The organism is Crenobacter caeni, from assembly GCF_010435965.1.
In the GTDB taxonomy this organism is placed as follows: domain Bacteria; phylum Pseudomonadota; class Gammaproteobacteria; order Burkholderiales; family Chromobacteriaceae; genus Craterilacuibacter; species Craterilacuibacter caeni.
Window position 1 is genome coordinate 53,111 of record NZ_JAAGAA010000004.1, and the last position, 110,854, is coordinate 163,964.

Below are 110,854 nucleotides of genomic sequence, written 5' to 3' on the forward strand. Positions count from 1 at the left end.
ACGCCGGCGTCGGCCATCGCCGCGCGCGCGAGTGCGAGCGCGCGGCGCCCGTTTTCCTGCATGCCGGCCAGGTTGCGGCAGCCGGCGCCGAGCGTCAGCGTCACCCGCGGCCGGTCGAGTTCCGCGTTGAACGCGGCGGCGCGCTCGCCCAGGAAGCGCTCGCGGCAGGCGAGCCCTTCGGCGACGAAGTCGCAGAGCTGGTAGTGAAGTTCGGCGTGCCCGGTATTGCCGGCCATCGATTCGAGGTGGAAATAGCCTTCCAAGCCCCGTGTTGCCTCCGGCGTCTCGTCGCGCGGCATGCCGGCGTGAAACAGTGCGGCCAGCGTAGCCGCGTTGACGAGGCGCCCGTAGCCCGCGCCCGGCGGGCAGTCGTCGCCCTCGAAGGTAAGGCAAGCGTGCGTCGTGTTGAAGCTGTCGCTGCACAGTTCGCCAAGCGCCCCCGCGTCGACCGTATACCCCCAGCGTGCGCGCACCCGCTCGCGCGGGAAGGCCGCCGCGGCACGCCCCAGGTGCGCGTCCGGCAGCAGCACGACCCAGATTTCGCCGTGCGGCGCGGCAGGCGCGTGTACGAGGCGCGCGCACGCGCTGACGATCTCGGCGATGCCCGCCTTGTCGTCGACGCCCAGCCGTGCGTGCCCGTCGCCGGCGATCAGGTCGTCGCCGCGCGCCAGGCGCAGCGCGGGGGTGTCGCGCAGGCTCAGGCGTCCGGCGCCGTCCCCCAGTTTCACCGCACGGCCCGGCCAGGCCGGGATTTCCTGCGCGGTGGCGACGCCGGCACCCGCCGCGGGGTCTGTGTCGAGGTGGGCGATCCAGGCGATGGCGGGCGCGTGTTCGGCGCCGGCCGTGGCCGGCAGGCGGGCGCTGACGCAGCCGGTGGCGTCGTGTACGACGTCACTGAGGCCGATGCGCAAGAGTTCTTCGGCGAGCAGCGCGCCCAACGCGCGCTGTCCGGCGCTGCTGGGCTGGCTGGTTGAGGCGGGGTCGGCGCTGCTGTCGATCGCTGCGTAACGCAGGAAACGCTCGCTGACGGCGGTGGGCATCGCACACTCCTTGGCAGTCGGGTGCGTCCACTATGCACGCGCGGCGCGTGCGCGACTTTGCGCTGTGTCAGACAAGCGCCCGCCTCAGGGCAGACGGCCGATCGATGCGGCCATCAGCGCGAACATCGCGTCGGCGTCGACTTCGGTGATCCACAGCGCGTTGGGCGCGCGGCCGGTGCTGCGCCACCAGTCGACCGAAGAGTGGCCGCGGGTCAGCGCGCTGTCGGTCTCGATTTCGACGTTGACCTCGCGTCCGCCGAACAGGCCGGGTTCGAGCAGCCACGCCACCGCGCACGGGTCGTGCAGGGGCGCGCCCTCCTGCCCGTATTTTTTCACGTCGTGCCGCTCGAAGCTCGTCATCAGCCGCGCGGCGAGCGGGCCGCAAGCGTTGGGCAGGGCCGCGACGCGCGCGACGCGTTCTGCGCGCGTGCACGCCTGGTGGGTGGCGTCCAGCGGCAGCACGGTCACGGGCACCCCCGCGTGCAGCACGCGCGCCGCGGCGTGCGGGTCGGCGTAGAAGTTGAACTCTGCCGACGGCGTGATGTTGCCGCCCTCGAAGTAGGCGCCGCCCATCACCACGACGCGGCCGATGCGCGGCGCGATGTCCGGCGCGATCGACAGGGCCAGCGCAAGGTTGGTCAGCGGGCCGACCGCGCACAGGGTGACGCTGCCGGACGCCTCGCAGCGGACAGTGTCGACGATGAACTGCGCGGCGTGGCCCGCCTGCAGCGGCATTGAAGGCTCGTGTTCGGGTGCGCCGGCCATGCCGCTTTCGCCGTGCACCTCCTCGGCGGTGGCGATGCTCGCGCACAGGGGGGCTGCGGCGCCCGCGTATACCGGCACGTCGGCGCGGCCGGCCCACTCGCAGACGATGCGCGCGTTGCGCGAGGTCGCGTCGACGCCCACGTTGCCGGCGACGCAGGTGACGCCCATCAGTTCCAGCCGGTCGCTCGCGCCGAGCAGGAAGAGCAGGGCGACGGCGTCGTCGAGGCCGGGGTCGGTGTCGAAAATGACTTTCTGGCGCATGAGGGCTTACCCGTGGTCGTGGACGAGCAGACATTATTGGTCAGGCGAGCGGGTGCCTGCTACACTTGCGGCCTTTTTTGACGCGCTAGAGGCGCCAAGTCATTGTGAACACGAAGGATTTTTCCGCGCTGGCGCTGCCGGCGCCGCTACTGGCCAACCTGCCCTCGCTCGGTTACACCGAGATGACGCCGATCCAGGCTGCCGCCTTGCCCGTCGCGCTCGCCGGCCGTGACCTGATCGCGCAGGCGGCGACCGGCAGCGGCAAGACCGCGGCGTTCGGCTTGCCCCTGCTTAGCCGGATCAACCCGCGCTGGTTCGCCGTGCAGGCGCTGGTGCTGTGTCCGACCCGCGAACTGGCCGAGCAGGTCGCGCGCGAAATCCGCCGCCTCGCCCGCGCCGTCGAAAACATCAAGGTGGTCACGCTGACCGGCGGCACCCGCATGGGCCCGCAGATCGGCTCGCTCGAGCACGGCGCGCACATCGTCGTCGGCACGCCGGGCCGCCTGCACGACCACCTGTGGCGGCGCACGCTCGACCTCTCCACCGTCAGCACGCTGGTGCTCGACGAGGCCGACCGCATGGTCGACATGGGCTTTTACGAGGAGATCACCGGCATCGTCGACGCCTGCGGCAAGCGCCGGCAGACGCTGATGTTCTCGGCGACCTACCCCGAGGACATCCAGCGCCTCGCCAAGCGCTTCATGCGCGAGCCCGAGCGCGTCAGCGTCGACGCCAAGCCCGACGCGGCGAAGATCGAGCAGCGCTTCTACAAGGTCGACCCGGCCGGCCGCATCGACGCGCTGGTGCGCCTGATCGGCCACTTCCGCCCGGCGTCGACGCTGGTGTTCTGCAACACCCGCGAGGCGGTCAAGGCGTCGGTGCGCGCGCTCGAGGCGCAGGGCATCGGCGCGCTCGCGCTATACGGTGACCTGGAACAGCGCGATCGCGACGAGACCCTGCTCAAGTTCGCCGCCGGCTGCGCGCCGGTGCTGGTCGCCACCGACGTCGCCGCGCGCGGCCTCGACATCCGCGCGCTCGACTGCGTGATCAACGCGGAGCTTGCGCCGAAAGCCGACGTGCACGTACACCGCATCGGCCGTACCGGCCGCGCCGGCGAGACCGGCCTCGCGTTAAGCCTGGTGGCGCCGACCGACACCGCGCGCCTCGCCCGCATTGAAGAGGTGCAGGGTGCGCGTGCGCGCTGGGACGAGCTCGCCAAGCTGACGGTGCAGCCTGCCGGCGCCAAGCCGGCTCCGGTGCTCTTGTGCATCAACGCGGGCAAGCGCGACAAGCTGCGCCCGGGCGATATCCTGGGCGCACTCACCGGCGAGGGCGGCCTGCCCGGCACCGCGATCGGCAAGATCCAGCTCTCCGACACCGCAAGCTACGTCGCCATCGCCCCCGACTACGCGAAACAGGCGCTCGCCTGGCTCGACGGCGGCCGCATCAAGACGCGCAGCGTCAAGGCGCGCATCCTCTAGCGCGATAGCCGGTAGGCGACGCCCTGCACCACGGCGGCGCGGCCGCTGTGGCAGCGCCCTTCGATGACGTCGCGTTCGGTTTCCTGTAGCCATTCCCAGCGCACGCGGGGCAGGTCGGCGACCAGATGCGCGGGCTCGAGCAGCAGTTCGGCCTCGCGTGGGCCGCCGGTGTCGAAGGCGAGCTGGCGCGGGGTGTACGCCTCGATGAGGAAGACCCCGCCGTCCTTGAGCGCGGCGCTTGCGCGCGCGAGCACCACCTTGCGCAGCGCGGGGGGCAGGTGGCAGAACACCGACACCACCGCGTCAAACGTGGCCGTATCCGGCAGGAAGCCGGCGAGGTCGGCGTGCACGACGTCCACTTCTACGCCGCGCACGGCGGCGAGGCGGTGGATCTTGTCGCAGCCGGCGCGCGAGCCCTCGACCGCACACACCTTGTGCCCGAGCGACGCGAGATACACCGCGTTGCGGCCTTCTCCTTCCCCCAGGCTCAATACCCGCGACGCGGGAGCGAGGCGGTGCGTCTGGCTTGCCAGGAAGTCGTTCGGCGCGGTGCCGTATACATAGTCTTCCGCCGCATAGCGGCTATCCCAGAAATCGTTTTCCGGCATGTTGATGTCCTGACGTGGGCGAGGCGCCAGTATAGCGCCCGCCTGTCTTCAGGGCAGGGCGTCCAGCGCGCGCTTGAGGGTCTCGGCGTCGGTCAGGCCGGCGAACAGGCGTTCGCCGACCAGCAGCACCGGCGTCGAGAAGAGCTGCAACTGGTCGGCGAGTGCCTGGTTGGCGGCAAGCGCCTGCGTGGCACGCGGCTCGCCCGACAGCGCGCGCGTGGTGCCGGTGTCGGCGGCGACACGGGCGAGGGTGGCCGGACCTAGCGGGCCGCTTGCCTGCATCAGCGCGTGGTGCACCGCCCAGTAGCGCGCGGGGCTTATCTGCCAGACGGCGAGCGCGTAGCGCGCGGCCGGTGCCGAGCTGTCGTCGATCAGCGCGAGCGGCTTGAAGGCGAAGCGCACGGCGGGGCGTTCGCGCGCGACGCGCTCGAGCACCTCGTCGAGCTTCTGGCAGTACGGGCAGTTTAAATCGGTGAAGTAGATGACGGTCTTCGCCGCGCGTGCGGGGCCGAGCGCGGGGTCGGCCGGGTTCGCGTAGACGGCGGCGGGGCGGCTTGAGGCGAGCGCGTGCAGGCGCTCGCGGTGGCGCTGCCGGTTACGCTCGGCGAGCGCCTCGAGGTCGGGCAGGGTGCGGGCGGCGCCCAGCAAAGGCATCAGCCCGAGCCCCGCCAGCAGGGTGCGTCGTTTCATCTTGCAGCTTTCAGCGGGGGGCGAGCTTCCAGTAAAGACCGTGCGCTCGCCCCCTTGCAAGCATGGCTCAGTGCGCGTCGTCGACCGCGTCTTCGCGGCCGGGCAGCAGCAGGTTCATCGCCAGCGCGATCAGCGCGCTGACGGTGATGCCCGAGCCGAACACCTCGCGCACGTAGGCGGGCAGCTTGCCCAAGAGTTCGGGGCGCACGGTGACCGCCATCCCGCAGCCGATGGCCACCGCGATGATCACGCCGTTGCGGCGGCTGCCCTTGACCTTGCCCAGCATCTCGATGCCGGCGACGATGATCATCGCGAACATCATCAGCCCCGCGCCGCCCAATACCGGCAGCGGGATGGTGACGATCAGCGCGCCGAACACCGGGAACAGGCCGGCGCCGACCAGCAGCGCGCCTGCGAGCGCCACCACGTAGCGGCTGGCGACGCCGGTGAGCGACACCACGCCGATGTTCTGCGCGAACGAGGAGAACGGCGTGGTCGACATCAGCGCGGCGAGCGCCGAACCCAGGCCGTCGCACAGGATGCCGCCGGCCATCTGCTTGCCGTCTACGCGGGTCTGCGTCGCCTGCCCCAGCGCGAGGAAGTTGCCGGTCGACTCGACGATGGTCACGAGGTAAGCGATCGACATGCCGATGATGCCCGAAATCGGGAAGCTCATGCCGAAGTGCAGCGGCTGCGGCAGCGCGAACCACGCCGCGTCCTGCACCGGCTTGAAGTCGATCTTGCCGAGCATCAGGCAGAGCAGGTAGCCCACCACCATGCCGATCACGATGGCGGCGGCGGAGACGATGCCGCGGCCGAACTGCACCAGGCACACCACCAGTACCAGCACGAAGCCGGCGATCGCCAGATGGTCGGGGCGCGCGTAGTCGGGCGAACCGACCTGGCCGCCGGCAAACCAGTCGACCGCGACCGGGATCAGCGACAGGCCGATCATCGACACCACGGTGCCGGTGACCACCGGCGGGAACAGCTTGCGGATCTGCGGCATGAAGAAACTGCCGATGATCATCACCAGCGAGGCGACCAGGGACGAGCCGAGGATGCCGGCGACGCCGTGCTCGAAGCCGATCGCGATGGCGGCCGCGACGAAGGTGAAGCTGGTACCCATCACGCAGGGCAGGCGGATGCCGACCGGACCCGCGCCGCGGCACTGCACGATGGTGACCGCGCCGGAGACCATCAGCGCAGCGTTGACGAGGGCGACCACGTCGGCGGTGGGCAGGCCGAGCACGCCGCCGACCACCAGCGGCACGGCGATGATGCCGCCCAGCGCAGCGAGCAGGTGCTGTGCGGCGAGCAGGAGCGAGGTGGGCAGGGGCGGGCGGTCTTCGACCCGGTACAGCAGCTGTTCCATGGGGGCTTTCGTCGGTAGTTGAGAGTGCTTGCGCGCTAAAGTCGCGCATCATTCGCGAAGGCTGCCGCCGCGTCAATGATGTCTTGATTTGATCTGAAAACACCCGGTGTCGCGCGCCGGCGCTCGTGTTGTGACAAATGCATTTAATGACGATATCCTGTCTGTTTCGATTTCGATCCAAGGAAGTCAGCGATGGAACAGTTCGACAACGTCAGCGTCGCCAAGCGCGCCAATGTCTATTTCGACGGCAAATGCGTGAGCCACACCGTCACTCTGGCCGACGGCACCCGCAAGTCGGTCGGCGTGATCCTGCCGTCCACCCTGATCTTTAGCACCGGCGCGCCGGAAGTGATGGAAGTGTTGCAGGGCCAGTGCAAGGTGACGCTCGCGGGCGAGGCGGAGGCGCGCGCGTACGGTGCCGGCGACAAGTTCGAGGTGCCGGGGCAGAGCAGCTTCACCATCGAAGTGGCCGACACCGTGCACTACGTCTGCCATTTCGGCTGAGGAAGCGGTCGCGTGCGATAGCGGATTTGTCATTTTTTTGCAAGGATAAGCGCGTGCGGCTAATATTCGGCGCATGAAAATTGCCGTCGCCGCCTCGCGCTCCTGCTGTACCGCCGTCGCACCCGGCGCGGCTTCCTTGGTGGCGAGCCCATGAAGGTTGCCACCCACGTCGCCGCCGGCGCCTTTTCGGGTGTCGCCACCGCGTTCTATTTCAAGGCGGACTGGTTGCCGGCGCTGCTCCTGATGGCGGGCGGTATGGTCGGCGCCTTGCTGCCGGACATCGACCACCCGTCAAGCTGGCTTGGCCGGCGCCTGACGCTGATCTCGCGGCCGATCGCGTGGCTGTTCGGCCACCGTGGCGTCACCCACAGCCTGCTGGGGCTTGCCGGCGTCTGCTACGCGGCGTTCAGCACGCTGACCCATCCCGAACTCGGCCTGTGGCTGCCGTGGCTGTTCGGCCTGTGCGTCGGCTACGCCTCGCATATCGCCGGCGACTGGCTGACGCCGGCCGGCGTGCCGCTTTTGTGGCCGGTGCGCCACCATTTCGCGGCGCCCCTGCCGGTGTTCAACGGCAAGTTTGCCGAGAACCTGATGATGACCGGGCTGTGGTTCGGCGCCGGCTACCTGATGGCGCGCTCGGGCCATGTCCCGTTCTGACGGCGTAGCCGCCTTGCCTTATCATTGCCGCGCATGAGCCAACGCATAGCCCCGATTCCGGTGCGCGACGGGATCGCGCCCAGCTTCCTGCATCTGCCCGCCGGCGACTGGGAGAGCCTGTTCGCCTTCCTGCTCGCGCGCTTCCCGCACGTGGGCGAGGAGGCGTGGCGCGCGCGCCTGGCAAGTGGCGACGTGTACGACCACGAAGGCCGGCCGCATTCGCTCGCGAGTCCGTACCCGGCCAACCGCCGCATCTGGTACTACCGCGACGTGCCGCGCGAGACGCCGATCCCGTTCGACGCGCCCATCCTCTACCACGACGAGCGGCTGGTGGTCGCCGACAAGCCGCACTTCTTGGCCAGCGTGCCGGGCGGGCGCCATGTGCACGAGACGCTGCTGACCCGGCTCAGGCTGGCGCTGGCCTGCCCGAAGCTGACGGCGATCCACCGGCTCGACCGCGAGACCGCCGGCGTGATCCTCTACTGTGCCGACGCCGATTGCCGCGGCGGCTACCAGACGATGTTCCAGGACCGCGCGGTGGTGAAGGAGTACGAGGCGATCGGCCGCTACGACCCGGCGCTTGCCTTGCCGCTGATGCGCGAGAGCCGGCTCATCGAAGAGGCAGACAGCTTCCGCATGCAGGAGGTGGCCGGCGCGCCCAACAGCGTCACCCGCGTCGAGCTGATCGAGCGGCGCGGCGCCTACGCGCGCTACCGGCTGACGCCCGACACCGGCAAGAAGCACCAGCTGCGCGCGCATCTCTCCGCGCTGGGGATCGGCATCGTCGACGACCCGTGGTACCCCGAGCTGTTGCCGGACAAGGCCGCCGACGACTTCTCGCGGCCCTTGCGCCTGCTCGCGCGTTCGATCGCGTTCACCGACCCGTTCGACGGCAGCTACCGCGTCTACCAGAGCCAACGCACGCTCGCGTGGCCGGACGACGCATGAGCCGGGTGCGCTTCTTCCGCGAGGGCGAGGCCGCGCCGTTTGCCGCGTGCGACGCGTTGCCGGGCACGCTTCTCTTGGACCTCGCGCGCCTGGAAGACATCCCGCTGCACTGGCGCTGCGGGCAGGGTACCTGTGGCACCTGCCTGGTTCGCCTCGTGCACGCGGGGCAGCCGGGCGAATTCTCGCCGGGTAACCGTGAGCGCAACGTGCTGACGCGCTTCGGGCGCGCGCCGTGTGCCGGAAAAGTATGGCCGGATACGGCCGAAACCTGGCGGCTCGCCTGCCACGTCGAGGTGGGGGAAGCCGACCTCGACGTGTGGCTACCGGTGTGAAGGGGCTTATTCCTCGCCGTAGTCGGCGCGGCGCTTGCCGTCGACGCTGATCAGCCGGTCGAGGCGGATTTCGCCGCCGTCGTCGAGCACGGCGAATTCCTGTGCGTCGCGGGTGACGAGGTCGGTGATGCGTGCCAGCGTCTCGAATTCGCGGCCGGCGTCGTCGTGGTAGTGGATCGCGCAGCGCTTGCGCGACAGGCAGGTCAGTTCAAGTTCGCTGTAGTAGTCGCAGGCGACCGGGCGGTAGGTGCTGCTCATGGTACTTTCCTGAAAAACGGGACTTTTACAGCATAGGGGGCGAGCCCTTGTCTCGCCCGCCACCATTAGGGGAAAACACGATGATTGAAAAAGCAGGCGTCGACCTGTCCTTGCTGGATCTGGACGAACTGCGCGCGCTCGCGCGGGATCTGGGCGACGAGATCGCCCGCCAGCAGGACGAGGCCGAGCGCGAGGCGCGGCTGCAGATCCGCGCGCTCGCCGAACGCTGCGGCCTGAGCGCCGAGGACTTCGCCGCCGCGCCCGACGCGCCGAAGTACCACAGCGGCACCAGCCCCGACTTTACCTGGAGCGGCCGCGGGCGCAAGCCCGAGTGGGTGCTGCGCCACCTGGCCGCCGGCGGTGTGCTGGACGACCTGCTGATCGAGCGCTAGGCGCGCGAGAGCGCCTTTTCGATGAAGCGGCGCGGCACCTGCGTTTTGGGGACGCGCACGTCGAACCAGCGGCGCACGTCCCAGTCGAGGCCGATGCCGTGCATGTAGTTGTACAGCGCCTTGGAGAGCGCGCGGCCCATCGCCGCGTGGTCGGTGCCGGTCGGGTCGGTGAAGCCGACGTCGTTCTGCGCGAAGCCGGCGAACGGCAGCGGCTGGAGCGTGATGCCGTATTCGGCGGGCTGTTTGCCGACCGGCGAGTGGATGGTGCACGCGAAGCGGTGGAAGTAGCCGGACTGGATGCAGCCCGCCTCGAAGAGCTGGCGAACGTACTCGAGCGCGTCGACGCTGTCCTGCACGGTCTGCGTCGGGAAGCCGTACATCAGGTAGGCGTGCACCAGGATGCCCGCTTCGGTGAAGTCGCGGGTGACGCGGGCGACCTGTTCGACCGACACGCCTTTTTTCATCAGCTTGAGCAGGCGGTCGGATGCGACCTCCAGCCCGCCGGACACCGCGATGCAGCCGCTTTGCGCCAGCAGCCGGCACAGGCCGGCGTCGAACGACTTCTCGAAGCGGATATTGCCCCACCAGGTGATCGCCAGGCGGCGGCGGATCAGTTCTTCGGCCAGCGCGCGCAGCATCTTGGGCGGCGCCGCCTCGTCGACGAAGTGAAAGCCGGTCTGCCCGGTTTCTTCGACGATGCGTTCGATGCGGTCGGCCAGCAGCGACGCGTTGGCCGTCTCGTAGCGCGAGATGTAGTCGAGGCTCACGTCGCAGAAGCTGCACTTCTTCCAGTAGCAGCCGTGGGCGACGGTCAGCTTGTTCCAGCGCCCGTCCGACCACAGGCGGTGCATCGGGTTGAGCATGTCGATCAGGCTCAGGTAGTCGGCAATCGGCAGGCCGTCCCAGGTCGGCGTGCCGGTTTCGCTGAACGGCACGTCCGGCTCGGGGAAGTTCACGTAGCGCACGCGCTTGTCGTCGCGCAGGTAGGTGCGCACCAGCCGCTCGCGCGAACGCCCGCCTGAGAGGTGGTCCATCAGCGCGAGCAGCGGCCGCTCGCCGTCGTCGAGCGTCACGTAGTCGAAGTAGTCGAATACGCGCGGCTCGGATAGCGAGCGCAGCTCGGTGTTCACGTAGCCGCCGCCGAGCACGATCCTGGCCTGAGGGCGCAGGCGGCGCACGGTTTGCGCGATGCGGAACGCCGCGTACACCGAGCCGGGGAAGGGTACCGACAGCAGCACCACGTCGGGTGCGTGCGCCTTAAGCGTGGCTGCGACCAGCGCCTCGAGCGTCTCGTCGACCAGCGTCGGCGGTGCGGCAAGCGCCTGGGCGAGCGGGTCGAACGAGCCCTGGCTCAGCGCGAGGCTCTCGGCGTAGCGGACGAACTCGAAGCGGCTGTCGGCGGCGTCGCGCAGCACGTCGGCCAGGTCGTCCAGGTATAGCGTCGCGATATGGCGCGCGCGGTCGTAACTGCCCAGCTCGCCGAACGCCCAGGCCAGCGGGTCGGCGTCGGGCGCTTCAGGGTCGACGTAGGCGTCGATCGCGGCGAAGCGCGCGCCCTCGGGTAGCAGCGTGCGGCTGGCGATGCGGTGGGCGAGGGTCGAGTCGCGCCCCTGCAGGAAGCGGATCACCGGCGCGATGGTCGCCGCGTAGCCCTCGTACACGGCGAGAAAATGCTCGACCTGCGCGCTTCGGGCGCGCGCGGGGAGCCTCTGGGCTTGTTCGCGCAGGCGAGCCAGCCCGTCCGGGCTGAACAGTTGCAGCACCAGCGCGAGCGCGAGGTCCGTCTGGCGCGCGTCAAAGCCCTGTTCGCGCAGGAAGCCGGTCAGGTAGGCGGTCGACGGGTACGGGGTGTTCAGCTGCGTCATCGGCGGGATGATCGACAGGATACGGGCTGGGCGCATGGCGGGGCTCGGCTGCAGGTTTACAAAGCGGCGCGGCCCGCGAGGGCGGGCCGGCGCGGCAAGACTAAGTAAGTTTGGACAAGGGCGCAAGGGTGCGCTCGCGATAACAAGGAGAACAGGATGCAGAAAAGGGTTTTGCTGGCGACGGCGGTCTCGGTCGCGGTGCTGTACGCGGAGGCGGCGCTGTTGGGCGGCTACAGCAACTTGCAGGGGGTGAACCTGCTGCGTGCGCCGCTCGAGGCGTGCCAGGGCTTGGCGTTCAGCCTCGCGTTCGGGCTGGGTGTGCCGAACGGCCTTGCGCTGGCCATATCCGCCGCGCTGATGGTGCTGCCGCCGTGGCTGATCGCACGGCTGATCGTGCGCTGGCGCGGCTAAGCGTGACGGGGGCGCGGCCGGACTTGGCGTCCGGCCGTGTGCGGGCCTTGAATGGGGTACGCCACCCGCGGCGGGTTTAGCCGCGGCCCTGTTAGGCGTTGCTGCCGGTCGGCCCCGGGACGGCGTTCACCGGGGCGCTGCTGCACCACCTGGAGGCGGACGGACGGCATGGCAGGGAGCGTTGACATGTCCCGAACCCTCGTTATGGGCTTGTTGGGCCTGTGCAGCGCTTGGCGCATGGCGGCGGATGCCACGACAGCAACCGGCTCGCCGCCTGCGCATTGAATGGAGATGCGGGCATCGGGGGCTGACGCGCGGATCCGGCGTGCGATGGACGCTGCGCCCAAGGCGGTTGCCGATGCTGCAACCGTTGTCGCGATGGCGCCGGATGGCAAGAGGGTGACTTTGCGCAAGGGATCAAACGGGTTTACCTGCATGCCCGACAACCCCACGACGCCGGGGCCTGATCCCATGTGTATGGATGCTGTCGGCCTGGACTGGGCGATGGCCTGGATGAACCACAAGGCGCCTGCCAAGGGGCGGGTCGCCTTCATGAACATGCTGGCCGGCGGAACCGACGCCAGCAATACCGACCCTTACGCGAGCAAGCCGACGGCGGGCAAGCACTGGGTCAAGACCGGCCCCATGTAAGGGTGATCGGCGCGGATCAGGCCTGCTATCTGACGGAAGCCTTACGCGTACAACTCGGCCAGAGCGGCCGTTGGTGGTGCTAGTCCGATGCGGGAGCAATGCAGCAGTTAGCTGACGTAGCAGTAATCAGGCACTCGTACGGCAGCTTTCTAGTTAGGCTAAGCCTTGCAATATGTTGAGCGCTCCACCTTGAAAGCCACGGTATTGAGGGCGCGCAACACTATCTATGTATTGCATAAAGAATATTTCCTTAGGAATATACTTGCAGTACATCTCTGCTTTGTGTATCCAGCAGTGGAGCAGCTTGTCATTACGCTGCTTAAATTCAAGGTACAGGTGCGTGTCTGGTGTTTTCGCTATGTCCCATAGCCAGGTTCTTTTAGGCTTCCAGTCGGCCTTGAATTGACCTTTTTGCTCAGTGGGGACTAGAAAAAATCTTTTATTCCAGAACTCTTGGATGTCAACCACCCAGATCATTCGTTTATTGGATTGATTGAAATAAAAGTCTGTTCTATCTCTTACGTCACGTATATCGATAACGCTTCTTTGGATTTCAATAATCGTGTCATTGCTTCCGAGTATGTCGGCCCTATGTTCTCTTTGTTGACCCATAACAACTTCGCAGTGGGCCTCATCAACGAGCTCCTTCCAGCAAAGATGCCAGTCTGATTCAGATTCGTATCCTGGTGGTAGTTTTGGTTGCCCACCAATATATGCCCAAAACTGTCTAATGGCGCCTACATGCGCTTTAACATCAAGTCCTGTCCAAGGGCATTTTCCGATCTCTCCGCGACCTGCTGTCTCGGCTCGTTTTCGTTCGTTGTTATGGATGGCGATTAGCATCTTGCTTGGCCTAACGTTCGCCATAACCGGCGTGCAAAATCAGAGCGAAGCGGCGCTTTTGTACGTCCGAGTTGATGGTGTTATTAGGCTTCATCCAATTGCTGTTGCCTTGGTTATTGCTATCAATACAGCGATAGAAATGTAGAACCCCCAAACCGAAAACGATTTCATTGCTTGAAACTGAAGTTGCGAAATATTGCCCTTAGGCGCAACAGAATACAAATCTTCAGCGGTTAATGTTTTATTGTGCAACTTGGCAATGAAGTCGTTGTATGAGTTTCGAAAGCTTTTTTCCAGTGCCAAGTAGTAAGCGTCTAGGGCCGCAAAGACAATAGTCGGGAGCATCGCAATCCATGCATATTCCGGCTTTCCCTTGTCGGCAACGATAACGAGAACGGCCGAAACCAATGTGACGCACCAAGTTTTTGAAGCGGAGCTGTTATCAGCCATCCGTTGAATAATATTTTGAATGATAGAGAGATGGGTTTGTATAGAGGCTGACTCGCCATCAATTGCTGTACGCTGTTCCTCTACCATGTCACGATCTCTGTGCAATTGCTGAATTTATCCAGGAAGTCATATTTCTGGCAATTTCGTTATAAGTGTCATATGCTCCGGGGTCGTAACAACTCACTGCTGAAGACAATTTTCGTCCGTCTTCGAATGTGAATGTATCGAATGGGTTCTTTCCTTTTACGGTTGTTCCGTTTCGTGGGCAGCGAAGGTTATGTATATGGATGCCAAAAATTGCCTTGCCATCATTCCATGTTTTTTCGATCTCATACCTCACCCATGGTCGATTTGCCGTCTCTGCGCCAACAAGAACGATGACGCAGCGCTTGTATTTTAGGTTTTCATCAATCCATCGTTTGATAGACGAGTCACCGCCTCGTTTGACTTGTTCCCAGTCATTGGGCGACACAGGTTCATTCCCCTCAAGCGCACCAATATTCCTGATTTGTTGCACACGCATTACGTCATTCGCATAATGAAAACTAAAGAACACAGGTATTCGCGCCATTGATATCGCCTCCCGTTTCAATATTTCAGGTTCTCGATCCAAGTGCCGCCCTGGTTTGATTTTGGATCGAATACTGCGTACCCCGATTTTTTGGTTGTTTGGTTTGATGCATCTGTGATTTGACGGTATAGCTGAAGGTATTCATTACCGTGCCAGCGCCCGCTATCGTCTTCCGTAGGAATAATTAAAATATTTTCGTGCTTTTTGACTGCGTCTGCATATCCAATCTCCCATGGGCACCACCTCGAATCGGTGGAGTTTGCCGTGGCGAGAAACAAAAACCAATTCAGCTGACCAATCTTATTCTTAATATTCGATGCGGTATTCTTATCTGGTGACGCGGGCAACTCCTCGTCAAGCCAATCAATGTATAGATTCCATCCATTTTCATTCAGTAGGTTCTGCAATCCGTTCACCAAAGCTTTATCTTTGTGGCTATGGCAAAGGAAGGCTGTTTGGTGACTCTTGGAGAGCGCCTCATTCAATGATTTTGCAATAACAACACGTGGCGTTCTGGTCGCCGCGCTTCTTAAGTCTCGTTGTTTGATTGCCATATTTCCTCCGTTGATGGGGTGTCGCTCTGGAAAAGCCTAACGTGAAATATACACCTTTGCAGGTGTATATTTGGTTTGTCTATGCGTATAACCAGGTATGATATGCGAATTTCTATTTTTTTTACAAGCCATTGGGGCTTTGTTGCACAACTCCCTCTTGCTGACCTTGTCGGGTAGCATCCGAGTATGAGCAAACCCGCACCGGCCCGCTACAGGACGACCAACTGGGCCAAGTATGATGCCGCGCTCAAGGCGCGCGGTTCCCTTCTGATCTGGCTGGACACCAACTTGCAATGGCAGGCCGAACCTTCCGGCAAGCCCGGCCGCTCTGCAACCTTCAGCGATGCAGCCATCCAGTTCTGCCTGTCCATCAAATGCCTGTTTGGCTTGGCGCTGAGGCAGACCATCGGCTTGGTCGAAAGCCTGATCAAACTGGCAGGTCTGGACTGGCAAGTGCCGAATTTCAGTACGCTCAGCCGTCGCCAGCACTCGATCGCCGTCAAAATCCCGGCTCAGAAACACGGGCGAGGGCTTCAGTTGCTGATCGACAGCACGGGTATCCAGTTTCTCGGAGAGGGTGAGTGGAAGCGCAAGAAGCACGGTGCCGAATACCGGCGACAGTGGCGCAAGGTGCATCTGGGGATCGATGCAGGCACGTTGGAGATCTGCGCGATCGAAGTGACCGGCAACGGTGTGGGTGACGCCCCGATATTGCCAGAGTTGCTCAAGCAGATTCCGCCTGACGAGCCGATTGCGAGCGTCAGCACTGACGGCGCGTACGATACCAAAGCCTGCCACGCGGCCATTGCCGCGCGCAACGCCGAAGCCATCATCCCGGTTCGCAAGAATGGCCGACCGTGGAAGGAAGATGGCGCAGGCGCCAGGGAGCGGAACGAAATTCTACGTGCTACCCGCAGGCTGGGCTCGACGATCTGGAAACGTTGGAGTGGCTACCACCGGCGTAGCCTGGTCGAAACAAAGATGCACTGCTTTAAACGGCTGGGTGAGCGCGTCATGGCGCGGACGTTTGAACGTCAGGTAGCAGAGTTACAAATTCGTGCGGCACTACTCAACCGTTTCACGCAGTTGGGTCGGCCGGTTACGGTACGCGTGGGGTAACTGCGTCTGGGGAAAGGGGAGCCTAGCCTTCAGCCGATTTGTGCAACAAAGCCAGCCATTGGGGTTGCCAATGCCTGAAAGTACACAGCCAGATGGGACTGCCGCGCCACGCTTGCTCGATGTGTTGCGCGAGACGCTGCGAGTCAGGCATGACAGCCTGCGCACCGGGCAGCAATACGTTAATTGGGTACGGCGCTTTTTGCGCTTTCACCATCCTCGGCAACCTCGCGAGATGGGCGCTGCAGGGGTCAGTCGCTTTCTCACCCATCTGGTCGTTGAAGGCCAGGTGTCTGCCTTCACGCAAATCAAGCATTGTCTGCGCTTCTGTTCCGCTAGCGTGATGGGCTAATGCTGAACTTGCCCTGGCTAGATGAGGTTGGGCGCTTACGCTAAACCACCAAAAACGCAGTGTTTACATGGCGCCTGGCGGCTCGCTCGCCTGAATATGTGTCATGAGGGTATCAGTCGCGATGCGGGGGTTTTCATGGCTGCGTTTCACCTAAGGGCAAGGCCGGGCTGGTCGGGGGACGTGCGGGGCGCCCGTCAATCCTTGCGCAGCAATCGGGCGAGCGCGTACGCGAGCAGCAGCCATAGCGCGGCCCATACCAGCGCGGCCGCGGCGTAGCCTGCCGGGCCCGGCGACGCCCAGCCGCCCGGCTTGGCGCCGGCGAACAGCGGCACCCCGAGCAGCGAGAGCGCCAGCAGCGGCAGATAGAGGCTGGCGCCGGCCACGCCGGCCAATGGCTCCAGCGCGGGCCAGTACAGCACGGCGGCGAGCAGCGCTGCGTGGGCGGCAAAGAACAGCAGGAACAGGCGTAGGGTCGGGGTCATGGCGCAACTTGCTAGGGCGGGCCGGTCCAGTCTACCCCGGCGCAGGGGCGCCTGCCCTCATGGCATCGCCCGTCCATTTGAAGGGCGAGGGTGTCCGCCGGGTCAACCTCGGCACGCAGACCGCCGACGGCTTCTACCTGCAGCGTGGGTTCCGGGTGATCCACACCCTGGTGCCTGGCTTGCGCTGGCGGCGCGCGGCTAACGGGCGCACCGTCTGGCACGACCTGGTCATCATGCGCAAGGACCTCTGAGCCGCCTGCCGCGCGCTTGCCTGCTTCGCGTCCGCCGGCCATACCGAAGAGGTTTGGACGGGCGGGAGACGAAGATGGGCAGGAAACTGGCGCTGTTTTTTGACGGAACCTGGAACAAGCCGGGCAAGGACGCGCGCACCGAGGCGGTGGAAACCTCGGTGCGGCGGCTGTATGAAGCGACGCCGAACACGCCGGCGCAGACCACCTGGTACGACTCGGGCGTCGGCACCGGCCGGCTGCTAGACAAGCTGCTGGGCGGCGCGTTCGGCGTCGGGCTGGACGGCAATATCTGCGAGGGCTACCGCCAGTTGTGCGCGAGCTGGCGTGAAGATGACGAGCTGTTCCTGTTCGGCTTCTCGCGCGGCGCGTATACCGCCAGGTCGCTCGCCGGCATGCTCAATAAGTGCGGGCTGCTCATGGCGCCCGACCACGCGCTGATCGACAAGGCGTACGCCTTCTACCGCGACACCACGATGAAGCCCGCAGGCCCCGAAGCGCGGGCGTTCCGTGCCGCGCATTCGCGCGAGATCCGCATCCGCTGCATCGCGGTGTGGGACACCGTCGGCGCGCTCGGCATTCCGCTGGACGTGATGGACACCTTCAACCTCAAACGGCACGCCTTCCACGACACCGAGCTGTCGTCCATCGTCGAGCATGCCTACCACGCATGCGCGATCGACGAGGCGCGCGACATCTACGACGTCGCGTTGTGGACGCATAAGCCGCGCGCGGGCCAGGTGGTCGAGCAGCGCTGGTTTCCCGGCGCGCACGCCGACGTCGGCGGCGGCTACCGCGAGCGGGACTTGAGCTACGGGCCGCTGCGCTGGCTCGCGGGCAAGGTGCAGGCGCTGGGGCTCGCGTTTGACGCGAGCCTGCAACTGGGCGTGCCGCCGCAGGACGCGGTGGACGGGCAGTTGCACAACGAACTGGATAACCCGCTGTTCGACCTGGTGTGCCGCATGCAACCCAGACGGCTGGGCCTCGGCCAGTTCGGCGTCGACAGCAACCAGAGCCTGTCCGACGAGGCGCTGGCGCGCTACCGGCAGCGCGCCGACTACCGGCCGTGCAACTGGCCGGTGGGCACTGGCTGAGGGCGAGCGTCTTCTTTGTCTGCTTGCCGGCCATGAGTATGCACATGGGGTAAAATGCCGTTGTTTAGAATGGCTATTGGCAGAGTGGACGATGATCCTGAAGGAAAAGGTGGCTATTGCCGCCGAAGACTGGAAGCAGAAGGCGGGTGACGAGGCGGAGCGGGAAATGGCGTTTTACCTGCGCCGTTATTTCGCGGACGACCCGCACGTATTGGTATTGCACGATGTCCGGCTCGAACTCGACGGCGACGCCGCGCAGATGGACCATGTGCTGATCCACAAGGCCGGGCTGACGGTTGTCGAGAGCAAGAGCGTCGCCGGCAAGGTACAGATGCAGGCCGACTGCCAGTGGCTGCGCTGGTATCAGGACCGCTCGAGCGGGATGGCGTCCCCGCTGGTGCAGGCGAGCCTGCAGTGTGAATTCCTGCGCAAATACCTGCGCAAGTTTGCACGCCAGCCCGAGGTGATCGACGCGTTGGCCATCGACTATCTGGTCGCGATTTCCAGTCGTGGCGTATTCCTACCGCCCAAGGGGCAGACGGTGGGTGCCGTGTGCAAGGCCGAACTGGTCGGCGAGCGTGTGCGCGCGCAGCTCTCGGCCAGCCCAGAGCTTTTCCCTGCGCCGTTCCGCCAGGTATTGGGCGACTATATGTGCAGGATGCACACGCCGCGGCAGCCCCAGCCCTCGTCATCGCCGGTCAGCCCTGTTGAGGCTGAGTCCAGGCCCGCTGCGCCCGAACCCGCGCGTGGTGATTTTGCCGTCGCACTCTCCGCGCCAACGGCCCAGTCCAAGGCACCGCAAGCTGCCGCGCCGCTGCGCCACCTCGAATATGTCGGCGACCGGCTGGCACCCATGGGGCTGCTCGGTTCGGTGCTGGGGGCAAAGGCTTACCGCAAGGTGTACGCGACCCTGTGCCGCAAGTGCGCGTCGCAACAGCTCGAATTTCGCCACGGCAAATACGGCTACTACCTGCGTTGCCTCGACTGCGGCGAGAATACCGCGCTCAAGCTCGATTGCAGGCAGTGCGGCCGCCAGACCAAGCTGCGCAAGGACGACCAGTTCTTGTTTGTCGAGTGCGCGGCTTGCAAGCTCTCGGAAGTGGTCCACCGCAACGATCGACCGCTGCCGCAACTGGTGGACTGAACCCCGGCTCTTAAGGGCGGGCGCCGGCGCTGGGCAGCTCGCGATTCTCCAATCTGCTTGACTAAAAATTGGGCAGCACGCGCAAGGCAGGCTGGGCAAGGGTTGCAGGGGTGGCCGGTGCCGTGGCGGCCGGGTTTTCAACAGAAACTGTGTATATCAGCCAGGACTGGATTTTGACGGGCACGGCCCCGCGTGGGCGGGGCCGTGGTTCAAGCCGGCGTGCCGTGCGGGTACAGGCAGGCGGCCTGCGCGGCGGCGGCGCGCTCGACGGCGGCCGCTTCGTGCGCGGCAAGCGGACGGTCGTCGATATGGTGCGGGTCGTCGAAGTCCATCGTCTGTCCGGTGATGCCCTCGACCACGCCCAGCGTCGCGATCGGCAGGTAGGGCAGGCTGTAGCCGCCTTCCTGCAGGCAGACGAGGCGCCCCTGGCACAGCGTGCCGGCGACTTGGGCGAGGGTGGCGGCGAGCCGGCGGTAGCCCGTCCGCGTCAGCCGCATCCGTCCCAGCGGGTCGTAGGCGTTGGCGTCCTGCCCGGCCGAGACGATGATCAGCTCGGGCGCGAAGCGCTCGAGCGCCGGGACCACCACCTGCTCGAACGCGCGCGCGTACGCGGCGTAGCCGCTGCCAGCGGGCAAGGGCACGTTGACGTTGCGGCCCAGTCCTTCGCCGCTGCCGCATTCCTGTTCGCTGCCGCCCTCCAGCGGGTAGTTGCCTTCCTCGTGCAGCGAGACGAACAGCACGCTCGGGTCGCTGTAAAACACGTCTTGGGTGCCGTTGCCGTGGTGGACGTCCCAGTCGACGATCGCGACCCGGGCAAGCCCGTGTACCGCCTGCGCGTGGCGCGCGGCGACGGCCGCGTTGTTGTAGTAGCAGTAGCCCATCGCGTAGTCGGGGCCTGCGTGGTGGCCGGACGGTCGGATCAGCGCGTACACGTTGCGCACGCGCCCCTCGAGCGCCGCGTCGACGGCCGCGCACGCGGCGCCGGCGGCGGCGCGCGCCACCTGCTCGGTCGCGCGGTTGCCGCGTGCGTCCTCGCCCAGCTTGACGCCGTCTTCCTCGGCTGCCGCGCAGCGGGCCGCCAGGGTCTGCAGGTAGGCCGGCGCATGCACGCGCAGCAGCGCCGCGTCGGTGGCCGGCGTGTACGCGATGGGGCGCAGGCGCGCGCTCATGCCGGTCGCGTCGAGCAGCGCCTTGCTGTAGGTCAGCCTAAGCGGGGTGTCGAATTCCTCGCCGGCGTCGGCCACGCCCGCGCTGCCACGGTAGGTCTGCCTGCCCGCGTTGTGCTTAAGGAAAAACTCGTCGTAGATCAGTCCGGTCTGTGTCTGCATGAGGTCTCTGCTCCCTTATTTGCCGGTCTTGAAGCGCTGCCACAGCCGGGTCTGCAGGCGCAGCGTGGCCGGGTCGAACGGTTTTTGCACCCAGAAGGTCTGCATCCGTTTGGCGTCCGGGAAGATCATCGGGTCGCCGGTCAAATCCTTGCTCATCAGCTTGACGGCCTGCGCGTTGGGGCTCGGGTACATCACCGCGTTGCTGATGTTCGCGACGACGTCCGGGCGCAGGATGTAGTTGATGAACTTGTGCGCGTTCTCGACGTTCTTCGCGTCCTTGGGGATGGCCATGCTGTCGAACCACAAGGGCGCGCCCGCCTCGGGCAGGGTGTAGGCGATGTTGTGGCCGGTCTTGTTTTCGCGTGCGCGCAGCTTGGCGACCAGCACCGCGCCCGAGTAGCCGGTCGACACGCAGACTTCGCCGTTGGAGAGCTCGTTCATCACCGGCGTCGCGATCATGCGGCGGATGTACGGGCGCACCTTCTTCAGCACGGCCGCCGCGTCTTCGTAGTCCTTGGGGTTGGTCGAGTTCGGGTCGCGGCCCAGATAGCGCAGCGCCATCGGGAACATCACGCTGCCGGCGTCGTTGTAGGCGACGCCGCATTTTTGCAGCTTGGCGACGACCTCGGGCTTGAACAGCAGGTCATAAGTGTTGGCGGGCAACTGGCCGCCGAGCGCCTTCTTTACCTTGTCGACGTTGTAGCCGATCGCCGTGGTGCCCCACATATACGGCACGCTGTACTGCATGTCGGGGTCGACCGCGTCGACTTTGGGGCGGAAGGCCGGGTCGAGGTTCTTCAGGTTGGGCAGCTTCTGCTTGTCGATCTTCCGGTAAACGCCGCTCTCGATCTGGCGGGCGAGGAAGTCGTTGGACGGGAAGACCAGGTCGTAGCCGCTGTTGCCGGCCAACATCTTGGTCTGCAGCACCTCGTTGCTGTCGTAGACGTCGAGCCTGACCTTCACGCCGGACTCCTTCTCGAAGTTGGCGATGGTGTCCGGCGCGAAATACTCGCCCCAGTTGTAGATGTTGAGCTGGCCGGCGGCGTGGGGCGACAGCGGCAGGCAGGTGGTGAGGCAGACGGCGACGGTAGTGCGGAGTCCCATGGCGGCGCATCCTTTGCGGTCAAGAGTTCGGGGGCATTCCCTTGACTATGGATGCAATCTTTATGCCATACAAATTTATTGTCGCAGGCCGCGCCGGGCGGGAGTGGGGCTAGGCGGCCGGTTTGCGCGCGCGTCTGGCCGGCGCCCGGGTCGACTGCGCGCGGTACCACGCCTCGAGCGCCTCCTGCGCGTTGAGGATGTGCTGGCGCAAGAAGGCGGCCGCGCTGATGCTGTCCTTTTGCCGGCACAGTTCGAGCAGGTGGCCGTGCTCGTGGTGGGCGCGGTCGCTGAAGCCGGTCAGCAGGATCTGCATGCGGGTGTAGCGGTCGGTACGGTTGTGCAGCTGTTCGATGAGCGCCAGCATTTGCGGGCGCTCGGCCGCCCGGTAGAGCGCGAGGTGGAAGCGCGCGTTGAGGATGCCCCATTCGGCGATGTCCTCGTCGCGCAGCGCGGTCTCGAAGCGTGCGAGCAGCGCTTCGGCCTCGGCGAGGTCGGCGCTGGTCTGGCGCGGGATGGCGGCCATCAGCACGTCGCACTCGAGCAGCACGCGCACGTGCAGCAGTTCGACGACTTCCGGCAGCGACAGCTGCGACACGACCGCGCCCTTGTTCTCGACGATGGTCACCAACCCCTCGGCCTCGAGCTGGCGCAGCGCTTCGCGGATCGGTACCCGGCTCATGCCCAGTTCGCGCGACAGCGCCTCCTGCCGCAACTGGCCCCCGTCGGACCATTCGCCGGCGAGGATGCGCTGGCGGAGGGTGTCGGTGGCGATCGCGGTCAGGCTCTGCGGGGCGGGGGTGGTCTGCGTCATGCGGTTTTCCTTGCCGGGGGCGGTGTCACCTTACCACAGCCGCCCCCGGCCATTCAGCCCTGCGCTCAGTGCGCGGGCAGCGCAGGGCGGCAGGCCAGGCGCTCATCGATCACGGCGAGCACCCGTTCGCGCTCGGCGCCGGCCAAGGGCAGGCGCGGCGCGCGCACATGTTCGGTGCCGGCGCCGACCCTCGCCTCGCACAGCTTGAGGTTCTGCACGAGCTTCATCGACACGTCCAGGTGCAGCAGCGGGGCGAACCAGCGGTACAGCGTGCGCGCCTCGAGCCAGCGGCCCGCGCGGGCGAGCCGGTAGATGGCGACGGTCTCCTCGGGGAAGGCGACCACCAGCCCGGCCACCCAGCCGTCGGCGCCCATCAGCAGGCTTTCCAGCGCGAGGTCGTCGACGCCGCAGAAGATCGCGTAGCGGTCGCCGACCGCGTTGATCACGTCGGTCAGCGTGCGGATGTCGCCGCTGGACTCCTTGATCGCGACAAACTTCGGCTCGGCGGCCAGCGCCCGGTACATGTCGGGGGTGATGTTCACGCCGTACGCGACCGGGTTGTTGTAGATCATCACCGGCAGCGGGCTCACGCCGGCGACGCGCCGGTAGTGGTTGAGCGTCTCGCGCTCGTCCGACACGTAGCGCATCGCCGGCAGCAGCATGATGCCGTCGGCGCCCTGCGCGTGGGCGGCGGCGGCGAGCGCGCAGGCGGCGCGGGTGCTGTCCTCGGCGACGGTCAGCAGTACCGGCTTGTCGCCGGCGACCGCCTTGGCCGCCTGCAGGATCGCCAGCTTCTCGTCGGCGGTGAGCGTCGACGCCTCGCCCAGCGAGCCGCACACGATAATGCCGTCGGCGCCGCAATCGAGCTGCCAGCGAATATGGCGGGCGGTCGCGGCCAGGTCCAGCGATTCGTCGGCGTTGAACTTGGTGGTGACGGCGGGAAAGACGCCGCTCCAGCGTTGGGTCATGGCAGTGCTCCTTGCGTGGGGAATGCAGCTCTTTTCCATGCTGGTATTTCTGGATACAGAATTCAACGGCTTTGCATGCAAAATCAGCTTTGAAAGGGCTGTGATGGCGGCCTTGACCTGACCGTGCTTTATTGCAACACCTGCTGAAACGATTGTTCTAAAAGGATTCTGTGCAAATTTTCAGTTTGCGCCGGCGCTTTGTTACTGTTGTATTTCGGTAAATTTAAGCCGTTAAATTGTATTCAAAAATGCGTGATCCTAGAGTGAGACGACACACACGAGGAGCTCACCCGATGGCGACTACCGAATTCGAATGCATCGACGGCCATACCTGCGGCAACCCGGTCCGCCTGGTCACCCGCGGCGCGCCGGCGCTGGAGGGTGACAGCCAGGCCGCGCGGCGGCTCGACTTCCTGGCGCGTTACGACTGGATGCGCACCGGGCTGATGTTCGAGCCGCGCGGCCACGCGCAGATGTCCGGCGCCTTCCTCTACCCGCCGACGCGCGACGATTGCGACGTGGCGGTGCTCTATATCGAGACCAGCGGCTGCCTGCCGATGTGCGGGCACGGCACCATCGGCGTGGTGACGATGGCCATCGAGCACGGCCTCGTCGAACCGGCGACGCCCGGCGTGCTCAACCTCGACACGCCGGCCGGCAAGGTCGTCGCCCGTTACAGGCAGGAAGGCGGCAAGGTGAAGTCGGTGAAGCTCACCAACGTGCCGTCCTTCCTCTTGATGCGCGACGTCGAGGTGGAAATCCGCGCGCTGGGCCGGCTCAAGGTCGACATCGCGTACGGCGGTAACTTCTACCCGATCGTCGAGGCGCAGCAGAACTACCGTGACATGGCCGACTACACGCCGGGCGAACTGGTGGCGATGGGCAACGAGCTGCGCGACTTCCTGAACGCGCACTACGACGTCGTGCACCCGCTGGACCCCGACATCCGCGGCGTGCGCCACGTACAGTGGACAGGCGCGCCCAGGCAGCCCGGCTCGCACGCGGCCAACGCCGTGCTGTACGGCGCGGCGGCGCTTGACCGCTCGCCGTGCGGCACCGGCACCTCGGCAAGGCTCGCGCAACGCTACGCGCGCGGCCTGATGAAGGCGGGCGACGTGCTGGTGCACGAGAGCCTCATCGGCAGCCAGTTCACCGGCACCATCGAGGCGGAAACCGAGGTCGCCGGCCTGCCGGCCATCGTCCCGGGCATCGAGGGCTGGGCGGTGACCACCGGCTACAACCGCATCCTGCTCGACGACGCCGACCCGTACGTGCACGGCTTCGTGGTGGGCTGAAGGGTGAACGCGCGCGCAAGCTTCCGCCCCGGCCGGGTGCTCGTGGCCGGCGCCGGCGTGGTCGGCATCGCCACCGCGCTGCAGTTGCGGCTGGCCGGCTGCGAAGTGGTGCTGGTCGACCGCGGCGAGCCGGCGATGGCCACCAGTTACGGCAACGCCGGTGCCTTCGCCGTCAGCGACGTCATCCCGCTGTCCGAGCCGGGCGTGCTGGCCAGAGTGCCCGGCTGGATGCTCGACCCGCTGGGGCCGCTGGCGGTGCGCTGGCGCTACCTGCCGACGCTCGCGCCGTGGCTCGCCCGCTTTGTCGCTGCCAGCCGCCCGCGCAAGGTGGCCGCGCTGACCGCTGCGCTCGCCGCGCTGCTGGGGCGGGTCAACGACGACTACGCGCCCCTGATCGGGCGCGCGGGGCTTGACCACCTGTGGCGGCGCCACGGCAACCTGACGCTGTACCGCGACGAGGCGGAATTCTCCGCGGTGGCCGCAGCCTGGCAGACCAAGCGCGCGCACGGCGTGCGCTGGCGCAAGCTGGACGGGCGTGAACTCGCGGCACTCGCGCCCGCGCTGGCGGCCGGATGGCAGGTAGCCGTCGAGGTGCCGGACTGGTCGCACGTGGACGACCCCTATCTCTTTACCCGCGGCCTGTTCGACGCCTTCCTGCGCGAGGGCGGGCAGCTCGTGCAGGACGAGGTGACGGGCGTCTGGCGCGAGGGCGGCGGTGTGCGCGGCGTCGAGACCGCTGGCGGGCGCATCATGGCCGACTGCGTGGTGATCGCCTGCGGCGTGTGGAGCGACCGCTTCGCGCGGCAGGGGCGCTACCGCCTGCCGCTGGAGAGCGAGCGCGGCTACCACGTCACCCTGCCCAAGGCCGGCGTGCCGCTACACCATTTCATCCAGTGTGCGAGCGAGAGCTTCGTGATCCTGCCGATGGCAGGCGGCGCGCTGCGCCTGGCCGGCACCGTCGAGCTCGCACACCGCGACGCGCCACCCGACTGGCGGCGCGCGCACATCCTGCTGGACAAGGCCCGGCGCATCGTCGGCGACTTCGGCACCGAGGGCATGAGCGTGTGGATGGGCAACCGCCCGTCGCTGCCCGATACCCTGCCGGTGATCGGCCCGGCCCCCGACGTGCGCGGGCTCTACTTCGCGACCGGGCACGGCCACCTCGGGCTGACGCTGGCGGCGACTACCGGCGCCATGCTGACCGAACAAATCCTGGGCGGTGCGATGGCCACCGACCCCCACCCTTATCGACTCGACCGGTTTTAGGCGGCCCTCGCGGCCATTCTTGGTGTGAAAGAGGAGGAGAACAGCATGGCACAGCAGGCTTTTCGCAAGCTTCACCTGGTCCTGGCGCTGGGCGGCATGATGGCGCCGTTCGCGATCAGCGCCGCGCACGCCGACAGCGTGGTCAAGCTCGGCTTCGCGTCGCCGCTGTCCGGGCCGCAGGCGCACTACGGCAAGGACAACGAGAACGCGGCGAAGATGGCGGTCGACGACCTCAACAAGCAAGGGCTCGTCATCGGCGGGCAGAAGGTGAAGTTCGAGCTGGTGCCCGAGGATGACCAGGCCGACCCGCGCGTCGGCACCCAGGTCGCGCAGCGCCTGGTCGACTCGGGCGTCAAGGCGGTGATCGGCCACTTCAATTCCGGCGTGTCGATTCCCGCCTCGCGCATCTACTCTGACGCCGGCATCCCGCAGCTGTCGGTGGCGACCAACCCGGCGTATACCGCCAGCGGCTACAAGACCGCCTTCCGGCTGGTCGGCTCGGACAGCCAGATCGGCGGCTCGCTCGGCCAGTACGCGGTCAGGCAGCTCAAGGCGCAGCGCATCGCGGTGATCGACGACCGTACCGCCTACGGGCAGGGCATCGCCGACGAATTCGTGAAGTCGCTGGCCGCGCAGGGCAAGCAGCCCATCAAGCGCGAGTACACCAACGACAAGGCGAACGACTTCACCGCGATCCTCACCAGCCTGAAGGCGCAAAAGCCCGACGTGGTCTTCTACGGCGGCGCGGACGCGCAGGCCGCGCCGATGGCGCGCCAGATGAAGCGGCTGGGGCTCAACGCGCGGCTGATGGGCGGCGACATGCTAAACACGCCGAACTTCATCAAGCTGGCCGGCGCCGACGCCGCCGGCCACTACTCGGCGGTCGCCGGCGGCGAACTGGGCGCGCGCCCGGCCGGCAAGGACTTCGAACAGCGCTACAAGGCGCGTTACCAGCAGGACGTCGTGCTGCTCGGACCGCAGTTCTACGACGGCGTGATGATCGTCGCCGACGCGATGAAGCGCGCAGGCTCGACCGACCCCGCCAAGTTCCTGCCCTACATCGCCAAGACCGGCTACAAGGGCGTGACCGCCGACTTCGGCTTCGATGCGGCCGGCAACCTGAAGAACGCGCCGGTCACCATCTCTTCGGTGGAGAACAACGACTGGAAGGTCAAGTCGGTGGTCCAGTAAAACCCGCGCGGCAGGCTACAACGAAGCACGGCGCCCCGGTCCGGGGCGCCCGGCCTGCCGACGCCCGCCCTTGCGGTGGCGTGCGGCAGGTGCCTTCCACTGATCTGCCGGGCCGGTTGCGTGAACCGGGCTAGTCTTGCGGCACACCCCGCCCGGCACCTTGAACCTGCGGCCGGGCAGGCGGAGCGCACGCGATGGACCCTTTGCAGATTCCCCGCCTCAGCCTGTACGTGCTCGGGACGCTCGGCAGTGCCGCGCGCGAAACCCTCGGCGAGCTGGGTATCACCAGCGTCGCCGAGCTGTTGGCCTACCCGCCGTTTCGCCATGCGCGCGCCTTGCGCGCCGCCGAGGCCGGCCTGCTTGGCCGCGAAGCGGTGGCCGGCCATGTCGGGCCGGCTTGGCAGGGCAAGCCGCTCGAGGCTTTGCTGGGCGCCCCGTGCGCCGTACTCGCCGGGGTGGACGCGCGGCAGGCGGCGACGCTGGCGCGGCTGGGCCTGTCAAGGGTGGCGGACCTTGCCGCCTTCGCCGCGCTGGACGAGGCCGAGGCGCTGGTGGCGGGCGGCAGCCGGGCAGGGGGCGGCGGCGCGGGCGTGCAGCGCTATACAAGTTTCTTCCGGGCGCGCGCGCTTAGGGACTCGAGCGTGTTGTGCCAGACGCCGGCGCGCATCGGGCAGCTGTTCAATTTCGACGGCGCGCAGCCGGGCGCCGCCGCGCTGGGCTACGCGGTGACGTACCGCCAGCAATGGGTGCAGCTTGGCGTGCGCCTGGGCAGCGTGACGGGTACCGCGCCGGCTACGCAGGCAGGGCGGCCGCTCTCGGCCGCAGGCCATGCCGGGGGCGCGCCGGGCGAAGTCGCGCGCGCGACCGCCCTGCAGCACCAGTGCGGTGCCACCAGCGCGCTGGCCGCCACCGCGGCGACGGCCGGCTGCTTCGTTGGCACGACCGGCGGCGCGGGCCCGTTGGTGGCGGCAGACACCGTCGTTTTCGGCGGCGTCGCGCTCGGTTACGTCGAAGCCGACGTCGAGGCAGACCGCGAGGCCTTCGCCGCCTCGGCGCTCAACCTGCAGCAGCGCACCGTGCACAACGCGTCCTTGTTCCGGCCCGGCTCCGATCAGGCGGTGCAGCCGCTCCCCGGCGCGTTGTGCTTCGAGGTGCTCAACGACTACCGGGTCAGCATCGCGGCGCAGGACTTCACGCCGCTCTTGTTCCTGCCGTTCAAGCCCCTGCACTTCAGTGCCGAACTGCTGGGCGAATACTGGTGGCTGATCCGGCCGGCCGTCGCCGACAGGGCGCTTGTCCGCCGGCTGGACGCCCGCGACTTGCGCCTGCGCCCCGATGCGGGGCTTGGCGCGTGGCCTGCCATGCCGGCAGCGCCGGAAGACGCCGAGGCCGGGCGCGTCAGCGTGACCGTGCGGCTGTCGGGCGCGACGGCCGAGCAGGCGATCCGCCAGCGCGCCTGCGTGACGCCCGCGCTTGGTAGCGACGACGACGGTAGCGGCGTCACTGCCGCAGTGGGCCTGTTCTGGCAACTGTTCGACGAAGAGAAGCGGCGGCGCGTGACGGCAGCTTTGCTGACCACGCAGGGCCCGGTCGAGATGGTGTGCGAATCGGTCGACGGCGAGCGGGACGTCAGCTGGACGTTTGCGACCGATCGCGCCGTGCGCGTCGCGGACATCACCGGCGTGCGCGTGGCCAACGGCAACGGCGAATTGAAACTGGGCGGCGTCGCGCTGGGCACGCTAGGCTTCGACGAAGTCTGGGCGCGGCTGCAGGTTCGCGACGCCGACGCGTACGCCGCCCCTGTCGTCGCGCTGCTCGAAGAAGAGCAAAGGCTTTGCCGCGGCTGCGTCGTCGGCGCCCACGGGCAGAAGGACCTCGCCTGGCTGCCCGCCGCGCATCTGGAGGGCCAGACAGGCCGCCGCGCGGCGGCGGGCATGGACGGTGCAGAGGCCGAGGCGACGCTGCTGGGCTTTCTCAACGCCAACCCGTACACCTTCACCCCGCGCATCCTGCAGGGGCTCGAACCCGGCGCGCTAGAGGGTGCGCTGGAGGGCGTGCATATAGGTGACATCGCGCTCGCGGACGTCGCGGTGACCACCCCCGTCGGCTTTTGCGCGGGCCATGTGCTGCTGCCGATGAAGGCGTGCAAGGCGGCGACGGGCAGGTACGGCAAGATCGGCGTCGACACCCTGAGGCTAGAGATGATGCTTGCCCAGTTCGAGCGCGCGGCGCACGACAAGCCGGCCGAGGCGGGCGCCGCCCGTGCCGCGCTGCACGACTACCTCAAGCAGTTCCTGCAGATCGGCGCGGGCTCGGGCAACGGTTCGGTGCGCGAAGTGCGCCTGCTCGGGCATGTGCGGGCGCTGAGCGACTTGCTCGAACAGTTGTCGCGGCTCGCCGCGGCAGGCGGCGCCGGCCTGGCCGACGCCCGGCTGACGGCCGCGACCGGCAGGCTGCTCGACTTCCTGCATACGCCGGTGCGCAGCAGCGGCAAGGACGCGGCGCAGTTGTGCGGCCATTTCGACGCGCTCAAGGCGAAGCTTGGCCGGCGCATGGGGCAGTGCCTGGGCTCGGACGAGGTGAGCCTGCCCTCCGGCGGCGTTTACGCCGGGGGCGCACCGGCAGCCGGCGACGCCTGAGGCCGCGGCAAAAGGATGGCCGTGCCACGCTGGCACGGCGCAGCGGGTGGCCGGCGGGCGGCCCGCCTTGATTAAGGCGATGTCCCAATTGCAAGTTGGTAGGTTGATCCCGGATTTTGTGTCCGCTGCGCGGACGTGATTGAGTGCCGCTTCCGCGCGGCCAACGGGCAAGGGGCTTGTAGCGACAAGCCCCTTGCAACCCAAACGCCCCCGGAGGCTCGCGACTTCCCCGTCAACAAAGACGCTGGCGAGGCGCTGGCCAACTCGCGATTCGCTACCGTCGAATCGCTCGAACAAGGGCCAGCTTAAGACCTCGCCAGCACCTTTGTTGCCGGCGCGAGCCTACGCGGAAGGGTGGCTGTCGCAAGAACAGCCCGCGATGTCAGCAACAGCACCACCAACTTTTAATTACGACATAGCCTTGATTAAAGGAGGGGAAAACATGCAACTCACCCAACAATGCGCGCTGGTCACCGGCGCGGCCAGCGGGATCGGCCTCGCCATCGCCCGCCGCTTTGCGGCAGCCGGCGCGGCGGTGGCGGTGGCCGACATCCGGCAGGACGCGGCCGAGGCCACCGCGCAGCAACTGCGCGACGAGGGCGCGCACGCGGTGGCGATAGAAATGGACGTCAGCGACGAGGCGTCGGTCGAGGCGGGTTTTGCCGACGCGATCCGCCAGCTGGGCGGGCTGCACATCCTGGTCAGCAATGCCGGCGTGCAGCATATCGCGCCGATTGTCGAGCTTGAGTTCGCCGACTGGCGGCGGCTGATCGCCGTGCATCTGGACGGCGCCTTCCTGTGCAGCCGCGCCGCGATGCGCCATATGCGCGCGCACGGCGGCGGCGCCATCCTGCTGATGGGGTCGGTACATGCCAAGCTGGCGTCCCCGTTAAAAGCCCCCTACGTGTCGGCCAAGCACGCGCTGCTGGGCCTTGCGCGCACCATCGCCAAGGAAGGTGCCGCCGACAATATCCGCGCCAACGTGATCTGCCCGGGTTACGTCGACACGCCGCTGGTGCGGCGGCAGATCCCCGAGCAGGCCAAAACGCTGGGTATCAGCGAAGACGAGGTGGTGCGCCGGGTGATGCTGGGCGGGACGGTCGACGGCGAGTTCGTCAAGGACAGCGACGTCGCCGAGGCCGCGCTCTTTCTGGCCGCCTTCCCGAACAAGGCGCTGACCGGGCAGTCGCTGCTGGTCAGCCACGGCTGGTGTATGGAGTGAGGGAGCGTTGGACGGAGCCGGCTGGGTGGTCACCGCCCCGCCTGGTTGGCGGGGCGGGTCACTCAAGCATTCTTCTGCCGCGCATCCAGCGCCGGCGCCAAGGCGCCGTATTGCGCCAGCACCAAGAGGCCGCCCGCGGTCGAGAGGTCGCCGATAAACAGGATCCACTGCGTCTCGTTGGCGAAGTCGTGGTGGAAGATCAGCGCCGCGGCAACGGAAAAGGCCGCCAGCAACAGGGCAATCCACCGGACTTTCCAGCCGGCGATCAAGGCCAGACCGCCGCCGACTTCAAGCAGGATGACGAGGGGTAGCAGCGCAGTGGGGACGTGGAAAGCCTGCATATAGGCGGCGGTGCCGTCGTAGTTGCTGATCTTGTCAAGCCCCGCCAGCAGGAAGAATTGGGCCAGCAGCACGCGGCCAGCCAGGTTCAAAAGTGTGTTCATGGCGACGTCTCCTCGTCCATGCGGAATGTCCTGCCGGTATAGCAGGGCGGGTGCGTCTGTCGCCGGCTAAAGCCGTGCCGCTTATCGGCTTGCACGGCGTACCGGGCGGTGGCACTACTGAGGGTTCGGCTGGCTGTGGCTATAACCTTAGCTTGAGGGGAATTTGCCCGTTCACGTGGAGGGAGGGGACGATGGCCGAACAGCCAAGGAATGTTGCCGGGGTGCACGACTATGCGGGGCCGGCCGGTGGCTGGGGGGCGCTCAAGGCGGTGGCCATCGCGGTGCGAGAGCAGATGGACACGGTCGAGGCGTCCGCCACCCTGCTCAGGACCAACCAGCCGCAGGGCTTTGACTGCCCGGGCTGCGCGTGGCCGGACAAGCACCACGCCTCGACCTTCCAGTTTTGCGAGAACGGCGCCAAGGCGGTGACCTGGGAGGCAACGCAGCATCGGGCGACGCCAGCGTTGTTCGCTACGCACCGTGTGTCCGAACTGCTGCAACTGAGCGACCACGAACTGGAAAACTTCGGCCGCCTGACCGAGCCGATGCTGTACGACAAGGCGAGCGACAGCTACCAGCCTCTGTCCTGGGACGCCGCCTTTGAGCGCATCGGCGCCGTCCTGGCTACGCTGCCGCCGCAGCAGGTCGACTTCTACACCTCGGGCCGCGCCTCGAACGAGGCGGCCTTCCTCTACCAGCTGTTTGCCCGCATGTACGGCAGCAACAACTTTCCCGATTGCTCGAACCTCTGTCACGAGCCGACCAGCGTCGGCCTGCCGCGATCGATCGGCATGGGCAAGGGTTCGGTGTCGCTGGACGACTTCGACCAGTGCGAGCTGATCATTTGTATCGGCCACAACCCGGGCACCAACCACCCGCGGATGATGGGCGTGCTGCACGACGCGGCACGGCGTGGGGTGCCGATTGTCGTGTTCAACCCGATGAGGGAGCGGGCGCTGGAGCGCTTTGCCGACCCGCAGGACCCGGTGGAGATGGCGACGTACGGCGCGACGGCGATCGCGTCCAACTACCTGCAGGTGAAGGCGGGCGGCGACGCCGCCGCGATCAAGGGCGTGATGAAGGCCTTGCTCGAGTTGGAAGCGCGGCAAGGCGGCGTGCTTGACCACGACTTCATCGCCGAGCACACCGCGGGCTTCGCGCCGCTGCAGGCCGACCTCGCGGCCACCGCCTGGCAAGACATCGAGTCGGCCAGCGGCCTGAGCCGGACTAGCCTGGAAGAAGTCGCCCGCCTGTACGCCAACTCCGGCGCGACCATCATCAGCTACGGCATGGGCATCACCCAGCACCGGCGCGGCACTGCCAACGTGAGGTTGCTGTGCGACCTGCTCTTGCTCAAGGGCAACCTCGGCAAGCCTGGCGCCGGCATCTGCCCGCTACGCGGCCATTCCAATGTGCAGGGCAACCGGACGGTCGGCATCACCGAGAAACCGTCGCCGGCGTTCCTGGACAGTCTCGCCGCCACCTTCGGCTTCGCGCCGCCGCGCTGGGCGGGGCGCGACGCCGTGCGTGCCATGCAGGCCATCGTCAGCGGCGAGTGCCGGGCGCTGCTGTGCCTGGGCGGCAACCTGGCGGTCGCCTTGCCCGACCCGGGACAGTGCTTCCCGGCGATGGCGTCGCTGGAGCTGGCCGTGCACGTCGCGACCAAGCTCAACCGCTCGCACCTATTGGTCGCACAGACGACGCTGCTGTTGCCCTGCCTGGGTCGCACCGAGGCCGACCTGCAGGCCAGCGGCGTGCAGGCGGTCACCGTGGAAGACTCGATGTCGATGGTGCACGCGTCGGTCGGCAAGCTGCCGCCGGCGTCCATGCACCTGAAGTCCGAGGTCTCTATCGTCGCCGGCATCGCGCGGGCGACTCTGCCGGACAGCGGCGTCGACTGGGACGCGCTGAGTGCCGACTACGACCGGATCCGGGCGCTGATCGAACGGGTGATCCCCGGCTTCGATGACTACAACGCGCGCATCCGGGTGCCCGGCGGCTTCCGGCTGCCGCTGCCGGCTACCGAGCGCGTCTGGAATACCCCGTCGGGCAAGGCCGAGTTCTATGTCTTTGACGGGCTGGACGAAGACCTGCAGCAGGGTGACGCGTTCCGGCTGGTGACCGTGCGCAGCCACGACCAGTACAACACGACCATCTACGCCTACGACGACCGCTACCGCGGGGTGTTCGGCCGGCGCGACGTGCTGTTCATGCATCCGGATGACCTGACGGCACTGGGGCTGGCGCACGGCGACAAGGTCGACGTCGAGCTGGCGGCGGAGGGGGATGTACGGCGCTACCCTGGGCTGACCGCCGTCGCCCACGCCATCGCCCGCGGCACCGTCGCCGCCTACTACCCGGAGGCCAACTGCCTGATCCCGCTCGACCATATCGACGCCGAGAGCGGGACGCCGGGCTACAAGTCGGTGCCGGTCAGCATCCGCAAGAGCGCCGGTGCGTAAGCCTGCTCCTCGGCGATTTGTGTCGATGCGGGAAGACCCATGAGGTAGCAACGGCCTTGCAACGGTTCGCTTGTGCGCGGGAAGCGTCATCAACGCACGTCATGAGCGGCACCTAAACTAGGTAAACGGTCAACCCCTCCACGGCGCGTCCAAATGCATACAAAACACCAACGTTCGGATCTGGTGCGCCTCTCTGTCGCAGCCATGCTGGAGCATGGCCTGCAACCCGAATTCAGTGATGCGGCCCAGCGGGAACTCTCCGCCATCTGGCAACCTGCACATGAGGCCGACACCGACATCCGTGACTTGATCGGGCTGCTCTGGTGTTCGATCGATAACGATGACTCGCGCGATCTGGATCAGCTCACCGTCTGCAAGAAGCTGAAGGACGGCGCTGTTCGCATGCTGGTGGCTATCGCCGACGTGGATGCGCTAGTCAAGCAGGGGTCAGCCATCGACGAGGCCGCGCGGATCAATACCACCACGGTCTATACCTCGGCGCGCATCTTCCCGATGCTGCCTGAGCTGTTATCCACCAACCTGACCTCGCTGAACCCGGGCGAAGAGCGGCTGGCGGTGGTGACCGAGATGACCTTCGATGCGCAGGCGGTTCTGACCCGGTCATCCGTCTACCGGGCGCGGGTGCGCAACCAGGCCCAGCTCGCCTACGACGCGGTCAGCGCCTGGCTGGACGGAACGGGTGCGCTGCCGCCGGCGGCTGCGGCTGTGCCGGGCATGGCGGAGCAGTTGCGTGTGCAGGATGCCCTGGCGCAGCGGCTGCGGCAGCGTCGTCATGCCGAAGGTTCGCTGGAGCTTGAAACCTTCGAGCCCCGGGCCGTGTTTGACGGGGAGCAGGTGGTCGACATCCGGCAGCAGGCGCATAACCGCGCGCGCCAGCTGATCGAGGAGATCATGATCGCCACGAACCACTGCACCGCACGCTATCTTGCCGAACGCGGTTGCCCTTCGCTGCGGCGGGTGGTGCGCTCTCCCGAACGTTGGTTGCGGATCGTGGCGGTCGCGGCAGAGTACGGCGAGCAGTTGCCTGCCGAGCCGGACTCCAGGGCGCTCGAGGCCTTTCTGGCCCGGCAGCATCGGGCCGATCCATTGCGCTTCCCCGACCTCTCGCTGGTCATCGTGAAGCTGATGGGGTCCGGCGAGTATGTGGTAGAGCGGCCGGGTGACATGCCCATCGGCCATTTCGGCCTGGCAGTGCGGGACTACACCCACTCGACGGCACCCAACCGCCGCTATCCGGACCTGATCACTTCCCGTCTGCTCAAGGCCACCATGGCCAGCAAGCCAGCCCCGTATACGGCTGGCGAGTTGTATGTGCTGGCAGAACACTGCACCCGGCAGGAAGATGCCGTGCAGAAAGTTGAACGTCGCATGCGAAAATCGGAGGCCGCGCTGGTGCTGGAGTCCAGGGTGGGTGAAACCTTTGATGCGATCGTGACCGGCAGCAATAGCAGCGGCGTCTGGGTCAGGGCGATCGCTCCGCCGGTTGAGGGCAAGCTGCTGTACGGCTTCGAAGATCGGCGCGTTGGCGATAAATTGCGCGTCAGGCTAATTTCCACCAATGTTGAACTCGGGTTTATCGACTTCGAGGCCATGGAGTGATGACCCGTCTAGCCGGATGCTCCGGCTAAGTGCTCAAAAATGAAGTTCAGCACGCCACCGCAGCGGTAATACTCGACCTCCATGAGGGTATCCAGGCGTGTGCGCAGGGTGATTTCCCGGCACTCGCCTGACGGATAGTGCACCCGCGCGGACAGTAGCTGCTGCGGTACCAGCTTGCCATCCAGCCCCAGGATGTCGAACCTCTCTTCTCCGCTAAGCGCCAGGGTCTTGCGGTTTTCGCCCGGCAAGAATTCCAGCGGCAACACCCCCATCCCCACTAGGTTGGAGCGGTGGATGCGCTCGAAGCTCTCGGCGATCACGGCCCTCACACCCAGCAGCAACGTCCCTTTGGCTGCCCAGTCGCGGCTCGAACCGGTGCCGTATTCCTTGCCGGCGACCACCATCGTGCCGACACCGGCCGCCTGGTACGCCATCGCCGCATCGTAGATGAAGACGGGGGATGCCGTCTGGCCTGCGCTGTTGGTGTGCAGCACGGTATAACCGCCTTCAAGGCTGGGCGTCATCTCGTTGCGCAGGCGGATATTGCCGAAGGTGCCGCGCATCACCACTTCGTGGTTGCCGCGCCGGGCGCCGTAGGAATTGAAGTCGGCGTCCAGTACCCCCTGGCTGCGCAGGTAGCGGGCGGCCGGGCTGTCCGGCGGGATCTGCCCGGCAGGCGAGATATGGTCGGTGGTGACCGAGTCGCCCAGCAGCGCGAGAATGGGCGCACCGACGATGTCGCCCGTGTTGCCGCGCCATCGTGCCTCGAAAAAGGGCGGCAGGCGGATGTAGGTCGAGTCGGGCGAGAACGCGTAGTTCCCGCCGGCGTCGGACTTGATCGACTGCCACGCCGCGTCGCCGTCGAACACGGTACGGTAGCGCTCGGTGAACATGTGCCGGCCGATGGCGTGCACCCAGTGCGCGACCTCCTCGTCAGCGGGCCACAGCTCCTTGAGGTAGACGGGGAGACCCGCGCTGTCGAGCCCGAGCGGCTCTCGGCTCAGGTCGATGCGGGTGGTGCCGGCCAGCGCGTAGGCGACCACCAGCGGGGGGGACGCCAGCCAGTTGGCCTTCACCTGCGGGTGGATGCGCCCCTCGAAGTTGCGGTTGCCGGAGAGCACCGCGCTCACCACCAGCTGGTGGCGGCTGACGGCCTGTTCGACCGCCTCGGGCAGCGGCCCGGAGTTGCCGATGCACGTCGTGCAGCCGTAACCCACCAGATTGAAGCCCAGCGCGTCAAGGCACGCTTGCAGGCCCGATAGCGCGAGGTAGTCGCTGACCACGCGCGAGCCGGGTGCCAGCGACGACTTGACCCAGGGCTTGCGCTGCAGGCCGCGCGCGAGCGCATTGCGGGCGAGCAGGCCGGCGCCGATCATGACCGCCGGGTTCGACGTGTTGGTGCAGGACGTGATGGCGGCGATCACCACGTCGCCGTGGTGCAGGCTGTCATCGCCCCCGGGCAGCGCGAACGCCGTGTCCAGTTCGGCCGCCTTGCCGTTTTGCGTGATCACGGCTTCGGTCGCTTCGCGCAAAGCGGGCAGCGGCACGCGGTCTTGCGGGCGGCGCGGCCCTGCAAGGCAAGGTTGTACCGAGGAGAGGTCGAGCGACAGGGTCGCGGCGTAATCGGGCGCGGCACTCTGCGCGTCGCGCCACAGGCCCTGCGCGCGGCAATACGCTTCGACCAGGGCGCAGGTATCCGCGTCGCGACCGGTCACCGCCAGGTAGCGGATCGTCTGTGCGTCGACCGGGAAAAAGCCGCAGGTCGCGCCGTATTCTGGCGCCATATTGGAGAGGGTGGCTCGCTCGGGCAGCGGCAGGTGGTCGAGCCCGTCGCCGAAAAATTCGACGAATTTGCCGACCACCCCGAACGCACGCAGCATCTGCACCACCTGCAGCACCAGGTCGGTCGCGGTGATGCCGGGCTCAAGCGCCCCGGTCAGCTCGAAGCCGACGACCTCCGGAGTCAGCATCGGCACCGGTTGCCCGAGCATGGCCGCTTCCGCTTCGATCCCGCCGACGCCCCAGCCGAGCACACCCAAAGCGTTGATCATGGTGGTGTGGCTGTCGGTGCCGACCAGGGTGTCGGGAAACGCGAGCGGCCCGTCTTTTCCGGGCTGCTGCCAAACCACCTTCGCCAGGTACTCGAGGTTCACTTGATGGCAAATGCCGGTGCCCGGCGGCACCACCCGGAAGTTGTCGAAGGCGCCCTGCGCCCACTTTAGAAAGCGGTAGCGCTCGTGGTTGCGCTGCATTTCCAGGCGCACGTTGATGTCGAAGGCGGCGGGGCTGCCGAAGCTGTCGACGTTGACCGAGTGGTCGATCACTAGGTCGACCGGTGTCAGGGGGTTGACCCTGAACGGGTCGGCGCCGCGGCCGGCCAGCGCGTCGCGCATCGCGGCGAGGTCCGCCACCGCCGGCACGCCGGTGAAGTCCTGCATCAGCACCCGCGCCGGGTGGAACAGGATTTCCTGCTCGACAGCCTTGCCTTGGCTGCCGGCCAGCGCCTCGATGTGGTGGCGAGTGACGCTTATCCCGTCCTCGTGGCGCAGCAGGTTCTCCATGAGGATGCGGGTGCTCACCGGCAGGCGGCGTACCGCCGCGCATCCTGCAAGCTCGCCGCCTTGCAAGGCGTAGTAGCGGTAGGTCTTGCCGTTGACCTCAAGCGTGGACAGCGTGTTGAACGAGTTGGTCGGGGTGTGCATGGCTTGCCTCACTGACGCGGTGGTGGTCATCCCCGTCCGGTATAGCTGGCGGCGCGTGGCGCGGCGGGGTGGCCGGGTTCAGGGCAGCGGCAGGTTGACTACTCCTGCGATGCGATCAGGCCTGTGCACGGCAAACATGCGCTTGCCCCGCTTGTCGCGCCCCCCTTGCTTGATCAGTGGGCGAGCCGCAAGGGGAAATCCGCCTCGGCCAGCAAGGTACGGGTGGCCGAGTAGAACAAGCGGTCGCGCCAGCTGTTGCGGCCGAATGCCCCCATGGCCAGCGCGCGTGCGCCGTGTGCGGCAGACTTCGCGAGCAAGACCTCTGATGCCTGCTCAGTACAGCACGCGGCAGCGCAAGGTGCCCTCCACCCGTGACAGCGCGGCGAGCGCGTCCTGGCTTGCCGCGCTGTCGGTCTCGACCACCACGTAGCCGATGTCGGCGTCGGTCTGCAGGTGTTGGGCGGCGATGTTGGCGCCCGCGCGGGCCAGTGCCTCGTTCACATGCGCGAGCACGCCGGGCCGGTTGTGGTGGATGTGCAGCAGCCGGCACTTGCCGGCGTGGGCAGGCAGCGACACCTCCGGGAAGTTGACGGCGGAGAGCGTCGAGCCGTTGTCGCTGTAACGGATCAGCTTGGCCGCGACTTCATGGCCGATGTTCGCTTGCGCTTCCTGGGTGCTGCCGCCGATATGCGGGGTCAGCATCACATTGTCGAAGGCCGTCAGCGCCGAGACGAAGGGCTCTGCGTTGTGTTCGGGCTCGTGCGGGAAGACGTCGACGGCGGCACCGGAGAGCTTGCCGCGCGAGAGCGCGTCGGCGAGCGCTTCGATGTCGATCACGTTGCCGCGCGAGGCGTTGATCAGGCGCACGCCGTCTTTCATCATGGCAAGCTCGCCCGCGCCGATCATGCCTTGCGTCTGAGGGGTTTGCGGGACGTGCAGCGTGATGGTGTCTGCCTTGGCGCACAGTTCGGCGAAGGCGACCTGACGTGCGTTGCCCAGCGGCAGCTTGTTCTCGATGTCGCAAAACAGCACCTGCATGCCCAGCGCCTCGGCCAGCACGCCAACCTGGGTGCCGATGTTGCCGTAGCCGACGATGCCCAGCGTCTTGCCGCGCACCTCAAAGCTGTTGGCGGCGGATTTGTCCCAGCCGCCGCGGTGCAGCAACGCGTTCTTGGCCGGGATGTTGCGCATCAACAGGATGGTTTGGGCGATCACCAGCTCGGCCACCGAGCGCGTGTTGGAGAACGGCGCGTTGAAGACAGGTACGCCGCGGCGCTTGGCCGCGGCCAGGTCGACCTGGTTGGTGCCGATGCAGAAGCAGCCGACGGCGATCAGCTTCTGCGCGGCGGCAAGTGCTGCTTCGTCCAGCTGGCTGCGCGAGCGGATGCCCACCAGGTGCGCGTCGCTGATCTTCGCGGCGAGCTCGGCCGGCGGCAACGCCTTGTCGTAGCGTTCGATGCGGGTGTATCCGGCGGCGGTAAACGCGTCGACCGCGCTTTGGTGTATGCCTTCGAGCAACAGAACCTTGATGCGGTCGCGCGGCAGGGAAAGGGCTTGAGTCATGGCATGCCTTTGTTGAGTAAATTACTCGGGTTTTGGTATTATGCGATGTGCTCATGACGTTTGAAAAGAGGGAGAAAGCCATGTCGACCATGCCACCTTTGCCGGCCCTGCTTGCCGATGCACCGGCGCTGCGTATCGTCACCGACGACGCGAGCCGCGCCAAGTACGGGTTGGACTGGACCCGCTACTGGCAGCCGGATACCCCCGCCGTGCTCTTCCCGACCACGGTGGACGAGGTGGTCGCCATTGTGCGCTGGGCGCGGCGGCACAAGGTCGCGCTGGTGCCGTCCGGCGGGCGCACCGGCCTCTCCGGCGGCGCGGTGGCGGCCGGCGGCGAGGTGGTGGTGTCTTTCGAGCGGATGAACAGGATAGGGCGCTTTGACGCGCTGGACGGCATCGTCGAGGTCGAACCCGGCGTCGTCACCCGCACCCTGCAGGCTTTCGCCCGCGAGCACGGCATGCATTACCCGGTCGACTTCGCGTCCAGTGGTTCCAGCCAGATCGGCGGCAATATCGCGACCAACGCGGGGGGCATCAAGGTGCTGCGCTACGGCATGACCCGCGACTGGGTCGCCGGCCTGACGGTGGTGACCGGCGCCGGCGAAGTGCTGGAACTAAACCGCGGGCTGGTGAAGAACAACACTGGCTACGACTTGCGCCACCTGTTCGTCGGCTCGGAAGGCACGCTGGGCTTCATCGTCGGCGCGTCGATCAGGCTGACGCAGGCCCCGCCCGAGACGGCCGTCATGGTGCTCGCCTTGCCCGACCTCTCGTGCGTGATGCGGGTGTTCGACGCGTTCAGGCGCGCGCTGACCCTGCATGCGTTCGAATTCTTTTCCGACAAGGCGCTTAAGCACGTGCTCGCACGCGGCGCGGTACGCCCGTTCGAATCTGCGGCGCCATATTACGTGCTGCTCGAGTACGTGCGCCCGGCAGGCGGCGCCGAGCCGGACCTTGTCGTGTTCGGCCACTGCGCGGAGCAGGGCTGGGTGGTCGACGGCGTGGTATCGCAAAGCGACGCGCATGCGCGAGCCTTGTGGCGCTTGCGCGAAGACATCAGCGAGGCGATCACGCCGCACACCCCGTACAAGAACGACATCGCGCTGCGTATTTCAGAGGTAGACCCCTTCGTCGCCCGCCTCGACGCCTTGCTCGGTGAGGCCTATCCGGACTTCGAGGTGGTCTGGTTCGGCCACATCGGCGACGGCAACCTGCACATCAACGTGCTGCGTCCGTCAGGCATGGATCTGGCGGCGTTCCGCCAGGCATGCGAACACGTCAACGAGGCGGTGTTTGAGCTGGTGCGCGAGGCGGGCGGCAGCGTGTCGGCCGAGCACGGGGTCGGGCTCTTCAAGCGCGACTACCTGTCGTATACGTGCAGCCCCGAAGAAATCGCCCTGATGCGCGGGATCAAGCAACTGTTCGACCCGGACGGGGTGATGAACCCGGGTAAGCTGCTGGCTTGATACGCATGTCAAATGCGGGCGTCCGGCCATCGGGTCCTTTGGGTTGAGCCCGAGGTGGAACGAGGTGGGTCGGTCTGAAATGGCATACTGGATGGCATGCTGGCCAGACCATTCAACAAAAAAGCCCTGAATGATCAGGGCTTTGATGTTTGTTCCTGGCGGAAGCGGTGAGATTCGAACTCACGGAGGGCGTGAACCCTCGTCGGTTTTCAAGACCGGTGCATTAAACCACTCTGCCACGCTTCCGTTCCGGATGAGGGCGCCATGATAGCGAAATGGCGCCGCTTTGCCTAGCCTGCTCAGGCGTTGGCTTCGAGCATCTCCGCGGCGTGTTGGCGCGTGGTGTCGGTGATCGCCTCGCCGCCCAGCATGCGCGCGAGTTCGTCGACGCGCGCGCTGGTGTTAAGCACGCTGATGCGGCTGACGGTGCGGCCGTTCTCGTCGCGCTTGGCGACGCGCCAGTGCGCGTCGCCGCACGAGGCGACCTGCGGCAGGTGGGTGATCGCCAGCACCTGGTAGCGGCGGCCCAACTCCTTCAGCAGTTTGCCGACCACCTCGGCGACGCGCCCGCCGATGCCGACGTCCACTTCGTCGAAGATCAGCGTCGGCACCGACGCGACCTGGCTGATCACCACCTGCATGGCGAGGCTGATGCGCGAGAGCTCGCCGCCGGAGGCGACCTTGGCCAGCGGGCGCAAGGTGGCGCCGGCGTTGGCGGCGACCAGGTACTCGACCGATTCCATGCCGTGCGCGGTGGGATCGGCGAGCGCCGAGAGTTCGATCGCGAAGCGCGCGCCGCCCATCGCCAGATGATGCATTTCCTTGGAGATGCGCTCGGAGAGTTCGCCGGCGGCTTGGCGGCGCTTGGCCGACAGACTCTCGGCCTGCGTGCGGTAGCGCGCGAGCGCCGCCTGTTCGGTGACGGCGAGTGCGGCCTGGTCGGCGCTCGCCTCGAGCTTGTCCAGTTGCTGCTGCCAGTCGGCGAGCTTTTCGGGCAGGTCCTGCGGCTGGCAGCGGTACTTGCGCGCGAGCGTCATCGCCTGGTCGATGCGCGCCTCGATGCGCACGAGCTCGGCCGGGTCCTCGTCGAGGCCGCTTGCGTAGTCGCGCAGGCCGTACACGACTTCGCGCAGTTCGGCGTCGACCGAGTCGAGCAGCGCCAGCGTCTCCGCCAGGCGCGGGTCGACGCCGGCCAGCCGCGACAGGCGGTTCTGCACGAGGCCGAGCAGCGACAGGCAGTTGCCGTCCATCTCGGAGAGGGCGTCGACCGCGTGCTGCGCGCTCTGGGTGAGCTCGACGGCGTTGGCCAGGCGCGAGTGCTGCTGGTTGAGCTCTTTCCACTCGTCGGCGGTCAGCGCAAGCTCGGTCAGCTCGCCGATCTGCCAGGTCAGCCGTTCGCGCTCGACCTCGGATTCGCGCGACAGCCGCTCGGCGTCTTCGCGTGCGCGGCGCGCGTGCTGCCAGTCTTGCCACGCGTCGGCGACGTCGGCGGCCAGCGCCAAGGCGCCGGCGTACGCGTCGAGCAGACCGCGCTGGGTGTCGGCGCGCACCAGCGACTGGTGCGCGTGCTGGCCGTGGATGTCGAGCAGATGCTCGCCGATCTCGCGCAACTGGGCCAGCGTCGCGATGCGGCCGTTGACCTGTGCGCGCGAGCGGCCGTTCTTGTCGAGCGCGCGGCGGATCAGGAGGTCGTTGTCGTCGCCGGCCAGGTCGTGCGCGGCGAGCCACGCGGCGAGCGCGGGCAGGCGGGCGATGTCGAACACGGCGGCAAGTTCGGCGCGGTCGGCGCCCTCGCGCACTTCGCCGCCTTCGGCGCGGTCGCCCAACAGCAGGCTCAGGGCGTCGAGCAGGATGGACTTGCCGGCGCCGGTTTCGCCGGTGAGCACGGTAAAGCCGTCGGTAAAGTCCAGTTCGAGTGCGTCGACGATCACGAAGTCGCGCACGGAGAGCGAAATCAGCATGGCTTTAGGGTGTGGCTCAGAGCAGGCGCTCGCCCCAGTGCAGCTTGTGGCGGAGCATGTCGTAGTAGTTGTAACCGGCCGGGTGCAGGATGCGCAGCGGGTTGCGGTAGCGGCGGATGATCACGCGGTCCATCTCCATCAGGTCGCAGTGCGACTGGCCGTCGAAGTGGACGCGGGTGTCGAGGCCGCGGGTGAGCATGAACTCGACCTCGCAGCTGTCGGACACCGCGATCGGCCGGTTGCTCATCGACTGCGGGCAGATCGGCACCAGCGCGATCGCCTGCAGGGTCGGGTGCAGGATGGGGCCGCCGGAGGCGAGCGCGTACGCGGTCGAGCCGGTCGGCGTGCTGATGATCAGCCCGTCCGAGCGCTGGCTGTACACGAACTGGTTGTCGATGAACACCTCGAACTCGATCATCGCGCCCAGCCCGCCGCGGTTGACGACGATGTCGTTGAGCGCGAGCGCGCTGGCGACCTCGGCGTCCTCGCGCAGCACCGACGCCGACAACAGGATGCGGTCCTCGGGGACGAAGTCGCCGTTCAGGATGGCGTCGACGCTGGTGAGCATCTCGTGCAGCGGGATGTCGGTCATGAAGCCCAGCCGGCCCTGGTTGACGCCGACCAGCGGCACCCGGTAGGGCGCGAGCAGGCGGGCGATCGCGAGCATGGTGCCGTCGCCGCCGAGCACGACGGCCAGGTCGGCGAGCTTGCCCATGTCGGTGCGCGACACGCGCTGGTGCGGCCCGGCTTCCTCTGCGCTGGCGCTCTCCTCGTCGATCAGCACGACGACCCCGCGCATGGCGAGGTGGTCGGCCAGTTCGCGCAGCGACGCGACGATATGCGCTTTGCCGTGGCGGGCGAACAGCCCGACCTTCTTGAATAGACAAGTCATGGTCGAATCTTAACGTGTTGTGGCTGGCATGCCAAAACCGCTATGGCATGGGTGTGTCGCCAGCAATCCGGTCGGCCGACAGGTAAAGGCGGATCAGTTCGGCCAGCGAGCCGACTTCGAGCTTGCTAAAGAGGCTCGCGCGGTGCGCTTCGACCGTGCGCGGCGAGAGCTCGAGCTCGCGGGCGATTTCCTTGCTGGAGAAGCCGTCGACCACGCGCTCGAGGATGTCGCGTTCGCGCTCGGACAGCCGGTCGAGCCGCTCGCTCGCGTCCTTGATCGCCACGTCGCGCGCCTGGCGGCTGATGCTCAGGCGGAAGGCGCGGCGCAGGCTGTCGATCAGCTGTGCGCGGTTGACCGGCTTGGGCAGGAAATCGATCGCGCCGGCACGAAAGGCGCGCGCGCACTGGTCGACGTCGCCGTGGCCGGTGATGAAGATGATCGGCAGCTTGGCCGCGCGCTCGGCGAGTACTTGCTGCAGCGCGAGCCCGGACAAGCCTGGCATGCGGATGTCGAGGATGATGGCGCCGATTTCGCCCGGGTCGGGTAGCGCGAGGAAGGCCTCGCCGCTCTCGTGGCCGTGCACGGTGTAGCCCTGGCTTGCGAGCAGCAGCTCGAGCGCGGCGCGGACCGCGGCGTCGTCGTCGATCAGGTGGACGACGGCTGTGGCGTGGTGGTCGGGCATGGGGGCTCCTCGAAACGGGGTGCGGGTAGTTCGAACATGAATTCGGCGCCGCCTTCGGCCAGGTTGCGCGCGTAGAGGGCGCCGCCGAACGATTCGATCAGCGTCTGGCTGATGGTCAGTCCCAGCCCCATCCCGCCGCCCTTGGGTTTGCCGCTATAGAAGGGGTCGAAGATGCGCGGCAACACGTCTGCCGGGATGCCGGGGCCGCTGTCGCTGACCCTGACCCGCACGCCGCCGGTGCACGCCTCGCTGCTGACGGTGATCCGCCCCCAGCCTGTCTGGCTGCCGGTGGCGTCCAGCGCGTTGCGGATCAGGTTCAGCAGCACTTGTTCGAGCTGGATCGGGTCGGCCTGCACGCGCGGCAGCGCGCTGGATAAGCGTGTGTTCAGGTGGGTCGTCGTGAAGCGCATCTCGGGCGTGGCCAGCAAGAGCGCGTTACGGACCGCCTGGTTGACGTCGACGCTGACGAGTTCGGGACGGCGCGCGGCGACGAAGTTGCGCAGCCCGCGCACGATATGCCCGGCGCGTTCCACCTGCGCGAGGCTGCCCTCGAGCGCGGTCCGGATCAGCTCGGGGTCGGCGTCGCCGTCTTCGAGCATGGACAGCGCGGCGTCGTTGTAGCTGTTGATCGCCGAAAGCGGCTGGTTGATCTCGTGCGCGATGCCCGAGGCCATCTCCGCCAGGCTGGACGCGCGTGCCGACTGCGCGTAGGCGGACGCGTGCGCGTGCAGCCGTTCGTCGCGCCGGTGCCGCGCGTCGCCCGGTTCCGCGTCCGGCAGCCGGGTCAGCGCGATCAGCGCGCCGTCGCCAAGCGGCGTCAGCCGCCCTTCGATGTACTGCTTGCCGGCTGGGGTGTCGACGTAGGCGTGGGCAGGTAGCGGGATCCGGACCTGCCGGGTGAGGCAATCTGCCAGCGGGTCGTCGCCGTGGGTCGCCAGTTCGACGTGCAGCGGCAGCACTTCGTCGATGCGCGCACCTTCGGCCAGCGCCCGCGTCGTCGCGGCCATCTCGAGCGCACGTGCATTCAGCGCGACGATGCGCCGCTGCGAATCGACGATCAGCACCGCGTCGCCGACGCCCTCGAGCAGCGCGTCTTCGCGGCGGCGGGTGCGGGCCGCGTGCGCCTGCGGGTCGTTGTGGCGCCGGCGCGCCCGCGCGTATCGGGCGTACAGCGTGCGGATGGCCGCAGCCAGCAGCGCGGCAAGCGCCGCGGTGGCCGCCAGCCAGGGGCCGGCTTCGAAGTTGCCGGGCAGCGCCGGCGCTTGCGCCTCTACGCGGTAGGGGAAGTCCGGCCGCAGTAGCGGCAGGCGCGCGTCGGGCGCGCCGAACAGCTGGCCGGACAGGCGCGCGAGGCGGGTTTCGGCAGTGGCGGGTGCCAGCAGCGGGATGGTTTCGGCGCGGCCTGTATGTGCGAGCCGTACGCTGATATCGGCGGGCAAGGGGACACCCGAGAGCAGGCGTTCGCTGCTCAGCGCGATCAGCGCGATGCCGTCCACTGCCAGGTTGTCGCGCCGGTTGTCGGTGAGTCTGGACTGGCGGCGCAGGATGGGCTCGACCAGGATCACGCCGCGTTCGCCGTTGCTCAGCGTGAGCGGTTCGGTGATGGCGAGCGCCGCGCTGCGCAGGCTGCGCCGCACGGCTGTGCCGATGATCGGGTTGGCCAACAGGTCGAGCCCGACCATGAAGCGGGCCGGGTAGTGGCGCTCCGGTGCGGTTTGCGTCAGCGGCAGGTAGTAATCGCGCTCGGGGGCTACCTGCCAGTAGCGCGCGTCCCGCCACGGCGCCTGCTGTCCAGGTGGCGGATGGAAGTCGCGGATGCGCACGGGGCCGCCGTACTGCAGGCTGAGCGACTTTTCGTATCCGGCGCGCGCCGCACGCGGAACGTAGGGCTGGCGGCCCATCACGTAGATAAAAGGCAAATCCTTTTGCAGGTGCGCGGCGCGTACGTGCAGGGTGTCGTGGGGGGCGGGCGCGTCGTTCGCCAGCAGGGAGAGCAGGTGTTCGGTCGCGGCGAGACGGGCGAGCAGCACGGCGCGCGCGGTTTCGGCCGCCTGCCGGACGTGCGCCTGTTGCTCGCGGTGGGTGGCGGCCAGCACGAGCAGCATCAGGCCTGCCCACAACGCGGCCCACAGTGCCAGCGCCATCGCATGGCTGCGTGCCAATCGCACCATGGGCTGGCTTACGGGGGGCGGCTGGCGCTTCATTCCTTGCCGCCGTGGCGGCCGATGATCATCAGTGACGCGCCATTTTGCAGCCTTGTGGCTGGGCCCGGGTTGAATAGCACATCTTCGCCGGGCGTTTCCAGGGCGATTACCATGGTGCGGCCGTCGTCCAGCGACAGGCATTCGCCAAGCTGCTTGCCGTCCCACTCGGGGTGTACGGGAACCACTTCGGCGCGGAAGGTATTGGGGTAGCGGGTATGGAGCCGCTCGAAAAAGTGCAGCGTCTCGGGATTGACGACCAGATTGGCGAGGTTGACGCCGCCTAGGTAGGAGGGGACGACCACCTTGTGTGCGCCGACCGCGAGCAGCTTGCGGCGTGACGCTTCGGTTTCCGCCTTGGCGACCAGCATCAGTTGCGGATTGAGCGTGCGGGCGGTGACGATTACGAAGGCGTTTTCGGCATCCGAGGTCAGGCAACTGATCAGCGCCCGCGCGTTGAGCGCGCCAGCCGCAGTCAGGTTGGCGTCTTCGGTTGCATCGCCGACGATATAGGGAATGTCCAGCGGGTCGAGTGCGCGTGCAGCGGCCTCGTCCCGTTCGACGGCGACGACGGGGTGGCCGCTGTGGGTCAGCTCGTCGATGGCGGCAAGCCCGGTGTGCGATAGCCCGCACACGATGATGTGGCCTTGCAGCCGGGCAATTTCTTTTTCCATGGCCCGTCTTTTCAGGATTTGCGGCAGGTCACTCTGGAACAGCAGCAGGGTCAGCGAGGAGAGCGCGTAGCCGACCACGCCAGTGCCGAAGAAGACCAGCGCGATGGTGAACGCGCGCCCCGCCTGCGAGAGGGGGTGCGTCTCACCGTAGCCTATGGTCGCCAGCGTAATGACCGTCATGTACAGGCTATCGAACAGCGGCCAGCCTTCGATCAGCGCGTAGCCTGACGTGCCGGTCAGGATGACGGCCCCGAGCAGTGCGGTCAGCAGCAGCAGTTTCCGGGTAAGTGCCTTGCCCATGGGTGACGCTCAGCCAAATGGGCGGATGTTATCCGATATGCATTATTTTGTGCAGATGTCGGCGGGGCGACCATCCGGAAAGTGGCGCGCCAGTTTGGCGAGTTTGGGCGCGATCACCGCCTGGCAATACGGCGCGTCGCCATGGTGCTCGAAATAGTGGTGGTGCTCGGCTTCGGCCGGCCAGAACGGGCCGGCCGCGGTGACTTCGGTAACGATGGGTGCGCCGAACACGCCTGTCTTGTCGAGCCGGGCAATCGCCTCGCGGGCGGCTTCGGCCTGCGCGTCGTCCAGCGTGAAGACCGCCGAGCGGTACTGCGGGCCGACGTCGTGCCCCTGGCGGTTGAGCGTGGTCGGGTCGTGGCAGGCGAAGAACACCGACAGCAGCGTCGGGTAGTCGATCACGGCCTCGTCGTAACGCACGCGCACCGCCTCGGCGTGTCCGCTGTCGCCGCGGCAGACCGCCCGGTAGTCGGGGTGTTCGAGCGTGCCACCGATGTAACCCGGCTCCACCGACACCACGCCCTGCATGCGGGCGAACGCCGCCTCCGTGCACCAGAAGCAGCCGCCTGCGAAGATCGCTGTCTGCATTTCAGTCTCCTGTGCGTTCGAAACGGGGGCGCAGGGCCCCGTCCACGCTGACGTTTTCCACGAACATCCCGGCGGGGCGCACCCACAGGGCGCCTGCGCCGTAGAGGGGGCGGTACAGCACCAGCCACTCTTCGGTCTCGCTGTGGCGGACTAGGTCGATCACCTGGTAGTCGCGCCCCTTGTAATGGCGGTAGCGGCCGGAGGGGATTGAAGGTCTTGCGTTCATGCCAGGTTCTCCCAGAGCCGGGTCAGGGCTTCGTATTGCTGGAGGTTGATGCGCGGCGGCACCGTCGCACCCTTGATCGGGTGTTCGGGTGCGGCGGTGTCGAGGATGTGTTGGGGGGCATCGGGCAGGACAACCAGCGGGCTTTGCGCCGAGGCGCCCCGCTTGACGACCACGCCAAGCTCGCCGCCGGCCAGTTCGACAAAACCGCCGGGCGGGTAGAAGCCAAGTTCGCGTACCAAGAGAGACACCAGCCGCGCGTCGAACTGTTCATCGCGGTTCTGGTAGAGCTGGGCCAGCGCCTGCCGGGCCGGCAGACGGCTCCGGTAGCCGCGCGGCATCAGCTTGGCGCATGCGATGTCGGCCAGATGCACGATATGCGCGGCGTCCACGATCTGCGCCTGTGTGAGCTGGAAAGGGTAGCCGCGGCCATTCCATTCTTCGTGGTGGGTCTGCACCGTTTCGTGCCAGCGCGGGTCGGTCACCCCCATTTCGCGCAGCAGCGCCGACGAGAGGATGGGGTGCAGGCGGATCAGCTGGTGCTGCGAGGTACTCGGCGGGCTGGCTTGTCCGGCCAGCAGGTCCTGCAGGCGGACGGTGCCGATATTCATGGTCATCGCGGCAAGCGTCACGATTTCCATCTCGTCGGCTTCCAGTTGCGCCTGCATGCCGAGCAAGGTGGCGAGCACGCTGGCGTTCAGTGCGTGCTGCAAGGTGTACTCGGGGCAGGGCGTGATGAGGATGGCGGCGATGCACGCGTCCGGTGCGTGGCAGGCGAGCCTGTTGACCTCTTTGCCCATCTCGCGCAATTGGCCTGCCGCGTCGCTGCAGGCGAGCGGGTCCCGGAAGATTTCGCCCAGTCGTTTGCGCAGCACGGCCAGGCTACGCATGGGTTCGCTTGGCGCGCCGTCTTCCAGCGCCATGTGCGCCGGGTGCGGTTGGTACAGCGAGCGGCCGCGGGCCGTCAGCCGGAATACGCCGTCGCCGTCCATTTCCAGATGGTTGCGGGCGAACAGGGTGTCGGGCAGGACTCTAGGCAGCATGGGCAGCTTCAACGTGAAAACCGAATATCATTATACGTTGGATGCTTGCCGTGCAAACAGGCGACAGCCGGCGCGGCATCGCATAAAATGCCGGCCTTTTGTGAAGGGTGGGCGAAGGCATGGCGATTGTTCTGGCACCGATGGAGGGGCTGGTCGACGAGGTGATGCGGGACGTGCTCACCCGCGTCGGCGGCATCGACTGGTGCGTGTCGGAGTTCATCCGCGTCACCGACACCCTGTTGCCGGTGAAGACCTACCAGCGGCACGCGCCCGAACTGTTCGGCAGCGGTGCGACCCGCGCCGGCGTCCCGCTGCGCGTGCAGTTGCTGGGCTCCGACCCGCAGGCGCTCTCGGTGAACGCGCTGCGCGCCGTCGAGTGCGGCGCGCGCGTGATCGACCTGAACTTTGGCTGCCCGGCGCCCAGCGTCAACCGCCACAGGGGCGGTGCGGCGCTGCTGAAGGAGCCCGCGCTGATGCACGAGATCACCCGCACCGTGCGCGCGACGTTGCCGGCTGACGTGCCGCTGACCGCCAAGATGCGGCTCGGCTTCGAGGACACCGCGCTGACCATGGACTGCGCGCACGCGCTGGTGAGCGGCGGCGTCGCCGAGCTCGCCGTGCACGCGCGCACCAAGGTCGAGGGCTACCGTCCGCCCGCGCACTGGGAATGGATAGACCGCATCCGCCGCGAATTTGCGCCGGTGAGGGTGATCGCCAACGGCGAAGTGTGGACGCTGGATGACTACCTGGCGATCGTCGAAGTGAGCGGCTGCGAGGACGTGATGATAGGCCGCGGTCTGATCGCGGCGCCCGACCTTGCGCGGCGCATCGTGCACTACCGCGCGACCGGCGAGCGGCTGGACGCGATGCCGTGGCGCGAGGTGTTGCCGTGGATCGTCGACTTCTTTGCGCAATGCCGCGGCAAGGGCGGCGCCACGCCGTTTGCCGTGGCGCGGCTCAAGCAGTGGCTGGGCCAGCTCAAGCGCAGCTACCCGCAGGCGGGCGAATTGTTCGAGTCGGTGCGCCGCCTGACCGACCAGGACGCGATCGCGGCGGTACTCTCGGGCGCGCACTAGGTATTTCTACGGATACCGCGACCCGGCAGCTGCGGGCATACTTGCCGCAAGTCCGGATCGCAAGGTTTGGATGGGCCAGCCCTCAGCTGGCGTTGCACTTCCCCATAGCAAATTGGTCCCCTTTCACCGTGTGAAAGGGGCTTTTTTTCGTTCTTTTGCGGCGCGGCAGCGGTTTGCGTGGCCGGGTGTGCGTGATAAAGTAAATTCTTATTTACCGAACAGACGCCGCCCAGGCGCCGCATCAGGAAGGACAAGCCCGTGACCCGAATCGCCGACCTCGCCCCGCAAGCCGTGTGGAGCCATTTCCAGACTCTGTGTGAAATTCCCCGTCCGTCCAAGCACGAGGGCGCGCTGCGCGACTATCTGAAGGGCTGGGCCGAACTGAAGGGCTTCGAGACCTCGGTCGACGCCACCGGCAACCTCTTGATCCGCAAGGGGGCGACGCCGGGCATGGAAGACCGCAAGGGCGTGGTGCTGCAAGGCCACCTCGACATGGTGTGCCAGGCCAACGCCGGTACCGAGCACGACTTCTTCAAGGACCCGGTGCGTCCGGTGCTGAAAGATGGCTGGCTGGTGGCCGAGGACACCACGCTGGGTGCCGACAACGGCATTGGCGTCGCGCTGGGGCTCGCCGCGCTCGAATCCGACACCCTCGCGCATGGTCCGCTCGAAGTGCTGCTGACCGTCGACGAGGAGGCCGGCATGGGCGGGGCGCTGGGGCTTGAGCCCGGCTGGCTGCAGGGTGAACTCCTGATCAATATCGACACCGAGGAGTGGGGCGACTTCTACCTCGGTTGCGCGGGTGGCGTCGACGTCAATGTGCGCACCGGCTACGCGCGCGAGGCGCTGCCGGCGGGGCATGCCGGCGCATTGCTGTCCGTGCGCGGCCTCAAGGGCGGCCACTCCGGCTGCGACATCCACCTCGAGCGCGGCAACGCCAACAAGCTGATGCTGCGCCTGATCCGCGAACTGCAGGCCGACTGCGGCGCGCGGGTTGCCTACTTCCGCGGCGGCACCGCGCGCAACGCGCTCGCCCGCGAGGCCGAGGCGCGCATCAGCTACCCCGCCGCGATGCACGCTGCGGTCGAGGGTCGCGTCGCCGCGTATCAGGCGCTGCTGCGCGACGAACTCGCCGGTGTCGACGACGGCGTGACGGTCAGCGTCAAGGCGGCCGAAGTGGTCGAGGTGATGGCGCAAGCGGACGAGACGCGCGTGTTCGCCGCGCTGCACGCCGCGCCGCACGGGGTCAAGCGCATGAGCCGCAAGGTCGAGGGCGTGGTCGAGACCTCGAACAACCTCGGCGTGATCGTGGTCGAGGACGGCGCGGTGTTCGCCAACCTGATGGTGCGCTCCTTGCTGGAGTCGGGCACCCGCATGCTGGCCGACGAGATCGTCGACCTGTTCACGCTCGCCGCGTTCGACATCGAGCGCGAAGGCGAGTACCCGGGCTGGGCACCGAACCCGGGCTCGGCCCTGCTCGACCTGTTCCAGCGCGTGTACGCGCGCGAGTTCGGCGGCGAGGCGGGCGTCAAGGTGATCCACGCCGGCCTCGAGTGCGGCCTGATCGGCGCGCGCTACCCGCATATGGACATGGTGTCGTTCGGCCCCGATATCCGCGGCGCGCACGCGCCGGGCGAGCGCGTCAACGTCGAGTCGGTCGCCCATGTGTGGCGCCTGCTGCAGGCGGTGCTCGCCGACGTGCCCGCCCGCGGCTAAGCGTCCGCGGCGCCTTCCAGTTAAAGCCCGGCCTCGTGCCGGGCTTTTTTTGTGCACAAGTCATGCGCATCGGGTGCCATGGGGTTTGCGGCAGCTTGCCAGGACGTGGTTTGATCTGGGTCAAGTTTTCTGTAAACCCATGTCGCATAGCTGATTGGGTGGTATCGAAGGCTTGAATTAGAATCGCCAAAAACCCACAAAGCCGTCACTACAAAGGAAAGCCTCAACATGAGTCAGGCAGTCACCCGTTCGACCTTTGACGAGGTCATGGTTCCCAACTACAGCCCGGCCGGCTTTATTCCTGTGCGCGGCGAAGGCTCGCGGGTGTGGGACCAGTCCGGCCGCGAGTACGTGGACCTCGCCGGCGGCATCGCGGTCAACTCGCTCGGCCACTGCCATCCTGAACTGGTGGCCGCGCTCTCCGAGCAGGCCGGCCTGCTCTGGCATGTCTCCAACGTGTTCACCAACGAGCCCGCGCTCAAGCTCGCGTCGCTCCTGGTCGAGAAGACCTTCGCAGAGCGCGTGTTCTTCTGCAACTCGGGTGCGGAAGCCAACGAGGCGGCGTTCAAGCTGGCGCGCAAGTACGCGAGCGACCATTTCGGCGCGCACAAGCACGAGATCCTGTCGACGCGCAATTCCTTCCACGGCCGCACCCTGTTCACGGTGTCGGTCGGCGGACAACCCAAGTACACCGAGGGCTTCGCGCCGGTGCCCGCCGGCATCCGCCACTTCGATTACAACGATATCGAGTCGCTGGAAGCGCTGATCAGCGACGCGACCTGCGCGGTGGTGGTCGAGCCGGTGCAGGGCGAGGGCGGCGTGCTGCCGGCCGATCCGGCCTTCCTCGAAGCAGCCCGCGCCCTGTGCGACAAGCACGGCGCGCTCCTCATCTTCGACGAGGTGCAGACCGGCGTCGGCCGCAGCGGCTCGCTGTACGCGTACATGGAATACGGCGTCACGCCGGACATCCTGACCTCGGCCAAGTCGCTCGGCGGCGGTTTCCCGGTCGGCGCAATGCTGACCACCAGCAAGGTTGGTGCGAGCTTCGTCGTCGGCACCCACGGCTCGACCTACGGCGGCAACCCGCTGGCGTGCGCGGTCGCGCTGCGCGTGCTGGAGATCGTCAGCCGTCAGGAGACGCTGGATGGCGTGCGTGCCAAGGCCGCGCGCCTGAGCCGGGGCCTGTCCGAACTTGGCGAGCGATTCGGCGTGTTCGAGTCCGTGCGCGGCATGGGCCTGTTGCTCGGTTGCGTGCTGGCCCCGGCGTACGCCGGTCGCGCGCGCGACGTGCTCAAGGCTGCCGAGGAAGAGGGGCTGATGCTGCTGGTCGCCGGCACCAATGTGGTCCGCCTCGCGCCAAGCCTCTTGGTCTCCGACGCGGACATCGACGAGGGCCTCGCCCGCCTCGAGCTCGCGCTGGCACGCCTCGCCCGCTGATCCGTTGAACCTGGCGCCGGGCCGGCCGGCCCGGCGCGCATTACCCGCTACCAGAAATCCCGCCCGCGAGGCGGGGCGGGCCTGCCTGCGCCCGAAAAACGAGGGGAGAAGCACCATGCTGACCGTAAGACCCGCCACCATCGGCGACTTGCCCGCGCTCGAAGCGATGGCCGTCGCCAGCGGCGTTGGCGTCACCAGCCTGCCGGCCAACCGCGAGAAGCTGTACGACAAGCTGCGCCGCTCCGAGGCAGCCTTCGAGCAGGAAGGCGCGGACAGCGACTACTACATGTTCGTGCTCGAGCGCGAGGGCGCCGTCGTCGGCACCGCGGCGATCGCGGCGCAGGCGGGTTTTGACGAGCCCTTTTACAGCTACCGCAGCGAGACGCTGGTGCACGCGTCGCGCTCGCTCGGGGTGAACAACCGCATCCACGCGCTGACCATGTGCCACGACCTGACCGGCCTCGTGCAGCTGTGCGGCTTCTACTGCGAGCGCGCGTTTGCCGCCGAGGCGGCCGAGCTCTTGTCGCGTGCCCGCCTGCTGTTCATCGCGAGCGAGCGTGCGCGCTTCGGCCGCCGCGCGATCGCCGAGATGCTCGGCGTGCACGACGTCGCCGGCCAGTCGCCGTTCTGGGACGCGATCGGCCGCCGCTTCTTCAACATGGACTTCAACGAAGTCGAGCGCGCGTTCGCCGAGCACAGCAAGACCTTTGTCGCCGAGCTGATGCCGGCGTACCCGATCTACGTGCCCTTGCTGCCGGACGCCGCGCAGGCGGCGATCGGCCAGGTCCACCCCGACTTCGAACAGCCTTGCCGCATCCTCGGCGCCGAAGGCTTCGAGGCCGACCAGTATCTCGACATCTTCGACGGCGGCGCGGTGCTGACCGCCGACATCGATTCGCTGCTGACTGTACGTGGTGCGACGGCCCTGCCGCTGGGCGTGACCGCGAGCCTGCCCGAAGGGGCGACACCGACGTTGCTGGGGGCCGGCGAGCGCGCGGCGTTCCGCTCGACGGTCGGGCGCGCGTTTGTCAGCGACGGCAAGGTTTGGGTCGACCCGGATACCGCCCAGGTGCTGGGTGCGGTGGACGGCCAGACGGTACGCGCGGTCGCGCAACTGGGTCTTTGAGGGGTTACAACATGGTGTGCATTCGTCCCGTCCGTTTCCAGGACCTTGACGGCCTGATGAACCTCGCGCGCAGCGCCGGGGTCGGCCTCACTTCATTGCCGGTCAACGAGGAGCGGCTGACCCGCCGCATCAGCCGTTCCGTGCTGAGCTTCGCCGGCGACCTCGAACGCGGCGACCAGGGTTACGTGTTCGTGCTCGAAGACCTCGCCACCGGTGCGATCGGCGGCATCTGCGCGCTGGAGGCCGCGGTCGGCCTCAAGGAGCCGTGGTACAACTACCGCGTCGGCACCATCGTGCACGCGTCCGAGGAAATGGGCGTCTACACCCGCCACGAGACGCTGTTCCTCTCCAACGACCATACCGGCTACAGCGAGCTGTGCACGCTGTTCCTGCACCCAGACTACCGCGTCAACCGCAACGGCAGCCTGCTCTCCAAGTGCCGCTTCCTGTTCATGGCGCAGTTCCCGCAGCTGTTCGGCAAGGTGACCGTCGCCGAGATGCGCGGCTACTCGGACGAGCAGGGCGCGTCGCCGTTCTGGGAAGCGCTCGGCCGCCACTTCTTCTCGCTCGACTTCGCGCACGCCGATTACCTGACCGGCATCGGCCAGAAGGCCTTCGTCGCCGAACTGATGCCCAAGTACCCGGTGTATATCGACTTCCTGGCGCCGGAAGCGCAGGCGGTGATCGGCCGTACGCACGACAACACGCGCCCGGCGGTGGCGATGCTCGAGGCCGAGGGTTTCCGCTACGAGGGCTACGTCGACATCTTCGACGCGGGCCCGACCGTGCAGACGTATACCAGCGAGATCCGCGCGGTGCGCGAGAGCGCGCTGAAAATCGTGCGCGTGATCGACCCGCTGCCGGCCGAAGGCGGCCAGGCGGTGCTGGTGTCGAACACCGCATTCGCCGACTTCCGCTGCCTGCTCGCCGTCACCTGTGTCGACCACGAATCCGTCGCGCTGACGCCCGCGCTTGCCGAGCGCCTGGGCGTCGCCGAGGGCGACACCGTACGCGTCGTCACCGTCAACCCTGCGGAGAAAATCGCATGAGTACCCACCTGATCAACGGGCAATGGCTGGCCGGGCACGGCGCGGCGTTCAGCAAGCTTGACCCGGCCAGTGCCGAGCCCCTGTGGCAGGGGCAGGCCGCCGGCGCCTCGCAGGTCGGCGCGGCGGTCGCGGCCGCCCGTGCCGCCTTCGTGCCTTGGGCGCGGCTGGGGCTGGCCGCGCGGCTGGAGATCATCCGCCGCTTCGCGGTGCTGTTGGGCGAGAACCGCGAACAGCTCGCGTCGGTGATCGCGCGCGAGACCGGCAAGCCTCGTTGGGAGGCGCTGACCGAGGTTACGACCATGTCGGCCAAGGTGGAGATCTCGGTGAAGGCTTTCGAGGAACGCACCGGCGAGCGCGCCGCGCCGATGGCCGACGCGCAGGCAGTGCTCAGGCACAAGCCGCACGGCGTCGCCGCCGTGTTCGGGCCGTACAACTTCCCCGGCCACCTGCCCAACGGTCATATCGTGCCGGCGCTGATCGCCGGCAACACCGTGGTGTTCAAACCGTCCGAGCTGACCCCGTGGACCGCCGAGGAGACGGCCAAGCTTTGGCAGGCGGCCGGCCTGCCGGACGGCGTGCTGAACCTGGTGCAAGGCGGCAAGGACACCGGCGTCGCGCTGGCCGGCAACGACGGCATCGACGCGCTGTTCTTCACCGGCAGCTCCGCCACCGGCGCCGCCTTGCACCGCCAGTTCGCCGGGCGTCCGGACAAGGTGCTTGCGCTCGAGATGGGCGGCAACAACCCGCTGATCGTGTGCGAGCTCGCCGACGTCGACGCCGCCTTGCACCACGTGATCCAGTCCGCCTTCGTGTCGGCCGGCCAGCGCTGCACCTGCGCGCGCCGGCTGATGGTGCCCAGGGGGGCGTGGGGCGACGCGTTTGTCGGTCGCCTCACTGCGGCGACTGCGGCGATCCGCGTCGGCCGCTGGGACGAAGAGCCGCAGCCCTTCATGGGGGCGCTGGTGTCGGTCGCCGCAGCGGATGCGCTGCTCGCGGCGCAGGACAATCTGGAAGCACTGGGCGCGCGCGTGCTGCTGCCGATGCGCCGCCTCGATGCGGGTAGCGCCATGCTGTCGCCGGGGATGGTCGACGTGACCGGTGTGGCCGGTGTGCCGGACGAGGAGTACTTCGGCCCGCTGCTGCAGCTCTATCGTTACGGCGACCTCTCCGAGGCGATCGGGCTTGCCAACGCCACCCGCTTCGGGCTGGCCGGCGGGGTGCTGTCCGACGACCGCGACAGCTTCGAGCGTTATCTCGTCGAAGGGCGTGCCGGTGTCGTCAACTGGAACAAGCCCCTGACCGGCGCGTCGAGCGCGGCGCCGTTCGGCGGGGTAGGGGCGTCCGGCAACCATCGCCCCAGCGCGTACTACGCGGCCGATTACTGCGCGTGGCCTGTCGCGTCGCTGGAGAGCGAGGCGCTCTCGCTGCCCGCGCAGCGCTCACCCGGCCTGCCTTTCTGAGGCGATCCGGGCAATGGGGAACAGGGGCCATGCGAACGTATGGCCTTTTTCTTGCATGGATGTTGCCCGGCTTGCCGGTACTTGTGGTTTTAACGCGTTAGATAAAAACGCGTCCGGCCGAGAGCTGGCCGGCCTTGGCTTGAGTTAGGTTGGAAGAAAATCGCAATAAAAACAGTACTTTGTGATCACCCATTTGCTCAGATTGTTATATGGATTTTTCATGCATTCTTCATTGACAGGCGATTGTATGCAGAAGCATAATCGCCCCACAATGGCCGGCTAAGTGCCATAAAGTTGTGCAATGCACAGGGGATACGGCGGTCAAGCAAGAGGCAAAAGCCCGCTCGCCGTGAAGCAGTCAAAACAAAGGAGTCTTTCGTGGACATCTTCATCCAGCAAATCCTGAACGGCCTGGTGCTGGGCAGCATCTACGCGTTGATCGCGTTGGGCTACACCATGGTCTACGGCATCATGGGGCTGATCAACTTCGCGCACGGCGAAGTGGTGATGGTCGGCGGCATGGTGACCGTTTCCGTGGTTTCCGCCTTGATGGCAGCAGGTCTTGGCCTGCCGCCCCTGGCGCTGATCCTGATCGGCCTGATGGTCGCCGTCGCCGCGTGCATGCTGCTCGGCTTCACCATCGAGCGCGTCGCCTACCGTCCGCTGAGAAAGGCGCAGCGTCTGGCGCCGCTGATCACCGCGATCGGCGTGTCCATCGTGCTGCAGCAACTGGCGATCCTGGTGTGGGGCCGCAACTACATCCCGTTCCCGCCGATTCTCGACCATGACGTGATCCAGATCTTCGGCGCGAGCATCACCCGCCTGCAGATGGTGATCATCGTGCTGTGCCTCGCGATCATGGGCGGCTTGCTGCTGGTGGTCGAGAAGACCAAGCTGGGCCGCGCGATGCGCGCGACCAGCCAGAACCCGGCGGTCGCCGGCCTGATGGGCGTCAACGTCAACACCATCATCTCGGCGACCTTCGTGATCGGCTCGGCGCTCGGCGCGATCGCCGGCCTGATGGTCGCGACCAACTACGAGCAGGTCCATTACTACATGGGCTTCATGATCGGCCTGAAGGCGTTCACCGCGGCGGTGTTGGGTGGCATCGGCAACCTGGCCGGCGCGGTCGCCGGCGGCATCCTGCTTGGCATCATCGAGAGTCTGGGCGCCGGCTATATCGGCGACTTGACCGGCGGCTTCCTCGGCTCGCACTACCAGGACATCTTCGCCTTCGCGGTGCTGATCGTGGTGCTGATCTTCCGTCCGTCCGGCCTGTTGGGCGAAAAGATGGCTGACCGCGCGTAAGGATGGGGAGAACAAAACCATGAACACCATGACCAAACAGCCGGCCAGCGCCAAGAAGGTTGCCACCTTCGTCGCCAGCGCCATCGTGCTCGCGGTGCTGCCCTTTATCGTCGGCGGCACCTTCGGCAACTCCTGGGTGCGCACGCTGGACTTCGCGCTGCTCTACGTGATGCTGGCGCTGGGCCTCAATATCGTGGTCGGCTTCGCCGGCCTCCTGGACCTGGGTTTCATCGCGTTCTACGCGGTCGGCGCCTACACCTTTGGCCTCTTGGCGTCGCCGCATTTCAGCCTAGACATGCCGTTCTGGATCACGCTGCCCCTGGGCGCGCTGTTCGCGGCGATGTTCGGCGTGATGCTGGGCACCCCGGTGCTGAAGCTCAAGGGCGATTACCTGGCCATCGTGACGCTCGGTTTCGGCGAGATCATCCGTATCTTCCTGAACAACCTGAACGCGCCGGTCAACCTCACCAACGGCCCGCAGGGCATCAACCTGATCACCCCGATCGAGGTCGCCGGCTTCTCGTTCGGCAAGCCGCACGAGTTCTTCGGCATCACCTTCAACGGCGTGTACATGTATTACTACCTGTTCCTCGCCCTGACGGTGCTGGTGGTGATCATGGCGTGGCGTCTGCAGCACTCGCGGATCGGCCGCGCTTGGGTCGCGATGCGCGAGGACGACATCGCCGCCGCGGCGATGGGCATCAACATCCGCAACATCAAGCTGCTGGCGTTCGCGCTGGGCGCGCTCTCCGGCGGTGTGGCAGGCGGCCTGTTTGCCTCGTTCCAGGGCTTCATCTCGCCCGAATCGTTCGGCCTTCTGGAGTCGATCATGATCCTGGCGATGGTGGTGCTGGGCGGCATGGGCAACATCCCGGGCGTGATCCTCGGCGCCGTGGTGCTGACCGTCGTGCCGGAAGTGCTGCGCGACGTGATCGGTCCCTTGCAGATGGCGACCTTCGGCAAGATGATCATCGACCCGGAAAACGCCCGCATGCTGCTGTTCGGCCTCGCGCTTGTTGTGATGATGCTGGTCCGTCCGGAGGGGATGCTGCCCTCCAAGCGCCGCAAGGCGGAATTCGAAGACGCGAAGGAAGGTGTGTGAGCCATGGCTGAAGTCCTGCTGAAAATCGACGGCATCGTCAAACGCTTCGGCGGCCTGGTCGCGCTCTCCGAGGTCGGACTGACCATCAACAAGGGCGAGATCTACGGCCTGATCGGCCCGAACGGCGCCGGCAAGACCACGCTCTTCAACGTGCTGACCGGCCTTTACATGCCCGACGAGGGGAGCTTCACCTTCAACGGGCAGAACCTGTTCCGCGCCAAGCCGCACGTGGTGGTCGGCGCCGGCATCGCGCGCACCTTCCAGAACATCCGACTCTTCAAGGAGATGACGGCGCTGGAGAACGTGATGGTCGGCCGCCATATCCGCTCCAAGGCGGGCGCGCTGGGCGCCGTGCTGCGCGACCCGCGCACCATGGCCGAAGAGCGGGCGATCCGCGACAAGGCGATGGAACTGCTGGCCTATGTCGGCATCACCGAGGTCGCGCACGAGTTCGCCAAGAACCTGAGCTACGGCCATCAGCGCCGCCTGGAGATCGCCCGCGCGCTGGCGACCGAGCCCAAGCTCCTGGCACTGGACGAGCCGGCCGCCGGCATGAACCCGCGCGAGACGGAAGAACTCAAGGCGCTGATGGAGAAGATCCGCGCGTCCGGCGTGACCGTGCTGCTGATCGAACACGACGTCAAGCTGATGATGGGCTTGTGCGACCGCATCGCGGTACTCGACTACGGCAAGAAGATCGCCGAAGGGGTGCCCGAAGTCGTCCGTCGCGACCCGAAAGTGATCGAGGCCTATCTGGGGGTGGCCCACGAATGAGCATGCTGAAAGTCAACAATCTTGAGGTCGCCTACGGCGGCATCCAGGCGGTCAAGGGCATCGATTTGACCATCGAGAAGGGCGAACTGGTCACGCTGATCGGCGCCAACGGCGCGGGCAAGACGTCCACCTTGCGCACCCTGGTCGGCATGGAAAAGAAGTCCGGCGGCAGCATCGTCTACGACGGGCAGGATATTTCGGGCGTGCCGGTGTACGACTTCGTGCGCCGCGGCCTGGTGATGATCCCCGAGGGGCGCGGCGTGTTCGCCAAGCTCACCGTCGAGGAAAACCTGCGCATGGGCGCGTACTACCGCAACGACGAGGACGGCATCAAGGCCGACATCGAGCATGTGTACGAGCTGTTTCCCCGCCTGAAGGAGCGCCAGAAGCAGCTCGCCGGCACGCTCTCCGGCGGCGAGCAGCAGATGGTCGCCATGGGCCGCGCCATCCTGTCGCGCCCCAAGCTTCTGCTGCTGGACGAGCCGTCGATGGGTCTCGCGCCCCTGATCGTCGAGAAGATCTTCGAGATCGTGCGCAAGATCTCGGCCGAGGGCGTCACCATGCTGTTGGTCGAGCAGAACGCCAAGCTTGCGCTGGAAGTGTCGCAGCGCGGCTACGTGATGGAGAGCGGCCGCATCACCATGAGCGGCAACTCGAAAGACCTGCTCGACGACGAGCGCGTGCGTAACGCGTATCTGGGCGAATAAGCACGTTTTTGGGTGCTGGCGGCGCCGTGGCGACACGGCGCCTTTTGCTTTTTGTGGAGGTTGGAATGCCGGTGGAAACCGCGCCGGGCGTGCTCGCCCGGCTCGCGCTGGGCAGCGTGCTGCTGCCGCCCGTCAACATGTTGCTGATCGCCGCGATCGGCGGAGTGCTGGCCTGGCGCGGCCGGCGGCGGCTGGGTCTTTCTCTGTTGGCGTTGGCCGCGCTCTTCAGCTACCTGATGGCGACCCCGCGCGTGGCGATGTGGCTGAACGCCGGGCTCGAACCGGGCGAAGTCGCGCGGGTGCCGGATGTCGCCAAAACCGGCGCCATCGTGGTGCTGGGCGGCGGCAAGAAGCCGGCACCCGAATACGGCGGCAACGAGCTGACCGCCGACGCGTCCGGCCGCCTGCGCTACGCGGCCTTTTTGTCGCGTCAGACAGGCGTGCCGCTTTTGCTGACCGGCGGCGCGCCGCTGGGCGGCGAGCCCGAAGCGTGGGTGATGCAGAGGACGCTGACGCGCGACTACCTGCTCGAGCCCAAGTGGGTCGAGTCGGAGGCGGTCAATACTGCTGACAACGCGCGGCTCGCCGCGGCGATGCTCAAGACCTCGGGCGTCACACGCATCACCCTGGTGTCGCAGGCCTGGCACCTGAAGCGCGCGATCCCGCTTTTCGAGGCGCAGGGCCTCAAGGTGCTGCCGGCACCGACCGGCTTTACCCGCTACGACGGCGGCGGCCTCGTGTGGTGGCTGCCGAGTGGCCGCGCCATGCAGGAGTCACATCAGGCGCTGCGAGAATATGTGGGATTGCTATACCATGCACTTGGTAAAGTTTTTTGAGGAGCAGGCATGGATTTTTCGGCGATCATCATCGGGGACGAACTGTTGAGCGGCAAGCGCCAGGACAAGCACCTGGCGGCGCTGATCGGCATCCTCGGCGCACGGGGGCTCGGCCTCTCCCGCGTCGTCTACCTGGGCGACACGCCTGCGGCGATTACCCGCGAGCTTGAGCGCGCGTTCTCCTCCGGCGAGGCGGTGTTCTCCTTTGGCGGTATCGGCGCGACGCCGGACGACCATACCCGCCAGTGTGCGGCCGACGCGCTCGGGGTGCCGCTCGCCATCCACCCCGACGCGCGCGCGATCATCGAGGCGCGCTTCGGAGACGAGGCTTACCCGCACCGCATCAATATGGGCAACATCCCGCAAGGCGCGGCGCTGATCCCCAACCCGGTCAACCAGATGCCGGGCTTCTCGGTGCGCGACGTGCACTTCGTGCCGGGCTTCCCGAGCATGGCGTGGCCGATGGTCGAGTGGGTGCTGGACACCCGCTACCGCCACCTGTTCGCGAGCGAGCCCGAGGTCGAGGCGACGGTGATCGCGCTTGACGCGCGCGAGGGCGACCTGATCACGCTGATGCAGGCGTTCACCGCGCGCTACCCGGCCTTGCGCTTCTCCAGCCTGCCGAACTTCGGCAACGCCGCCATTCCGCAGATGCATATCGAGTTCGGCTTCCGCGGCGACGCGGCGACCGTCGCCGAGGCGATGGCGCAGTGGCGGCAGGCGCTCGCCGAGGCCGGCTACAGCCTGCTGGAACGTCCGGATTAACCCGCTGCCCTTGCGCGCGCGCCCGACAAAAGGTAGCGTGCGCGCTTTTTATTGCCCATGAAACCCTGGTTGATCCTTCTGCCGGCGCTTGCGCTCGCCGGCTGCCTGTCCGAGCGCGCGGTAGAGCCCGCCGCCACCCAAGCCGCTTCCACCGCAGCAGCCCCGGCCGCAAGCGCGGGCCCGCTCACCCCTGTCCAGCTCGTCAACGGACGCAAGGCAGTCGGCCACCGCGACTTTGCCGACGCCAAGAAGGTGCTGCCGGCGGTGTTCAGCGGGCTGGAGGAAGACTTCTACTGCGGTTGCCCGTATACCGGCAAGTCGATGGACCTGGAAGCGTGCGGCTACCAGGTGCGCAAGAACCTCGAGCGGGCGAGCCGCCTCGAGTGGGAGCACGTGGTGCCGGCGTGGGTGCTCGGCCATCAGCGCCAGTGCTGGCAGCAGGGCGGGCGCAAGGCGTGTAGCAAGGACGACGCCGCGTTCCGCATGGCCGAGGGCGACCTCGTCAACCTGGTGCCGGCGGTCGGCGAGGTGAATGGCGACCGCAGCAACTACTCGTTCGGTGCGTGGACGCGCAACCCCGAGCCGATGTACGGCCAGTGCCGCACTATCGTCGACTTCAAGGGGCGCCGCGCGCAGCCGCGCGAAGAAGTGCGCGGGCGCATCGCGCGCATCTATTTCTACATGCACGAGCGCTACGGCCTGAAGATGAGCCGGCAGGACAGCCAGCTGATGTGCGCGTGGGCGCGCAGCTACCCGGTCGACGCGTGGGAGCGTGAGCGAGACGCGCGCATCGTACGCGTGCAGGGCTCGGGCAACCCCTTCGTCAGCCAGGGCGCGCGCATCGATACCGTGTGCCCGCGGCCAAGCTGAGGGCAGGGTGGCCACTTCGATGACGCCAAGGTAGAATCGCCGGCGCGCCGCGGGACCTCGCGGTTGCGCCCGATTCACTTCGACTGTTTTTCGAAGGACACCTGAATGAACCACGCCTTACCGGACCCGGCGTGCGCGCTTGTCGTGCTCTCCGGCGGGCAGGACTCGACCACCTGCCTCTACTGGGCTCTCGCGCGCTACCGGCGCGTCGAGGCCGTCACCTTCGATTACGGCCAGCGCCACCGCGTCGAGCTCGATGCCGCCCGTGCCATCGCCCGGATGGCTGGCGTCAGGCAAACCGTGCTGCCGATCGACACCTTCGCTGAGCTTGGCGGCAACGCGCTGACCGACAGCGCGATAGCGCCCGCATCGCCCGATGCAGGTGAGCTACCCAACACCTTCGTACCCGGCCGCAACCTGATTTTCCTGACCTTCGCCGCCGCGCTCGCCTACCAGCGCGGCCTGGGCGAGATCGTCACCGGCGTCGCCGAGGCCGACTACTCGGGCTACCCGGACTGTCGCGCGCATACCCTGGCTGCGCTGGAGGCCGCGATCAACCTCGGTATGGACACCCGCATCCGGCTGGTCGCGCCCCTGATGGCGCTCTCCAAGGCCGAGACCGTCGCGCTTGCGCGCGAAGTCGGCGCGCTGGACGCGCTCGCCTACAGCCACACCTGCTACCAGGGTGAAGTGCCGCCTTGCGGGACCTGCGTGTCGTGCGACCTGCGCGCGAAGGGCTTTGCCGAGGCCGGCGTCGCCGACCCGCTGATCATCCGCACCCGGGGGCGCTGACATGACCGTGCTCTCTTGCAGCGGCGCCGGTTTCGACGCCGCGCGTACCCTTGCGCGCACGCGCCACGGCCACGGATTCTTCGCGCAGGCGGTTTCGTCCATGCCGCAGGCGGACTTGTGCAGCGAACTGGCCGCGGCGTGCGCCGCGCTTGACATGCGCGACCTAGACCCGCTGTTCGCGTCACCGGATGATCTGACACTTGCCGGTCATCTCGCGTCCTGCCTGTCCGCGCCGGCAGAGCTTTCGCTGCGCTCGGCGCCGGACCGTGGCGTGCGTCGTCTCACGGACGGCGCCGAGCGGGTATGGCTGGACACCCGCTTCGAGGCTGCGCACCAGTTGCCCAACGTGCCGGCCGGCCATCCGTGCGGCCGCCTGCACGGCCACGGTTTCGGCGTGCGCATCGAGGCGGACGCGGCACGCGCGACGCACGCATCGCTAGTTGCCGCCTGGCAGCCGCTCGCCGCGCGGCTCGAACACCGCCTGCTCAACGATATCGCCGGGCTGGAAAACCCGACCAGCGAGGTGCTCGCCGCCTGGTTGTTTGCCGAGCTTGCCGTAGACGGGCTGGTGGCGGTCGAGGTGTACGAGACGGCGAGCGCGGGCAGCCGTTTTGACGGCGGGCGCTGGACGATCTGGAAGACGCTGCGTTTCGAGGCCGCGCGCGCCTTCGACATCGCCGGCCGCTACACCGGCCACAGCTACCTGCTGCGGCTGCGGCTGTCGGGCGACACGCTGGATGCCGAGCTTGGCTGGCTGCGCGACTTCGGCGACGTCAAGCGTGCGTTCGCGCCGCTGTACGACGCCCTCGACCATCATCTGCTTGACGAATTGCCGGGGCTCGCTGCGACCGATTGCGCGTCGCTGGCGGCCTACCTTGGCGGGTGCTTTGCCATGCCGTCGCTTACGGGCGTCGACGTGCTGCAGAACGAGCACGACGGCGCGCTGTGGCGCAAGGATGACGCATGTACACGGTAAAGGAGCTTTTTTACACCCTGCAGGGGGAGGGCGCGCACGCCGGCCGCGCGGCGGTGTTCTGCCGCTTTGCCGGCTGCAACCTGTGGAGCGGGCGCGAGGCCGACCGTGCGCGCGCGGTGTGCCGTTTCTGCGACACCGACTTTGTCGGGGTCGGCCCGGACGGCGGCCGCTTTGCCGACGCCGCCTCGCTCGCCGCGGCTGTCGCGCAGTGCTGGCAGGGCGAGGGCGGGAGGCGCTACGTGGTGTTCACCGGCGGGGAACCCTTGCTGCAACTGGACGCCGCGCTGATTGCTGCCGTGCACGCCGCGGGCTTCGAGGTCGGCGTCGAGACCAACGGCACGCTGCCTGCGCCGGCGGGCATCGACTGGCTGTGCGTGAGCCCGAAGGCCGGCGCCGACTGGGTGCAGCGTAGCGGCGACGAGATCAAGCTCGTCTACCCGCAGCCTTCGCTGATGCCCGGGGTGGTCGACGCCTCGAGCTTTGTCCACGCCTGGCTGCAGCCGATGGACGGCCCCGGGCGCGCCGCCAATACGCAAGCCGCGATCGACTACTGCCTGCAGGATGCGCGCTGGCGCTTGTCGCTGCAGAGCCACAAACTCGTCGGCCTGCGCTGAGCCGACCCTGACCCGGAGAACACCATGCACCTGCACCAGAACCTCAACGCGCTGGGCAACGGCCAGACGCGCTACCGTTACGACCACCCCGATGCGTCCTTGCTGGAGCGTTTCCCTAACCCCTTCGCGCGCAGCGAACTGAACCCCGCCGGGGTGAGCGGCAGCCTGAACATCAGCTGCCCGGAATTTACCAGCCTGTGCCCGATGACGGGCCAGCCAGACTTCGCGACCATCGTGATCGACATGGTGCCCGACGCCTGGTGCGTCGAGTCCAAGTCGCTGAAGCTTTATCTTGGCTCATTCCGCCAGCACGGCGAGTTCCACGAGGCGTGCATCTGCCGCATCTGCAACGACCTGGTGGCTTTGCTCGATCCCAAGGAAATCGTGGTCGAGGGGCGCTTCACGCCGCGCGGCGGCATTCCGCTGTGGCCGCGCGCGAGCTGGCGCAAGGGAGCCTGACACATAAAAAAACACGCCCGCCAAGCGGGCGTGTTTTTTAACGGGCAGACGGCTTATTTGACGCCGTGGCCGATCGCGCCGCCGATCGCGGCACCGCCGACAGTGCCCAGCGTGCTGCCGTCGGTCAGCACCGAGCCTGCAACGCCGCCAATTGCCGCGCCGACGGCGGCGTTTTTCTGTTTTTGCGTCATGCCGGCGCAGCCGCTGAGCACGGCGGCAAGGGTCAGCATCAACAGCGATTTGGTCAGGACGGGTTTCATTCTTGATCTCCTTGGATTTGCGCAGTTCATGCGCGGACGGGTATGCGCTATGACAGGCGGCGGCTCTCGCGGTTCCGTAGCCTGTCCGGTGCCAAACAAAACACCGCCAGTGCGCTGGCGGTGTTTTTTCGGGGTAGCACGGGCTTAGAGCTTGGCCTTGGCCTTGTCCCATCCGGCCTTGAGCTTGTCCCAGAAACTGGCCTTCGGCGCCTTCTGGCACTCCTGCACGACCAGCGGGACGACCTTCTCGATGCCGTCCATGTCCATCACCGCGTCGACCGGCTTGTCCTTCTTGTTGAAGCCCTCGGCGAAGTAGATCGCCTTGGGCTGGTAACTTTCGTCCAGCGCCAGGAAGTCTTCGCATTTCCATTGGGAAACCGGCTTCTTGGCGGCCGTGGTGGCGGCCATGCTCAGGCTGCTGGCGGCAAGCAAGGTCGCGACGACCAGGGTTTTCTTCATCATCTGTCTGACTCCGTATGGGTGAGGGGACCGGCGCGGCGGGGAGGGTGCCGCGTCGCCTCTAACGGCATAGGCGGTACGCGCGTGTTTTGCAAACTGCCACTCTTATGTCATTGGTAATCCACGCTCGCATTATCTAAACCCTAGTAATAACGGGCAGATCGGCCCGGCTTGAATTCAGGGGGATGCATGGACAGGCGTGATGTGTGGCTGGCGGCTTGGCAAGGAGGCGTGGATGAGTGAGCCGCTGCCACCGGGCAAGCCCGGCGAGGATACCGACCACCTGGCGGGCATCGTGCCGTTGGCGCTGGTCGCCGTGGTCGCCGGCGTGCTGATAGGCCTGGTCGGCGGGAGCTTTCGCGTCGCGGTCGAGCATGCCGGCACGCTGTTTAACGACGTGTACGCGTGGCTGCGCACGCTGCCGCCGGCGTACGGCTTTGCGGGGACGCTGGCCGTTGCTCTGTTGCTGACCGCGCTGCCTTTGTGGCTGACCGTGCGTTTCGCGCCGGAAGCCGCCGGCAGCGGTATCCAGCGGGTCGAGGCGGTGTGGCTGGGCGAGATTGCGCCGGTGAAGAACCGTGCATTCTTGCCGGTCAAGTTCTTCGGCGGCATCCTCGCGCTATCGTCCGGCTACGCGCTCGGGCGCGAGGGGCCGGTCGTGCAGATGGGCTCGGCGATCGGCGCCTGGGCCGGCCGCCGCTTCGGGCTGAGCGTGCCTGAGCAGCGCAATCTGATCGCGGCAAGCGCGGGCGCCGGGCTCGCGGTGGCGTTCAGCGCGCCCTTGGGGGGCTTGCTGTTCACCATCGAGGAGCTGACCCGCTCGGCCGGCGCGCGGCTGGTGATCGCCGGCATGATCACCTGCGCAGTCGGCGTGCCGGTCGCGCAGTACCTGGTCGGCGACGCGCCGGTGTTCGCGCTGGCGATGCCGGACGAACCCAGGCTCGCCTCGCTGCCGGTGTATTTCCTGTTCGGCGTCGCCTGCGGTGTGCTGGGTACTTTCTACAACCGGGTGGTGATGGGCACGCTGAACCTGATGGGCCGGGTGCGGCCGCTGTGGCGCGCGCCGGCCAGTGCCTTGGTGCTCGCCTTGACGCTGTGGTACCTGCCCTTTGTCGGCGGCAACGGCGAAGCGCTCAACCAGACGGTGCTCGGTGGCGCCTTCGGTGGCGGCGCGCTGGCGATCCTGCTGTTTACCCGCTTCCTGTTCGGCCCGTTCAGTTACGGGGTCGGCCTGCCCGGCGGCCTGTTCGCGCCGATGCTGGCTTTGGGTGCAGTGGCCGGCGCCTTGCTCGGGCTCGCCGGCGAGCATGTATGGAGCGGCTTGGGACTCTCGATGAGCGCGTGCGCGGTGGTCGGCATGGCGGCACTCTTCTCGGCGTCGGTGCGCGCGCCCTTGACCGGCATCGTGCTGATCATCGAGATGACGGGCGCGAGTTCGCTGACCCTGCCGCTGCTACTCGCTTGCCTGCCGGCGGCGATCGTGCCGTTCTGGCTGGGCGACGCGCCGATCTACGAGTCGCTGCGCGAGCGTATGCTCGCCGCGCGCGCCGCGCCGGCTAGCGAGGAGGGCGCGAAATGAGCGACGCGCACCTGCGCATGCCGCCGGCCTTGCGGCTGCTGCTGCTCGCGCTGGTGGTCGGCGTGGTCGCCGGTGCCGGCGCTGTGCTGTTTCGCGCGTTGATCGGCCTCTTTCACAACCTGCTGTTCCTGGGGCGCTTCTCGTTCGCCTACGACGCCAACGTACACACGGCAGCCTCGCCTTGGGGCTGGGCGGTCGTGCTGGTGCCGGTGCTGGGCGCGGCGGGGGTCGCCTACCTCGTGCAGAACTACGCGCCGGAGGCCAAAGGGCACGGCGTGCCCGAGGTGATCGACGCGATCTATTTTAACGACGCGCGGATCCGGCCGCAGGTCGCCGTGGTCAAGTCGCTCGCGTCGGCGTTGTCGATCGGCAGCGGCGGCTCGGTCGGCCGCGAAGGGCCGATCATCCAGATTGGCGCGGCGTTCGGCTCCACGCTCGGCCAGTGGCTGCCGCTGCAAACCCGCGAGCGGGCGGTGCTGGTCGCGGCGGGCGCCGGCGGCGGCATCGCGGCGACTTTCAACACGCCCCTGGGTGGCGTGGTGTTCGCTATCGAGCTGATGCTGCCCTTTGTTACCGCATCGACCTTGCTGCCGGTGGTGCTCTCGACGCTGACCGCCACCGCGATAGGCCGGGCCTTCTTCGGTGTGCTGCCATCGTTCAGCGTGCCGGCGCTTGAGCATGCGGTCGGCGCGTCCGTGCCGATCACCGCCTATCCGTGGTTCCTGCTGCTGGGTGTGATCGTCGGAGGGCTCGCGTGGGCGATGGCGCGGGGCGTGTACTGGATGGAAGACAAGTTCGACGCCTTGCCGGGCAACTATTACACCCGCCATATGGGCGGCATGCTGCTGGTCGGGCTGGTGCTCGCGCTCTTTATGCATTTCTCGCCGCTGCTGGGTCAGCCGGCGCACTACTACGTCGAGGGGGTCGGTTACGCGACGATCATGGACATCCTGCGCGGCGAACTTGCCGCGCCGGGCTTTCTTGCGCTGCTGGTGGTTGCCAAGCTGGCGCTGACCCTGCTGACTCTGGGCTCGGGTGCCTCTGGCGGGGTCTTTTCGCCGGCGATGTTCGTCGGCGCCGCTGCCGGCGCCGCGTTCGGCGTGCTCGTCGCGCCGTGGCTACCGGGTGTGTCGCCGGCGCACTTCGCGCTGGCGGCGATGGCGGGCATGGTCGGCGGGACGACCGGCGCGGTGGTGACCGCGGTGGTGATGGTGTTCGAGATGACCCGCGACTACACGGTGATCATGCCGATGATCCTGACCGTCGCGGTGGCCGCCGCGCTGCGCGAGCGGCTCATGCCTGCGACCATCTACACGCTCAAGCTGGTCCGGCGCGGCCACAAGGTGCCGCAGGGCTTGCAGGGGTTTGCCGGCGCCTTGTGCTGCCGCGACGTGATGTCGCCGGTGACCGGCGAAGAAGAGGGCCCCACGCTGCTGGTGGACGCCGCTTTGCCGTTCTCGCACGCGCTTGCCCGCATGCAGGCGGCGGGGAGCGATTACGCGGTGGTCACCGAAGCCGCCGAATCCGGCGGCGTGCGCCGGATCGGCGTGATCGGCCCGCGCGAGGTGGCGCGTGCGCTGTCGCGCGACGCGCACCTCGCGCCCTGAACTTTATCGGGCCGGGGCAAGCGCCTCGATCAGCGCGACTTCCTGCGTGTAGGAGAGCGCCTTGAGCTTGTCGAGCAGGGCCTCGCCGTCGACCTCGAAGTGGCTGTCGAGCGCCTCGTCGAGGATGCGCGCTTCGATGGCCAGCCACAGGCCGCGGCACGATGCCGCTTCCTCGAAGTGCACGCCTTCGAGCACGGCGGCGATCAGCTTGAGTTCGGCGTCGCTAAAACGGCGCGACAGCAGCAGCTGCTCACGGCGGATGATCTCGGCGTAGCGCTCGAGCATCTCGTGGGTGCGCGCGTCACCGACAGCCGGTGCTTCGACGCTGGTCGTGGCGGCCTGGGGCGTCTGCGCGCGCAGGGCCGGGTCGAACCACGCCTCGATGTCGGGGGCGAGCGCCGGCAGGTCGTGCTGCCAGGCTTCGTACAGCGCGTCGCGAAAGCGCGAGTTGTCGGTGAACGAGAGTTCGTCGAACGACATCGCCGGCATCAGGCCTTCATCCAGGCGGCGGTTGCCGATCCAGATGTTGCCCTGCTTGTCTTTTGTTACTGGCGCGCGCCAGAGGCCGTGCTCGCCGGTGGCCAGGTTGTCGACCGCTAGCTCGAGCCTGGGCGCCGGGCAGTCGGCCTCGTCGCTGTCGTCCGCCTCGGGGACGAAATGCAGGGCCAGGTCGAACAGTTCCTGCTTGCGGATATGCAAGAGTTGCAGTCCGTCGTGGTAGCCGGCCAGCGTGAAGCGGCCGTCTTCCTCGTAGACCGCGACGTCGTGCGGCCCCTTGGCCGGGTGGATCAGGCGGGCACCCAGCTCGTCGGCCAGCGCGTTCAGTTCGCCTTCGGCGGCGTCAGTCTTGGCGGTGTAGCCGGTGCGGTAGCCGGCGTGCTGGTGCCACAGTGCGTTCCAGTCGTACATGTATCCTCCGTCATTTTTTGCCGTTAAACCGGCATTCGCCGGCATTATAAGCGAGGTATCTGCCTGAGCCGGCGGCAAATTTTTTTTGGTGATGGGTCAGTCGTGATACTATCTGACCCATTTTTCGCTCCAGCTCCCCTTGAGTACGCAGAGACAATGAACCGACAGATCCGCAATATCGCCATCATCGCGCACGTTGACCACGGCAAGACCACCCTGGTCGACCAGTTGCTGCGCCAGTCCGGCACCTTCCGTGATAACCAGCAGGTCGCCGAGCGCGTCATGGACAGCAACGACCTCGAAAAGGAACGTGGCATCACCATTCTGGCCAAGAACACGGCCATCGAATACCAGGGTATCCACATCAACATCGTCGACACTCCCGGACACGCCGACTTCGGCGGTGAGGTCGAGCGCGTGCTGGGCATGGTCGACGGCGTCGTCCTGCTGGTCGACGCGGTCGAAGGCCCGATGCCGCAGACCCGTTTCGTGACCAAGAAGGCCCTGGCGCTGGGCCTCAAGCCCATCGTCGCGATCAACAAGATCGACCGTCCGGGCGCGCGTCCGGACTGGGTGGTCGACCAGACCTTCGACCTGTTCGACAAGCTCGGCGCGACCGACGAGCAGCTCGACTTCCCGATCATCTACGCGTCCGGCCTGAACGGCTTCGCCAAGCTCGAGCTGGAAGACGAGTCGGAAGACATGCGTCCGATGTTCGACATGATCCTCGAGAAGGTGCCGGCACCGGAAGGCGACGTCGACGCGCCGCTGCAGCTGCAGATCTCCGCGCTCGACTACTCGACCTATACCGGCCGCCTGGGCCTGGGCCGCATCCTGAACGGCCGCATCAAGCCCGGTCAGGTCGTCGCCGTGATGAACCATGAAGAACAGGTCGCGCAGGGCCGCATCAACCAGGTGCTGGGCTTCAAGGGTCTCGAGCGCGTGGCCGTCGAAGAAGCCGCCGCCGGCGATATCGTGGTGATCTCGGGCCTGGAAGACATCGGCATCGGTGTGACCGTGTGCGACCGTGACCAGCCGATCGGCCTGCCGGTGCTGTCGGTCGACGAGCCGACGCTGACCATGGACTTCATGGTCAACACTTCGCCGCTCGCCGGTACCGAAGGCAAGTTCGTGACCAGCCGCCAGATCCGCGACCGCCTGACCAAGGAACTCTTGACCAACGTCGCGCTGCGGGTCGAGGACACCGAAGACGCGGACATCTTCCGCGTGTCCGGCCGTGGCGAGCTGCACCTGACCATCCTCTTGGAAAACATGCGCCGCGAAGGCTTCGAGATGGCCGTCGGCAAGCCGCGCGTGGTGTTCAAGGACATCAACGGCGAGAAGTGCGAGCCGTACGAGAACCTGACCGTCGACGTGGAAGACAGCTGCCAGGGCGCGGTGATGGAAGAGCTCGGCCGCCGCCGCGGCGAGCTGACCAATATGGAATCCGACGGCCAGGGCCGTACCCGCCTCGAGTACCATATCCCGGCGCGCGGCCTGATCGGCTTCCAGGGCGATTTCATGACCATGACCCGCGGCACCGGCCTGATGAGCCACGTGTTCGACGACTACGCGCCGGTGAAAGCCGACATGCCGGGCCGTCACAACGGCGTGCTGATCTCGCAGGAAAACGGCGAAGCGGTTGCCTACGCCTTGTGGAACCTGGAAGACCGCGGCCGCATGTTCGTGTCGCCGGGCGACAAGATCTACGAAGGCATGATCATCGGCATCCACAGCCGCGACAACGACCTGGTGGTCAACCCGCTCAAGGGCAAGAAGCTGACCAACGTTCGTGCTTCCGGTACCGACGAAGCGGTGCGCCTGACCACGCCGATCAAGATGACGCTGGAATCGGCGGTCGAGTTCATCGACGACGACGAAATCGTCGAGATCACCCCGCAGTCGATCCGCATGCGCAAGCGCTTCCTGCAGGAGCACGAGCGCCGCAAGCAAAAGAACGCGTAACGCGATTCTGTCAGCAAAAAACCCCGGGCTTTGTCCGGGGTTTTTTGTCGCCTGCGGCGGGCTACTTGGCCGGCTGCGGGGTTACCGAGATGCCCAGGGCGTCGATATAGGTGCCCTTGATCTGGTCGCCCACCTGGATTTGCTTCAGCTGCTCCGGGTTGTCGATTTTCAGCTTCAATTTGCGCGAGACGCCCTTCAGTTCGATGGAGTGCGTCTTGGCGTCGACCTTGATGACGTCGGCCAGCACGGTCGTGGACCTGGCGAGCGCGCCAGCCGGTGCACTGCCGTCTTCGGCCCGGGCAGCTTCCACGCTATCGACGCGGGTGCGCACGCCCGCGCCGCCCTTTTTCAGCTCCAGGGACAGCGATTCGAGCAGCCTGACTTCGACGCGGTCGCCAACCTTGATCTGCGCGAAATTGCGTACCTCGGGCCCTGCGACGACCTGCCGTGCCTGGCCGTTGTCACCTTGCAGGGTCAGCGTGCGGGTGGCAGGGTCGATCGCGGTGACGGTTGCTGCAAGTCTGACTGCATCGGCGAGCATCGCCTTGCCCGGTAACGCGATAAACGCGGTGCCGGCTTCTGCGGCCAAGGCGCCGCCGCTTATCAGGGACAGCAGCAATACGCTGAGAGTCTTGTTCAGGGGCATGGGGCTTCCTCTTGCTGTGGCTGGGATCGGTCACACGCCGGCCCGGGGCGGCTGATTGCCCAAGGACAGCGTGGTATCCGTTATTTGTATGCCATGAGTCGGCTTTATTCAAATTGCCGGTTGGCTGAGGTTCGCCTGCTGGACGGCAGTGCCCTTGCGGTGAGTTGCAGGCCTTGGGTTTAAATCTGCAGTGCGTCGATCAGCTCGCCTTCGAGCGCGAGCAGGGTCTTGTCATCGTCGGCGCCGTCTGCACGCAGCAGGAATGCGTCCTCGACGCGACTGCCCAGGGTCATGATCTTGGCCGAATGCACGCTGAAGCGGTACGCCGAGAGCAGGGCGGTGACGCGGGCGAGTAGCCCCGGGCGGTCGCCGGCGACGATGGAGAGCACGTAGCGGCGTGGCGAATCGTCCGGCTGCAGCGAGACTTGTGGCTGTATCGGGAAGTGCCTGAGGTGGCGGTCGAGGCGGCCGCCACGGGGCGGCGGCAAGGCGTCGCCGCGCGTCAGTGCCGCGGCGAGTTCGAACTCGATGAAGTTGATCATGTCGCGGTAGTCGTCTTCGTGGTGTTCGGGGATGAACACGTGGAAGGTGTCGAGCGCGTAGCCTTGCGTGGTGGTGTGTACGCGCGCGTCGGCGATGCTGTAGTGGGTGCGCCCGAAGAACGCGCAGATACGCGCGAAGAGCTCCGGCGCGTCGTGCGTGTAGACCAGCACCTCGATGCCGTCGCGGGTGGCGGCGAGCCGTGCGCGCACCACGGGCTCCGGGCTGTCGACGCAGCGGTTGAGCACGCGCGCGTGCCAGGCGATGGTCGACGCCTCGTGGCGCAGGAAGTAGACGGTGTCGAGCGTCTGCCACAGCCTCGTCTCGACCCCGTCCGGGATCGCGCGCAGGCGCAGCTCGGTACGGGCCTGCGCCTTGCGCTCGTCGACGACCGACTCGCGGTCGACCTGGCCGCCGTGCTCGAGTACGCGAAGGGTCGCGTGATAGAGGTCCTCGAGCAGTTTGGCCTTCCAGCTGTTCCACACCTTGGGGCTGGTGCCGCGGATGTCGGCGACGGTCAACAGGTAAAGCGCGGTCAGCCGGCGCGGGGTGGCAGCAATTTCGGCGAAGGCGATGACGGTGGCCGGGTCGTAGATGTCCTGTTTTTGCGCGACCGACGACATGGTCAGGTGTTCGCGCACCAGCCAGACCACCAGTTCGCGGTCCTCGAACGGCAGGCCGTGCGTCTGGCAGAATTCGGCGGCGTCGACCGTCCCCAGCAGCGAGTGGTCGCCGCCGCGGCCCTTGGCGATGTCGTGGAACAGCGCGGCGATATACAGGGTTTCGGGGCGCTCGAAGTCGCCGATCAGCCGGCTCAACAGCGGGTATTCATGGTTGAACGCAGGTACGGCGAGGCGCCTGAGGTTGCGCACCACCATCAGGATGTGCATGTCCACCGTGTACGCGTGGAAGAGGTCGTGCTGCATGCGCCCGATGATGCGACCGAACGCCGGCAGGTACTTGCCCAGCACGCCGTACAGGTTCATCCGCCTGAGCGTGTGGGTGAGCCCGCTTTCGCGAAAGAGCTGCACGAAGCGCTCGCGGTTGCGTAGCTGGCGCCGGAAGCGCTCGTTGATGTGCCGGCGCGCCCGCCACAGCGCGCGCAGCGTGCGCGGCGCCATGCCGGTGAGTTCAGGGTGGCGCTGCAGGTGCAGGAAGGCGTCGAGGATGGCGCCCGGGTCCTGTTCGAACACGTCGGGCGTCTTGATGCCCAACAGGTCGTTGACCGTGTAGAAGCGATCGTCCAGCTCGCGCACCACGCGCGGCAGCGGGCAGAAGATCAGCGCGCGCAGATTCGGCAGCAGCACGCCGGAGAGCTGGCTGACCGTGCGCGAGGCCTTGTAGTAAGCCTGCATCATCTCTTCGCTGGCGCGCCGTGCGCTGGCGTCGGCGTAGCCGATCGCCTGCGCGGTCTGTTGTTGCAAGTCGAAAATCAGGCGGTCTTCGCGGCGCCTCGCCTGCAGGTGCAGCTCGATGCGCAGCCGCTCGAGCTCGCGTTCGCTGACGCGCAGCATGCGCGCCTCGCTCGGTGTGATCACGTCGCGCTCGACCAGCATCTGCCAGCTGCTGCCCAGGCCGATCGCGCGGGCGAGCCACAGGATGGTGTGCAGATCGCGCAGGCCGCCCGGGCTCTCCTTGATATTGGGCTCGAGATTGCTGGTGCCTGCCAGGCTCTTGTTGTGGCGCTGCTGCTGCTCGAGCAGCTTGCCCTCCAGAAAACGCAAGGGTTCGCGGCTTTTCTCGAGCGCGGCGATCAGCGCGCCGTGCAGCCTGGGGTCGCCGGCGAGCAGGCGGTTTTCCAGCAGGGTGGTCTCGACGGTGATGTCGGCGCGCGCCTCGGTCAGGCATTCGCCGTGCGTGCGCACGCTGTGGCCGACTTCAAGGCCGATGTCCCACAGGATGCCGACAAAGCGGGTGAGCGTCTCGTCAAGCGCGTCGTCGTGGTGGTCCGGCAGCAGGATCAGCAGGTCGATGTCGGACGCGGGAAACAACTGGCCGCGACCGTAGCCGCCGACGGCGACGAGCGAGGCCCGCGCGCCCAGCTCGAGCGCGTGCCAGATGCCGGTGAGCAGGGTGTCGATCAGCGCGGCGTGGCGGCTCAGGTAGTCGCGCGGCTCGCTATGTTGCCGGTAGCGCTCGGCGAGCGCCTGACGGCCCTGCTGCAGTTGTTGACGCCATGACTGGCACTGGGCAAAGCCGTCGCAGGCGCTCATGCTAGCGTTTCTCCTGGCGGGAAATGGCGAAGAGTCCGGCGATCAGGAAAACGAGTGAGGGGACGGTCGCCGACAGGATGGGGTTCCAGTCGTACAAGAGTCCCAGATGCCCGAACAGCCGGTTGCTGAAGTGGAAGGCGATACCGAGGCAAATGCCGGTAAAGAGCTTGATCCCCATCTCGCTGTGCCGGCTTTGTACCGGGGTGAACGCCAGCGCGACCAGCGCCATCGAAATGCACGCGAGCGGGTAGAACAGCTTGCTCCACAGCGCGATCTCGTAGCGCTGCGTCTTCTGGTGGTTCGCCTTCAGGTGCTCGATGTAGGAAAACAGGTTGTACGCTGACATCTGCTCGGGGACGACCAGGAGCACCGACAGGATGTCCGGTTGCAGCACCGACTTCCATTCAAGCGTCGGGTAGTCCTTCACCAGGATGCGGTCGGGGGTGATCGTCGAGTCGCGCACGCCGGTGAGTTCCCACACGCCGTTGCCGACGTAGCGGCCGCTCTCGGCGTAGCGCTGGCGGGTCAGCGCGAAGGCTGCGTCGTAGGTGTAGATGCGGACCTTGCGCAGCGTGGTGTCCGGCAGCATCTCGTCGATATTGATGAAGTTGTTGTCGTCCTTCGCCCAGACGCCCGAGCTGAACTCACGTGTCACCAGCGACTGGGTGCGTTCGAGCTTGAAGCGCTCGGCGGTGCGCTCGGACCACGGCGCGCCGAATTCGCCGAGCAGGAGCGCGGCGGTCGCCGCGAACGCGCCGAACAGCAGTAGGGTGCGCGCAACCTGGCCGAGCGAGACGCCGGCGGTGCGGATCGCCGCGTATTCGGAGGTGGTCGCAAGCTGGGTCATCGCGACCATGCAGCCGATCAGCACCGCTAGCGGCATCAGTTCGTACGCGTGGCCGGGCATCAAGAGGGCGACGTAGGCGAGCATCGCTGCCGCGTCGTAGTCGCCGCGGCCCACGCGCGGCAACTCCTTGATCACGTCGAAGAACGCGTAGAGGCCGACCAGCGCGATCAGCGTGAAGATGCTCGCCGCGACAAAGCGCGACAGCAGGTATTGGCGCAACTGCTTCATCGCGTGCCTCCGGTCTTCTGCTTGCCAAGGCGGGCGCCGATAAAGCCCGTCGGGCGGCTGCGGTACCAGATCAGCGCGAGCGCGATCGCGAGCATGATGAAGTGCATGGGCAGGATGCCGAGCGCCGAGCCCAGCTTGTCGGCCTTGATCCAGTCACGGAACAGCCACAGGCCGTTCTGGTAGGCGAGATAAGCGCCCAGCGCGACGAGCAGGTTGTACGCGTGGCCGGCGCGAGGGTTGTAGTAGGCGAGTGGAATGGCCATGAGCGCGAGGATGAGCGAGGAGAGCGGCAGCGACAAGCGCCACGCGAGCTCGGCACGCGCCTTTGGGGAGTGCTCGGCCAAGAGGGCCGAGGTCGGCATCATGTCGACGTCCGCGATGCTCTCGATCAGCTTGGGCGGCGCGCCGATGCGCACCGTGTAGCGCTCGAATTTTCCGACCTCGAAGTCGCCGCGGCCGGCTTCGCCCAGATAGCGGTGACCGTTTTCGAGCACCAGTTCGCGCTCGCCCTTCTCGTTGGTGCGCACGAAGCCGCGTTCGGCGAAGATCGTCGACAGGCCGTTCTCTTCGACCGAGCGCACGAACAGGTTGCGTGCGGCGCCGGTGGCCGGGTCGAAACGCTCGATGAAATAGATGCGACGACCGCCCTGCGCTTCCTTGAAGACGCCGGGTGCGATCGCGCTGATTTCCTCACGCTGCTTGAGTGTCTGCGCGTATTCGCTGCTGCGCGTTTGCGCCCATGGGCCGATCACGGTGGTGCCCAGTGCGATCAGCAGCGTGAAGGGCAGGGTGAAGCGCACGACCGGCCCGATCCACGCGGACAGCGGCTGGCCGGCGGCGAACCAGACCGCCATCTCGTGGTCGCGCCAGGCGCGGCCGAGCACGACCAGCACGCTGACGAATACGGTCAGGATCAGGACTACGGGAAAGAAACCGAGCGACCAGAAGCCGACCAGCGCGGCGACCGCCTCGTTGGCGACGCGGCCTTGCGCGGCGCGGCCGAGCATGTTGATGGTCTGGGTAGTCAGGAGAATCAGGAACAGCACGAGAAAGACCCCGATGCTGGTCGTCGTCAGCTCGCGCGTGAGGCTTTTTCGGAAAAGCATGTGCTAAAGCGCCTGTTTTTGACAATTTGTCAAAAGCGTATGGATAATGGGAAATACACTCGGTAACGGGTTTGTTCTGGCTTTTTTGCTCCGTCAGGAGCCCCGCCCGCCGGCGGCATCCCGCCGGTGCCCAGTTCTGGAAACGCCAAGCATCGGGAGCAATCTTATGGAGTTTAACATCAAAAGTGGCAGCCCGGAGAAGCAGCGCGTTGCCTGCGTGATCGTCGGGATTTACGAAACCCGCAAGCTTACGCTGGCGGCCGACCTGCTTGACCGGATCTCCAACGGCTTTATCAGCGACGTGATCCGCCGTGGCGACATGGAGGGCAAGCTCGGCAGCACGCTGCTGCTGCACTCGGTGCCGCATACGCTGTGCGACCGCGTGTTGCTGGTGGGTCTGGGCAAGGAGCGTGAGTTCCGCGCCAAGGAATACCGTGAGGCGACCCGCGCGGCGGTGCGCGCGCTGGGACAGACCGCGTCTGGCGAGGCGGTCAGCTACCTGTCCGAACTGACGGTCAAGAAGCACGACGTCGAATGGATGATCGAGCAGGCGTGCGTGGTCACCCTCGATACGCTCTACCGTTTCGACACCTACCGCAGCAAGGCGGACGAACACGGACGCGAGCTGCGCAAGCTGACGCTGGCCGTGCCGCGGCGCAGCGACCTCGCCGACGGCGAGCGCGGCCTCGCGCGCGGCCTCTCGATTGCCGCCGGCATGAAACTCGCGAAAGATCTGGGCAACACGCCGGGCAACGTATGTACGCCGGCGTATCTCGCCCAGACCGCCCGCTCGCTGGCCGCAGACTTCGGCGCCGAGGCCAAGGTGCTCGGCCGCGAGGAGATCTCGGCGCTGGGCATGGGTGCCTTCCTGGCCGTCGCGCAGGGGGCGGACACCGAGCCGCAGTTCATCGAGCTCGTATACCGCGGCGCGGCCGACGTCGAAGAAAAGCCGCTGGTGCTGGTCGGCAAGGGGATCACCTTCGATTCGGGCGGCATTTCGCTGAAGCCCGGCGAAGGCATGGACGAGATGAAGTACGACATGGGTGGCGCCGCTGCCGTGCTCGGCACCTTCCGTGCGGTGGTCGAGATGAAGCTGCCGATCAACCTGGTCGCGCTGGTGCCGACCTGCGAGAACATGCCGTCCGGCCGCGCGCTCAAGCCCGGCGACATCGTCACTTCGATGGCCGGCAAGACCATCGAAGTGCTGAACACCGACGCCGAAGGCCGGCTGATCCTGTGCGACGCGCTGACGTACGCCGAGCGCTTCGAGCCTGCCGCGGTGATCGACGTGGCGACGCTGACCGGCGCGTGCATCATCGCGCTGGGGCATGTGGCGACCGGGCTTTACAGCAACCAGGACAGCCTGGCGCGTGACCTCGCCGCGGCAGGCGAGGAAGTCGGCGACCGCGCGTGGCACATGCCGCTGTGGGACGAGTACCAAGAACTCCTGAAGAGCCCGTTCGCGGACATGGCGAACATCGGCGGCCGCCCGGGCGGCAGCATCACCGCAGCCTGCTTCCTCTCGCGCTTTGCCAAGGCGTACGACTGGGCGCACCTCGATATCGCCGGCACCGCGTGGAAGAGCGGCAAGGACAAGGGTTCGACCGGCCGTCCGGTGCCCCTGCTCGTGCAATTCCTGCAGGATAGGGCCGATATCGCGCTGGGCCGAACCGTCCGCCGCGGCCGTCCGCGCCGTGACGCGCACGATACGCACGACGTCCATGACGCGGATTGATTTTTACACCAAGGTCGCCGACCCGGCCGCGTTTGCGTGCCGCCTGGCGGCGACCGTCCAGCGCAAGGGCGAGCAGCTCTTCGTGCTGCTGCCCGACGAGGACGCGCTCGGGCGATTCTCAACCCGGCTGTGGAGCTTTGCCGACACCGCTTTCGTGCCGAACTGCCGCTTCGACGCCCCCGAGGCCGCCCAGACGCCCGTCTGGCTCGGCCTCTCGGCGGCTGACGGCGTCTCGCGCAAGGTGTTGCTGAACCTGGGTGACGCGGAGCTTTCCCGGCCCGGCGAATTTGAGCGTATCCTCGAAGTGATCGGCGTCGACGACGCCTCGCTTGCACGCGCACGCGAGCGTTACCGCCAGTACCGTGCGGCGGGCTTTCCCATCGAACACCACGATATGCAGCACCTGAAACCATGAGCCAAGCCAACCGCCCCGCCGGCGTACCAGACAACCTGCCCGTGCTGACCGAAGTCGTCGAGTACGTGGACGACGCGCCAACAACGGCAGACGAGCCGCTCGCCCTCGAGATGCCCGCCGAACTCACGCTGGACGAACTGTTGCCGCCGCCTCCGGCGGCTGCCGTCTTCGAGACGCTGCCTTCGCTCGACCTGGACATCCCCGGGCCTCTGGAGGCGCTGTCGGACAATGCTGTGCCGGCGCTGTCCGAAGAGGCTCCGCAGGCGTCGCGCTGGAGCGAGCCGGTGGTCAGCCCCGAGGCCTGGCAGGCGACGCCGGCGGACGAGCTCTTCGCAAGCCCGTGGGTAGCCGCCCCGCGTACGCAGCCAGCGGCTGACAGTACCGAGCCGCCAGTCGAAATGCTGGCGGAAGCAGGCATTCCCGAACTCTCGCTCGACGACTTGCTGTTCGAAGCCGATGGGCCGGCCGGCGAGCAGGCAAGCGGAGCAGCGGCCGAAATGGCCGCCGCGTGGGCGCAGCTTGCGCCCGTCAGCGCCGTGTCGCCAGAGCCGGAGCTGGTGTCCGGGCTGGAGCCGCGGCCGGCAGAGGCTGCCGGGGATCTGCCGCTGGACGAGTTGCTGGGCGAACTGGCGTGGCCGCAAGCGGCGGCCGCCGCGGTCGAGCCCGGTTTAGCCATTCCCGAAGAGATGGTGCCCACGGCGACGGATCATGCTTTCATGCCGGCACCTGCATTCGGGGGGGAAGGGGCGGTAAGCGGGCAGACGTTGGCAGCGAACCTGCCGCAGGGATCCGGCTTTGCCGGCCACGATCCGGCCGAAATGGTCCTGTCCCCCGACCCGCTGGACGCGGCTCAGGGTGCTGGCGCGGCGCCAGCGGGTCGGCAGCCCGACGCGCTGCCTGTTGCTGCGGATGCAGCCGAAGCTGCGTCGGTTGCCGGCTGGGCCGACCAGGCGTTGGCGCAGGCAGATGTGTTTGCGTCGGCGGAGCCGGTAGCGCCGCCAGTCTCCTGGGTGCATGAGACGGCGTCCGATGGGCAGGCGGTTGACTCGGCGCCGCTTGAGGCGCCGTCGGCGATACCCGCCGAGCCCGAGCCCGCCGTGCAAGACCTTGTTGAAGTGCATGCAGACGCAGCGGCCGTGGGCTCTGTCGCTGAGCCGGCGTCGGACGGCGCTTGGACCGAATTCACGGGTGTTGCCGTGCCGGCGGGGCCGGAAAGCGCACCGTCCGTGCCAGGTATTGCGCTGACTGGCGCAGCCGAAGCGGGTCTTGCGTCTTCCGCTGCGGCACAGTCGGAGGCGGCGGCGGATGAAAGCTTTGCAAGTCCGGCCGAAGGCAGTCTGCCCGAGCTGCTGGCGCCAGCCGCCGGTGTTGAGCCGGTCGTCGAAGTGTCGGCTATCGACGCTAATGCGGGTCTCGCAGTCATGCCGGACGGACTGGCCGAGCCTGTCCAGCCCTTCGGTGTCGCTGCCGGGGCCGTCGACGTGCCCGCGGTCCACCCGGGCCCGGAGGTGGTCGACGCCCGCCTCCCGGCGTCCTTGGACGCCTGCGCGGGGCAACAGGCAGCCGAGAGTGCGGATGCGGCTCCGTCGGCAGGGGTCGCCGAGGGCGACGAGCTGTTTGAAGCGCAACCAGATGCCGCCATGGCCGTCATCGCAGCGGCCGCGTCCGTGCACGCAGTCGATGCAGGGAAGGTGTCCGCAGAGAATCCGGCCGTGCCTGCACAGCCGGTTCCGGCGCAGGAGGCGCTGGCTTTGGCGGGGGCTGTCGCGGCAGCTGGCGTTGCTCTCCAGGCGGGGGCCGAGACAGAAGCTGCCGAACAGGCGGCCCTGCTGCCGCAGGGTGCCGCCGGAGAACGGGTCGCCGTCGTAGACGAGGCTGCGCTGCTGGAGGCGATCTACCAGCGCATCCTGCCCAGGATGCGGGTCGAGCTGTCGCTGTGGCTGCAGGACGCGATCGAGAACCAGACCCGCCACCTGCTCGCCGGCGTGATGCAGCAGATGCGGGAAGACTACGACATGCTGTTCGGCGAGACACTGCGCGAGAGCATCCGCCAGGCGATCAGCGACATCGAGACCAACCACAAGGATGAGCAATGAGTGACCGGCTGACCAGTATCGTGACCCGTGGCGGGGATGACGGATCGACTTCGCTGGGCGACGGCCGGCGCGAGCACAAGGACGCGCCGCGCATCTGCGCGCTGGGCGAGGTTGACGAACTCAACTGCGTGGTGGGGCTGCTGCGCGCGCAAGGCGGCGCATCGGCGCACGACGCGCTGTTGTGCGCGATCCAGCACGACCTGTTCGACCTGGGCTCGGAACTGGCCGTGCCCGGCTACAGCGCGCTCAAGGAGGCGGCGGTCGAGCGGCTGGAGGCGGCCGTGGAGGCGCTGAACGCCGACCTGCCGGCGCTCAAGGAATTCATTCTGCCCGGTGGCAGCCAGGCCGCCGCGGTGGCGCATCAGGCGCGTTCGGTCGCCCGCCGCGCCGAGCGCGCGTTGGTCGCGCTCGCTCGCTTCGAGGAGGTATCGATGAGCGCGCGCCGTTACCTGAACCGCCTCTCCGACCTGATGTTCGTGCTCTCACGCGTGCTCAACCGCGAGGCTGGCGTGCCCGACGTGCTGTGGCAGCCGCGCCGCGACGCTTCCGGCGGGTAAAGCAGGATGCACGGGCTGATCCGTTTGTGGTCGGCCGCGCCGCGGTACCGCAAATTTGCCGCCGTGGCCATGCTGGCCGCGGCGGTTTTCGTTTTATGGCCGCATGAGGCTGGACAGTGGCGGGTCGCCACCGTCGCCGACGGCGATACCCTGCGCCTGGTGTCGCCTGAGGGAGATGCGGTACGCGCGCGGCTGCAGTTTGTCGACGCGCCTGAGCTTGCGCAGGCGGGCGGCCCGGCTGCCCGCGACGCGCTCCTGCGGCTGAGCCGGGGCGGGGCACTTCTCTGGCGCAAGGCGGCGACCGACGCCTACGGCCGCGAGCTGGGGGCTCTGGAGGTGGCGGGCGAAGATGTCGCGCTGGCCTTGCTCGGCGAGGGCTGGGCGTGGCATTACCGCCGCTACGCGCAAGAAGGTCAGCCGGCGGCCGACTACCGGCGGTACCAGCAGGCCGAGGCGGATGCTAGGCAGGCTCGGCGAGGGTTGTGGGCCGATCCGGCGGCCGAGCCTCCCTGGCGTTGGCGCCATCGTCACCGGCGTCCGTAGCGGGGAAGGTGGCTTGCAGCCAGCTGACGATGAGCTGGCAGGCAGACGGCCAGTCCGCGTCCAGCATCAGCATGTGCCCGGCGCCGGGCAGGATTTCCGATATGCCGCCGAGCGCCTGCGCGGTCCCGGCGATCTCCTCCGGCGCGACGATGCGGTCGAGCCCGCCGCCGAGCACCAGCGTGGGCGGCGGCGCGCAGCTTGTGTCCAGCCACTGTCGCCACGGTGCCCAGCACTGCATGTCGATGATGGCGCGGGTGCTCTCGTGTTGCGCGCGCGCCGCCATCAGCCGCATGTCCTCGATTGCCGCGTCGGGCGAGAACAACAATTCGCGCAGCGACGCCTCGGCCGCTTCGTCGGTCCGCCCGGGGGATGCCTGGAAGCGGTTAAGCGCGTCCAGCAGCGTCGGCGCTTCTGCGGCCAGGCGCAGCGTGGATCTGGCCAACCCGGCAGGCGGTACCGGCGCGAGCAGCACGAGAGCTGGCAGCGCGTGGCGACGGATCAGTTGCTGCGCGACGTAGCCGCCCATCGAGTGCGCGATGAGCACCGGCGGGGCGGGCAGGCGCGGCAGCGTAGCGGCGATGTCCGCGACGTAGTCGTCGATGCTCGCCGCGTCCAGCCAGTCCCGCCCCTCGCTTGCGCCGTGGCCGGACAGGCTCAGCGCGTAGCAGTCAAAACCGCGCGCGGTGAACCAAGGCATGAAGTGGCGCTGCCAGCACCACGCCGCGCAAAACGCGCCGTGCACGAACAGCAGCGGCAGCGGCCAGGCGGTGCCCGCCGCTGCCTGGTGCACGAGTTCAAGCTTGCGCGTCACAGAGCGTCCGCCGCGAAGTCGGCCAGGCGCGAGCGCTCGCCGCGCTGCAAGGTGATGTGCCCGCCGTGCGCCCAGCCCTTGAAGCGGTCGACCACGTAGGTGAGCCCCGAGCTGCCCTCGCTAAGATAAGGCGTGTCGATCTGCGCGATATTGCCCAGGCACACCACCTTGGTGCCGGGGCCGGCACGGGTGATCAGCGTCTTCATCTGCTTGGGCGTGAGGTTCTGCGCCTCGTCGATGATCAGGAACTTGTCCTGGAAGGTGCGCCCGCGCATGAAGTTCAGGCTCTTCACGCGGATGCGCGAGCGCAAAAAGTCGCCGGTCGCCGCGCGGCCCCAGTCGCCGCCGTCGTCCTCGCTCTTGCCCAGCACCTCGAGGTTGTCCTCGAGCGCGCCCATCCACGGCGCCATCTTCTCTTCCTCGGTGCCCGGCAAAAAGCCGATGTCCTCGCCGACCGGGATGGTTACCCGGGTCATGATGATCTCGTTGTAGCGCTTGCTCTCCAGCACCTGCGAGAGGCCAGCCGCCAGCGTGAGCAGCGTCTTGCCGGTGCCGGCCTGGCCCAGCAGCGACACGAAGTCGACCTCGGGGTCGAGCAGCAGGTTCAGCGCGAAATTCTGCTCGCGGTTGCGCGCGGTGATGCCGAACACGTTGTTCTTGGCGTGGCTGTAGTCCTTGAGGGTCTGCAAGGTCGCCTGCCGCCCCTGTTGGGCGACGACCCTGACTGTCAGCGGGCTGGCGCCTTCCTGCCACAACAGCTGGTTGAGATAAAGCGCGGGCACGTCCGGCCCCTCGATGCGGTAGTGGTTGCGGCCATGCTCGGCCCACGACTCGATCTCGCGGCCGTTGCGCTCCCAGAACGCGTCGTCCAGCTCGCGCGCGCCCGAGTACAGGAGGTCGGTGTCCTCGAGTACCTTGTCGTTGAAGTAGTCCTCGGCGTCCAGGCCCAGTGCGCGCGCCTTGATGCGCATATTGATGTCTTTCGACACCAGGATCACGCCGCGCTCGGGGTGCAGTTCCTTGAGCGCCATCACGATGCCGAGGATCTGGTTGTCGGCCTTGCCCACCGGCATCGAACCGGGCAGCACGCTGTGGATCGCCTGCGTCTGCAGGATCAACCGGCCGCTCGCCTGCTCGTGGCTGGCCGGAGCGAGCGGGATGCCGGATTCGATGCGGGCGGGCGAAGACTTGAGGATCTCGTCGATGAAGCGGCTGGTCTGGCGGGCGTTGCGCGCGACTTCGGACATGCCGGTCTTGTGCATGTCCAGCTCTTCGAGCGTGATGATGGGGATGAAGACGTCGTGCTCGGCGAAGTGGAACAGACAGGTCGGGTCGTGCAGCAGCACGTTGGTGTCGAGGACGAACAACTTGTCGGGACGGGACTTCTTGCGCGTAGCCATGAGACTTTCCCCTCGGTTGGCGGCGCCGCGGGCGCGGCGCCCGATTTTCATCGTTTACAGCGACTGCAGGTAGGCGAGGACCTCCTGGGCGTGGCCGTCGACCTTGACCTTGCGCCAGGCACGCAGCACGCGGCCGTCTTCTCCAATGATAAAGGTGCTGCGCTCGATGCCGCGCACCTGTTTGCCGTACATGTTCTTCATACGGATCACGTCGAAGGCCTGGCAGGCGACCTCGTCCGGGTCGGACGCGAGCTCGAAGGGCAGCGCGAACTTCGCCTTGAAGTTTTCGTGCGACTTGAGGCTGTCGCGCGAGAGGCCGATCACGGTCGCACCGGTGGCGGCGAAGGCGTCGGCGAGGTCGCGGAAGGCGGCCGCCTCATTGCTGCAGCCGGGCGTGTTGTCTTTCGGGTAGAAGTAGAGCACCAGCGGTTTCGCTGCGGTCGCCGGGTTGAAGGTGGTGCCGGAAGTGGCGGCCAGTTCGAAGGCGGGGCAGGTGTCGCCCTCGGCGAGCGGTGCGCCTGCAATGACTTCAGGCTGTTTGTCGTTTTGCATTGATGACATTGTATATATCCGTTGCTTTCAAGGATAGTCGGTGGAAGAGGGCACCGCCCGGCGCAGCAGCACCAGCAAGGCGCCCTGGCCGCCGGCGATGGCCGGCGCCGGCGTAAACGCCAGCACATGCGGGTGGCAGGCGAGCCAGCGGCGCACCATGCGCGGCAGCACCGGTTCGCCGCGCGAGCCGTAGCCCATGCCGTGCACGACGCGCACGCAGGCGCCGCGGCTACGGGCGCGGTGCAGGAACAGCGCGAGCGCGCCGTGTGCCGCGTAACGGTCCATGCCGTGCAGGTCGAGCGTCGCGACGACCGGAAAATGGCCGGCGACGAGCCGTTTGAGGGTGATGCGCGCGACACCGGAGGCGAGATGGGTGTCCGGCTCCTCGCCTCGGTCGAACCAGCCGCTCATCTGCGCGATCACGGACGCCTCGGGTAGTGCGTTGGTGCCGGCGTCGCCGCCTTGCCGGCGCGGCCAGTGCGGCGGTGCCGGCCTCGCCGGGTGGGCGCGCTTGCTGTCCCTGAGCGGGCGCACGTCGGCGAACAGCGTGGCAAAGTCGGGCTCCGGCACGGGCGCTGGCGCCGACGGCAAAACAGCCGGAGCTTTGGGCTCCAGCTGTTTTTTCAGCGCCTTCAGTTGTGCGCGGTGCGCTTTCACTTCAGTGCGTCGAGGTAGCGCTCGGCGTCGAGCGCGGCCTGGCAGCCGGAGGCCGCGCTGGTCACCGCCTGGCGGTAGATGTGGTCCTGCACGTCGCCGGCGGCGAACACGCCGTCGACGCTGGTCGCCGTCGCGTTGCCGTCACGGCCGCCGCGGGTGATCAGGTAGCCGGTAGCGTCCATCTCGAGCTGGCCCTTGAAAATGTCGGTGTTCGGCTTGTGGCCGATCGCGATGAATACACCCATCAGCGCGATATCTTCGTGGGTGCCGTCGTTGAAGCGAACGCGGGCGCCGGTCACGCCGGAGGCGTCGCCCAGCACTTCATCGAGCTGTGCGTTGAGCTTGAGCGTGATCTTGCCCTCGGCGACGCGCGCCATCAGCTTGTCGACCATGATCTTCTCGGCGCGGAAGGTGTCGCGGCGGTGGATCAGCGTCACATGCTTGGCGATATTGGCCAGATACAGCGCCTCCTCGACCGCGGTGTTGCCGCCGCCGACCACGGCGACGTCCTGACCGCGGTAGAAGAAGCCGTCGCAGGTCGCGCAGGCGGATACGCCCTTGCCCATGAAGGCGGCTTCGGACGGCAGGCCGAGATACTGGGCGGACGCGCCGGTGGCGACGATCAGCGCGTCGCAGCTATAGGTGCCCATGTCGCCGAACAGGCGGAAGGGCTTCTGGCCCAGTTCGACGCGGTGGATCTGGTCGAACAGCATTTCGGTGCCGAAGCGCTCGGCGTGCTGCAAGAAGCGCTGCATCAGCTCGGGTCCCATCACGCCGTCGGCGTCGGCCGGCCAGTTGTCGACCTCGGTCGTCGTCATCAGCTGGCCGCCCTGCGCCATGCCGGTGATCAGCACCGGCTTGAGGTTGGCGCGCGCGGCGTAGACGGCGGCGGTGTAGCCGGCCGGGCCGGAACCGAGGATCAGCAACGGGCTGTGGCGGGTTTCGCTCATGGTGCAAAGTCCTGTCTGACGTTGGATGTCGCCGATTCTACCAGTTCGCGCCGCGCTCCGTGTTTAAACGCCGCAATCGGACGATAGGATCTGGCTATGCTGGGAAGCAGGTGCCGAGCGGATTGCTTGACGCAGGTCACATGAACGCCGCTCGATCAAAATTAGTATATGCACATGTTTTGTCGATTAGGCCAAGTGCCTTACTAGGAGCCACAAGCATGCCACGCAATCTGTTCAAGTTGTCCGCCTTCGCCATCGCACTGGGGTTCGCCGCCGTCGCTCAGGCCGCGCCGCACGGTGAGGTGGCCGCGCGCGAGATGGTCCACGTCGCGACTGCGTTCAAGGGCCGCATGGCGGGCACCGCGCAGGAGAAGGCGGTCGCCGACTATCTGGCCGGAAAGTTCCGCGCAATGGGCTACCAGGTGGTCGAGCAGCCGTTCACTTCCTCGTTCGAATACGAGAAGGCCGACAAGCAGAAGGAAAAGCGTGAAGTGAAGTCGCTCAACGTGATCGCGACCAAGCCGGGTCAGGACGACAAGGTGGTGATCGTCGGCGCGCACTTCGACTCGCGCACGCCGAAGAAAGACGGCGACATCGGCAAGATCGGCGGCCCGGGGCTCGAGGGGCTGGACGACAACGCGTCCGGCGTCGGCATGCTGCTCGAACTGGCCGACCAGCTCAAATCCGTGAAGACCAAACATACGATCAAGTTCGTCGGCTTCGGCGCCGAGGAACTGGGCCTGTTGGGCGCGAAGGACTACGTCGCGCGCATGACCGACACCGAGCGCAGCCAGCTGATCGCGATGGTCAACATGGACAGCCTGATCACCGGCGACAAGATGTACTTCCACGCCGGCAAGAATACCGTCGCCAAGGATGCGAAGGCCGGCCACGCGCGCGACCGCGCGCTGGCCATCGCCAAGAAACTGGGCGTCGCGGCCGGCACCAACCCGGGCCTCAACAAGGAATACCCGAAGGGTACCGGCTGCTGCTCGGACCAGGAAGCGTTCGACGAGGCCGGCGTGCCGGTGCTGGCGGTCGAGGCGACCAACTGGGAGATCGGCGACAAGGACGGTTACGAGCAGACCACCAACAAGGCAATCAAGGACGGCATGAGCTGGCACCGTCCGGATGTCGACAACGTCGCCAACCTGAAGCGCGTGTTCCCGAACCGTGTCGAAGAGCGCGCGCGCGACTTCAGTCGCGTGCTGACCCCGCTGGTGATCGAGCTGGCCGGCGGCAAGGTCAAGTAAGCCGAGACGGCGCACAAGAAAACGGCCCCTTTAAAGGGGCCGTTTTTCATTGGCTGTGCGTCAGTCCTTCAGCGTCAGCGCCATGATCTCGTCGGCCAGCTCGGCGACGCCCAGCGTGCCAGCGCGGTTGTACCACTGCACCGTCCAGTGCAGGCTGCCCAGTAGCGTGCGCCTGAGCAGGCGGGTATTGGCCTTGACGAGGCCGGTAGCGGCAGCCTCGTCCAGCACCTGCTGCCACAGCGCCTCGTAGCGGTCGCGCAGCACGATGAGGCCGGGGCGGGACTCGGGCGACACGCTGCGCCACTCGTAGAGCATCACCTCGAGCGCGGCCTGGTTCTCGCCGAGCAGCGAATTGAGGTGCACGTGAAAGAGTGCGCGCACGCGCTCGAGCGGCTTGCTTTCGCGGGCAAGCGCCGCGGCCAGCTGTTCGGTGGTGCGGGTGATGCCCAGCGCCATCACCGCAACCAGGATCTCCTCCTTGGTGCGGAAATGGTAGAACAGGCTACCGGACTGCATGCCGGCGGCGGTGCCGATGTCTCGCACGGTGGTGCGCTCGTAGCCCTGGTCGCGGAACAGGCGGGCGGCGATGCGGACAAGTTCCATCCGCCGGGTATTGTCTTCGGGCAGGGTCAGGCTCATGGTGCTGGCGTGGTGGTGGGCGGGTAACGGTCTATCAGCTGCAAGGCGGCGTCCCACACCCTCTCGGGCATGAGTTTTTGCAGGCAGTCGGTGTGGCCCAGCGGGCAATTGCGCTCGAAGCACGGGCTGCAGTCGAGGTTGAGCGAGACGATGCGCGCCTTGTCGGTGAGCGGCGGGGTGAAGTCCGGGCTGGATGAACCGTACAGCGCGACCAGCGGCTTGCCCAAGGCGGCCGCGACGTGCATCAGCCCCGAGTCGTTGCACACTGCGAGGTCGACGCGGCCCATCAGGTCGATCGCGTCGGCAAGCGAGGTCGCGCCGCACAGGTTGCGCGCGGCGCCGCCGGACAGTTGCTCGATCTCCTGGCCGATGGCAGCGTCCTTGTCCGAGCCGAACAGCCACGCCTGCCAGCCCGCGTCGGCGAACGCGCGCGCGAGCGCGGCAAAGTGGTGCGCCGGCCAGCGCTTGGCCGGGCCGTATTCGGCCCCCGGGCACAGCGCGACGGCAGGCTTATTTGCGTCCAGTCCCAGGCGCGCGGCGACTTCGGCGCCGGCCGCCGCGTTGGCGCGCAGCTCGGGGTGGGGAATGGGCGCGGCAGGCAGCGTGCCCGGCGCCTCGGCCAGCGCGCAGAAGCGTTCGACCATGCGCGGCAGCGCGTTCTCGTCAAGCTCGCGCATATCGTTGATCAGCCCGTAGCGCATCTCGCCGGTAAAGCCGGTGCGCTTGGGGATGCCGGCAAAGGCCGGGATCAGCGCGGCCTTGAGCGAGCCGGGCAGCACCACGGCCTGGTCGAAGCCCAGGGCGGAGAGCTTGCGCGCGACGCGCCAGCGCTCGCCAAGCCGCAAGGCGCCGTGGCCGAAGGGGTTGAGGTGGGCAGCGGCCACCTCTGGCATGCGCTCGAGCAAGGGCAACGTCCACGCCGGTGCGAACACGTGCACTTCGGCGCCGGGGTTGCGCTCGATGAGGCGGCGGTACAGAGGTTGCGCCATCACGCCGTCACCGACCCACGACGGGCCGATCACCAGGATTTTCTTCATAGAGTGGTCAAGCAAAAAAGGTGCGGCAAGCGCACCTTTGCCGGCCGGTACGGGCCGCCTGTCAGTGGTGGTGGCCGACCGGTCCGGTCAGTTTGTAAAGGGTGCCGCAGTAAGGGCAGCGAGCTTCGCCGCCGAGTTTCACGATCGGCAGGAATACGCGCGGGTGCGCGTTCCATTTGACCATGTCGGGCATCGGGCAGGCCAGCGGCAGGTCCTTGGCCGTCACTTCGATCACGCGCTGGGTGTTTTCGGTCAGTTCCATGATGGTTCTTTGTTGCGTTGGTTGTGGTTGTTCTGCCCGGCAAGGGGCCGAGTATAGCGCCGGCGGCCTCAGTCGACCAAGGTCAGCCAGTGCGCGTAGCGCACGTCCTCGCCCTTGACGATGGCGAAGTAGCGGCGCTGGATCTCCGTGGTGACCGGACCGCGGCAGCCCGCGCCGATCACCCGATTGTCCAGTTCGCGGATCGGCGTGATCTCGGCGGCGGTGCCTGTGAAGAACGCCTCGTCCGCGCTGTACACCTCGTCGCGGGTGATGCGCTTCTCGACAAGTTCGAGGTCCATCTCGGCGGCGATGGTCAGCACGGTGTCGCGGGTGATGCCCTCGAGCGCGGAGGTCAGATCCGGCGTGTACAGCTTGCCGCGGCGCACGATGAAGATGTTCTCGCCGGAGCCTTCGGCGACGAAGCCGTCGACATCCAGGAGCAGCGCCTCGTCGTAGCCGTCGCGCACCGCCTCCTGGTTGGCGAGGATGGAGTTCATGTAGTTGCCGTTGGCCTTGGCCTTGCACATGGTCACGTTGACGTGGTGGCGGGCGAACGAACTCGTCTTGACGCGGATGCCTTTTTCCAGCCCCTCTTCGCCGAGATAGGCGCCCCACGGCCAGGCGGCGACGATCAGGTGCACGTCGCCCGCCGGCGGCGCGATGCCGAGCTTGCCCGAGCCGTAAAACGCCATCGGCCGGAAATAACAGCTCTTGAGCGCGTTCTCGCGCACCACGGCCAGATGCGCGTCGTTGATCGCGTCGCGGCCGAACGGGATGTCGATGCCGAGGATGTGCGCCGAGCGCAGCAGGCGGTCGGTATGGTCGGCGAGGCGGAAAATCGCCGGCCCCCTGGCGGTTTCGTACGCGCGCACGCCCTCGAACACGCCCATGCCGTAGTGCAGGGTGTGGGTGAGCACGTGGGTGGTCGCCTCGCGCCACGGCACCAGTTTGCCGTCGTACCAGATCCAGCCGTCACGGTCAGACATCGACATTGTCTTGCTCCTTGGGTTGGAGATATTACGTGCGATTATACAGGCCGAATCACGTTTGCGGCGGCTCGACGCCGGCAAACAGCGCCTCCCACAGCGCCGCGACCTGCCGGTAGTGTGCCTTCAGCGCACCGTCGACCGCCACCGCGCGCACTTCGGCGAGGCGCGAGGCATGCTGCAGGCGCCGGTAGTGGCGGTACGCGGCCTGCGCGTCGGCGGCCAGCGCCCTGTCTATCAGCCCGGCGTCGGCGGCGACGGCGAGCAGCGCGATGGTGCCGGTGTTCGCGGTCAGCGCGGGCAACTCGTGCGCGTGGGCGAGGATCAGGTACTGGACGATGAACTCGGCGTCGATGATGCCGCCCGTGGCGTTCTTCACGTCGGTGTCGATGGCCGGGTGGCTCTCGCGCATGCGCGCGCGCATGGCGACCACTTCGGACGCAAGCGCCTGCGGCTCGCGCTTGAGGCCCAGCACCCGCTGGCGGATCGCCTCGAAGCGCGCGCCGATGGCCGCATCGCCCGCGACAAAGCGCGCGCGGGTCAGCGCCTGGTGCTCCCACACCCACGCCTCGTGCTGCTGGTAGTGTTCGAACGCGTCGACGGTGCTCACCAACAGCCCGCTTTGCCCGTTCGGGCGAAGCCTCAGGTCGATGTCGTACAGCACGCCCGCGCTGGTGGTGCTGGTCAGCCAGGTCGTCATCTTGCGCGCGAGGCGCGCGTAGAGTTCCGGCGCGTCGGCGTGTTCGTCGTCGTAGAGGAAGATCAGGTCGAGGTCGGACGCGTAGCCGAGCTCCTTGCCGCCCAGCTTGCCGTAGCCGACGATGGCGAAACGCGGGGTGTCGGTGTGCCGGCCGCGGATGTCCAGCCACGCGTACTTGAGCGTTGCGGCCAGGGTGACGTCGGCCAGGCGAGAGAGTTCGTCCGACAGCGCTTCCAGCGTCCACATGCCGGCGATGTCCTGCGCGACCAGGCGGAACACCTGCGCGTGCTGGAAGTGGCGCAGCGTGTCCATCTGCGCCTCGGCGTCGCCCTTGTTCTCCTGCATGCCCGCGTCCAGTTCGCGCGCGAGCCTGTCCCAGTCGGGGCTCGCGTACAGCACGCGCGCGTCGAGCAGCTCGTCAAGCAAGATGGGGTGGCGCATCAGGTAGCCCGACACCCAACTGCTCGCCGAGCAAAGCTGCGCGAGCCGCTGCAGCGTCTGCGGGTATTCGGTGAGCAGCGCAAGGTAGGACGCGCGCCGGCTGACCGCTTCCAAGAGGGCGAGGATGCGGGAGAGCGTCGCGTCCGGTTGCGGCAGCGCGCCGGCCACCTCGATCAGGGGCGGCAACAGCGCGTCGAACTTGTGCTGGCTGCTGGCGGGCAACTGGCGGTAGCGCTGGCTGCCGGCCAAGGCCGACAGCTGGCGGGCGACGGCGGCGGCGTCTTCGTAGCCCAGGCTTGCCAGTGCGGGGGCGGGGTCGGCCTCGCCGTTTTCGCGGATGTCGCGCCACAGTCCGGCGAGCGGGTGCGCCGGCGCGTTCTCGGTCGGCAGGAAGAACACCTGCTCGAAGTGGCGCGTCACATGGCGGCGGTGTACGTTGAGCGTCGCCATGAACGCGTCCCAGTTGGTTGCCCCCATGCTTTGCGCGATGGCGTGGCGTGCGGCGTCCGTCTCCGGCAGCGTCTGCGTCTGTGCGTCGTCAACGTATTGCAGGCGGTGTTCGAGGCGGCGCAGGTAGTCGTAGGCGGCCTCGAGCTCGGACACCGCGTCGTCTTCCATCAGGTGCATGGCTTTGAGGCAGGCGAGGGTCTCGCGGGTGCCCTTGAGCTGCAGGCGCTTCTCGCGGCCGCCGCGGATCAGCTGGAACACCTGCGCGATGAACTCGATTTCGCGGATGCCGCCCGGCCCCAGCTTGATGTTGGCCGCCATGTCGCGGCGGGCGACCTCGCGGCGGATCTGTGCGTGCAGTTCGCGCATCGCGCCGTAGGCGCCGTAGTCGAGGTATTTGCGGTAGACGAAGGGACGCACCAGCTCGGCGAGTCCGGCCGCGTCGCCGGTGACGGCGCGGCCCTTGATCCACGCGTAGCGCTCCCACTCGCGGCCCTGGGTGAGCAGGTAGTTTTCCAGCGCGGCGAAGCTCATCACCAGCGGGCCCGAGTCGCCGTAGGGGCGCAGGCGCATGTCGACGCGGAACACCAGGCCGTCGGCGGTGGTCTCGCTGATGATGCGGATGATCTCTTTGCCCAGCCGCGTGAAGTACTCGTGATTCGACGTGACGCGACCGCCGGCGGTCTCGCCGTCTTCGGGGTATACGAAGATCAGGTCGATGTCGGACGAGACGTTGAGCTCGAAACCGCCGAGCTTGCCCATCGCGACGACGATCAGCTGCTGCGCCTCGCCGCTGTCCTCGCCCGTCGGCGTGCCGTAGCGCGCGAGGCTGGCGCATGCCGACGCCTCGGCGCGTACGATGGCGAAGTCGGCCAAGTCGCTGATGGTGGTGACCACCTCGTCGAGCGGGGCGAGGCCGGCGAGGTCGCGTGCGATCAGGCGCGCCATCACCGCCTGGCGCAGCCGGCGCAGCGCACCGATCAGCGCGTCTGCCTCATCCAGCGTATCCCAGTCGGCAAAGGCGGCCATTTCGCCGGGCGTGAACGGCTGGTGCAGGTGCGCCTTGAGCTCGGCGAGCCGCTCGGGTCTAGCCTGAAAAAGTCGTTCCAGATAGAAGCTGAAGCGGCGGGCGCCGGCGATGGCCGTCTCTGGCATATAATACGGACCCCAAGTGATGACAAGATCGTGACTGAGCATTCTAACCCCACGCCCGCCGCGCCGCTCAAGCGTTTGCGTGCCTCGCTAGGCGCCCTGCCACTGTCCGCGCTGCTGCGTTGGGGCGGTCGCGCCTTGCTGGCGTTCGCCGCGCTGTGGGTGTTCGTCGCGCTCGCGCTGACGCTCGCGTGGAATTTCTGGCTGCAACCAAGATTGCCCGAGGTGAAGGCGCGGCTCGCCAGTGAACTCAGTACGCTGACCGGCCGAAAGCTCACCATCGGCACGCTCTCGGCGAGCTGGCAGGCGCTGGAGCCTACCCTTGCCGTCGGCGACATCCGCATCCGCAATGCCGACGGCAGTGACCTGCGCGTGGGCGAAGTGACGCTGACGCCTTCGTGGTCGTCGTTGTGGCGCTGGCAGCCGCGCTTTGCCAGCATCCGCGTGCAGGGGCTGGAGCTTGCGCTGACGCGCGCGCGTGACGGCAAGCTGAGCCTCAACGGCATCCCGCTTTCGGCCGAGGGTGGCAAGGGTGAGGGCGAACGCGTCGTCAACTGGCTGATCGCGCAGCCGTCCATCGTTGTCGACGCCAAGCGGCTCGCCTGGCACGACCTGCAAGTCGGCGTCGGCCCATTGACGGTGTCGGACACCCGGCTGACGCTCAGGGATACCCTGCTTGGCCACCGCTTGCGCCTCGAAGGCCGGCCCGACAGCCGTTTTCTCGGCAGTTTCCTGTTTACCCTCGCCTGGCGCGGCGACGAACTCTCGCGCTGGCGCGAATGGTCGGGCGACGCGCAACTCGTCGCGCGCGACGGCCGCTTCGGCTGGTGGGAGCGCTACGCGCCCGAGCTGCCGCTGGCTAAGCGCGGGCGCGCCAGCGTAGACATGCGCGCTGAGTTTGCCGGCGGCGAGCTCACCGTGCTGGCTGGCACCGCCTTGCTCGAACAGGCGGCGCTGGCTGGCCAAGGGGGAGAGCAGCTTGCCCTGCCCAAGGTCGCCGGCCGCATCGACTACCGGCTGAAAGAGGACGGCGAGCATGTGCTCGCCGCCGACCGGCTGTTCCTCACCACCTCGCGCGGCCCGCTGTTCGAGAACAGCCGGGTGAGCGCGCGCTGGGGCAGGCAGGGCGGCGAGGCCAGCGCAAGCGGGCTCGACCTTGCGCCCCTGTTGCCAGTGCTGATCGCGGCGCGCTTGCTGCCGGAGAAACCCTGGTCGACCGCAGCGCTGACCGGCAACCTGACCGAGCTTGCCGCGCGCTGGCAGGGCAAGCCACTCAAGCCGCAAGGCTACCGGGTCAGCGGGCGCTTCAGCGACCTTGGCTGGCACACGGTCGGCGCCTTGCCCGGTGTCGCCGGCGGCTTCTCGGGCCGCGTCGCGTTCAGCGAACAGGGCGGCTCGGTGGTGCTCGCCGGCCGCGACGTGACGGTCAGCGCGCCGGAAATCTTCGAGCAGCCGTGGCAGCTTGTGCGCGCCGACGGCGAGGTGAACTGGCAAAGGCAAGGCGACAGCTGGCAGGTGAAGCTGCCGGGCCTGAAACTGCTCACCGGGGACTTCGAAGGCGAGGTCGGCGGTACGCTCGACGTGCAGCCGGGCGGCGCGCTGCTGGCCGACTTCAAGGCGCGCGTGCCCGAAGTCGCGCTGACCCGCGTCGAGCGCTACCTGCCGCGCGAACTGGGCGAGGAGACGCTTGTGTGGCTGCGCGAAGCGCTGCTTGGCGGGCAGGGGCGTGACGTGGAGGCGGTACTGAAGGGGGATCTGAACGCCTTCCCGTTTGCCAAGGGCCGGGGTGGCCGCTTCGCGCTGGACGCGAAGATCGTCGACGGCGCCTTGCGCTTCGAGCCCGACTGGCCGGTGATCGGCAAGATAGACGGGCGGCTTGAGCTCCTGAACGACAACGTGACGGTGCGCGCGCAAAGCGCGCAAAGCGCAGGCGCGGCGCTCTCCGACGTGGTGGTGCGCCTGCCCGACCTTGATACGCAGGATGCGCGGCTTGACATCGCAGGGCAGGTCGACGCGCCGCTCTCCACCATGCTCGCGTATACGGTGCAGAGCCCGGTCAACGGCTATCTGGACGGCTTCCTCGGCGAAATCGCCGCCACCGGCCCGGCGAAGCTCGGCCTCAAGCTCGACGTGCCGCTTAATACGCCAGAAAAGACCCGCGTGAAGGGGACGCTCGCGCTCGCAGGCAACGACTTGCGTTTTACCGGTCTGCCGATCCCGCCGGTGACGCGGGCGAAGGGCGACTTGGTGTTTACCGAGTACGGCGTCGATATCGCTGGCATTTCGGCCGAGGTGTTCGGCGCGGCGCAGCGGCTGAGTGCCCGGAGCACGCCGGACGGCGTGTCGCGTTTCGCGATCCGCGGCGAGGCCGATACCCGGCGCCTGGTCGGCTACTACCTCTCGCCACTGGATCGCTTCGTGGAGGGCACAAGCCCGATCGACATCGACTTCACGCTGAAAGACGGCGGCCTTGCCTCGCTCGTCGCGAAAAGCCCGCTGATAGGCACCCGCATCGACGCGCCATTGCCCGCCTTCAAGGCCGCCGACGCGCGCTGGCCGCTTGCGCTGTCGATCAAGCCGGTGCGTGAGGACCTGGAAATCGACTGGTCGCTGGAAGGGCACGCCTCCGGTGTGGTCCGGCTGGACGGACGGGGTGGCCTCAAGGGCGCCAGCGTCGGCGTCGGGCGCGCCCCGCCTGCCTTGCCTGCGCACGGGCTCGCCGTCGGCGTTGCCGCGCCGACCCTCGACGCCAGTGCGTGGCTGGCGCGGCTGGGTGGTGGCGGCCCGGCGTCTGCGCATGCCGGGCCCGCCCTGCCACCTTGGCCGGTCAGGGTGGATGTCAGGACGGCCGAGCTTGTGGCGGATGGCAAGCCGCTGGGCGCGGTTGACCTCGCAACCGTCATCGACGCGCACGGCGCGCACGGCGACGTGGATAGCCCCCTGCTTGCCGGGCGCTACCGCTATGACGCGCCGGCGGCTGCCCTGCAGCTCGACCTTGACCGCCTCAAGCTGCCGCTGCCCGAGCTGGGTGGCGCGGGTTCCACGCCCGCTAGGTTGCCGACGCAACTGGTCAGGCTGGTCGACGTGAAGATCGCCAACGTTTACTACAAACAGTTCGACCTGGGGCGCCTGAACGCCCGCCTGAGCGCGCTCTCCGGCCAGTTGCGGCTGGGTTCGGCCTCGCTGGTGTCACCCGCCGGCGAGATCGAATTGACCGGCACCGGTCTTGTGCCCGGCGCCGGACGCTTTGCGCTGGCGGTGCGTTCGGCCGACATCGGTGCCCTGCTGGCTCGTTTCGGTATGCCCGGCGCAGTCAGCGGCGGGCAGGGGGTGCTGACGGGGGAGCTCGGCTGGCCGGGTGCCGTCAGCGATTTCTCTGTCGAGAAGCTCAGCGGCGAGATGCGGCTGGACGTGAAAAACGGCCGCTTCGCCGGCTACGATCCGAGTGTCGCGCGCCTGTTGTCGGTGCTGTCGTTGCAGTCGGTCGGCAAGTTGTTGAGGCTTGATTTTGCCGGCGTGTTTGACAAGGGCTTTGCGTTTGACAGCATCAAGGGCAATATCGCGGTGAACGACGGGGTGTTCGCGACGGAAAACCTGCAACTGAAGAGCGTGCCGGCGACGGTGGCGATCGCAGGTTCGGTCAGCCTCAAGGCCGACACGCAGGCGCTGACGGTGACGGTGACGCCGAGGCTGAGCCAGGGCGTCGCGCTGGCGGCGGGCGCCGCCATGCTCAACCCGGTGGCGGGGCTGGCGACGCTGGCGGCCGAGACCATTCTCGGCAACCCGTTCGACAAGGTTTTTCGTAGCGTATACAAGGTCAGCGGGCCGATCGCGGACCCCAAGGTCGAGCGGGTCGAGTCGGCGCTGGCAAGGCCCAACTGAGGGCATGGCTAAAGGAGGGGGGATGGAGCGCTTGAAGGTCGCCGCGGTGCAGATGGTGTCGTCGACGTGCGTCGATGAAAACCTTGCGCGTGCGCAGCAGCTGGTGGCCGAGGCCGCAGCGGCGGGGGCGCAGCTGGTGGTGCTGCCCGAGTATTTCTGCCTGATGGGGCGCAGCGACACCGACAAGCTCGTCATCGCCGAGGCGCACGGTGACGGTCTCTTGCAGCGCGCGCTTGCTGCGCTCGCGCGCGAGCATCGGGTGTGGCTGGTGGCCGGCACCTTGCCGCTTGTCTCGCCCGAAGCGGGCAAGGTCTACAATAGCACGCTCGTCTACACGCCGGGAGGGCGCGAAGCGTGCCGCTACGACAAGGTCCATTTGTTCGGCTTCTCCGGCCTTGGCGAGCGTTACGCCGAGGCCGACACCATCTTGCCGGGGACCGCCCCCGCGAGTTTCGAGATGCCCGGCGCGCGCGTCGCGCTCGGCGTCTGCTACGATCTGCGCTTTGCCGAGCTCTTCCGGCGGATGGCGCCGTTTGACGTGCTGGTGCTGCCGGCCGCGTTCACCGCCGTCACCGGCGAGGCCCACTGGGAAGTGCTGCTGCGCGCGCGTGCGATCGAGAACCAGTGCTACGTGGTCGCCAGCGCGCAGGAGGGGCTGCACGAGAACGGCCGGCGCACCCACGGCCACAGCATGATCATCGACCCCTGGGGGCGCATCGAGGCGTGCCTGCCCGAGGGCGAGGGCGTCGTCGTCGCCGAACTGGACCCGGCGCGCCTCGCTTCGGTGCGCTCCCGTCTGCCCGCGCTGGCCCACCGCGTCTTCTGAGAATTCAAGGAAACCATGAACCCACAACACGAACAACTGGCGCTGGAACTGATGCTTGCACCGGGCAGCGTCGACGAGGCGGTGCTCGAGGCGACTTTCGCGCGGCTGTCCGCGCCCGGTGTCGACTACGCCGACCTCTACTTCCAGCGTACCCGCAACGAGGGCTGGAGCCTGGAAGAAGGCATCGTCAAGGCCGGCAGCTTCAGCATCGACCAAGGCGTCGGCGTGCGCGCGGTCAGCGGCGACAAGACGGCGTTCGCGTACGCGGATGAAATCAGCGCGGCGTCGCTTGCGCGCGCGGCTGACACCGTGCGCGCGATCGGCCACGGAGGCGGCGTGCTGAACGTCGGTGCTCCCAAACCCACGCGCGGCAGCGTGCTTTACCCTGCAAGCGACCCGGGCGCCGCGCTCGACGCGGCGGCCAAGGTCGACTTGCTGCACCGCATCGAAAAAATCGCGCGCGCGATGGATTCCCGCATCATCCAGGTGATGGCGAGCGTCGCCGCCGAGTACGACGTGGTGTATGTCGCGCGTGCCGACGGCGTGCGCGCGGCCGACGTGCGCCCGCTGACCCGGGTGTCGGTGATGGTGATCGTCGAGGAAAACGGCCGGCGCGAGCAGGCCGGCGCCGGCGGCGGCGGCCGTTTCGACCTCACCTATTTCACCGACGAAGTGGTGACCGGCTACGTCGAGCGCGCGGTGCGCGAGGCGACCACCAATTTGCGCGCGCAGGCGGCACCGGCCGGGCAGATGACGGTCGTGCTCGGCGCCGGCTGGCCGGGCGTGCTGCTGCACGAGGCGATCGGCCACGGGCTGGAAGGCGACTTCAACCGTAAGGGCACCAGCGCGTTTGCCGGCCGCATCGGCGAGCGCGTCGCCGCGCCGGGCGTGACCATCGTCGACGACGGCACACTGCAAGGCCGGCGCGGTTCGCTATCGGTCGACGACGAGGGTGAACTGACCCGCTGCACGACGTTGATCGAGGACGGCATCCTCAAGGGTTATATGCAGGACGCGATGAACGCGCGCCTGATGAAGATGGCGCCAACCGGCAACGGCCGGCGCGAGTCGTACGCGCACATCCCGATGCCGCGGATGACCAACACCTATATGCACGCGGGTGCGCACGACCCCGAGGAGATCATCGCGTCGGTCAAGGACGGCCTCTACGCGGTCAACTTCGGCGGCGGCCAGGTCGACATCACCAGCGGCAAGTTCGTGTTCTCCGCGTCCGAGGCGTGGAAGATCGAGAACGGCAAGCTCGTCTACCCGGTCAAGGGGGCGACGCTGATCGGCAACGGTCCGGAAGTGCTCAAATACGTGGGCATGATCGGCAACGACCTCGCGCTCGACACCGGCGTCGGCGTGTGCGGCAAGGAAGGGCAGAGCGTGCCGGTCGGTGTCGGCCAGCCTACCCTGCGCATCGACGGCGGACTGACTGTCGGCGGCACCGGCGGCTGATCAGGCACGGCCGGCCGTGAGCTTAACGCTTGACGGCCGGCCGTCCTTGCTGTAAAAAGCGGCTACTTGCAGGTTTTTTGACGTTCACGCTTCATCCTCACGCGCCTTCGGCGCTCCTTCACGGGGTTCTTCCCCCTGTCTTCAAACGGATGATTTCTCTGGCCGGGCTGGTTTCCGCGCCACGCTGCGTTCGTTCACGCAAACCTTCAAATCGAGACCGCGGCCCGCAGGATGCTGGCTGCAACTTTTGGATCGCGCCCGCCCGCGCCGTCGCATTGCCGTCACATTCGGCAGGCACACTGGCACTCGCATGAGATAGGGAGGACGCAGCAATGACAAGAAAGACAACCGAAATGACCGAGAAAACCGGAACCCTGATGACCATCGCCCAACTGAAGGCGGGCTACCGCGTATGCGAGCACCTGGATTGCGGCGCGGTGCGCCACTACGACGTGCTGAAAGTCGCGCCGGCCGGCCGCCGCGTGGAAGTGACCTTCGCGACCACTTGCGGCGCCGATAGCGTCAGCTACCCCGCCGACGCCTTCCTGTACGCACACGCGTAAGCTGTGCTGCCCGGCAAGGCGTACAGGCGGGCGCCAGGTCCGCTGCCTTTGCCGTCAGGCAGTTTGCACGCCTGCCTTAGCTTTCCGCCGTCTTACCCCAGCCGTTTTCAAACACCAGCGCCTCGCGCGCGCGCGGGCTGTCCCAGCCGGCGCTCTTGAGCATGGGCTCGGGGTAGAACCCGGGCACCGGCCCGATGCACAACAGCGCGACCGGCGCGCTGCCCGCGGGCAGGCCGAACATTTCGCCGACCACGTCCGGGTCGAAGATCGACACCCAACCAAGGCCGAGCCCCTCGGCGCGCGCGGCGAGCCACATGTTCTGGATCGCGCACGCGACCGACGCGAGATCCATCTCGGGCAGCGTGCGCCGGCCGAGCACGTACTGTTCGCGCGCGTTCGGCAGGGCGACGAGCAACAGCTCGGTGCACTCGCGGATCCCTTCGAGCTTGAGCCGGCGCACCTCTTCGGCGCGCTCGGGGATCGCCGCCGCGGTGCGCTCGCACTCTTCTTTCACATGGCGGTGCAGCGCCTCGCGAAGCCGCGCGTCGCTCACTCGCACGAAGCGCCACGGCTGCATGTAGCCGACACTCGGAGCGAGCAGGGCGGCGTCGATCAGCCTGCCCAATTGCCCGTCTTCCATCGGCGCGCCGGTAAAGTGGCGCATGTCGCGCCGCTCGCGCATCACGCGGTAGATGGCGGCGATATCGGCGTCTGGGTAGCGGTGCGGATTCATGGCTGGGCTCTCGGGCAAAGGGGCGACATTCTAGCAAAGCGGCGTGCCGTCTTGCGAGCGGCCAAGCGCGGCGAGGATGGCCGCCTTGTCGCAACGGTTGGCCGCCAGCATGCCGGCCTCATCGAGCGTGCCGCCGGCGTTGAGGTAACCCAGCGCGTGCCAGGCGCCGGCGCTGTTCGCGATCGGCCACAACAGCCCGGTCAGCGTATGCGGGCGGGTGTGGCAGACCAGCACGCGCGTCGTGCCGGCCGGGAACGCCGCCTCGCGCGCGTCCGCTGCCACGCAGTACGCGTGCTCGGCCTCATCCCGCCCGTCCTGCAAGCGCGCAGGTTCGATCAGCGCGATAACCTCGTGCGCGACGCCTTGCCGTGCCAGCGCGTCGGACGCGGCGAGGCATTCGCGCAGCTGCGGCGCGCCCACTGCGATCAGTTGCAAGGACTTGGGCGCGTCGCCGACGCTGTGTACCACCGCCCAGCCTTGCGCGACGGCTTCGCGTGCGGCCGGGGCATCCAGCACGCGCGCGTGCACGCGTTTAGGGATGACCAGATGGTAGATCCGGCCGCTACTCGCGTAACACGCGTGGAGCGCGGCGACGGCGCTGTCGGCGTCGACGGGAAACAGCACCCGGCAACTGTCCGCCATTTCGCCCAGCAGCGCCTCGGCGAGCGTCGGGTCCTGGTGCGACTGCTCGTTCTTGCCGTTCTCCCAAGTGTGCGAGGTCGAGATCACCGGCAGCGAGCGCCAACCGGTGGGGTGGCCGGCCTCGCGCAGGTGGCGTGCGAAGATGATGTCCTGGCGCAGCGCGCCGAGCATCTTGACCGCGAACGCCTCGTAACTGGCGACCAGCGCGAGCCCGCCCTTGTTGGCGATCGCCGCGCACACCACCGCCTCCTCGTTGAGCGCGGTGATCACCGCCCCGTCAAGGCTTTCGGCGATGCCGGGTTCAGGCGCGAGCACGCGGTGCTTGAGCTTGTCGAGCGTGCGGCACAGCTTGTTGCTGCGCATCTCGTCGGGATTGCCCACGCGCACGCGAAGCGCAGGGTTGGCGTCGATGATGTCACAGAACGCCAGGTCGACCGCGTCCATCGGCGAGAGCGCGCCTGCCGGCAGTTCGGGTTCGGGCAAGACGGGGCAGGGGACGTCGCGCGTGGCGAGCGCATGGTCGCGCTCCAGTGGCCGCCCCTGCACGTCGTGGGTGGCGAGCAGCGCGCGGGCGTTTTCGATCGCCTCCCGGCTTTGCCAGATCAGCGCCGCGCCCGCGTTGAAGAGCGCGCGCGCGTCGGCATCGGTAGCCGGGTTGGCGGGCAGCGGCAGGTTGTGTGCGGCCTGCGTGCCCGAGCCGGGGAAGCCCCAACCCTTGTCGGTGACGGCAATTACATACGGCAGCGGCACCGGCAGGCGGGCGCGGCCGGCGGCCATCGCTTCGGCAGTCGCCTGCAGTCGCTCCTCGGCGGCGATGATCGCGCAGGCGTAAGCGGCCGGGTCGCGCCCGTCGATCAGCTCCGGCGCGAAGCCGTTGAGCCTCAGGTGCGCGTCGAACCACGCGATGCCGTCTGGCCGGCCCATGCTGGTCTTCTGGTCGATGCGCCGGCCGTTGGCGACCATCACCGGCACCGCGAGGCCGCAGTCATCGGGGCGCCACCAGCGGCTCATCCAGTCGCTGCCGCGCTGCTCCTCGAACGCGCCATCGGACAAAAAGGCGACCAGCCGCTCGCCCGGCAACGGCAGGTGCACGTACTGCAGTTCGGCAAACCCGAGATACCCGCCCTCGATCAGCGCGCCGGCGGTATGCGCGTTGACGTGGCTGCCCAGGGGCGACACCGGCCGGCCGAGCTCGTCGGTCTTGTACGAGTAGAAGTCCTGCGCCAGAGTGCTCAGTCCCGCGTCGCTGACGTCGTAGCGCGCAGCGTGGGCGGCGGTCATGTTGCCCACCAGCACGTTCAGCGCGTCGACGCCGGCCACGCAGTGGCCCTGACCCATCAGCCAGCTACGGGTGTAGCCGGAGAGCGCGTTGGCTGCGAGGTAGCCGGCGTAGGCGACGGCGATATTCAGCGAGCCGCCGGTGTGGCCTTCCGGAGCGCGCTTGAAGTCGAGGGCGGCGAGCGGCGCGCCGTCGAGCCGTACCCGCCGTGCGTACGTCATGTGCGCGACCAGCCACATGCCGGCGCAGGCGAGGGTGTCGGCCGCCTCGAAGCGGCGGTAGACGGCGGCCGCGTCGGCAGCGAGCCCCGCGGCGACCAGCCGCGCGGCGAGCGCGTGCACCGAGAGCTGCACGCTGGCGCCATGGCGGATCGGCCCCTTGCCCGCCGCCCAGTGGGCGAAGGCGGGGTCGGCGCTGCAGAGCAAGGCGGCGTGGCGCTCGGCGCGGAACAGGGTCTCTTCGCTCTCGGTGCTCATCGTGCGCTCCTTCTTGCGGGCATGATGAGAAAAGCATACGCCGGCGCCGGCCGGCGGTCACCCGCTTACAGCGCGATCTCGAGCACCCGGCGGATGCGCGCTTGATCGAGGTCGCCGCGTTCTCCCAGCCGGGTGAGGCCGTGTTCGGCAAGCTTGGCGACAATCGGTCCGATGTCCGAAGCGCACATGCCCTCATGAGCCAGATGCACGGGTGCGCCAAGTTGCGTGAAGAAGCGGCTCGTCGCGTCGATCGCCGCGCTCGCGCGTTCTTCGGCGCTGCCCTCGGTGATGCCCCAAACCCGCTCGCCGTACTGCAGCAGCTTGTCGTGCTTGCCCACGCGCTGGACGGCGAGCACGGCCGGGTAGAGCGCGCTCAGCGTCCTGCCGTGGTCGATGCCGCAGCGTGCGGTCACCGCGTGGCCGATCATGTGTGCGGCCCAGTCGTGCGGCACGCCGACGCCGATCAGCCGGTTGAGTCCAAGCGTCGCGCACCACATCATGGTGCCTCGCAAACTGAGGTCGTCCGGCCTTTCCAGTAGCGCGGGCCCGGTTTTGGCGAGGGTCAGGAGCAGCCCTTCGGCGAAACGGTCCTGTACCGGTGCGTCGGCCGGGTAGGTCAGGTATTGCTCGACGATATGGACAAAGGTGTCGACGATGCCGTTGACCGTTTGCCTCGCCGGCAGCGACAGCGTGGTTGCCGGGTCGAGCAGCGCGAAACAAGGAAACAGCAGGGGGGACGAGAAGTCGAGCTTGTCGCCGCTGGCGCGGCGGCTGATCACCGCGCCGTCGTTCGATTCGGACCCGGTCGCGGGGAGGGTCAGCACCACGCCCAGCGGCAGCGCGCGCGTGAGCGGCGCCTGGGCAGCGACCAGTTGCCACGCGTCGCCGTCGTGGCAGGCGGCCGCGGCGATGAACTTGCAACCGTCGGCGACCGAGCCGCCGCCGACCGCCAGGATGAAGTCGAGCGCTTGTTCGCGGCACAGGCGGGCCGCGCGCAGCAGGGTGTCCGCGTCGGGGTTGGCTTCAATACCGGAAAATTCGGCGACGTGAAAGCCTGCGAGCGCGCGGCGGATGGCGGGAAGCGTGCCGTTCCGTTCGGCGCTGCTGCCGCCGCTGGCCAGCAGCACGCGGCTGCCGGGCGGGATCAGGCGGGCGACTTCAGGTAGACGGCCGGCGCCGAAAACGATGCGGGTAGGGTTGTAGTAATCGAAGGCTTGCATGGCGGGTACGGTTCAAGGCTTGTGCGCGGACGGGATGTCCGCGCCTTGCCCAACCGTAACGCCGCCTTTGCCGAGCAGGTGTTGCGCAAAATCAGACAGGCGCACTCACAGCACAAAGCCGGCGACGCTGACCACCATGCACAGGCTGCCGCCTAGCACGAAGAGGTGCCAGATGCCGTGGCCGTGGCGGATCTTCTCGTCGTTGATGAACCAGTACACGCCCACGCTGTAGGTGACCCCGCCAGCGACCAGCCAGGCGAGCCCCGCCGCGTCCAGGTTCTCGGACAGGGGGCTCGCGGCGACCACCGCGACCCAGCCCATCACCAGATAGATTAGCAGCGACAGCCAGCGGCTCGGGCTTTTGCGCCCGTAGGTGAGCTCCTGCACGATGCCGACGATGGCGAGCCCCCACACCACGCCCAGCAGGCTCCAGCCCCACGTCCCCTGCAGGGTGACCAGCGTGTACGGCGTGTAGCTGCCGGCGATCAAGAGGTAGATCGCGCAGTGGTCGAACTTCTGCAGTACGCGCTTGGCGCGCCCCTGCACCGAGTGGTACAGGGTAGAAATCAGGTAGAGCAGGATCAGCGTGCCGCCGAACACGCTGGCGCCGACGATGCGGTACGGGTCGCTGCTGCCGATGGCGACCGTCAGCATCCAGATCAGCGCGCCGACGCTGGCGACGGTACCCAGCAGATGGCTGATCGCGTTGAAGCGTTCTCCTTGGTACATGGCAGGTCCGATCGTATGGGTGATTGTCCGCCGTAGCGGCTTGTTCTTGAAGCTATGGTCGCCCGCCTGCCGTGTCCGGGTCAAGGCTGGGCTGTGCATGTCCGTCCTCTGCCTGCGCCGGCAGGGCTGACACCAGCTCGGCAAACGAGGCGAATGCGTACACGCGGGCGAGTCTGGCAAGGCCTAGCAGGCGGGCTGCTTGCTGCCAGCGGCGCGGCCCGATCAGCAGACCGAGCGTGGCGCGGTTTTGCCTTGCAAGAAGCCGCAAGGTGTCGAGCCCCTTGTCCGGCAAGGGGCTAAGGGTGAGCCGCGGGTCGGCCAGACGTGCGCACTCCGCGGCAGCTTCCGGCGCGGCGTAGACGTCGATGCGCGCGTGCGGGTAGGCAGCGCGCAATGCCGGCAGGTCTTCCGTCCAGCGCCCGGACGGCATGAGCGCGTAAAGCGCGAGCGTCCGCGGGCAACTGGCCGGCAGCAAGGCCGCTGTTGCCGGCCGCGGCCGCCAGAGATCCGGGTCGGGTAGTCTGTCCAGCGTGTGCAGCGTCTCGCCTTGGCGCTTGGTCGCCGCCAGCAACTCTTGCCAGATGGCCTGCGGATCGAATTGCGAGCGGTAGACTCCGCACAGCCGGCGCTTGGCTTCCTGCGCTGCGCCCAGGTCCAGTTGTGCGCTCGTGATGCGGCAGCCGGCAGCCCTGAGTCTTGCCAGCACTTGGGCAGCGGCGCCCGGCACCCGTGCAGCGTAAGGCAGGTCTTCGTACAGCCTGACCGTCGGCACGGGCGTGCCCGCACGCGACAGCGCCTTGAGCCAGGCGTCGCGCGTCGCGACATGGTCGGTGTGGCCAAGCCCGAGCGGCAGCCACACTTCCGCGTAGCGGGAAAGATCGACCGTTTCGCTAATCAGCGTTTCGAGCGACTCGACGTCGGCGCTGCTCGGCGGCCGCCCGACAAAGGCGCCGATCGCCGAGAGTTCACGTGCGATGACGGTCGGGTCGTCCGCTTCCAGCCCGTACGGGCGCAGATGGCGCAGCGGCGCGTCCTCGAAGCCGAGGGCAAGGTGGTGCCCGGCCAGCATCGCGGCGGCGAGCCTGGACTCGACTGTCCGCAGTGCACTGACTTCGCAGGTGCTTGGCAGCGGGTTGCCGGGCAGGCCTGCGCTGCGGGTGAAGTTGCTGCGTCCGATGGCGCTGACGAGGGTAAAGACGTACGCCCCGCGCAGCGAGAGCATGTGCGCGCCGATGCTGAAAGCCGCATCGTCCATATGCGGCTCGGCCACCAGCACAGGCCGTCGTGTCACGGGGAGGTTGGCAGGCGCGGCCTCGACGCACCAGCCAAGCGCGGCGAAGGCCGAGAGCCGCCCGTTTTCGTCTTCGTCGGCTGGGGTGAGTTCGACCGCTTGCTGCAGGCGCCGCCAGAGGGCGGCGTCGGCCGCGTCAAGCGTGGCCAGCGTGCCGCCCGTCAGTTCGCCAAGCCGCCCCTCGGCATTAAGGCGCAGGTTGGGGTTGGCCAGGAAGCGCGTGCGCATGTCTAGCCCGCCGCAGGAATCGACATGGGAGGCAGCGCGTCGGCCCGCGCGCTACACAGCGCAAGCACACCCAGCTGGTAGCGCTTATCCAGTAGCGGCGGTGGTGCGAGCTGGCATCCGGCGCTGACGATGCCGGCCGGCGGACCTCCCTCGTCGATCATGGTGACAAGTTCGCGGGCGGCCGAGGCTGGCGTGCGCATGCGCACGAAGTTTTTCAGCAGCAAACGCCACGGCATGCCGTTGCCGAGCGTCATCGGCGTGCGGCAACTGCCCGGGTCGACGCCGCTGATGCGGATGCCGTCGCCCGCATATACCGCTTGCAGCGCGAGGCCCAGCGCGGCGAGCGCACGCTTGCTGCGTGCGTAAGGGCCGAACACCGGCACGAAGGGCAGGGTGGGGTTGGCCAGCTGGGCAACTTCGCTGGCGCAGGCGTCGGTCTCGTAGACCACGGCCGAGACCAGGTTCACGATGCGGCCGTTGCCTGCACGCGCGAGTGCGGCGCGCAGGGCCTGCATCAGGACGAAGGGTGCGAGCGTATTGACGGCGAAGTGGGTTTCGTCGCCGTTTTCGGTGTACTGGTAGTCGCCGAGCATCAAGGCCGCGTTGTTGACGAGCAGGCCGACGCGCGGGTAATCCCGCGCGATCGCGCGTGCGGTATGCGCGAGATGCGCGGTGTCCGTAAGGTCTACGAGACGCGCGTCGTCACCGACGCCGGCACGCCGGTTGATCGAGATCACATGCCAGCCCGTGCCTGCGAGGCGAAGGGCCAGATGGCGGCCGATGCCGGTGGTAGTGCCGGTGACGACGGCGACCGGGCGTTGCGTCATCGGGTTTTTACCCCGGTGCCGCCCTGTCCGGCCAGCGGGGTACGGCCAACGTGCCCGGCCAACCATTTGGCCAGCCGCCCGCCCTTTTTCAACAGGTGTCCCAGGGTATGGTTGAGCGCGTAGGCGTGCGCGAGCAGGCGCTTGCCCCGGTTAAGGCGCACCGGCAGATCCTGCCGTACCGCCGCGACCTCCATCAGGCACGGGTAATCCTTGCGTAGCTGTCTGTATTCGGCGGCGTGCCAGGGCTCGTTGCCGCCGGCGCCAAGCAGCCCCAGGTAGACTTTGCGAAAGGCAAGATAGGCCAGTTCGTCCGGGTAGCGTCCGAGTAGGCCCTGCTGTTCCAGCACGTTGCGGACATAGTGGTAGGCGCGGATGTCGTCGTGGATGTAGCGGCCGGCATTTCCGGTCAGGCTGCCCGGGCGGCGCACATAGTGGTAGCAGGTGCCATCCAGCTTGCGGATGCTGCTTGCATGGCAAAAGGCGGCGACGTCAACGCACATGTCCTCCGAGTAGCGGATGTGCTCGGGGTAGCGGATGGCCTTTTGCGCTAGCAAGGCGCGTCGGTAGACGCGGGTAGGTGGCCACGATGGGGCCTTCAGCGACAGGACGTTGGACAGCCATTCGTCCTTGCTTGCGGCGTTCGGCAGTGTGACAAGCTCGCTGCGGTCTGGGTAGTCGACCCTGAGGTCGGTCACCAGAATGTCGCACGGCGCTTCGTGCAGGTGCCGCGCGATGCGCTCAAGAGCGCCTGCGTCTATCCAGTCGTCGCCGTCAAGCTGCCAGAGGTAGGTGCCCTGTGCCGCGTCAAGTGCCGCGTTTCTGGCGGCCGAGACGCCGCGGTTGGGCTGGGTGACAAGATGCAGGCGTGCGCACTGGTAGACGGCGATGACTTCGCTGGTGCG

The 110,854-nt window shown here is 67.3% G+C and carries 103 protein-coding genes and 1 tRNA gene (2 of these 104 cut by a window edge); 51 read left to right on the forward strand and 53 right to left on the reverse strand.

The features are described from left to right. Window positions 1–1,040: the 5' portion of a tripeptide aminopeptidase PepT gene (pepT, locus tag GZH52_RS05585; RefSeq protein ID WP_163315505.1), read on the reverse strand. 196 nt of this gene lie to the left of the window's left edge; only the first 1,040 of its 1,236 coding nucleotides appear in the window; it begins with the start codon at window positions 1,038–1,040; its stop codon lies beyond the left edge, outside the window. Window positions 1,041–1,124: 84 nt separating this feature from the next. Beyond that, window positions 1,125–2,066, reverse strand: a complete 942-nt coding sequence (locus GZH52_RS05590) for a nucleoside hydrolase (RefSeq protein WP_163315506.1) — start codon at window positions 2,064–2,066, stop codon at window positions 1,125–1,127. A 104-nt stretch (window positions 2,067–2,170) separates the two neighbouring features. Here GZH52_RS05590 and dbpA point away from each other — a divergent pair, with 104 nt between their 5' ends. Further along, on the forward strand, window positions 2,171–3,547 hold the full coding sequence (gene dbpA, locus GZH52_RS05595) for an ATP-dependent RNA helicase DbpA (RefSeq protein WP_349290639.1): 1,377 nt from the start codon (window positions 2,171–2,173) through the stop codon (window positions 3,545–3,547). Here the strand turns inward: dbpA and GZH52_RS05600 are convergent. From GZH52_RS05600 to GZH52_RS05610, 3 genes are all read right to left on the reverse strand, one after another. Continuing rightward, window positions 3,544–4,155, reverse strand: coding sequence for an SAM-dependent methyltransferase (locus tag GZH52_RS05600; protein ID WP_163315507.1), 612 nt, complete (start codon window positions 4,153–4,155; stop codon window positions 3,544–3,546). The two genes, dbpA and GZH52_RS05600, sit on opposite strands and share 4 nt — an antisense overlap. Window positions 4,156–4,203: 48 nt before the next feature. Beyond that, complete coding sequence (locus tag GZH52_RS05605; protein ID WP_163315508.1) at window positions 4,204–4,845, reverse strand: DsbA family protein; 642 nt, start codon at window positions 4,843–4,845, stop codon at window positions 4,204–4,206. A 67-nt stretch (window positions 4,846–4,912) separates the two neighbouring features. Next, complete coding sequence (locus GZH52_RS05610; RefSeq protein WP_163315509.1) at window positions 4,913–6,220, reverse strand: nucleobase:cation symporter-2 family protein; 1,308 nt, start codon at window positions 6,218–6,220, stop codon at window positions 4,913–4,915. Window positions 6,221–6,412: 192 nt separating this feature from the next. Between GZH52_RS05610 and ppnP the strand changes: the two genes are divergently transcribed. The 4 genes from ppnP (at window position 6,413) to GZH52_RS05630 (ending at window position 8,661) form a co-directional block, all read left to right on the forward strand. Next, window positions 6,413–6,724, forward strand: a complete 312-nt coding sequence (gene ppnP / locus GZH52_RS05615) for a pyrimidine/purine nucleoside phosphorylase (protein ID WP_136551171.1) — start codon at window positions 6,413–6,415, stop codon at window positions 6,722–6,724. 150 nt (window positions 6,725–6,874) lie between these two features. After that, a complete protein-coding gene (locus GZH52_RS05620) occupies window positions 6,875–7,381 on the forward strand; it encodes a metal-dependent hydrolase (protein ID WP_136551170.1) in 507 nt (168 codons plus the stop codon). A gap of 33 nt (window positions 7,382–7,414) precedes the next feature. Continuing rightward, window positions 7,415–8,329, forward strand: coding sequence for a pseudouridine synthase (locus GZH52_RS05625; protein WP_163315510.1), 915 nt, complete (start codon window positions 7,415–7,417; stop codon window positions 8,327–8,329). Further along, entirely contained in the window at window positions 8,326–8,661 is a 336-nt protein-coding gene (locus GZH52_RS05630) for a 2Fe-2S iron-sulfur cluster-binding protein (RefSeq protein ID WP_163315511.1), read from the forward strand. Before GZH52_RS05625 ends, GZH52_RS05630 begins: the two co-directional genes overlap by 4 nt. A gap of 6 nt (window positions 8,662–8,667) precedes the next feature. Here GZH52_RS05630 and GZH52_RS05635 read toward each other — a convergent pair whose 3' ends face one another. After that, window positions 8,668–8,919, reverse strand: coding sequence for a hypothetical protein (locus GZH52_RS05635; RefSeq protein WP_163315512.1), 252 nt, complete (start codon window positions 8,917–8,919; stop codon window positions 8,668–8,670). A gap of 80 nt (window positions 8,920–8,999) precedes the next feature. Between GZH52_RS05635 and GZH52_RS05640 the strand changes: the two genes are divergently transcribed. Next, window positions 9,000–9,311, forward strand: a complete 312-nt coding sequence (locus tag GZH52_RS05640) for an H-NS histone family protein (protein ID WP_163315513.1) — start codon at window positions 9,000–9,002, stop codon at window positions 9,309–9,311. Here GZH52_RS05640 and GZH52_RS05645 read toward each other — a convergent pair. Then, window positions 9,308–11,212, reverse strand: a complete 1,905-nt coding sequence (locus GZH52_RS05645) for a B12-binding domain-containing radical SAM protein (RefSeq protein WP_163315514.1) — start codon at window positions 11,210–11,212, stop codon at window positions 9,308–9,310. The genes GZH52_RS05640 and GZH52_RS05645 overlap by 4 nt on opposite strands. A 120-nt stretch (window positions 11,213–11,332) precedes the next feature. On the opposite strand from GZH52_RS05645, the gene GZH52_RS05650 reads away from it, so the two are divergent. Further along, on the forward strand, window positions 11,333–11,587 hold the full coding sequence (locus tag GZH52_RS05650) for a hypothetical protein (RefSeq protein ID WP_163315515.1): 255 nt from the start codon (window positions 11,333–11,335) through the stop codon (window positions 11,585–11,587). A gap of 471 nt (window positions 11,588–12,058) precedes the next feature. Next, window positions 12,059–12,238: a hypothetical protein gene (locus GZH52_RS16655; RefSeq protein ID WP_203525636.1), complete on the forward strand. Its 180-nt coding sequence runs from the start codon at window positions 12,059–12,061 to the stop codon at window positions 12,236–12,238. A 153-nt stretch (window positions 12,239–12,391) separates the two neighbouring features. On the opposite strand, the gene GZH52_RS05660 is transcribed toward GZH52_RS16655, so the two are convergent. The 4 genes from GZH52_RS05660 to GZH52_RS05675 all read right to left on the reverse strand — a co-directional run bounded on the left by GZH52_RS05660 (window position 12,392) and on the right by GZH52_RS05675 (window position 14,656). Beyond that, on the reverse strand, window positions 12,392–13,081 hold the full coding sequence (locus tag GZH52_RS05660; protein ID WP_163315516.1) for a competence protein CoiA family protein: 690 nt from the start codon (window positions 13,079–13,081) through the stop codon (window positions 12,392–12,394). A 90-nt stretch (window positions 13,082–13,171) separates the two neighbouring features. Beyond that, window positions 13,172–13,618, reverse strand: a complete 447-nt coding sequence (locus GZH52_RS05665; RefSeq protein WP_163315517.1) for a hypothetical protein — start codon at window positions 13,616–13,618, stop codon at window positions 13,172–13,174. A gap of 1 nt (window position 13,619) precedes the next feature. After that, window positions 13,620–14,102 carry a TIR domain-containing protein gene (locus tag GZH52_RS05670; RefSeq protein ID WP_163315518.1) on the reverse strand — a complete coding sequence of 161 codons (483 nt, stop codon included), beginning with the start codon at window positions 14,100–14,102 and terminating at the stop codon, window positions 13,620–13,622. Window positions 14,103–14,119: 17 nt separating this feature from the next. Continuing rightward, entirely contained in the window at window positions 14,120–14,656 is a 537-nt protein-coding gene (locus tag GZH52_RS05675; RefSeq protein WP_163315519.1) for a toll/interleukin-1 receptor domain-containing protein, read from the reverse strand. Between the two features lie 186 nt (window positions 14,657–14,842). Here GZH52_RS05675 and GZH52_RS05680 point away from each other — a divergent pair, with 186 nt between their 5' ends. Both GZH52_RS05680 and GZH52_RS17110 read left to right on the forward strand, forming a co-directional pair. Continuing rightward, the gene (locus GZH52_RS05680) at window positions 14,843–15,775 is read left to right on the forward strand and encodes an IS5 family transposase (protein ID WP_163315520.1); all 933 of its coding nucleotides are present in this window, start codon (window positions 14,843–14,845) and stop codon (window positions 15,773–15,775) included. Window positions 15,776–15,845: 70 nt separating this feature from the next. Next, on the forward strand, window positions 15,846–16,124 hold the full coding sequence (locus tag GZH52_RS17110) for a site-specific integrase (RefSeq protein WP_203525637.1): 279 nt from the start codon (window positions 15,846–15,848) through the stop codon (window positions 16,122–16,124). 194 nt (window positions 16,125–16,318) lie between these two features. On the opposite strand, the gene GZH52_RS05690 is transcribed toward GZH52_RS17110, so the two are convergent. After that, window positions 16,319–16,606, reverse strand: coding sequence for a hypothetical protein (locus GZH52_RS05690; protein WP_163315521.1), 288 nt, complete (start codon window positions 16,604–16,606; stop codon window positions 16,319–16,321). A gap of 59 nt (window positions 16,607–16,665) precedes the next feature. Here GZH52_RS05690 and GZH52_RS05695 point away from each other — a divergent pair, with 59 nt between their 5' ends. The 3 genes from GZH52_RS05695 (at window position 16,666) to GZH52_RS05705 (ending at window position 19,092) form a co-directional block, all read left to right on the forward strand. Then, complete coding sequence (locus GZH52_RS05695; RefSeq protein WP_163315522.1) at window positions 16,666–16,857, forward strand: GNAT family N-acetyltransferase; 192 nt, start codon at window positions 16,666–16,668, stop codon at window positions 16,855–16,857. A gap of 74 nt (window positions 16,858–16,931) precedes the next feature. Next, window positions 16,932–17,948, forward strand: coding sequence for a T6SS phospholipase effector Tle1-like catalytic domain-containing protein (locus GZH52_RS05700; protein ID WP_163315523.1), 1,017 nt, complete (start codon window positions 16,932–16,934; stop codon window positions 17,946–17,948). A gap of 91 nt (window positions 17,949–18,039) precedes the next feature. Next, window positions 18,040–19,092, forward strand: coding sequence for a nuclease-related domain-containing protein (locus GZH52_RS05705; protein ID WP_163315524.1), 1,053 nt, complete (start codon window positions 18,040–18,042; stop codon window positions 19,090–19,092). A 209-nt stretch (window positions 19,093–19,301) separates the two neighbouring features. Here the strand turns inward: GZH52_RS05705 and GZH52_RS05710 are convergent, their stop codons facing one another. The 4 genes from GZH52_RS05710 to GZH52_RS05725 form a co-directional block, all read right to left on the reverse strand. Then, complete coding sequence (locus GZH52_RS05710) at window positions 19,302–20,420, reverse strand: arginase family protein (RefSeq protein WP_163315525.1); 1,119 nt, start codon at window positions 20,418–20,420, stop codon at window positions 19,302–19,304. Window positions 20,421–20,435: 15 nt separating this feature from the next. Further along, window positions 20,436–21,524 carry a polyamine ABC transporter substrate-binding protein gene (locus GZH52_RS05715; RefSeq protein ID WP_163315526.1) on the reverse strand — a complete coding sequence of 363 codons (1,089 nt, stop codon included), beginning with the start codon at window positions 21,522–21,524 and terminating at the stop codon, window positions 20,436–20,438. Window positions 21,525–21,633: 109 nt separating this feature from the next. Then, window positions 21,634–22,335, reverse strand: a complete 702-nt coding sequence (locus tag GZH52_RS05720; RefSeq protein ID WP_163315527.1) for a GntR family transcriptional regulator — start codon at window positions 22,333–22,335, stop codon at window positions 21,634–21,636. 65 nt (window positions 22,336–22,400) lie between these two features. Beyond that, complete coding sequence (locus GZH52_RS05725) at window positions 22,401–23,303, reverse strand: dihydrodipicolinate synthase family protein (protein ID WP_163315528.1); 903 nt, start codon at window positions 23,301–23,303, stop codon at window positions 22,401–22,403. A 293-nt stretch (window positions 23,304–23,596) separates the two neighbouring features. On the opposite strand from GZH52_RS05725, the gene GZH52_RS05730 reads away from it, so the two are divergent. The 5 genes from GZH52_RS05730 to GZH52_RS05750 all read left to right on the forward strand — a co-directional run bounded on the left by GZH52_RS05730 (window position 23,597) and on the right by GZH52_RS05750 (window position 30,916). Next, the gene (locus tag GZH52_RS05730; protein WP_163315529.1) at window positions 23,597–24,598 is read left to right on the forward strand and encodes a 4-hydroxyproline epimerase; all 1,002 of its coding nucleotides are present in this window, start codon (window positions 23,597–23,599) and stop codon (window positions 24,596–24,598) included. Window positions 24,599–24,601: 3 nt separating this feature from the next. Further along, window positions 24,602–25,864 carry an NAD(P)/FAD-dependent oxidoreductase gene (locus GZH52_RS05735; RefSeq protein ID WP_349290640.1) on the forward strand — a complete coding sequence of 421 codons (1,263 nt, stop codon included), beginning with the start codon at window positions 24,602–24,604 and terminating at the stop codon, window positions 25,862–25,864. 45 nt (window positions 25,865–25,909) lie between these two features. Then, window positions 25,910–27,055 carry a branched-chain amino acid ABC transporter substrate-binding protein gene (locus GZH52_RS05740; protein ID WP_163315530.1) on the forward strand — a complete coding sequence of 382 codons (1,146 nt, stop codon included), beginning with the start codon at window positions 25,910–25,912 and terminating at the stop codon, window positions 27,053–27,055. Window positions 27,056–27,249: 194 nt separating this feature from the next. Continuing rightward, window positions 27,250–29,694: a hypothetical protein gene (locus tag GZH52_RS05745; RefSeq protein ID WP_163315531.1), complete on the forward strand. Its 2,445-nt coding sequence runs from the start codon at window positions 27,250–27,252 to the stop codon at window positions 29,692–29,694. Between the two features lie 442 nt (window positions 29,695–30,136). After that, window positions 30,137–30,916, forward strand: coding sequence for a 3-hydroxybutyrate dehydrogenase (locus GZH52_RS05750; RefSeq protein ID WP_163315532.1), 780 nt, complete (start codon window positions 30,137–30,139; stop codon window positions 30,914–30,916). A gap of 62 nt (window positions 30,917–30,978) precedes the next feature. On the opposite strand, the gene GZH52_RS05755 is transcribed toward GZH52_RS05750, so the two are convergent. After that, window positions 30,979–31,359, reverse strand: coding sequence for a DoxX family protein (locus GZH52_RS05755; RefSeq protein WP_163315533.1), 381 nt, complete (start codon window positions 31,357–31,359; stop codon window positions 30,979–30,981). A 191-nt stretch (window positions 31,360–31,550) separates the two neighbouring features. On the opposite strand from GZH52_RS05755, the gene GZH52_RS05760 reads away from it, so the two are divergent. After that, window positions 31,551–33,821, forward strand: coding sequence for an FdhF/YdeP family oxidoreductase (locus tag GZH52_RS05760; protein WP_163315534.1), 2,271 nt, complete (start codon window positions 31,551–31,553; stop codon window positions 33,819–33,821). Window positions 33,822–33,974: 153 nt separating this feature from the next. Then, entirely contained in the window at window positions 33,975–35,441 is a 1,467-nt protein-coding gene (locus GZH52_RS05765; RefSeq protein ID WP_163315535.1) for an RNB domain-containing ribonuclease, read from the forward strand. An 8-nt stretch (window positions 35,442–35,449) separates the two neighbouring features. Here GZH52_RS05765 and acnA read toward each other — a convergent pair whose 3' ends face one another. From acnA to serA, 3 genes are all read right to left on the reverse strand, one after another. Next, a complete protein-coding gene (gene acnA / locus GZH52_RS05770) occupies window positions 35,450–38,143 on the reverse strand; it encodes an aconitate hydratase AcnA (protein WP_163315536.1) in 2,694 nt (897 codons plus the stop codon). Between the two features lie 173 nt (window positions 38,144–38,316). Further along, the gene (locus GZH52_RS05775; RefSeq protein WP_163315537.1) at window positions 38,317–38,460 is read right to left on the reverse strand and encodes a hypothetical protein; all 144 of its coding nucleotides are present in this window, start codon (window positions 38,458–38,460) and stop codon (window positions 38,317–38,319) included. Window positions 38,461–38,476: 16 nt separating this feature from the next. Beyond that, window positions 38,477–39,706, reverse strand: coding sequence for a phosphoglycerate dehydrogenase (gene serA / locus GZH52_RS05780; RefSeq protein WP_163315538.1), 1,230 nt, complete (start codon window positions 39,704–39,706; stop codon window positions 38,477–38,479). Between the two features lie 80 nt (window positions 39,707–39,786). On the opposite strand from serA, the gene GZH52_RS05785 reads away from it, so the two are divergent. Further along, on the forward strand, window positions 39,787–41,172 hold the full coding sequence (locus GZH52_RS05785) for an FAD-binding oxidoreductase (RefSeq protein ID WP_163315539.1): 1,386 nt from the start codon (window positions 39,787–39,789) through the stop codon (window positions 41,170–41,172). A gap of 156 nt (window positions 41,173–41,328) precedes the next feature. Here GZH52_RS05785 and GZH52_RS05790 read toward each other — a convergent pair. The 9 genes from GZH52_RS05790 to GZH52_RS05830 all read right to left on the reverse strand — a co-directional run bounded on the left by GZH52_RS05790 (window position 41,329) and on the right by GZH52_RS05830 (window position 49,736). Beyond that, window positions 41,329–41,418: transfer RNA gene (locus GZH52_RS05790), tRNA-Ser, on the reverse strand. 53 nt (window positions 41,419–41,471) lie between these two features. Next, window positions 41,472–43,133, reverse strand: a complete 1,662-nt coding sequence (recN, locus tag GZH52_RS05795; RefSeq protein WP_163315540.1) for a DNA repair protein RecN — start codon at window positions 43,131–43,133, stop codon at window positions 41,472–41,474. Between the two features lie 16 nt (window positions 43,134–43,149). Continuing rightward, the gene (locus tag GZH52_RS05800; protein WP_163315541.1) at window positions 43,150–44,025 is read right to left on the reverse strand and encodes an NAD kinase; all 876 of its coding nucleotides are present in this window, start codon (window positions 44,023–44,025) and stop codon (window positions 43,150–43,152) included. Between the two features lie 40 nt (window positions 44,026–44,065). Beyond that, window positions 44,066–44,707: a response regulator transcription factor gene (locus GZH52_RS05805; RefSeq protein WP_163315542.1), complete on the reverse strand. Its 642-nt coding sequence runs from the start codon at window positions 44,705–44,707 to the stop codon at window positions 44,066–44,068. Further along, window positions 44,671–46,851: an ATP-binding protein gene (locus GZH52_RS05810; RefSeq protein ID WP_163315543.1), complete on the reverse strand. Its 2,181-nt coding sequence runs from the start codon at window positions 46,849–46,851 to the stop codon at window positions 44,671–44,673. The genes GZH52_RS05805 and GZH52_RS05810 overlap by 37 nt, the downstream gene beginning before the upstream one ends. Window positions 46,852–46,907: 56 nt before the next feature. Then, window positions 46,908–47,882, reverse strand: a complete 975-nt coding sequence (locus tag GZH52_RS05815; RefSeq protein WP_163315544.1) for a potassium channel family protein — start codon at window positions 47,880–47,882, stop codon at window positions 46,908–46,910. 42 nt (window positions 47,883–47,924) lie between these two features. After that, window positions 47,925–48,470 (reverse strand): peptide-methionine (S)-S-oxide reductase MsrA, encoded by a 546-nt coding sequence (gene msrA / locus GZH52_RS05820; protein WP_163315545.1) that lies wholly within the window; start codon window positions 48,468–48,470, stop codon window positions 47,925–47,927. Window position 48,471: 1 nt separating this feature from the next. Further along, a complete protein-coding gene (locus GZH52_RS05825; RefSeq protein ID WP_163315546.1) occupies window positions 48,472–48,696 on the reverse strand; it encodes a DUF1653 domain-containing protein in 225 nt (74 codons plus the stop codon). Next, window positions 48,693–49,736 (reverse strand): HD-GYP domain-containing protein, encoded by a 1,044-nt coding sequence (locus tag GZH52_RS05830; protein ID WP_163315547.1) that lies wholly within the window; start codon window positions 49,734–49,736, stop codon window positions 48,693–48,695. Before GZH52_RS05830 ends, GZH52_RS05825 begins: the two co-directional genes overlap by 4 nt. A 119-nt stretch (window positions 49,737–49,855) precedes the next feature. Between GZH52_RS05830 and GZH52_RS05835 the strand changes: the two genes are divergently transcribed. The 17 genes from GZH52_RS05835 to queF all read left to right on the forward strand — a co-directional run bounded on the left by GZH52_RS05835 (window position 49,856) and on the right by queF (window position 66,803). Then, window positions 49,856–50,812 (forward strand): tRNA dihydrouridine synthase, encoded by a 957-nt coding sequence (locus GZH52_RS05835; RefSeq protein WP_163315548.1) that lies wholly within the window; start codon window positions 49,856–49,858, stop codon window positions 50,810–50,812. A gap of 258 nt (window positions 50,813–51,070) precedes the next feature. Then, the gene (locus tag GZH52_RS05840) at window positions 51,071–52,528 is read left to right on the forward strand and encodes a beta-Ala-His dipeptidase (protein WP_163315549.1); all 1,458 of its coding nucleotides are present in this window, start codon (window positions 51,071–51,073) and stop codon (window positions 52,526–52,528) included. Between the two features lie 228 nt (window positions 52,529–52,756). Then, window positions 52,757–53,965 carry an aspartate aminotransferase family protein gene (locus tag GZH52_RS05845; RefSeq protein ID WP_163315550.1) on the forward strand — a complete coding sequence of 403 codons (1,209 nt, stop codon included), beginning with the start codon at window positions 52,757–52,759 and terminating at the stop codon, window positions 53,963–53,965. Window positions 53,966–54,080: 115 nt separating this feature from the next. Further along, window positions 54,081–55,091 carry an arginine N-succinyltransferase gene (locus GZH52_RS05850; RefSeq protein WP_163315551.1) on the forward strand — a complete coding sequence of 337 codons (1,011 nt, stop codon included), beginning with the start codon at window positions 54,081–54,083 and terminating at the stop codon, window positions 55,089–55,091. A gap of 11 nt (window positions 55,092–55,102) precedes the next feature. Then, on the forward strand, window positions 55,103–56,140 hold the full coding sequence (astA, locus tag GZH52_RS05855; protein ID WP_163315552.1) for an arginine N-succinyltransferase: 1,038 nt from the start codon (window positions 55,103–55,105) through the stop codon (window positions 56,138–56,140). Continuing rightward, entirely contained in the window at window positions 56,137–57,600 is a 1,464-nt protein-coding gene (gene astD, locus GZH52_RS05860; RefSeq protein WP_163315553.1) for a succinylglutamate-semialdehyde dehydrogenase, read from the forward strand. Before astA ends, astD begins: the two co-directional genes overlap by 4 nt. A 378-nt stretch (window positions 57,601–57,978) precedes the next feature. After that, window positions 57,979–58,908, forward strand: a complete 930-nt coding sequence (locus tag GZH52_RS05865) for an ABC transporter permease subunit (protein ID WP_163315554.1) — start codon at window positions 57,979–57,981, stop codon at window positions 58,906–58,908. Window positions 58,909–58,936: 28 nt separating this feature from the next. Next, window positions 58,937–60,010, forward strand: coding sequence for an ABC transporter permease subunit (locus GZH52_RS05870; RefSeq protein WP_432417430.1), 1,074 nt, complete (start codon window positions 58,937–58,939; stop codon window positions 60,008–60,010). Between the two features lie 3 nt (window positions 60,011–60,013). Continuing rightward, window positions 60,014–60,784 (forward strand): ABC transporter ATP-binding protein, encoded by a 771-nt coding sequence (locus GZH52_RS05875; RefSeq protein ID WP_163315556.1) that lies wholly within the window; start codon window positions 60,014–60,016, stop codon window positions 60,782–60,784. Continuing rightward, window positions 60,781–61,491 carry an ABC transporter ATP-binding protein gene (locus GZH52_RS05880; protein WP_163315557.1) on the forward strand — a complete coding sequence of 237 codons (711 nt, stop codon included), beginning with the start codon at window positions 60,781–60,783 and terminating at the stop codon, window positions 61,489–61,491. Before GZH52_RS05875 ends, GZH52_RS05880 begins: the two co-directional genes overlap by 4 nt. Before the next feature lie 65 nt (window positions 61,492–61,556). Then, window positions 61,557–62,327 carry a YdcF family protein gene (locus tag GZH52_RS05885; RefSeq protein WP_163315558.1) on the forward strand — a complete coding sequence of 257 codons (771 nt, stop codon included), beginning with the start codon at window positions 61,557–61,559 and terminating at the stop codon, window positions 62,325–62,327. Between the two features lie 9 nt (window positions 62,328–62,336). Continuing rightward, the gene (locus GZH52_RS05890) at window positions 62,337–63,092 is read left to right on the forward strand and encodes a competence/damage-inducible protein A (RefSeq protein WP_163315559.1); all 756 of its coding nucleotides are present in this window, start codon (window positions 62,337–62,339) and stop codon (window positions 63,090–63,092) included. A gap of 69 nt (window positions 63,093–63,161) precedes the next feature. Next, window positions 63,162–63,962, forward strand: coding sequence for an endonuclease (locus GZH52_RS05895; protein ID WP_275405041.1), 801 nt, complete (start codon window positions 63,162–63,164; stop codon window positions 63,960–63,962). 105 nt (window positions 63,963–64,067) lie between these two features. Continuing rightward, entirely contained in the window at window positions 64,068–64,754 is a 687-nt protein-coding gene (queC, locus tag GZH52_RS05900; protein WP_163315561.1) for a 7-cyano-7-deazaguanine synthase QueC, read from the forward strand. A gap of 1 nt (window position 64,755) precedes the next feature. After that, window positions 64,756–65,730 (forward strand): 6-pyruvoyl trahydropterin synthase family protein, encoded by a 975-nt coding sequence (locus tag GZH52_RS17115; protein WP_163315562.1) that lies wholly within the window; start codon window positions 64,756–64,758, stop codon window positions 65,728–65,730. Continuing rightward, window positions 65,718–66,344 (forward strand): 7-carboxy-7-deazaguanine synthase, encoded by a 627-nt coding sequence (gene queE, locus GZH52_RS05910; protein WP_163315563.1) that lies wholly within the window; start codon window positions 65,718–65,720, stop codon window positions 66,342–66,344. The genes GZH52_RS17115 and queE overlap by 13 nt, the downstream gene beginning before the upstream one ends. A gap of 24 nt (window positions 66,345–66,368) precedes the next feature. Beyond that, window positions 66,369–66,803 carry a preQ(1) synthase gene (gene queF, locus GZH52_RS05915; RefSeq protein ID WP_163315564.1) on the forward strand — a complete coding sequence of 145 codons (435 nt, stop codon included), beginning with the start codon at window positions 66,369–66,371 and terminating at the stop codon, window positions 66,801–66,803. Between the two features lie 53 nt (window positions 66,804–66,856). Here queF and GZH52_RS05920 read toward each other — a convergent pair whose 3' ends face one another. Together GZH52_RS05920 and hdeA are read right to left on the reverse strand one after the other, a co-directional pair. Further along, window positions 66,857–67,063, reverse strand: a complete 207-nt coding sequence (locus tag GZH52_RS05920; RefSeq protein WP_163315565.1) for a YMGG-like glycine zipper-containing protein — start codon at window positions 67,061–67,063, stop codon at window positions 66,857–66,859. 144 nt (window positions 67,064–67,207) lie between these two features. Continuing rightward, complete coding sequence (hdeA, locus tag GZH52_RS05925) at window positions 67,208–67,525, reverse strand: acid-activated periplasmic chaperone HdeA (RefSeq protein WP_239058033.1); 318 nt, start codon at window positions 67,523–67,525, stop codon at window positions 67,208–67,210. A 232-nt stretch (window positions 67,526–67,757) separates the two neighbouring features. Here hdeA and GZH52_RS05930 point away from each other — a divergent pair, with 232 nt between their 5' ends. Next, entirely contained in the window at window positions 67,758–69,101 is a 1,344-nt protein-coding gene (locus tag GZH52_RS05930; RefSeq protein ID WP_163315566.1) for a ClC family H(+)/Cl(-) exchange transporter, read from the forward strand. Next, the gene (locus tag GZH52_RS05935) at window positions 69,098–70,708 is read left to right on the forward strand and encodes a chloride channel protein (protein ID WP_163315567.1); all 1,611 of its coding nucleotides are present in this window, start codon (window positions 69,098–69,100) and stop codon (window positions 70,706–70,708) included. The genes GZH52_RS05930 and GZH52_RS05935 overlap by 4 nt, the downstream gene beginning before the upstream one ends. A 3-nt stretch (window positions 70,709–70,711) precedes the next feature. Here the strand turns inward: GZH52_RS05935 and GZH52_RS05940 are convergent, their stop codons facing one another. After that, window positions 70,712–71,617: a hypothetical protein gene (locus GZH52_RS05940; RefSeq protein ID WP_163315568.1), complete on the reverse strand. Its 906-nt coding sequence runs from the start codon at window positions 71,615–71,617 to the stop codon at window positions 70,712–70,714. 156 nt (window positions 71,618–71,773) lie between these two features. Between GZH52_RS05940 and typA the strand changes: the two genes are divergently transcribed. Beyond that, entirely contained in the window at window positions 71,774–73,582 is a 1,809-nt protein-coding gene (gene typA / locus GZH52_RS05945) for a translational GTPase TypA (protein WP_163315569.1), read from the forward strand. A 61-nt stretch (window positions 73,583–73,643) separates the two neighbouring features. Here the strand turns inward: typA and GZH52_RS05950 are convergent, their stop codons facing one another. The 4 genes from GZH52_RS05950 to lptF form a co-directional block, all read right to left on the reverse strand. Then, window positions 73,644–74,228 (reverse strand): hypothetical protein, encoded by a 585-nt coding sequence (locus GZH52_RS05950; protein ID WP_163315570.1) that lies wholly within the window; start codon window positions 74,226–74,228, stop codon window positions 73,644–73,646. Window positions 74,229–74,407: 179 nt separating this feature from the next. Next, on the reverse strand, window positions 74,408–76,981 hold the full coding sequence (locus GZH52_RS05955) for a [protein-PII] uridylyltransferase (RefSeq protein ID WP_163315571.1): 2,574 nt from the start codon (window positions 76,979–76,981) through the stop codon (window positions 74,408–74,410). Between the two features lies 1 nt (window position 76,982). Further along, window positions 76,983–78,056, reverse strand: coding sequence for an LPS export ABC transporter permease LptG (gene lptG, locus GZH52_RS05960; RefSeq protein WP_163315572.1), 1,074 nt, complete (start codon window positions 78,054–78,056; stop codon window positions 76,983–76,985). Continuing rightward, window positions 78,053–79,162 (reverse strand): LPS export ABC transporter permease LptF, encoded by a 1,110-nt coding sequence (gene lptF / locus GZH52_RS05965; protein ID WP_163315573.1) that lies wholly within the window; start codon window positions 79,160–79,162, stop codon window positions 78,053–78,055. The genes lptG and lptF overlap by 4 nt, the downstream gene beginning before the upstream one ends. Window positions 79,163–79,328: 166 nt before the next feature. Between lptF and GZH52_RS05970 the strand changes: the two genes are divergently transcribed. The 5 genes from GZH52_RS05970 to GZH52_RS17120 all read left to right on the forward strand — a co-directional run bounded on the left by GZH52_RS05970 (window position 79,329) and on the right by GZH52_RS17120 (window position 84,508). Continuing rightward, complete coding sequence (locus GZH52_RS05970; protein WP_163315574.1) at window positions 79,329–80,897, forward strand: leucyl aminopeptidase; 1,569 nt, start codon at window positions 79,329–79,331, stop codon at window positions 80,895–80,897. After that, window positions 80,884–81,312 (forward strand): DNA polymerase III subunit chi, encoded by a 429-nt coding sequence (locus GZH52_RS05975; protein WP_163315575.1) that lies wholly within the window; start codon window positions 80,884–80,886, stop codon window positions 81,310–81,312. Before GZH52_RS05970 ends, GZH52_RS05975 begins: the two co-directional genes overlap by 14 nt. After that, complete coding sequence (locus GZH52_RS05980) at window positions 81,309–83,408, forward strand: hypothetical protein (RefSeq protein WP_163315576.1); 2,100 nt, start codon at window positions 81,309–81,311, stop codon at window positions 83,406–83,408. Before GZH52_RS05975 ends, GZH52_RS05980 begins: the two co-directional genes overlap by 4 nt. Next, a complete protein-coding gene (locus GZH52_RS05985) occupies window positions 83,405–83,965 on the forward strand; it encodes a cob(I)yrinic acid a,c-diamide adenosyltransferase (protein ID WP_163315577.1) in 561 nt (186 codons plus the stop codon). Before GZH52_RS05980 ends, GZH52_RS05985 begins: the two co-directional genes overlap by 4 nt. A gap of 69 nt (window positions 83,966–84,034) precedes the next feature. Then, the gene (locus GZH52_RS17120) at window positions 84,035–84,508 is read left to right on the forward strand and encodes a thermonuclease family protein (RefSeq protein WP_432417431.1); all 474 of its coding nucleotides are present in this window, start codon (window positions 84,035–84,037) and stop codon (window positions 84,506–84,508) included. Here GZH52_RS17120 and GZH52_RS05995 read toward each other — a convergent pair. The 5 genes from GZH52_RS05995 to trxB all read right to left on the reverse strand — a co-directional run bounded on the left by GZH52_RS05995 (window position 84,426) and on the right by trxB (window position 88,878). Further along, a complete protein-coding gene (locus GZH52_RS05995) occupies window positions 84,426–85,319 on the reverse strand; it encodes an alpha/beta fold hydrolase (protein WP_163315579.1) in 894 nt (297 codons plus the stop codon). The two genes, GZH52_RS17120 and GZH52_RS05995, sit on opposite strands and share 83 nt — an antisense overlap. Continuing rightward, window positions 85,316–86,719 carry a PhoH family protein gene (locus GZH52_RS06000; RefSeq protein ID WP_163315580.1) on the reverse strand — a complete coding sequence of 468 codons (1,404 nt, stop codon included), beginning with the start codon at window positions 86,717–86,719 and terminating at the stop codon, window positions 85,316–85,318. The genes GZH52_RS05995 and GZH52_RS06000 overlap by 4 nt, the downstream gene beginning before the upstream one ends. A 54-nt stretch (window positions 86,720–86,773) precedes the next feature. Then, window positions 86,774–87,280, reverse strand: a complete 507-nt coding sequence (locus GZH52_RS06005) for a peroxiredoxin (RefSeq protein WP_432417429.1) — start codon at window positions 87,278–87,280, stop codon at window positions 86,774–86,776. An 18-nt stretch (window positions 87,281–87,298) separates the two neighbouring features. Further along, a complete protein-coding gene (locus GZH52_RS06010; RefSeq protein WP_349290641.1) occupies window positions 87,299–87,841 on the reverse strand; it encodes a Smr/MutS family protein in 543 nt (180 codons plus the stop codon). Window positions 87,842–87,924: 83 nt separating this feature from the next. Further along, the gene (gene trxB, locus GZH52_RS06015; protein ID WP_163315582.1) at window positions 87,925–88,878 is read right to left on the reverse strand and encodes a thioredoxin-disulfide reductase; all 954 of its coding nucleotides are present in this window, start codon (window positions 88,876–88,878) and stop codon (window positions 87,925–87,927) included. Window positions 88,879–89,096: 218 nt separating this feature from the next. On the opposite strand from trxB, the gene GZH52_RS06020 reads away from it, so the two are divergent. After that, window positions 89,097–90,131, forward strand: coding sequence for an aminopeptidase (locus GZH52_RS06020; protein WP_163315583.1), 1,035 nt, complete (start codon window positions 89,097–89,099; stop codon window positions 90,129–90,131). 60 nt (window positions 90,132–90,191) lie between these two features. Here the strand turns inward: GZH52_RS06020 and GZH52_RS06025 are convergent, their stop codons facing one another. The 5 genes from GZH52_RS06025 to glnE all read right to left on the reverse strand — a co-directional run bounded on the left by GZH52_RS06025 (window position 90,192) and on the right by glnE (window position 95,798). Beyond that, a complete protein-coding gene (locus GZH52_RS06025) occupies window positions 90,192–90,770 on the reverse strand; it encodes a TetR/AcrR family transcriptional regulator (protein ID WP_163315584.1) in 579 nt (192 codons plus the stop codon). Next, a complete protein-coding gene (waaF, locus tag GZH52_RS06030) occupies window positions 90,767–91,807 on the reverse strand; it encodes a lipopolysaccharide heptosyltransferase II (RefSeq protein ID WP_163315585.1) in 1,041 nt (346 codons plus the stop codon). The genes GZH52_RS06025 and waaF overlap by 4 nt, the downstream gene beginning before the upstream one ends. Window positions 91,808–91,868: 61 nt before the next feature. Continuing rightward, window positions 91,869–92,069: a zinc-finger domain-containing protein gene (locus GZH52_RS06035; RefSeq protein ID WP_203525638.1), complete on the reverse strand. Its 201-nt coding sequence runs from the start codon at window positions 92,067–92,069 to the stop codon at window positions 91,869–91,871. A 68-nt stretch (window positions 92,070–92,137) separates the two neighbouring features. After that, the gene (locus tag GZH52_RS06040) at window positions 92,138–93,061 is read right to left on the reverse strand and encodes a branched-chain amino acid transaminase (RefSeq protein ID WP_163315586.1); all 924 of its coding nucleotides are present in this window, start codon (window positions 93,059–93,061) and stop codon (window positions 92,138–92,140) included. A gap of 49 nt (window positions 93,062–93,110) precedes the next feature. Further along, entirely contained in the window at window positions 93,111–95,798 is a 2,688-nt protein-coding gene (gene glnE, locus GZH52_RS06045) for a bifunctional [glutamate--ammonia ligase]-adenylyl-L-tyrosine phosphorylase/[glutamate--ammonia-ligase] adenylyltransferase (RefSeq protein ID WP_163315587.1), read from the reverse strand. A 30-nt stretch (window positions 95,799–95,828) separates the two neighbouring features. Here glnE and GZH52_RS06050 point away from each other — a divergent pair, with 30 nt between their 5' ends. The 4 genes from GZH52_RS06050 (at window position 95,829) to GZH52_RS06065 (ending at window position 102,527) form a co-directional block, all read left to right on the forward strand. After that, window positions 95,829–99,677: a YhdP family protein gene (locus GZH52_RS06050; RefSeq protein ID WP_163315588.1), complete on the forward strand. Its 3,849-nt coding sequence runs from the start codon at window positions 95,829–95,831 to the stop codon at window positions 99,675–99,677. Between the two features lie 22 nt (window positions 99,678–99,699). Next, entirely contained in the window at window positions 99,700–100,503 is an 804-nt protein-coding gene (locus GZH52_RS06055) for a carbon-nitrogen hydrolase family protein (protein WP_163315589.1), read from the forward strand. A 15-nt stretch (window positions 100,504–100,518) separates the two neighbouring features. Next, the gene (gene tldD, locus GZH52_RS06060) at window positions 100,519–101,964 is read left to right on the forward strand and encodes a metalloprotease TldD (protein WP_163315590.1); all 1,446 of its coding nucleotides are present in this window, start codon (window positions 100,519–100,521) and stop codon (window positions 101,962–101,964) included. A 353-nt stretch (window positions 101,965–102,317) separates the two neighbouring features. After that, window positions 102,318–102,527 (forward strand): hypothetical protein, encoded by a 210-nt coding sequence (locus GZH52_RS06065; protein ID WP_239058035.1) that lies wholly within the window; start codon window positions 102,318–102,320, stop codon window positions 102,525–102,527. 76 nt (window positions 102,528–102,603) lie between these two features. Here the strand turns inward: GZH52_RS06065 and bluB are convergent, their stop codons facing one another. The 7 genes from bluB to GZH52_RS06100 form a co-directional block, all read right to left on the reverse strand. Next, complete coding sequence (bluB, locus tag GZH52_RS06070; protein ID WP_163315591.1) at window positions 102,604–103,260, reverse strand: 5,6-dimethylbenzimidazole synthase; 657 nt, start codon at window positions 103,258–103,260, stop codon at window positions 102,604–102,606. A gap of 30 nt (window positions 103,261–103,290) precedes the next feature. After that, window positions 103,291–105,657, reverse strand: coding sequence for a phosphoketolase family protein (locus GZH52_RS06075; RefSeq protein ID WP_163315592.1), 2,367 nt, complete (start codon window positions 105,655–105,657; stop codon window positions 103,291–103,293). Between the two features lie 65 nt (window positions 105,658–105,722). Further along, window positions 105,723–106,877 (reverse strand): iron-containing alcohol dehydrogenase, encoded by a 1,155-nt coding sequence (locus GZH52_RS06080; protein WP_163315593.1) that lies wholly within the window; start codon window positions 106,875–106,877, stop codon window positions 105,723–105,725. A gap of 105 nt (window positions 106,878–106,982) precedes the next feature. Beyond that, a complete protein-coding gene (trhA, locus tag GZH52_RS06085; RefSeq protein ID WP_163315594.1) occupies window positions 106,983–107,606 on the reverse strand; it encodes a PAQR family membrane homeostasis protein TrhA in 624 nt (207 codons plus the stop codon). 52 nt (window positions 107,607–107,658) lie between these two features. After that, a complete protein-coding gene (locus GZH52_RS06090) occupies window positions 107,659–109,125 on the reverse strand; it encodes a PIG-L deacetylase family protein (protein ID WP_163315595.1) in 1,467 nt (488 codons plus the stop codon). 2 nt (window positions 109,126–109,127) lie between these two features. Beyond that, a complete protein-coding gene (locus tag GZH52_RS06095) occupies window positions 109,128–109,952 on the reverse strand; it encodes an SDR family NAD(P)-dependent oxidoreductase (protein WP_163315596.1) in 825 nt (274 codons plus the stop codon). After that, window positions 109,949–110,854, reverse strand: the 3' portion of a protein-coding gene (locus GZH52_RS06100; protein WP_163315597.1) for a glycosyltransferase family 2 protein. It continues 138 nt past the right edge of the window; only the last 906 of its 1,044 coding nucleotides appear in the window; the start codon falls outside the window, past its right edge; the stop codon is at window positions 109,949–109,951. The genes GZH52_RS06095 and GZH52_RS06100 overlap by 4 nt, the downstream gene beginning before the upstream one ends.

What these genes read in the sequence shown, in the direction of transcription:
- queE (WP_163315563.1), top strand. Translation starts at nt 65,718, where the DNA reads ATGTACACGGTAAAGGAGCTTTTTTACACCCTGCAGGGGGAGGGCGCG.
- GZH52_RS05835 (WP_163315548.1), top strand. Translation starts at nt 49,856, where the DNA reads ATGGCGATTGTTCTGGCACCGATGGAGGGGCTGGTCGACGAGGTGATG.
- GZH52_RS06065 (WP_239058035.1), top strand. Translation starts at nt 102,318, where the DNA reads ATGACCGAGAAAACCGGAACCCTGATGACCATCGCCCAACTGAAGGCG.
- trhA (WP_163315594.1), bottom strand. Translation starts at nt 107,606, where the DNA reads ATGTACCAAGGAGAACGCTTCAACGCGATCAGCCATCTGCTGGGTACC.
- GZH52_RS06040 (WP_163315586.1), bottom strand. Translation starts at nt 93,061, where the DNA reads ATGTCGATGTCTGACCGTGACGGCTGGATCTGGTACGACGGCAAACTG.
- GZH52_RS05885 (WP_163315558.1), top strand. Translation starts at nt 61,557, where the DNA reads ATGCCGGTGGAAACCGCGCCGGGCGTGCTCGCCCGGCTCGCGCTGGGC.
- GZH52_RS05825 (WP_163315546.1), bottom strand. Translation starts at nt 48,696, where the DNA reads ATGAACGCAAGACCTTCAATCCCCTCCGGCCGCTACCGCCATTACAAG.
- tldD (WP_163315590.1), top strand. Translation starts at nt 100,519, where the DNA reads ATGAACCCACAACACGAACAACTGGCGCTGGAACTGATGCTTGCACCG.
- GZH52_RS05665 (WP_163315517.1), bottom strand. Translation starts at nt 13,618, where the DNA reads ATGGTAGAGGAACAGCGTACAGCAATTGATGGCGAGTCAGCCTCTATA.
- GZH52_RS05745 (WP_163315531.1), top strand. Translation starts at nt 27,250, where the DNA reads ATGGACCCTTTGCAGATTCCCCGCCTCAGCCTGTACGTGCTCGGGACG.
- GZH52_RS17110 (WP_203525637.1), top strand. Translation starts at nt 15,846, where the DNA reads ATGCCTGAAAGTACACAGCCAGATGGGACTGCCGCGCCACGCTTGCTC.
- GZH52_RS05625 (WP_163315510.1), top strand. Translation starts at nt 7,415, where the DNA reads ATGAGCCAACGCATAGCCCCGATTCCGGTGCGCGACGGGATCGCGCCC.
- lptF (WP_163315573.1), bottom strand. Translation starts at nt 79,162, where the DNA reads ATGCTTTTCCGAAAAAGCCTCACGCGCGAGCTGACGACGACCAGCATC.
- GZH52_RS05815 (WP_163315544.1), bottom strand. Translation starts at nt 47,882, where the DNA reads ATGGGCAAGGCACTTACCCGGAAACTGCTGCTGCTGACCGCACTGCTC.
- GZH52_RS06080 (WP_163315593.1), bottom strand. Translation starts at nt 106,877, where the DNA reads ATGCAAGCCTTCGATTACTACAACCCTACCCGCATCGTTTTCGGCGCC.
- GZH52_RS05920 (WP_163315565.1), bottom strand. Translation starts at nt 67,063, where the DNA reads ATGAAACCCGTCCTGACCAAATCGCTGTTGATGCTGACCCTTGCCGCC.
- GZH52_RS05675 (WP_163315519.1), bottom strand. Translation starts at nt 14,656, where the DNA reads ATGGCAATCAAACAACGAGACTTAAGAAGCGCGGCGACCAGAACGCCA.
- GZH52_RS05610 (WP_163315509.1), bottom strand. Translation starts at nt 6,220, where the DNA reads ATGGAACAGCTGCTGTACCGGGTCGAAGACCGCCCGCCCCTGCCCACC.
- bluB (WP_163315591.1), bottom strand. Translation starts at nt 103,260, where the DNA reads ATGAATCCGCACCGCTACCCAGACGCCGATATCGCCGCCATCTACCGC.
- astA (WP_163315552.1), top strand. Translation starts at nt 55,103, where the DNA reads ATGGTGTGCATTCGTCCCGTCCGTTTCCAGGACCTTGACGGCCTGATG.
- GZH52_RS05710 (WP_163315525.1), bottom strand. Translation starts at nt 20,420, where the DNA reads ATGCAGACACAGACCGGACTGATCTACGACGAGTTTTTCCTTAAGCAC.
- GZH52_RS05670 (WP_163315518.1), bottom strand. Translation starts at nt 14,102, where the DNA reads ATGGCGCGAATACCTGTGTTCTTTAGTTTTCATTATGCGAATGACGTA.
- glnE (WP_163315587.1), bottom strand. Translation starts at nt 95,798, where the DNA reads ATGCCAGAGACGGCCATCGCCGGCGCCCGCCGCTTCAGCTTCTATCTG.
- typA (WP_163315569.1), top strand. Translation starts at nt 71,774, where the DNA reads ATGAACCGACAGATCCGCAATATCGCCATCATCGCGCACGTTGACCAC.
- GZH52_RS05750 (WP_163315532.1), top strand. Translation starts at nt 30,137, where the DNA reads ATGCAACTCACCCAACAATGCGCGCTGGTCACCGGCGCGGCCAGCGGG.
- GZH52_RS05715 (WP_163315526.1), bottom strand. Translation starts at nt 21,524, where the DNA reads ATGGGACTCCGCACTACCGTCGCCGTCTGCCTCACCACCTGCCTGCCG.
- GZH52_RS05650 (WP_163315515.1), top strand. Translation starts at nt 11,333, where the DNA reads ATGCAGAAAAGGGTTTTGCTGGCGACGGCGGTCTCGGTCGCGGTGCTG.
- GZH52_RS06075 (WP_163315592.1), bottom strand. Translation starts at nt 105,657, where the DNA reads ATGAGCACCGAGAGCGAAGAGACCCTGTTCCGCGCCGAGCGCCACGCC.
- GZH52_RS05800 (WP_163315541.1), bottom strand. Translation starts at nt 44,025, where the DNA reads ATGACTTGTCTATTCAAGAAGGTCGGGCTGTTCGCCCGCCACGGCAAA.
- GZH52_RS06020 (WP_163315583.1), top strand. Translation starts at nt 89,097, where the DNA reads ATGCCACGCAATCTGTTCAAGTTGTCCGCCTTCGCCATCGCACTGGGG.
- GZH52_RS05590 (WP_163315506.1), bottom strand. Translation starts at nt 2,066, where the DNA reads ATGCGCCAGAAAGTCATTTTCGACACCGACCCCGGCCTCGACGACGCC.
- GZH52_RS05890 (WP_163315559.1), top strand. Translation starts at nt 62,337, where the DNA reads ATGGATTTTTCGGCGATCATCATCGGGGACGAACTGTTGAGCGGCAAG.
- ppnP (WP_136551171.1), top strand. Translation starts at nt 6,413, where the DNA reads ATGGAACAGTTCGACAACGTCAGCGTCGCCAAGCGCGCCAATGTCTAT.
- GZH52_RS05730 (WP_163315529.1), top strand. Translation starts at nt 23,597, where the DNA reads ATGGCGACTACCGAATTCGAATGCATCGACGGCCATACCTGCGGCAAC.
- trxB (WP_163315582.1), bottom strand. Translation starts at nt 88,878, where the DNA reads ATGAGCGAAACCCGCCACAGCCCGTTGCTGATCCTCGGTTCCGGCCCG.
- GZH52_RS05975 (WP_163315575.1), top strand. Translation starts at nt 80,884, where the DNA reads ATGACGCGGATTGATTTTTACACCAAGGTCGCCGACCCGGCCGCGTTT.
- queC (WP_163315561.1), top strand. Translation starts at nt 64,068, where the DNA reads ATGAACCACGCCTTACCGGACCCGGCGTGCGCGCTTGTCGTGCTCTCC.
- waaF (WP_163315585.1), bottom strand. Translation starts at nt 91,807, where the DNA reads ATGAAGAAAATCCTGGTGATCGGCCCGTCGTGGGTCGGTGACGGCGTG.
- queF (WP_163315564.1), top strand. Translation starts at nt 66,369, where the DNA reads ATGCACCTGCACCAGAACCTCAACGCGCTGGGCAACGGCCAGACGCGC.
- GZH52_RS05810 (WP_163315543.1), bottom strand. Translation starts at nt 46,851, where the DNA reads ATGGCGCTGGCACTGTGGGCCGCGTTGTGGGCAGGCCTGATGCTGCTC.
- GZH52_RS05755 (WP_163315533.1), bottom strand. Translation starts at nt 31,359, where the DNA reads ATGAACACACTTTTGAACCTGGCTGGCCGCGTGCTGCTGGCCCAATTC.
- GZH52_RS05600 (WP_163315507.1), bottom strand. Translation starts at nt 4,155, where the DNA reads ATGCCGGAAAACGATTTCTGGGATAGCCGCTATGCGGCGGAAGACTAT.
- GZH52_RS05870 (WP_432417430.1), top strand. Translation starts at nt 58,937, where the DNA reads ATGACCAAACAGCCGGCCAGCGCCAAGAAGGTTGCCACCTTCGTCGCC.
- GZH52_RS05955 (WP_163315571.1), bottom strand. Translation starts at nt 76,981, where the DNA reads ATGAGCGCCTGCGACGGCTTTGCCCAGTGCCAGTCATGGCGTCAACAA.
- GZH52_RS05805 (WP_163315542.1), bottom strand. Translation starts at nt 44,707, where the DNA reads ATGCCCGACCACCACGCCACAGCCGTCGTCCACCTGATCGACGACGAC.
- GZH52_RS05760 (WP_163315534.1), top strand. Translation starts at nt 31,551, where the DNA reads ATGGCCGAACAGCCAAGGAATGTTGCCGGGGTGCACGACTATGCGGGG.
- recN (WP_163315540.1), bottom strand. Translation starts at nt 43,133, where the DNA reads ATGCTGATTTCGCTCTCCGTGCGCGACTTCGTGATCGTCGACGCACTC.
- hdeA (WP_239058033.1), bottom strand. Translation starts at nt 67,525, where the DNA reads ATGATGAAGAAAACCCTGGTCGTCGCGACCTTGCTTGCCGCCAGCAGC.
- GZH52_RS05705 (WP_163315524.1), top strand. Translation starts at nt 18,040, where the DNA reads ATGATCCTGAAGGAAAAGGTGGCTATTGCCGCCGAAGACTGGAAGCAG.
- GZH52_RS05740 (WP_163315530.1), top strand. Translation starts at nt 25,910, where the DNA reads ATGGCACAGCAGGCTTTTCGCAAGCTTCACCTGGTCCTGGCGCTGGGC.
- GZH52_RS05720 (WP_163315527.1), bottom strand. Translation starts at nt 22,335, where the DNA reads ATGACGCAGACCACCCCCGCCCCGCAGAGCCTGACCGCGATCGCCACC.
- GZH52_RS05620 (WP_136551170.1), top strand. Translation starts at nt 6,875, where the DNA reads ATGAAGGTTGCCACCCACGTCGCCGCCGGCGCCTTTTCGGGTGTCGCC.
- GZH52_RS05605 (WP_163315508.1), bottom strand. Translation starts at nt 4,845, where the DNA reads ATGAAACGACGCACCCTGCTGGCGGGGCTCGGGCTGATGCCTTTGCTG.
- GZH52_RS05935 (WP_163315567.1), top strand. Translation starts at nt 69,098, where the DNA reads ATGAGCGACGCGCACCTGCGCATGCCGCCGGCCTTGCGGCTGCTGCTG.
- acnA (WP_163315536.1), bottom strand. Translation starts at nt 38,143, where the DNA reads ATGCACACCCCGACCAACTCGTTCAACACGCTGTCCACGCTTGAGGTC.
- GZH52_RS16655 (WP_203525636.1), top strand. Translation starts at nt 12,059, where the DNA reads ATGTGTATGGATGCTGTCGGCCTGGACTGGGCGATGGCCTGGATGAAC.
- GZH52_RS05680 (WP_163315520.1), top strand. Translation starts at nt 14,843, where the DNA reads ATGAGCAAACCCGCACCGGCCCGCTACAGGACGACCAACTGGGCCAAG.
- GZH52_RS05850 (WP_163315551.1), top strand. Translation starts at nt 54,081, where the DNA reads ATGCTGACCGTAAGACCCGCCACCATCGGCGACTTGCCCGCGCTCGAA.
- GZH52_RS06025 (WP_163315584.1), bottom strand. Translation starts at nt 90,770, where the DNA reads ATGAGCCTGACCCTGCCCGAAGACAATACCCGGCGGATGGAACTTGTC.
- GZH52_RS05630 (WP_163315511.1), top strand. Translation starts at nt 8,326, where the DNA reads ATGAGCCGGGTGCGCTTCTTCCGCGAGGGCGAGGCCGCGCCGTTTGCC.
- GZH52_RS05660 (WP_163315516.1), bottom strand. Translation starts at nt 13,081, where the DNA reads ATGCTAATCGCCATCCATAACAACGAACGAAAACGAGCCGAGACAGCA.
- serA (WP_163315538.1), bottom strand. Translation starts at nt 39,706, where the DNA reads ATGACTCAAGCCCTTTCCCTGCCGCGCGACCGCATCAAGGTTCTGTTG.
- lptG (WP_163315572.1), bottom strand. Translation starts at nt 78,056, where the DNA reads ATGAAGCAGTTGCGCCAATACCTGCTGTCGCGCTTTGTCGCGGCGAGC.
- GZH52_RS05980 (WP_163315576.1), top strand. Translation starts at nt 81,309, where the DNA reads ATGAGCCAAGCCAACCGCCCCGCCGGCGTACCAGACAACCTGCCCGTG.
- GZH52_RS05985 (WP_163315577.1), top strand. Translation starts at nt 83,405, where the DNA reads ATGAGTGACCGGCTGACCAGTATCGTGACCCGTGGCGGGGATGACGGA.
- astD (WP_163315553.1), top strand. Translation starts at nt 56,137, where the DNA reads ATGAGTACCCACCTGATCAACGGGCAATGGCTGGCCGGGCACGGCGCG.
- GZH52_RS05880 (WP_163315557.1), top strand. Translation starts at nt 60,781, where the DNA reads ATGAGCATGCTGAAAGTCAACAATCTTGAGGTCGCCTACGGCGGCATC.
- msrA (WP_163315545.1), bottom strand. Translation starts at nt 48,470, where the DNA reads ATGCAGACAGCGATCTTCGCAGGCGGCTGCTTCTGGTGCACGGAGGCG.
- GZH52_RS05785 (WP_163315539.1), top strand. Translation starts at nt 39,787, where the DNA reads ATGTCGACCATGCCACCTTTGCCGGCCCTGCTTGCCGATGCACCGGCG.
- GZH52_RS06090 (WP_163315595.1), bottom strand. Translation starts at nt 109,125, where the DNA reads ATGCGCACGCGCTTCCTGGCCAACCCCAACCTGCGCCTTAATGCCGAG.
- GZH52_RS05640 (WP_163315513.1), top strand. Translation starts at nt 9,000, where the DNA reads ATGATTGAAAAAGCAGGCGTCGACCTGTCCTTGCTGGATCTGGACGAA.
- GZH52_RS05725 (WP_163315528.1), bottom strand. Translation starts at nt 23,303, where the DNA reads ATGACCCAACGCTGGAGCGGCGTCTTTCCCGCCGTCACCACCAAGTTC.
- GZH52_RS05940 (WP_163315568.1), bottom strand. Translation starts at nt 71,617, where the DNA reads ATGTACGACTGGAACGCACTGTGGCACCAGCACGCCGGCTACCGCACC.
- GZH52_RS06095 (WP_163315596.1), bottom strand. Translation starts at nt 109,952, where the DNA reads ATGACGCAACGCCCGGTCGCCGTCGTCACCGGCACTACCACCGGCATC.
- GZH52_RS06035 (WP_203525638.1), bottom strand. Translation starts at nt 92,069, where the DNA reads ATGGAACTGACCGAAAACACCCAGCGCGTGATCGAAGTGACGGCCAAG.
- GZH52_RS05645 (WP_163315514.1), bottom strand. Translation starts at nt 11,212, where the DNA reads ATGCGCCCAGCCCGTATCCTGTCGATCATCCCGCCGATGACGCAGCTG.
- GZH52_RS05950 (WP_163315570.1), bottom strand. Translation starts at nt 74,228, where the DNA reads ATGCCCCTGAACAAGACTCTCAGCGTATTGCTGCTGTCCCTGATAAGC.
- GZH52_RS05695 (WP_163315522.1), top strand. Translation starts at nt 16,666, where the DNA reads ATGGCATCGCCCGTCCATTTGAAGGGCGAGGGTGTCCGCCGGGTCAAC.
- GZH52_RS05930 (WP_163315566.1), top strand. Translation starts at nt 67,758, where the DNA reads ATGAGTGAGCCGCTGCCACCGGGCAAGCCCGGCGAGGATACCGACCAC.
- GZH52_RS05875 (WP_163315556.1), top strand. Translation starts at nt 60,014, where the DNA reads ATGGCTGAAGTCCTGCTGAAAATCGACGGCATCGTCAAACGCTTCGGC.
- GZH52_RS17115 (WP_163315562.1), top strand. Translation starts at nt 64,756, where the DNA reads ATGACCGTGCTCTCTTGCAGCGGCGCCGGTTTCGACGCCGCGCGTACC.
- GZH52_RS05635 (WP_163315512.1), bottom strand. Translation starts at nt 8,919, where the DNA reads ATGAGCAGCACCTACCGCCCGGTCGCCTGCGACTACTACAGCGAACTT.
- GZH52_RS06005 (WP_432417429.1), bottom strand. Translation starts at nt 87,280, where the DNA reads ATGTCATCAATGCAAAACGACAAACAGCCTGAAGTCATTGCAGGCGCA.
- GZH52_RS05970 (WP_163315574.1), top strand. Translation starts at nt 79,329, where the DNA reads ATGGAGTTTAACATCAAAAGTGGCAGCCCGGAGAAGCAGCGCGTTGCC.
- GZH52_RS05845 (WP_163315550.1), top strand. Translation starts at nt 52,757, where the DNA reads ATGAGTCAGGCAGTCACCCGTTCGACCTTTGACGAGGTCATGGTTCCC.
- GZH52_RS05765 (WP_163315535.1), top strand. Translation starts at nt 33,975, where the DNA reads ATGCATACAAAACACCAACGTTCGGATCTGGTGCGCCTCTCTGTCGCA.
- GZH52_RS05700 (WP_163315523.1), top strand. Translation starts at nt 16,932, where the DNA reads ATGGGCAGGAAACTGGCGCTGTTTTTTGACGGAACCTGGAACAAGCCG.
- GZH52_RS06000 (WP_163315580.1), bottom strand. Translation starts at nt 86,719, where the DNA reads ATGGCTACGCGCAAGAAGTCCCGTCCCGACAAGTTGTTCGTCCTCGAC.
- GZH52_RS05690 (WP_163315521.1), bottom strand. Translation starts at nt 16,606, where the DNA reads ATGACCCCGACCCTACGCCTGTTCCTGCTGTTCTTTGCCGCCCACGCA.
- GZH52_RS05830 (WP_163315547.1), bottom strand. Translation starts at nt 49,736, where the DNA reads ATGCTGCCTAGAGTCCTGCCCGACACCCTGTTCGCCCGCAACCATCTG.
- GZH52_RS06055 (WP_163315589.1), top strand. Translation starts at nt 99,700, where the DNA reads ATGGAGCGCTTGAAGGTCGCCGCGGTGCAGATGGTGTCGTCGACGTGC.
- GZH52_RS17120 (WP_432417431.1), top strand. Translation starts at nt 84,035, where the DNA reads ATGCTGGCCGCGGCGGTTTTCGTTTTATGGCCGCATGAGGCTGGACAG.